110 protein-coding genes, 1 pseudogene and 1 riboswitch (2 of these 112 running past the window's edge) are annotated in these 111,723 nt (G+C 63.6%); of the genes and pseudogenes, 65 read left to right on the top strand and 46 right to left on the bottom strand.

Annotated features, from left to right (window positions below):
• Positions 1 to 1,139, top strand: partial view of a DUF2075 domain-containing protein gene (locus tag COCCU_RS03250; RefSeq protein ID WP_231598842.1) — the 3' portion only. The gene continues 733 nt to the left of window position 1, outside the view; only the last 1,139 of its 1,872 coding nucleotides appear in the window; its start codon lies beyond the left edge, outside the window; the stop codon is at positions 1,137 to 1,139.
• A gap of 77 nt (positions 1,140 to 1,216) precedes the next feature.
• Here the strand turns inward: COCCU_RS03250 and COCCU_RS03245 are convergent, their stop codons facing one another.
• Entirely contained in the window at positions 1,217 to 1,708 is a 492-nt protein-coding gene (locus COCCU_RS03245; RefSeq protein WP_156230199.1) for a Gmad2 immunoglobulin-like domain-containing protein, read from the bottom strand.
• Positions 1,709 to 1,847: 139 nt separating this feature from the next.
• On the opposite strand from COCCU_RS03245, the gene COCCU_RS03240 reads away from it, so the two are divergent.
• Positions 1,848 to 2,495, top strand: coding sequence for a TIGR03089 family protein (locus tag COCCU_RS03240; protein WP_156230198.1), 648 nt, complete (start codon positions 1,848 to 1,850; stop codon positions 2,493 to 2,495).
• A gap of 6 nt (positions 2,496 to 2,501) precedes the next feature.
• Here COCCU_RS03240 and COCCU_RS03235 read toward each other — a convergent pair whose 3' ends face one another.
• The 3 genes from COCCU_RS03235 to COCCU_RS03225 form a co-directional block, all read right to left on the bottom strand.
• Complete coding sequence (locus COCCU_RS03235) at positions 2,502 to 2,882, bottom strand: rhodanese-like domain-containing protein (protein WP_156230197.1); 381 nt, start codon at positions 2,880 to 2,882, stop codon at positions 2,502 to 2,504.
• 151 nt (positions 2,883 to 3,033) lie between these two features.
• Complete coding sequence (locus COCCU_RS03230) at positions 3,034 to 4,023, bottom strand: cation diffusion facilitator family transporter (protein ID WP_156230196.1); 990 nt, start codon at positions 4,021 to 4,023, stop codon at positions 3,034 to 3,036.
• A complete protein-coding gene (locus tag COCCU_RS03225; RefSeq protein ID WP_156230195.1) occupies positions 4,023 to 4,493 on the bottom strand; it encodes a transporter substrate-binding domain-containing protein in 471 nt (156 codons plus the stop codon). Before COCCU_RS03225 ends, COCCU_RS03230 begins: the two co-directional genes overlap by 1 nt.
• 207 nt (positions 4,494 to 4,700) lie before the next feature.
• On the opposite strand from COCCU_RS03225, the gene COCCU_RS03220 reads away from it, so the two are divergent.
• From COCCU_RS03220 to COCCU_RS03210, 3 genes are all read left to right on the top strand, one after another.
• Positions 4,701 to 5,516, top strand: coding sequence for an alpha/beta fold hydrolase (locus COCCU_RS03220; RefSeq protein ID WP_156230194.1), 816 nt, complete (start codon positions 4,701 to 4,703; stop codon positions 5,514 to 5,516).
• Positions 5,517 to 5,740: 224 nt separating this feature from the next.
• Positions 5,741 to 6,238 carry a DUF4282 domain-containing protein gene (locus tag COCCU_RS03215; protein WP_156230193.1) on the top strand — a complete coding sequence of 166 codons (498 nt, stop codon included), beginning with the start codon at positions 5,741 to 5,743 and terminating at the stop codon, positions 6,236 to 6,238.
• A 115-nt stretch (positions 6,239 to 6,353) separates the two neighbouring features.
• Positions 6,354 to 7,358 (top strand): ABC transporter ATP-binding protein, encoded by a 1,005-nt coding sequence (locus COCCU_RS03210; RefSeq protein ID WP_156230192.1) that lies wholly within the window; start codon positions 6,354 to 6,356, stop codon positions 7,356 to 7,358.
• On the opposite strand, the gene COCCU_RS03205 is transcribed toward COCCU_RS03210, so the two are convergent.
• A complete protein-coding gene (locus tag COCCU_RS03205; protein WP_156230191.1) occupies positions 7,355 to 8,041 on the bottom strand; it encodes a superoxide dismutase family protein in 687 nt (228 codons plus the stop codon). The two genes, COCCU_RS03210 and COCCU_RS03205, sit on opposite strands and share 4 nt — an antisense overlap.
• A gap of 244 nt (positions 8,042 to 8,285) precedes the next feature.
• Between COCCU_RS03205 and COCCU_RS03200 the strand changes: the two genes are divergently transcribed.
• The 9 genes from COCCU_RS03200 to COCCU_RS03160 all read left to right on the top strand — a co-directional run bounded on the left by COCCU_RS03200 (position 8,286) and on the right by COCCU_RS03160 (position 18,518).
• Positions 8,286 to 9,146, top strand: a complete 861-nt coding sequence (locus COCCU_RS03200; protein ID WP_156230190.1) for a hypothetical protein — start codon at positions 8,286 to 8,288, stop codon at positions 9,144 to 9,146.
• Positions 9,147 to 9,247: 101 nt separating this feature from the next.
• Complete coding sequence (locus COCCU_RS03195) at positions 9,248 to 10,522, top strand: ABC transporter substrate-binding protein (protein ID WP_156230189.1); 1,275 nt, start codon at positions 9,248 to 9,250, stop codon at positions 10,520 to 10,522.
• A 324-nt stretch (positions 10,523 to 10,846) separates the two neighbouring features.
• Positions 10,847 to 11,857, top strand: a complete 1,011-nt coding sequence (locus COCCU_RS03190; RefSeq protein WP_156230188.1) for an AraC-like ligand-binding domain-containing protein — start codon at positions 10,847 to 10,849, stop codon at positions 11,855 to 11,857.
• 86 nt (positions 11,858 to 11,943) lie between these two features.
• Entirely contained in the window at positions 11,944 to 12,855 is a 912-nt protein-coding gene (locus COCCU_RS03185; RefSeq protein WP_156230187.1) for an alpha/beta hydrolase, read from the top strand.
• A gap of 21 nt (positions 12,856 to 12,876) precedes the next feature.
• A complete protein-coding gene (locus COCCU_RS03180) occupies positions 12,877 to 14,505 on the top strand; it encodes a flavin-containing monooxygenase (RefSeq protein ID WP_269434468.1) in 1,629 nt (542 codons plus the stop codon).
• 190 nt (positions 14,506 to 14,695) lie between these two features.
• Positions 14,696 to 16,249, top strand: coding sequence for a GMC family oxidoreductase (locus COCCU_RS03175; RefSeq protein ID WP_156230185.1), 1,554 nt, complete (start codon positions 14,696 to 14,698; stop codon positions 16,247 to 16,249).
• A gap of 137 nt (positions 16,250 to 16,386) precedes the next feature.
• The gene (locus COCCU_RS03170) at positions 16,387 to 17,391 is read left to right on the top strand and encodes a carbohydrate ABC transporter permease (RefSeq protein ID WP_156230184.1); all 1,005 of its coding nucleotides are present in this window, start codon (positions 16,387 to 16,389) and stop codon (positions 17,389 to 17,391) included.
• Positions 17,388 to 18,224: a carbohydrate ABC transporter permease gene (locus tag COCCU_RS03165; protein ID WP_156230183.1), complete on the top strand. Its 837-nt coding sequence runs from the start codon at positions 17,388 to 17,390 to the stop codon at positions 18,222 to 18,224. The genes COCCU_RS03170 and COCCU_RS03165 overlap by 4 nt, the downstream gene beginning before the upstream one ends.
• A gap of 75 nt (positions 18,225 to 18,299) precedes the next feature.
• Positions 18,300 to 18,518, top strand: a complete 219-nt coding sequence (locus COCCU_RS03160) for a hypothetical protein (RefSeq protein ID WP_156230182.1) — start codon at positions 18,300 to 18,302, stop codon at positions 18,516 to 18,518.
• Here COCCU_RS03160 and COCCU_RS03155 read toward each other — a convergent pair.
• A complete protein-coding gene (locus COCCU_RS03155; RefSeq protein WP_156230181.1) occupies positions 18,515 to 18,949 on the bottom strand; it encodes a VOC family protein in 435 nt (144 codons plus the stop codon). The two genes, COCCU_RS03160 and COCCU_RS03155, sit on opposite strands and share 4 nt — an antisense overlap.
• A gap of 45 nt (positions 18,950 to 18,994) precedes the next feature.
• Complete coding sequence (locus COCCU_RS03150) at positions 18,995 to 20,638, bottom strand: PucR family transcriptional regulator (RefSeq protein ID WP_156230180.1); 1,644 nt, start codon at positions 20,636 to 20,638, stop codon at positions 18,995 to 18,997.
• A 244-nt stretch (positions 20,639 to 20,882) separates the two neighbouring features.
• Between COCCU_RS03150 and COCCU_RS03145 the strand changes: the two genes are divergently transcribed.
• The 3 genes from COCCU_RS03145 (at position 20,883) to COCCU_RS03135 (ending at position 25,563) form a co-directional block, all read left to right on the top strand.
• The gene (locus tag COCCU_RS03145; protein ID WP_156230179.1) at positions 20,883 to 22,427 is read left to right on the top strand and encodes a CoA-acylating methylmalonate-semialdehyde dehydrogenase; all 1,545 of its coding nucleotides are present in this window, start codon (positions 20,883 to 20,885) and stop codon (positions 22,425 to 22,427) included.
• A 43-nt stretch (positions 22,428 to 22,470) separates the two neighbouring features.
• Positions 22,471 to 23,853, top strand: a complete 1,383-nt coding sequence (locus COCCU_RS03140) for an aspartate aminotransferase family protein (protein ID WP_156230178.1) — start codon at positions 22,471 to 22,473, stop codon at positions 23,851 to 23,853.
• Between the two features lie 249 nt (positions 23,854 to 24,102).
• Positions 24,103 to 25,563 carry an MDR family MFS transporter gene (locus COCCU_RS03135; RefSeq protein WP_156230177.1) on the top strand — a complete coding sequence of 487 codons (1,461 nt, stop codon included), beginning with the start codon at positions 24,103 to 24,105 and terminating at the stop codon, positions 25,561 to 25,563.
• Here COCCU_RS03135 and COCCU_RS03130 read toward each other — a convergent pair.
• The gene (locus COCCU_RS03130) at positions 25,560 to 26,228 is read right to left on the bottom strand and encodes a GntR family transcriptional regulator (RefSeq protein ID WP_156230176.1); all 669 of its coding nucleotides are present in this window, start codon (positions 26,226 to 26,228) and stop codon (positions 25,560 to 25,562) included. The genes COCCU_RS03135 and COCCU_RS03130 overlap by 4 nt on opposite strands.
• Before the next feature lie 129 nt (positions 26,229 to 26,357).
• Here COCCU_RS03130 and COCCU_RS03125 point away from each other — a divergent pair, with 129 nt between their 5' ends.
• From COCCU_RS03125 to COCCU_RS03115, 3 genes are all read left to right on the top strand, one after another.
• Positions 26,358 to 26,939: a dihydrofolate reductase family protein gene (locus COCCU_RS03125; protein ID WP_156230175.1), complete on the top strand. Its 582-nt coding sequence runs from the start codon at positions 26,358 to 26,360 to the stop codon at positions 26,937 to 26,939.
• Positions 26,940 to 26,978: 39 nt separating this feature from the next.
• Positions 26,979 to 27,076, top strand: a riboswitch (TPP riboswitch).
• Between the two features lie 73 nt (positions 27,077 to 27,149).
• Positions 27,150 to 27,929 carry a 3-oxoacyl-ACP reductase gene (locus COCCU_RS03120; protein ID WP_156230174.1) on the top strand — a complete coding sequence of 260 codons (780 nt, stop codon included), beginning with the start codon at positions 27,150 to 27,152 and terminating at the stop codon, positions 27,927 to 27,929.
• Positions 27,929 to 29,275, top strand: a complete 1,347-nt coding sequence (locus COCCU_RS03115) for an LLM class flavin-dependent oxidoreductase (protein ID WP_156230173.1) — start codon at positions 27,929 to 27,931, stop codon at positions 29,273 to 29,275. The genes COCCU_RS03120 and COCCU_RS03115 overlap by 1 nt, the downstream gene beginning before the upstream one ends.
• On the opposite strand, the gene COCCU_RS03110 is transcribed toward COCCU_RS03115, so the two are convergent.
• The 3 genes from COCCU_RS03110 to COCCU_RS03100 are packed head-to-tail and all read right to left on the bottom strand — an operon-like array spanning position 29,228 to position 30,990.
• Positions 29,228 to 29,674 (bottom strand): YdcF family protein, encoded by a 447-nt coding sequence (locus COCCU_RS03110; protein WP_156230172.1) that lies wholly within the window; start codon positions 29,672 to 29,674, stop codon positions 29,228 to 29,230. The two genes, COCCU_RS03115 and COCCU_RS03110, sit on opposite strands and share 48 nt — an antisense overlap.
• Complete coding sequence (gene purE / locus COCCU_RS03105; protein WP_156230171.1) at positions 29,674 to 30,174, bottom strand: 5-(carboxyamino)imidazole ribonucleotide mutase; 501 nt, start codon at positions 30,172 to 30,174, stop codon at positions 29,674 to 29,676. Before purE ends, COCCU_RS03110 begins: the two co-directional genes overlap by 1 nt.
• 45 nt (positions 30,175 to 30,219) lie before the next feature.
• The gene (locus tag COCCU_RS03100; RefSeq protein WP_156230170.1) at positions 30,220 to 30,990 is read right to left on the bottom strand and encodes a helix-turn-helix domain-containing protein; all 771 of its coding nucleotides are present in this window, start codon (positions 30,988 to 30,990) and stop codon (positions 30,220 to 30,222) included.
• Positions 30,991 to 31,059: 69 nt separating this feature from the next.
• Here COCCU_RS03100 and COCCU_RS03095 point away from each other — a divergent pair, with 69 nt between their 5' ends.
• Positions 31,060 to 31,560, top strand: coding sequence for a VOC family protein (locus COCCU_RS03095; protein ID WP_156230169.1), 501 nt, complete (start codon positions 31,060 to 31,062; stop codon positions 31,558 to 31,560).
• On the opposite strand, the gene COCCU_RS03090 is transcribed toward COCCU_RS03095, so the two are convergent.
• Genes COCCU_RS03090 through COCCU_RS03075 form a run of 4 tightly spaced genes read right to left on the bottom strand, consistent with a single transcriptional unit; the run spans position 31,557 to position 35,959 of the window.
• A complete protein-coding gene (locus COCCU_RS03090) occupies positions 31,557 to 33,449 on the bottom strand; it encodes a potassium transporter Kup (protein ID WP_156230168.1) in 1,893 nt (630 codons plus the stop codon). The genes COCCU_RS03095 and COCCU_RS03090 overlap by 4 nt on opposite strands.
• A 56-nt stretch (positions 33,450 to 33,505) precedes the next feature.
• Positions 33,506 to 34,699, bottom strand: coding sequence for a 5-(carboxyamino)imidazole ribonucleotide synthase (locus COCCU_RS03085; RefSeq protein WP_156230167.1), 1,194 nt, complete (start codon positions 34,697 to 34,699; stop codon positions 33,506 to 33,508).
• Between the two features lie 4 nt (positions 34,700 to 34,703).
• Entirely contained in the window at positions 34,704 to 35,177 is a 474-nt protein-coding gene (locus COCCU_RS03080) for a PH domain-containing protein (RefSeq protein ID WP_156230166.1), read from the bottom strand.
• Positions 35,178 to 35,188: 11 nt separating this feature from the next.
• Entirely contained in the window at positions 35,189 to 35,959 is a 771-nt protein-coding gene (locus COCCU_RS03075) for a biotin--[acetyl-CoA-carboxylase] ligase (RefSeq protein ID WP_156230165.1), read from the bottom strand.
• Between the two features lie 124 nt (positions 35,960 to 36,083).
• Between COCCU_RS03075 and COCCU_RS03070 the strand changes: the two genes are divergently transcribed.
• The 8 genes from COCCU_RS03070 (at position 36,084) to COCCU_RS03035 (ending at position 42,976) form a co-directional block, all read left to right on the top strand.
• Positions 36,084 to 37,718 carry an acyl-CoA carboxylase subunit beta gene (locus tag COCCU_RS03070; RefSeq protein WP_156230164.1) on the top strand — a complete coding sequence of 545 codons (1,635 nt, stop codon included), beginning with the start codon at positions 36,084 to 36,086 and terminating at the stop codon, positions 37,716 to 37,718.
• A gap of 119 nt (positions 37,719 to 37,837) precedes the next feature.
• Positions 37,838 to 39,442, top strand: a complete 1,605-nt coding sequence (locus tag COCCU_RS03065; RefSeq protein WP_156230163.1) for an acyl-CoA carboxylase subunit beta — start codon at positions 37,838 to 37,840, stop codon at positions 39,440 to 39,442.
• Positions 39,443 to 39,471: 29 nt separating this feature from the next.
• Positions 39,472 to 39,696, top strand: a complete 225-nt coding sequence (locus COCCU_RS03060) for an acyl-CoA carboxylase subunit epsilon (RefSeq protein WP_156230162.1) — start codon at positions 39,472 to 39,474, stop codon at positions 39,694 to 39,696.
• A gap of 3 nt (positions 39,697 to 39,699) precedes the next feature.
• Positions 39,700 to 40,293 carry a Maf family protein gene (locus COCCU_RS03055; protein ID WP_156230161.1) on the top strand — a complete coding sequence of 198 codons (594 nt, stop codon included), beginning with the start codon at positions 39,700 to 39,702 and terminating at the stop codon, positions 40,291 to 40,293.
• A gap of 210 nt (positions 40,294 to 40,503) precedes the next feature.
• Positions 40,504 to 40,803, top strand: a complete 300-nt coding sequence (locus tag COCCU_RS03050; protein ID WP_156230160.1) for an META domain-containing protein — start codon at positions 40,504 to 40,506, stop codon at positions 40,801 to 40,803.
• Between the two features lie 99 nt (positions 40,804 to 40,902).
• Entirely contained in the window at positions 40,903 to 41,307 is a 405-nt protein-coding gene (locus tag COCCU_RS03045; protein ID WP_197088421.1) for an META domain-containing protein, read from the top strand.
• A 135-nt stretch (positions 41,308 to 41,442) separates the two neighbouring features.
• Positions 41,443 to 42,477 (top strand): IS630 family transposase, encoded by a 1,035-nt coding sequence (locus COCCU_RS03040; protein ID WP_156230158.1) that lies wholly within the window; start codon positions 41,443 to 41,445, stop codon positions 42,475 to 42,477.
• Positions 42,478 to 42,523: 46 nt separating this feature from the next.
• Positions 42,524 to 42,976, top strand: coding sequence for an META domain-containing protein (locus COCCU_RS03035; protein WP_156230157.1), 453 nt, complete (start codon positions 42,524 to 42,526; stop codon positions 42,974 to 42,976).
• On the opposite strand, the gene COCCU_RS03030 is transcribed toward COCCU_RS03035, so the two are convergent.
• Complete coding sequence (locus COCCU_RS03030) at positions 42,970 to 45,102, bottom strand: acyltransferase family protein (RefSeq protein WP_156230156.1); 2,133 nt, start codon at positions 45,100 to 45,102, stop codon at positions 42,970 to 42,972. The genes COCCU_RS03035 and COCCU_RS03030 overlap by 7 nt on opposite strands.
• A 113-nt stretch (positions 45,103 to 45,215) precedes the next feature.
• Between COCCU_RS03030 and COCCU_RS03025 the strand changes: the two genes are divergently transcribed.
• Complete coding sequence (locus tag COCCU_RS03025; RefSeq protein ID WP_156230155.1) at positions 45,216 to 45,629, top strand: DUF3151 domain-containing protein; 414 nt, start codon at positions 45,216 to 45,218, stop codon at positions 45,627 to 45,629.
• On the opposite strand, the gene COCCU_RS03020 is transcribed toward COCCU_RS03025, so the two are convergent.
• Positions 45,626 to 46,696, bottom strand: a complete 1,071-nt coding sequence (locus tag COCCU_RS03020; protein ID WP_156230154.1) for a Cj0069 family protein — start codon at positions 46,694 to 46,696, stop codon at positions 45,626 to 45,628. The genes COCCU_RS03025 and COCCU_RS03020 overlap by 4 nt on opposite strands.
• A 271-nt stretch (positions 46,697 to 46,967) precedes the next feature.
• Between COCCU_RS03020 and COCCU_RS03015 the strand changes: the two genes are divergently transcribed.
• The 3 genes from COCCU_RS03015 (at position 46,968) to COCCU_RS03005 (ending at position 50,532) form a co-directional block, all read left to right on the top strand.
• The gene (locus COCCU_RS03015) at positions 46,968 to 47,834 is read left to right on the top strand and encodes a sulfurtransferase (protein WP_156230153.1); all 867 of its coding nucleotides are present in this window, start codon (positions 46,968 to 46,970) and stop codon (positions 47,832 to 47,834) included.
• 200 nt (positions 47,835 to 48,034) lie between these two features.
• Positions 48,035 to 49,807 (top strand): acetyl/propionyl/methylcrotonyl-CoA carboxylase subunit alpha, encoded by a 1,773-nt coding sequence (locus COCCU_RS03010; protein WP_156230152.1) that lies wholly within the window; start codon positions 48,035 to 48,037, stop codon positions 49,805 to 49,807.
• A 221-nt stretch (positions 49,808 to 50,028) separates the two neighbouring features.
• Complete coding sequence (locus COCCU_RS03005) at positions 50,029 to 50,532, top strand: GNAT family N-acetyltransferase (protein ID WP_156230151.1); 504 nt, start codon at positions 50,029 to 50,031, stop codon at positions 50,530 to 50,532.
• 33 nt (positions 50,533 to 50,565) lie between these two features.
• Here COCCU_RS03005 and COCCU_RS03000 read toward each other — a convergent pair whose 3' ends face one another.
• The 5 genes from COCCU_RS03000 to prpD form a co-directional block, all read right to left on the bottom strand.
• A complete protein-coding gene (locus COCCU_RS03000; RefSeq protein ID WP_156230150.1) occupies positions 50,566 to 51,138 on the bottom strand; it encodes a PadR family transcriptional regulator in 573 nt (190 codons plus the stop codon).
• 230 nt (positions 51,139 to 51,368) lie between these two features.
• Positions 51,369 to 54,782 (bottom strand): pyruvate carboxylase, encoded by a 3,414-nt coding sequence (locus COCCU_RS02995; RefSeq protein WP_156230149.1) that lies wholly within the window; start codon positions 54,780 to 54,782, stop codon positions 51,369 to 51,371.
• A gap of 159 nt (positions 54,783 to 54,941) precedes the next feature.
• Positions 54,942 to 56,084, bottom strand: a complete 1,143-nt coding sequence (locus COCCU_RS02990; RefSeq protein ID WP_156230148.1) for a bifunctional 2-methylcitrate synthase/citrate synthase — start codon at positions 56,082 to 56,084, stop codon at positions 54,942 to 54,944.
• A 65-nt stretch (positions 56,085 to 56,149) separates the two neighbouring features.
• Positions 56,150 to 57,067, bottom strand: coding sequence for a methylisocitrate lyase (prpB, locus tag COCCU_RS02985; RefSeq protein WP_156230147.1), 918 nt, complete (start codon positions 57,065 to 57,067; stop codon positions 56,150 to 56,152).
• Complete coding sequence (prpD, locus tag COCCU_RS02980; RefSeq protein ID WP_156230146.1) at positions 57,067 to 58,578, bottom strand: 2-methylcitrate dehydratase PrpD; 1,512 nt, start codon at positions 58,576 to 58,578, stop codon at positions 57,067 to 57,069. Before prpD ends, prpB begins: the two co-directional genes overlap by 1 nt.
• A gap of 164 nt (positions 58,579 to 58,742) precedes the next feature.
• On the opposite strand from prpD, the gene COCCU_RS02975 reads away from it, so the two are divergent.
• The 3 genes from COCCU_RS02975 (at position 58,743) to COCCU_RS02965 (ending at position 63,235) form a co-directional block, all read left to right on the top strand.
• Positions 58,743 to 60,062, top strand: a complete 1,320-nt coding sequence (locus COCCU_RS02975) for a helix-turn-helix domain-containing protein (RefSeq protein WP_156230145.1) — start codon at positions 58,743 to 58,745, stop codon at positions 60,060 to 60,062.
• 150 nt (positions 60,063 to 60,212) lie between these two features.
• Positions 60,213 to 62,021, top strand: a complete 1,809-nt coding sequence (locus tag COCCU_RS02970; RefSeq protein WP_156230144.1) for a flavin-containing monooxygenase — start codon at positions 60,213 to 60,215, stop codon at positions 62,019 to 62,021.
• Positions 62,022 to 62,065: 44 nt separating this feature from the next.
• On the top strand, positions 62,066 to 63,235 hold the full coding sequence (locus COCCU_RS02965; protein WP_156230143.1) for a hypothetical protein: 1,170 nt from the start codon (positions 62,066 to 62,068) through the stop codon (positions 63,233 to 63,235).
• On the opposite strand, the gene COCCU_RS02960 is transcribed toward COCCU_RS02965, so the two are convergent.
• From COCCU_RS02960 to upp, 4 genes are all read right to left on the bottom strand, one after another.
• Positions 63,232 to 64,641, bottom strand: a complete 1,410-nt coding sequence (locus COCCU_RS02960; protein WP_156230142.1) for an NAD(P)H-quinone dehydrogenase — start codon at positions 64,639 to 64,641, stop codon at positions 63,232 to 63,234. The two genes, COCCU_RS02965 and COCCU_RS02960, sit on opposite strands and share 4 nt — an antisense overlap.
• A 57-nt stretch (positions 64,642 to 64,698) precedes the next feature.
• Entirely contained in the window at positions 64,699 to 65,889 is a 1,191-nt protein-coding gene (locus COCCU_RS02955) for a M20 family metallopeptidase (protein ID WP_156230141.1), read from the bottom strand.
• 40 nt (positions 65,890 to 65,929) lie between these two features.
• Positions 65,930 to 66,436 (bottom strand): helix-turn-helix domain-containing protein, encoded by a 507-nt coding sequence (locus COCCU_RS02950; protein WP_156230140.1) that lies wholly within the window; start codon positions 66,434 to 66,436, stop codon positions 65,930 to 65,932.
• Positions 66,437 to 66,525: 89 nt separating this feature from the next.
• Positions 66,526 to 67,161, bottom strand: a complete 636-nt coding sequence (gene upp, locus COCCU_RS02945) for a uracil phosphoribosyltransferase (protein WP_156230139.1) — start codon at positions 67,159 to 67,161, stop codon at positions 66,526 to 66,528.
• 61 nt (positions 67,162 to 67,222) lie between these two features.
• Between upp and COCCU_RS02940 the strand changes: the two genes are divergently transcribed.
• The 3 genes from COCCU_RS02940 to COCCU_RS02930 are packed head-to-tail and all read left to right on the top strand — an operon-like array spanning position 67,223 to position 69,631.
• Positions 67,223 to 67,507 (top strand): hypothetical protein, encoded by a 285-nt coding sequence (locus COCCU_RS02940; protein WP_156230138.1) that lies wholly within the window; start codon positions 67,223 to 67,225, stop codon positions 67,505 to 67,507.
• On the top strand, positions 67,508 to 68,383 hold the full coding sequence (locus COCCU_RS14610; protein ID WP_231598841.1) for a C40 family peptidase: 876 nt from the start codon (positions 67,508 to 67,510) through the stop codon (positions 68,381 to 68,383).
• 21 nt (positions 68,384 to 68,404) lie between these two features.
• Positions 68,405 to 69,631 (top strand): hypothetical protein, encoded by a 1,227-nt coding sequence (locus tag COCCU_RS02930; protein WP_156230137.1) that lies wholly within the window; start codon positions 68,405 to 68,407, stop codon positions 69,629 to 69,631.
• Here the strand turns inward: COCCU_RS02930 and COCCU_RS02925 are convergent.
• The 4 genes from COCCU_RS02925 to trpS all read right to left on the bottom strand — a co-directional run bounded on the left by COCCU_RS02925 (position 69,628) and on the right by trpS (position 73,839).
• Positions 69,628 to 70,533 carry an amidohydrolase family protein gene (locus COCCU_RS02925; protein WP_156230136.1) on the bottom strand — a complete coding sequence of 302 codons (906 nt, stop codon included), beginning with the start codon at positions 70,531 to 70,533 and terminating at the stop codon, positions 69,628 to 69,630. The two genes, COCCU_RS02930 and COCCU_RS02925, sit on opposite strands and share 4 nt — an antisense overlap.
• Before the next feature lie 10 nt (positions 70,534 to 70,543).
• Positions 70,544 to 71,401: an RDD family protein gene (locus COCCU_RS02920; RefSeq protein ID WP_197088420.1), complete on the bottom strand. Its 858-nt coding sequence runs from the start codon at positions 71,399 to 71,401 to the stop codon at positions 70,544 to 70,546.
• 98 nt (positions 71,402 to 71,499) lie between these two features.
• Entirely contained in the window at positions 71,500 to 72,588 is a 1,089-nt protein-coding gene (locus COCCU_RS02915) for a YhjD/YihY/BrkB family envelope integrity protein (protein WP_156230134.1), read from the bottom strand.
• 204 nt (positions 72,589 to 72,792) lie between these two features.
• Complete coding sequence (trpS, locus tag COCCU_RS02910) at positions 72,793 to 73,839, bottom strand: tryptophan--tRNA ligase (protein ID WP_156230133.1); 1,047 nt, start codon at positions 73,837 to 73,839, stop codon at positions 72,793 to 72,795.
• Positions 73,840 to 73,957: 118 nt separating this feature from the next.
• Between trpS and COCCU_RS02905 the strand changes: the two genes are divergently transcribed.
• From COCCU_RS02905 to COCCU_RS02895, 3 genes are read left to right on the top strand one after another with little or no spacing between them, the layout of a single operon-like run.
• A complete protein-coding gene (locus COCCU_RS02905) occupies positions 73,958 to 74,317 on the top strand; it encodes a GntR family transcriptional regulator (protein ID WP_156230132.1) in 360 nt (119 codons plus the stop codon).
• Positions 74,314 to 75,144 (top strand): ATP-binding cassette domain-containing protein, encoded by an 831-nt coding sequence (locus COCCU_RS02900; protein ID WP_156230131.1) that lies wholly within the window; start codon positions 74,314 to 74,316, stop codon positions 75,142 to 75,144. Before COCCU_RS02905 ends, COCCU_RS02900 begins: the two co-directional genes overlap by 4 nt.
• Before the next feature lie 5 nt (positions 75,145 to 75,149).
• A complete protein-coding gene (locus COCCU_RS02895; RefSeq protein WP_156230130.1) occupies positions 75,150 to 75,866 on the top strand; it encodes a hypothetical protein in 717 nt (238 codons plus the stop codon).
• Between the two features lie 79 nt (positions 75,867 to 75,945).
• Here COCCU_RS02895 and COCCU_RS02890 read toward each other — a convergent pair whose 3' ends face one another.
• From COCCU_RS02890 to COCCU_RS02875, 4 genes are all read right to left on the bottom strand, one after another.
• Positions 75,946 to 76,140 (bottom strand): hypothetical protein, encoded by a 195-nt coding sequence (locus tag COCCU_RS02890; protein WP_156230129.1) that lies wholly within the window; start codon positions 76,138 to 76,140, stop codon positions 75,946 to 75,948.
• Between the two features lie 111 nt (positions 76,141 to 76,251).
• The gene (locus COCCU_RS02885) at positions 76,252 to 77,139 is read right to left on the bottom strand and encodes a trimeric intracellular cation channel family protein (RefSeq protein WP_156230128.1); all 888 of its coding nucleotides are present in this window, start codon (positions 77,137 to 77,139) and stop codon (positions 76,252 to 76,254) included.
• A gap of 11 nt (positions 77,140 to 77,150) precedes the next feature.
• Positions 77,151 to 78,047, bottom strand: a complete 897-nt coding sequence (locus tag COCCU_RS02880) for an exodeoxyribonuclease III (RefSeq protein WP_156230127.1) — start codon at positions 78,045 to 78,047, stop codon at positions 77,151 to 77,153.
• 9 nt (positions 78,048 to 78,056) lie between these two features.
• A complete protein-coding gene (locus COCCU_RS02875) occupies positions 78,057 to 79,295 on the bottom strand; it encodes an MFS transporter (protein WP_231598840.1) in 1,239 nt (412 codons plus the stop codon).
• A gap of 111 nt (positions 79,296 to 79,406) precedes the next feature.
• Here COCCU_RS02875 and COCCU_RS02870 point away from each other — a divergent pair, with 111 nt between their 5' ends.
• From COCCU_RS02870 to COCCU_RS02850, 5 genes are all read left to right on the top strand, one after another.
• The gene (locus tag COCCU_RS02870; protein WP_156230126.1) at positions 79,407 to 80,282 is read left to right on the top strand and encodes a siderophore-interacting protein; all 876 of its coding nucleotides are present in this window, start codon (positions 79,407 to 79,409) and stop codon (positions 80,280 to 80,282) included.
• Between the two features lie 80 nt (positions 80,283 to 80,362).
• Positions 80,363 to 82,579, top strand: a complete 2,217-nt coding sequence (locus COCCU_RS02865; protein WP_156230125.1) for an NADP-dependent isocitrate dehydrogenase — start codon at positions 80,363 to 80,365, stop codon at positions 82,577 to 82,579.
• A gap of 204 nt (positions 82,580 to 82,783) precedes the next feature.
• Positions 82,784 to 83,806 (top strand): iron-siderophore ABC transporter substrate-binding protein, encoded by a 1,023-nt coding sequence (locus tag COCCU_RS02860; protein WP_156230124.1) that lies wholly within the window; start codon positions 82,784 to 82,786, stop codon positions 83,804 to 83,806.
• A gap of 6 nt (positions 83,807 to 83,812) precedes the next feature.
• Positions 83,813 to 84,793 carry a FecCD family ABC transporter permease gene (locus COCCU_RS02855; protein ID WP_156230123.1) on the top strand — a complete coding sequence of 327 codons (981 nt, stop codon included), beginning with the start codon at positions 83,813 to 83,815 and terminating at the stop codon, positions 84,791 to 84,793.
• The gene (locus COCCU_RS02850) at positions 84,790 to 85,812 is read left to right on the top strand and encodes a FecCD family ABC transporter permease (RefSeq protein ID WP_156230122.1); all 1,023 of its coding nucleotides are present in this window, start codon (positions 84,790 to 84,792) and stop codon (positions 85,810 to 85,812) included. The genes COCCU_RS02855 and COCCU_RS02850 overlap by 4 nt, the downstream gene beginning before the upstream one ends.
• Before the next feature lie 31 nt (positions 85,813 to 85,843).
• Here the strand turns inward: COCCU_RS02850 and COCCU_RS02845 are convergent, their stop codons facing one another.
• The gene (locus COCCU_RS02845) at positions 85,844 to 86,326 is read right to left on the bottom strand and encodes a GbsR/MarR family transcriptional regulator (protein WP_156230121.1); all 483 of its coding nucleotides are present in this window, start codon (positions 86,324 to 86,326) and stop codon (positions 85,844 to 85,846) included.
• Positions 86,327 to 86,514: 188 nt separating this feature from the next.
• Between COCCU_RS02845 and COCCU_RS02840 the strand changes: the two genes are divergently transcribed.
• The 5 genes from COCCU_RS02840 to COCCU_RS14910 all read left to right on the top strand — a co-directional run bounded on the left by COCCU_RS02840 (position 86,515) and on the right by COCCU_RS14910 (position 90,376).
• Positions 86,515 to 87,831, top strand: a complete 1,317-nt coding sequence (locus COCCU_RS02840; protein WP_156230120.1) for an O-acetylhomoserine/O-acetylserine sulfhydrylase — start codon at positions 86,515 to 86,517, stop codon at positions 87,829 to 87,831.
• 36 nt (positions 87,832 to 87,867) lie between these two features.
• A complete protein-coding gene (gene metX / locus COCCU_RS02835; protein ID WP_156230119.1) occupies positions 87,868 to 89,016 on the top strand; it encodes a homoserine O-acetyltransferase MetX in 1,149 nt (382 codons plus the stop codon).
• A gap of 250 nt (positions 89,017 to 89,266) precedes the next feature.
• Positions 89,267 to 89,608, top strand: coding sequence for a hypothetical protein (locus COCCU_RS02830; protein ID WP_156230118.1), 342 nt, complete (start codon positions 89,267 to 89,269; stop codon positions 89,606 to 89,608).
• Positions 89,574 to 90,242, top strand: coding sequence for a hypothetical protein (locus COCCU_RS02825; RefSeq protein WP_156230117.1), 669 nt, complete (start codon positions 89,574 to 89,576; stop codon positions 90,240 to 90,242). Before COCCU_RS02830 ends, COCCU_RS02825 begins: the two co-directional genes overlap by 35 nt.
• Entirely contained in the window at positions 90,170 to 90,376 is a 207-nt protein-coding gene (locus tag COCCU_RS14910) for an HNH endonuclease (protein ID WP_231598839.1), read from the top strand. The genes COCCU_RS02825 and COCCU_RS14910 overlap by 73 nt, the downstream gene beginning before the upstream one ends.
• A gap of 24 nt (positions 90,377 to 90,400) precedes the next feature.
• Here COCCU_RS14910 and COCCU_RS02815 read toward each other — a convergent pair whose 3' ends face one another.
• Both COCCU_RS02815 and COCCU_RS02810 read right to left on the bottom strand, forming a co-directional pair.
• Positions 90,401 to 90,733 (bottom strand): DUF3017 domain-containing protein, encoded by a 333-nt coding sequence (locus COCCU_RS02815; RefSeq protein ID WP_156230116.1) that lies wholly within the window; start codon positions 90,731 to 90,733, stop codon positions 90,401 to 90,403.
• Positions 90,726 to 91,580 carry a bifunctional methylenetetrahydrofolate dehydrogenase/methenyltetrahydrofolate cyclohydrolase gene (locus COCCU_RS02810; protein ID WP_156230115.1) on the bottom strand — a complete coding sequence of 285 codons (855 nt, stop codon included), beginning with the start codon at positions 91,578 to 91,580 and terminating at the stop codon, positions 90,726 to 90,728. Before COCCU_RS02810 ends, COCCU_RS02815 begins: the two co-directional genes overlap by 8 nt.
• A 33-nt stretch (positions 91,581 to 91,613) precedes the next feature.
• On the opposite strand from COCCU_RS02810, the gene COCCU_RS02805 reads away from it, so the two are divergent.
• Complete coding sequence (locus COCCU_RS02805) at positions 91,614 to 92,090, top strand: tRNA (cytidine(34)-2'-O)-methyltransferase (RefSeq protein ID WP_156230114.1); 477 nt, start codon at positions 91,614 to 91,616, stop codon at positions 92,088 to 92,090.
• Here COCCU_RS02805 and COCCU_RS02800 read toward each other — a convergent pair.
• Positions 92,087 to 93,478 carry a PH domain-containing protein gene (locus COCCU_RS02800; protein WP_156230113.1) on the bottom strand — a complete coding sequence of 464 codons (1,392 nt, stop codon included), beginning with the start codon at positions 93,476 to 93,478 and terminating at the stop codon, positions 92,087 to 92,089. The genes COCCU_RS02805 and COCCU_RS02800 overlap by 4 nt on opposite strands.
• Positions 93,475 to 93,924: a PH domain-containing protein gene (locus tag COCCU_RS02795; protein ID WP_156232532.1), complete on the bottom strand. Its 450-nt coding sequence runs from the start codon at positions 93,922 to 93,924 to the stop codon at positions 93,475 to 93,477. The genes COCCU_RS02800 and COCCU_RS02795 overlap by 4 nt, the downstream gene beginning before the upstream one ends.
• 121 nt (positions 93,925 to 94,045) lie before the next feature.
• Here COCCU_RS02795 and COCCU_RS02790 point away from each other — a divergent pair, with 121 nt between their 5' ends.
• Positions 94,046 to 94,843, top strand: a complete 798-nt coding sequence (locus COCCU_RS02790) for a glycine betaine ABC transporter substrate-binding protein (RefSeq protein WP_156230112.1) — start codon at positions 94,046 to 94,048, stop codon at positions 94,841 to 94,843.
• Here COCCU_RS02790 and COCCU_RS02785 read toward each other — a convergent pair.
• Positions 94,840 to 96,234 (bottom strand): GntP family permease, encoded by a 1,395-nt coding sequence (locus COCCU_RS02785; protein WP_156230111.1) that lies wholly within the window; start codon positions 96,232 to 96,234, stop codon positions 94,840 to 94,842. The two genes, COCCU_RS02790 and COCCU_RS02785, sit on opposite strands and share 4 nt — an antisense overlap.
• Positions 96,235 to 96,540: 306 nt before the next feature.
• Between COCCU_RS02785 and COCCU_RS02780 the strand changes: the two genes are divergently transcribed.
• From COCCU_RS02780 to COCCU_RS02765, 4 genes are all read left to right on the top strand, one after another.
• Positions 96,541 to 96,993, top strand: a complete 453-nt coding sequence (locus tag COCCU_RS02780) for a hypothetical protein (protein ID WP_156230110.1) — start codon at positions 96,541 to 96,543, stop codon at positions 96,991 to 96,993.
• 96 nt (positions 96,994 to 97,089) lie between these two features.
• Positions 97,090 to 97,965 carry a MetQ/NlpA family ABC transporter substrate-binding protein gene (locus COCCU_RS02775; protein ID WP_156232530.1) on the top strand — a complete coding sequence of 292 codons (876 nt, stop codon included), beginning with the start codon at positions 97,090 to 97,092 and terminating at the stop codon, positions 97,963 to 97,965.
• A gap of 90 nt (positions 97,966 to 98,055) precedes the next feature.
• Positions 98,056 to 99,099, top strand: a complete 1,044-nt coding sequence (locus COCCU_RS02770; RefSeq protein ID WP_231598838.1) for a methionine ABC transporter ATP-binding protein — start codon at positions 98,056 to 98,058, stop codon at positions 99,097 to 99,099.
• Positions 99,096 to 99,773 carry a methionine ABC transporter permease gene (locus COCCU_RS02765; protein ID WP_156230108.1) on the top strand — a complete coding sequence of 226 codons (678 nt, stop codon included), beginning with the start codon at positions 99,096 to 99,098 and terminating at the stop codon, positions 99,771 to 99,773. Before COCCU_RS02770 ends, COCCU_RS02765 begins: the two co-directional genes overlap by 4 nt.
• Here COCCU_RS02765 and COCCU_RS02760 read toward each other — a convergent pair.
• Positions 99,760 to 100,620: a sucrase ferredoxin gene (locus COCCU_RS02760; protein WP_156230107.1), complete on the bottom strand. Its 861-nt coding sequence runs from the start codon at positions 100,618 to 100,620 to the stop codon at positions 99,760 to 99,762. The two genes, COCCU_RS02765 and COCCU_RS02760, sit on opposite strands and share 14 nt — an antisense overlap.
• A 112-nt stretch (positions 100,621 to 100,732) precedes the next feature.
• Between COCCU_RS02760 and COCCU_RS02755 the strand changes: the two genes are divergently transcribed.
• From COCCU_RS02755 to COCCU_RS02745, 3 genes are read left to right on the top strand one after another with little or no spacing between them, the layout of a single operon-like run.
• The gene (locus COCCU_RS02755; protein ID WP_197088419.1) at positions 100,733 to 101,344 is read left to right on the top strand and encodes an AMIN-like domain-containing (lipo)protein; all 612 of its coding nucleotides are present in this window, start codon (positions 100,733 to 100,735) and stop codon (positions 101,342 to 101,344) included.
• A gap of 51 nt (positions 101,345 to 101,395) precedes the next feature.
• Positions 101,396 to 101,809 carry a hypothetical protein gene (locus COCCU_RS02750; protein WP_156230106.1) on the top strand — a complete coding sequence of 138 codons (414 nt, stop codon included), beginning with the start codon at positions 101,396 to 101,398 and terminating at the stop codon, positions 101,807 to 101,809.
• A gap of 40 nt (positions 101,810 to 101,849) precedes the next feature.
• Positions 101,850 to 103,175 (top strand): NtaA/DmoA family FMN-dependent monooxygenase, encoded by a 1,326-nt coding sequence (locus COCCU_RS02745; RefSeq protein WP_156230105.1) that lies wholly within the window; start codon positions 101,850 to 101,852, stop codon positions 103,173 to 103,175.
• On the opposite strand, the gene COCCU_RS02740 is transcribed toward COCCU_RS02745, so the two are convergent.
• Positions 103,172 to 103,822, bottom strand: coding sequence for a LuxR C-terminal-related transcriptional regulator (locus tag COCCU_RS02740; protein WP_156230104.1), 651 nt, complete (start codon positions 103,820 to 103,822; stop codon positions 103,172 to 103,174). The genes COCCU_RS02745 and COCCU_RS02740 overlap by 4 nt on opposite strands.
• A 4-nt stretch (positions 103,823 to 103,826) precedes the next feature.
• Positions 103,827 to 105,014 (bottom strand): ATP-binding protein, encoded by a 1,188-nt coding sequence (locus tag COCCU_RS02735; RefSeq protein WP_156230103.1) that lies wholly within the window; start codon positions 105,012 to 105,014, stop codon positions 103,827 to 103,829.
• A 112-nt stretch (positions 105,015 to 105,126) separates the two neighbouring features.
• On the opposite strand from COCCU_RS02735, the gene COCCU_RS02730 reads away from it, so the two are divergent.
• The 4 genes and pseudogenes from COCCU_RS02730 to COCCU_RS14810 all read left to right on the top strand — a co-directional run bounded on the left by COCCU_RS02730 (position 105,127) and on the right by COCCU_RS14810 (position 107,257).
• Positions 105,127 to 106,170: a PspC domain-containing protein gene (locus tag COCCU_RS02730; protein ID WP_156230102.1), complete on the top strand. Its 1,044-nt coding sequence runs from the start codon at positions 105,127 to 105,129 to the stop codon at positions 106,168 to 106,170.
• 61 nt (positions 106,171 to 106,231) lie between these two features.
• Positions 106,232 to 106,492 (top strand): annotated as a pseudogene (locus COCCU_RS14820) (DUF2252 family protein); the annotation flags it as partial.
• A 70-nt stretch (positions 106,493 to 106,562) separates the two neighbouring features.
• The gene (locus COCCU_RS14815) at positions 106,563 to 106,946 is read left to right on the top strand and encodes a DUF2252 family protein (RefSeq protein ID WP_269434467.1); all 384 of its coding nucleotides are present in this window, start codon (positions 106,563 to 106,565) and stop codon (positions 106,944 to 106,946) included.
• A complete protein-coding gene (locus COCCU_RS14810; protein ID WP_197088418.1) occupies positions 106,940 to 107,257 on the top strand; it encodes a DUF2252 family protein in 318 nt (105 codons plus the stop codon). Before COCCU_RS14815 ends, COCCU_RS14810 begins: the two co-directional genes overlap by 7 nt.
• Before the next feature lie 166 nt (positions 107,258 to 107,423).
• Here the strand turns inward: COCCU_RS14810 and guaA are convergent, their stop codons facing one another.
• The 3 genes from guaA to guaB form a co-directional block, all read right to left on the bottom strand.
• Positions 107,424 to 108,980 carry a glutamine-hydrolyzing GMP synthase gene (guaA, locus tag COCCU_RS02710; protein ID WP_156230098.1) on the bottom strand — a complete coding sequence of 519 codons (1,557 nt, stop codon included), beginning with the start codon at positions 108,978 to 108,980 and terminating at the stop codon, positions 107,424 to 107,426.
• Between the two features lie 61 nt (positions 108,981 to 109,041).
• Positions 109,042 to 110,190 carry a GuaB3 family IMP dehydrogenase-related protein gene (locus tag COCCU_RS02705; protein WP_156230097.1) on the bottom strand — a complete coding sequence of 383 codons (1,149 nt, stop codon included), beginning with the start codon at positions 110,188 to 110,190 and terminating at the stop codon, positions 109,042 to 109,044.
• A 129-nt stretch (positions 110,191 to 110,319) separates the two neighbouring features.
• Positions 110,320 to 111,723: the 3' portion of an IMP dehydrogenase gene (guaB, locus tag COCCU_RS02700; RefSeq protein WP_156230096.1), read on the bottom strand. It continues 114 nt past the right edge of the window; the window shows 1,404 of its 1,518 coding nt (coding positions 115-1,518); its start codon lies off the right edge, out of view; its stop codon occupies positions 110,320 to 110,322.

The following is a 111,723-nucleotide window of genomic DNA, read 5'->3' as shown; positions in this document are numbered from 1 at the left end:
TGCTGCATGAGGTGAAGCGTGCCCAGCAGAGTAACCATAAGCGGGTCTTGGTGATTTCTGGAGGGCCCGGCAGTGGAAAATCAGTCATCGCCTTGTCTTTACTCGGTGAACTGGCACGGCAGAATAAGACAGTCCTTCACGCAACTGGTTCTCGTTCCTTCACTACCACCCTTCGCAAGGTCGCAGGATTCCGGAATAGGGATGTTCAGTCCCTCTTTAAATATTTCAACCAGTTCACTGATGCAGAGCCAAATAGTCTGGACGTTCTCATTGCTGATGAAGCTCATCGCATCCGGGAGACTTCCAACAACCGGTATACCCCGAAAGCTAAACGGAGCACTGAGCCCCAGGTCAATGAATTGATCAATGCCGCCCGGGTTCCGGTGTTTCTCCTCGACGAGAATCAAGTGGTTCGTCATGGGGAGATGGGATCAATCGAAGAAATCACACAACACGCGGAGAGTCTGGGACTGGAGGTGCACCATATCTCACTCGGGGAGCAGTTCCGCTGCGGTGGTAGCGCTCCATTCGTGGACTGGGTCCAGCAGATCCTTGGACTGACAGATGAGCCTCCTGCGGAAGCCAGCTTGCCTGCTTCAGACCCATTTCACGTCGAAGTGGTGGACAGCCCATGGGAACTTGAGAGGCTTTTATCTAAAAAATTCGCCGAAGGTTATTCCGCACGAATGAGCGCCGGATATTGTTGGCCCTGGTCAGATGCAGAGAAGGGGGCAGACGAACTTTACCCAGACATCCAGATCGGAGACTGGGCCCGCCCATGGAATTCCAAGGAGGAACGGCGGGTAGGTGAGGCTCCGCCCTCTGCACTATGGGCTACTCAGGCTGGTGGATTTGGCCAGGTGGGTTGTGTTTACACAGCTCAGGGTTTCGAATACGACTGGTCTGGTGTAATTCTGGGCCCTGATATCCTCTGGCGCGATGGCCGATTCGTGACCGATAGAAGTGCCAATAAAGATCCCGGCTTCCGTTTCCGCAAACAGGTTCCGGATGAGTTATTTGATGAACTTGTCCGCCATATATATAAGGTGCTGCTGACTCGTGGAATGATTGGCACCTATATCTATTCCTCGGATGCGGAAACTAGGGATGCCCTGCGTCAGCTGCTCAACACCAAGTAAAATTTGGAGGACTTGGAACTGCAGCTAAGGCTTCGAGCCAGGAACTAAGATATCCGCTTCGCCGGCGGCAGAGCAGGTTAATTATCCCGCGGCACCCTGATCACATCTCCTGCGTGGATCACGTTGGGGTTGGTGATCGAGGGGTTGGCGGTGACCAGGCGGTGATAGAGGTTGCCGTTGCCGTAGTGCTGCTGTGCGATGGCCCAGAGGGTTTCTCCGCTGCGGACCACATGTTCCAGGTAGGTGGTGTAGCCGGGCACGATTCTGGTTCCCAGGATCACCGGCACCACCACCCGGTCCAGGGGTGAGCCGTCCCGGGCGGAGGTGTGGTAGATCTCCACATAGGCCACCACGAATTTCATGGCGGAACCGGTGATGTCCGCTGTGATCTGGAACTGGCCGTGGCCACCAGCACCATCTCCTGCCATGAAGTGGCCGGTGACTTCATCGTGGCCTTCGGTGATGCGGTAGTTGTAGCTGGCTTCGAAGGCTCCGCCGGCTACTCCGGCGATCTGGATGTTGTCGCTGACAATGTCATAGGGCTGCGGTTGTTGGACGTGGATGCTCATGACTGATCCTTAATGGAAAGTTTTGAGGAGCAAACAACAGGTTCTTTCATCATTCCACCCTCCCGAAATGGAAACAAGGCCTCCTGCAGTGGGGTCACCTCACGGCGCTTCCGGACCACATTTGCCTAGAGTGGGGTTCATGGAATTGCTCTCACACCTGCTCAACGCTGATCCGGCCGCCCCGCGCCTGACCGTCTACAACGAAAATACCGGGGCCCGCCTGGATTTCTCCGCCCAGACCCTGGACAACTGGGCTGCGAAGGTGGGCAACATGCTGCTGGAGGAGCTGGATCTGGACGAGGATTCGACCATCACCATTGATCTGCCGATCAGCTGGCAGGCGGCGGTGATCGTGCTGGGGGCGCTGGCCGCGGGCGTCGATACGCGTTTCGGCGAGGAGCTTGGCGACGCCGTGTTCACCGCCCCGGAGCGTGCCGAGGCACACGAGGAGGGCGACATCGTCCTGGTCACCGATGACCCCTTCGGCCGGGGTGTGGTCGAATCAGGCGGTGAGCTGCCCCGCGGGATGATCGATTTCGGCCCCTCGGTGCGTTTCTACGGCGACCAGTTCTTCCCACCCACCACTCCCCTCTCCGAGCAGTTCGACTCCGATATCGAATCCGGCGCGCGGGTCTTGAGCACCGGTTGGTCGGATAAGGAGAGTTTCCGTCGTCTGGTGCTGGAGCCTTTGGCGGTGGGTGGTTCTGCGGTGGTGGTGGCCGGCATGGCGACTGCGGAGCGTCTGGATCAGATCGCTGCGGCGGAGAAGGTCACCCACCGGCTCTAGTCAGGACTAACCGTTTTCCACCGGCTGGCCCTGTTCCATCCACCCTTTGAAGCCACCGTCCAGGTGTGCGACGTTGGTGTATCCCATCTCCTGGAGAGTTACCGCACCAAGTGCAGAGCGGCCACCGCTGGCGCAGTGCAGGATCACCCGTTGCTCGGGGTTGAGCGATTCATCGTGGTAGGGGCTGGTGGGGTCTGCTCGGAATTCGAGCATTCCGCGGGGGATGTGTACAGCTCCGGGGATACGACCGTTTTCGCGGATCTCCGGTTCATCTCTCAGGTCGACGAGCATCGCCCCGTCTTCCTGTTCTGCCGCCACCTGTGCCGGATCCAGGTTCTGGATCTTCCCTTTGGCTTCTGTCACCATGTCTTTTGAGGTCTTGTGCATGGCACTTCCCTTTTCGGGTTCCACCGGTCGCTGAGTCGCGGACCAGCTGTAGGGGCAAGCCTATAGGTGGCATGTGGAAAAAAGAATGGACGGGAATTACGCCGAGACGGCAGTTCGGCCACAGTATTGCCGCAGTTGATGTTCCTCGTTGTTAGTCCGCCGGCACCTGCCGGGGGTTGAGTTCCCGGACGGGAACCACCACCACGTCCTGGAATTTCCAGTCCAGATCGATGATCTGTTGTTGCAGCTCCGCCAGCTCCCCCAGACTCGGGATGTGCCCCTGGACGGGCACCACAAACATTTCGGTGTGGAAGACGTGCCCCTGGTCGCGGACCCGGGCCCGGGCCTGTTCGACCCAGCTGAACTTTCCTGCCAGGTCCTCCACTTCCTCGCCGAGGGGGTGGGGGCCGGAGTTGTCGTAGCGGGTGGCGCGGGCGTCGGAAAGCCCTTCGATGGCCGCCCGGATATTGCTGACACCGTCCCGGAGGATGGATGCGGAGATCACCAGGGCGGCCACGGAGTCCGCCCACCAGAAACCGAGGCCGATGCCGAGCACGCCGACGATGGTGGCCAGTGCGGTTCCCCAGTCGGCTCTGGCCATGTCCGCGTCGGCGTAGAGGACCTTGTCATGCAGGGGTTCTGCCAGTTTCAGTTTGATGCGGCCGATGATCACCATGGGGATGGAGGTGAGCACCATGACGGCGATCATGAGCCAGCCGGACCAGATGTCCTGGCCGAAGAGAACGAGCAGGCCAACCGGGGGTTTCTCCTGTTTGAGCAGGGCAGAGAGGGATTCATAGACCAGGTAGGCACCCATGACGAAGAGGGCGAGTCCGGCCACGAGGTGGGCCACGGCGATCGCGCGGTGTGGGCCATAGGGGTGTCTGCGGTTGGGTGGGTTCTTGATGATGCGGGTGGCGATCAGGAAGGCGATGGGCGGGACCAGGGAGATCATGTCCTCGAACCAGGCGCTGCGCATCGCCTGGGATTGTCCGGCCACCAGGCCGACCGAGACGACGGTGACCAGGATCCAGGCGATGGTGATCCATTCCAGGCGGACCGCCTTGTGCAGGATTTCCCGCTGTTTCTCCGGCAGGCTTTCGATGCCGGAGCCTACGCCCGGTTCAGTACTGGGGGACATCAGATCTCACCGTGTTCCTGTGCCAGGTGGCGTTCGAGGGCCACCAACAATGCGTTTTCACCCAGGCGCACGCCCATCACCATGTCCTCCTCGCCGACCTTGGCGTAGGGGCGGGTCAAGGCCATGTGGGTCATCCAGGGTGAGGAGGCGGCCAGCCCGCCGATGATGATGTCGAGCTCATCTTCCTTGATCTGCCCGGCGAGTACCGACTCCGGGGCAGTGTGCCATTCGATCTCGGAATTGATGCTTTCAGCGAAACCCTCAATCAGGTCCACCTCCGAGCCGGAGTACTCCCCGTCTTCGGAGACATCCGTCCAGGGGTGATGCTCGGAGACCCCGACCACGAGGGTCCCGTCCCGGGCGCGTTCGAGGGTGCCGATGGAGTCGGCGGGAATTGAGATGCAGGCAGAGAGCGCAGCGCTGCAGCATGCGCTCAGAGCTGCGAGGGTGATCAGTGATTTTCTTGGCATAGCAGCCTCCTGGCGGGGATGCAGATCTGGGAAAACCGGTGGATCAGAAGGTGGAGAATACCCTCAGTCTAGATCAAGAAAGATCCGATGTAACTCATACTGCCAGGGACGCGGGATCATTGCCGCAGAAACCGTAGACCATTACCCTGCCGCCCCCTACACTGGAAAAAAGGCACCCCCTTCGGACATCCGGGAGGATCCGGCACCATGACATTCACCCCGAAGATCGAGCACACCACCAGCCCAGACGGCACCCAGATCGCATACCAGGTGCAGGGAGTGGGCCCCGCGCTGGTGGTGGTCACCGGCAGTGTGGGAAATATGGAGCAGTGGCAGGACTGCGCCCGGGAGCTGGCCAAATATTTCACCGTCTACCTCTATGACCGTCGGGGCCGGGGAAATAGTGGCGATCACCCCGAGTACTCCATCGCCACCGAGGTCGAGGACCTGCAGGCCATCCTCAAGGTGGCCTGCCCCGGGGCGCGGGTTCTGGCCCACTCCTACGGGGCTCTCTGTGCACTGCAGCATGCTCTCACGCATGGGATTCAGGCGGAGCTCTTCCTCTTCGAGCCGCCCCTGAACCTGGACCGACTGGTGGCTGGTGAGTATCTGGTGGACTACCGGGCGGCCATTGAGGCCGGGGATCATGACCGGGCGATGCGGATCGCCATGATCGGGATGGTTGACCTTCCGGCGGAGGCGGTGGAGCAGATCGCGCAGAGTCCCCTCTGGCCGCAGCTGGTGTCGCTGGCCCCGACCTGGACCAGGGAGTTCGAGCAGATTGATGCGCTTGGTTTTGATCACCGCCGCTACCGCACTCTGCCGGGTGAGAAGATGCACTTCCTGGTGGGCACCAAGACCACTCCCATGCTGCAGCGCTCCACAAAACTGCTCACTGAATTACTTCCCGAAGCGGAACTCAGTGAGATGCGGGGCCTGAATCATTTCAGCCATGTCACCTCCCCCGTAGAAGTGGCCTCCTATGTGGCCCAGGCGGCAGGCCGGCTGGAGGACGCGGCTTAAAAGCAGCTTCCCTAACCCCGGCTCAGCGCAGAAGGCGGAGCCGGGGAACGCCAGTGGGGTGTCCCGGCAAGGAGAAGAGCAACCCACCTGAACCTCACCTCCCTCCACCTCACCTTGGGCCCATTCACCCCCTCATGTTCTACCCCCTATACCTTTAACCCTTCATGAATATGTTTCCTGATTAAACTATCTCTGTCCTGATTGCTTAATTAGAAAGCGTTAATATGACTGCTCCCAATTCTGGGTCGGAAAATCCTTTCGAGAACAACCCCGTAGATCCCTCCGGGGACACCAGCTACGGTCCCTCTGCCCAGTTTCCCTATGAGAGCTCGGCCTACCAGCAGTACCAGTACCAGCAGTACCCGGATCCCCAGCAGCAGAACTACGCGGCCCCGGCGAAGGCGGCCAAGGGATTCCTCGGTGCGCTCTTTGATGTCAATTTCGACAACTTCATCTCCCTGAAATTTGCCAAGTTCATCTACATCCTGGCCATCGCCATAGCTGGCATCGCACTTTTCCTGGGCTGGGTCCTGCCTGTCCTGGGCTTCCTCGTCGATGGTTCTGCTGGAGCGGGCATCGGATGGCTGCTGTTCGGATGGATCCCGATCACCGTGGTGGCTCTTTTCCACCTGGTGGGAATCCGGCTCTTCCTTGAGTTCGTCATCTCCAGCATCAAAACCGCGGAGAACACCACCCGGCTGGTTGAGACCCAGGGCCGTTAAAAGTGCGCGGGGCGGCCAGCCCGCGGCATCAATAAGCTCCGCCCCACCGCAGGGCAGCGGTTTTCCCGGGGAATTTGTGCCCCGACGCTCCCCGCCAACTGCTAGTTTCTAAAGCATGGCTACGGTTTCTTTTGAAAATGTCACCATCCGCTACCCCGGTGCGGAACGCCCCACCGTCCACGAACTCAACCTCGACATCGCCGACGGGGAGTTCCTGGTGCTCGTCGGCCCCTCCGGCTGCGGAAAGTCCACCACTCTGCGTGCACTTGCCGGCCTGGAGGAGGTGGAGTCCGGGCAGATCCTGATCGACGGTCAGGACGTCACCGGGCAGGAACCGGCGGACCGTGACATCGCCATGGTCTTCCAGAACTATGCCCTCTATCCGCATATGTCGGTGGCCAAGAACATGGGTTTTGCCCTGAAACTGGCCAAGCTGCCGCAGGCCGAGATTGATGCGAAGGTCAATGAGGCCGCTGAGATCCTCGGCCTGAGTGAATTCCTGGACCGCAAGCCGAAGGATCTTTCGGGCGGTCAGCGACAGCGGGTGGCCATGGGCCGGGCCCTGGTGCGCAACCCCAAGGTCTTCCTCATGGATGAGCCCCTGTCCAACCTGGATGCCAAGCTGAGGGTGCAGACCCGCTCCGAGGTTGCTGCCCTGCAGCGTCGCCTCGGCACCACCACCGTCTACGTCACCCATGACCAGGTGGAGGCCATGACCATGGGGGATCGCGTCGCGGTACTCAAGGACGGTCTGCTGCAGCAGGTCGCCCCACCCCGGGAGCTTTATGACTCCCCCGTCAATGAATTCGTCGCCGGGTTCATCGGCTCGCCCGCCATGAGCCTCTTCCCCGCCGATGGGGTCACCCTGGGGGTCCGCCCCGAGCACATGATGGTGCTCGAGGGGGAGGCACCTGCCGGGCAGCGCGAACTCCGGGGCACCGTGGACATCGTGGAGGAACTGGGTTCGGAAAGCTTCGTCTACGCCAACTGGGAGGGCAACCGGGTGGTCGCCCGCCTGCGTGGCGGGGCAGTGCCCTCCCCCGGTGATTCGATCCGCTTCGCCTTCGATCCGGGGGTGGCGCACCGCTTTGACCCGGAGAGCGGGGAGCGTCTCAACTAACTGGTGGCGATGACCCCGCAGGCCAGGCGGCTGCCCGCATCCCCGGTGCTCCGGGAATCATCATCGGCACCCTCCGCGGCATAGCGTTCCGGGATATTGGCGTAGTTGTCCGGATCAGAGTGGATCATCAGGGCTGCACCATCCTCATCCGAGAGGTCCGCCAGGGTCAGGCGGTCCGTCTCGAAGGACATGACGGCCTCCCCGGATTCCTTCACCAGCAGCTGAGGCAGGTCACCGGGATGATCGGGGTGCTCGGCATCCCCGGCACCGATATGACTGCCGGCAGAGAGGAAGTCACCGGTGTTCTCCGGGTCATCCGGGGCGGCACTATCTGTCTCACACTCCCCGATCTGGTGGATGTGCAGCCCATAGAAGCCAGGCTCCAGGCCGCTCAGTTCCAGATCGATCTGGACCGCACCATCCTCCTCGTTGAAGTTGACGGATCCCAGGTTTGCATCTTCGGCATTGATGACGCTGGCACTGAGCTCAGCATCCCCATCCATCGCACCAGGCGTGGTGTCCGGTTCGGTGGCGGTGTTGAGGGTGACGGTGTCCTGCTCCGTTTGATCGGCGTTCTGATCTTCGGTGGCGCAGGCACTGAGGGTGATCAGGCTGGCGGCACTGAGTGCGGCGATAGCGGCGCGGGTCATGAGACTGGTGGTGGATCGGGGCTTGATGTGCATGGTGGTTCCTCTCCTAGGCGGCCCTGAGCCGGTGCAACAGGGGGGCCCACCAGGGAGAAGCAGCGGGGGGAAAGTTGCCGAACCTGCTCAGTTCTCGTGTGTGGCCCACGCTACATGCTCCTGCCACCTTCGTGTAGCCCCCTGAAATAACGGTGGTTTTCGAACAGATTTCCATATTTCCTGGCCAGCATGTCCCGCCCCTGCGCTGAACTGTGGGGATACCCCATCCCAGAGGAGAGTGCCCATGCCCACTGCTTTCGACAAAGCCCAGCCCATCATCGAGGCCTACCGTGATGACGCCGATCATGGGCGTTTCGAATGCTGGCTGGCCCACGTCCTGGCCACCCGCCCCGACATGACTGTCCTCGACTGCCTCCGGGCGGCGGAGTCCGGTGCCCGGCACTGGGGTCTGGATGCGGTGAGCAATCCAGAGGACCGGGAGGGCCTGGTGCTGCAGCTCTACCTCACCCGGGAGGAATGGCGGCACCGCGGTTTCCTCCCCAAGGACACCTTCTCCCGTCAGGGCCACCTCCATGAGGATCAGGTGGAGCACCTCTCGGCCGGGGCGGATGACCCGGAGTGGGATCCCCGCCATGATTTCAACCCCCTGCCCGCCGCCCCTTTCCGTTTCCACTCCCTGGACCGGAATTTCGCCCCGGAGGTCACCGCCCGCCTGAATCCCCATCAGCTCATGCTGTTGGCCGATATTCCCCAGCTCTGCTCCGGTATGCGGTTGATCGAGCCGCCCCTGATGCTTCCCTTCCCCGTCAATGAGGAGGAGCGGGATTATCTGCTGGAGGAGTCGGTGATCTCCCTCTACTCCGACCTGCCCCGCACCGAACTTTTCGGGATGATCCTGCAGGGCCTGGCCGAGATCCTCGCCGGAGCACCGGAACCCAAGCTCACCCGCCGCGAACTGGAGCTGGTCGCCTACCTGGTGGGCAGGCGCGTCGATCAGCGCGGGGGCGGATTTCTACCGCGTTGGCTGGCCCGCCGCCTCAATCCGGTCTCGCGCCGCGAATGGCCCCTGGAGCTACGCTGGGGGCTGGTGCTGGAGCTTATCGACGCCCTCGAAAGGCTGCTGCGTGGCCTCCCCCGCCCTTAAAAAATTTCACCCTAGCGCGGGGGTGATTTAAGGCATTCCGCCCCGTTGGGAGTGCTCCAGATCATAAGTTGAAGTCAACTGTTGCTAAGAAAGGTGACTTCATGTTCACATCTTCCCGCAAGGCTGGCGTATCCCTCGCCGTAACCACCCTCTTCGCCGCCGTCGCACTCGCCGGCTGCACCTCCTCCGAAACCGAGAGCGCCGACGCCCCGGCCGTGGACAACGCCGACGGCCGCGGCCCCATCACCTTCGCGATGGGCAAGAATGACACCGACAAGATCATCCCGATCATCGACAAGTGGAATGAAGAGCACCCCGACGAGGAGGTCACCCTCAACGAACTCGCCGGTGAGGCCGACGCCCAGCGCGAAACCCTGGTCCAGTCCCTCCAGGCCGGCAACGCCGACTACGACGTCATGGCCCTCGACGTCATCTGGACCGCCGACTTCGCCGCCAACCAGTGGCTCGCCCCGCTCGAGGACGACCTCGAGATCGACACCTCCGGCCTGCTGGAATCCACCGTGGAATCCGCCACCTATAACGACACCCTCTACGCCCTGCCGCAGAACACCAACGGCCAGGTGCTCTACCGCAACACCGAGATCATCCCCGAGGCCCCCGACAACTGGGCGGCACTCGCCGAATCCTGTGGCCAGGCCGAGGAAGCCAACGTCGACTGCCTCACCCTGCAGCTCAAGCAGTACGAGGGCCTGACCGTGAACACCATCGGCTTCATGGAGGGCTGGGGCGGCTCCGTCCTGGACGATGACGGCAACGTGGTCGTCGACTCCGATGAATCCAAGGCCGGCCTGCAGGCACTGGTCGACGGTTATGAGGACGGCACCATCGCCGCCGCCTCCACCGCCGCCACCGAGGAGGAGACCAACCTGGCCTTCACCGAGGGTGACACCGCCTACGCCATCAACTGGCCCTACATGTTCACCAACGCCGAGGCTGAGGGCTCCGCCGTCGCCGGCAACTTCGAGGTTCAGCCGCTGGTCGGCCAGGACGGGGTCGGCGTGTCCACCCTGGGTGGCTACAACAACGGCATCAACATCAACTCAGAGAACAAGGCCACCGCCCGGGACTTCATCGAGTTCATCATCAACGAGGAGAACCAGACCTGGTTCGCCGACAACTCCTTCCCGCCGGTACTCGCCACCATCTACGACGATGAGGAACTGGTGGAGAAGTACCCCTACCTCCCGGCCCTGAAGGAATCCCTGGAGAACGCCTCACCGCGACCCGTCTCCCCCTTCTACACCGCCATCTCCAAGGCCATCCAGGATAACGCCTACGCCGCCATCAACGGTGACGTGGATGTTGACCAGGCCACCGCAGACATGAAGGCAGCCATCGAGAACGCCTCCAACTAAGTTTTCCTGCCTTGAATGAGGGCGGGCCCAAGGGGTTGAGAGCCCCCTGGGACCGCCTTTTATTGTTTTCGGGGTGGGGTTGCCGGGGAGATAAGAGATTGCGCATCCAGCCCCAAATTCACCCGTTTTCACCGCTCCTGGGGCATGGATGCGCCTTCTGCATTTCTCATAACTCACGAACCATCCCTGACAGCAGGAATGCCACCTACCCATATTCCGCGGTATCCCAAACCCGTGACATTCAGCTTTAATCTGGGTAACTTTATGGAATCAATGTGACCAGCGCCATTGGCGGTGGCGGGTGTCCCGTGAAAGAGAGTGTCGATGTCTGAGCTCCACAGAACCAAATATGAGGAATCCTTCTCCATCAGCAAAGAGGGCCTGGAAAAATGGAAAGCCTGTGTGGCCAAGGTATTTCCACCTCTGCGCATCGCCCCGACGGAACGGGCCCCCTTCGCCGGTTCCCTCCGTGCCGCAGGTGCCGTGGGACTGCACATGTCCCGGATCTCCTCTTCCCCGCATATCGTCGAACGCCGCCAGAGCCTGATCTCCGGTTCCGATGGGCACTATCTCAAACTCTCCCTCCATCTCCAGGGCCAGAGCATGCTGGTTCAGGACGGCCGGGAACTCCTGCTCCAACCCGGTGACGTGACCCTCTACGACACCTCCCGCCCCTACACACTGGTGCAATCAGAGGACTACACCATGCTGGTGGCCATGTTTCCTCGGGAGGCCGTGCGTGCCCTCGCCCCGGACGCACCAGAACTGGCCGGCCTGAAATTAGAGGCAGATTCCGGACTGACCTCCATCGTCTCCGACTACCTGCACACCCTCGATAAAAACCTGCTCTCCCTGAATGGCCCGGCAGGACAACGCCTCGCCCGAGCTGGACTGGACCTCATCGGTTCACTGCTCGCCACCGAACTCGACCAGGCACCCGCCGCTGAACCACATGCCCTGACCCTCCGGAAGATCCAGAACCACATCGAGCAGAATCTCGCCGATCCCGAACTCTCCCCGACCTCCATCGCGGCCGCACACTACATATCGGTCCGACACCTGCATGACCTCTTCCGACAGGATGGCCGCACCGTCGCCGCCTGGGTTCGCTCCCAGCGCCTGGAACGCTGCCGACAGGACCTCCGAGACCCGCTATTGATGGATCGTAACGTCGCCGGCATCGCAGCCCGATGGGGATTCCTGGATGCCGGACACTTCTCCCGGCTCTTCCGCACCACCTTCGGTGAAACCCCCTCGAACTACCGCAAGAGCGCCTCGCATACTCCTGAGTTTTCCGTGCACGCCTATCACATTCACCCTGCACGCAATCCCTAAGAATGTGAGACATGACACCCCACACTGAAAGGTATCGGGGGCCGGAACAGAACATCGGCCCCGAACCAATCAGAGAGGTGTAGATCATGACCGCATCCGAGCTGCAGCAGATTCAGGAACTCCAGCGCGCCGGGGGCCCCGATTTCAAGGATGACGCCCTGGTGGTCCGCCGGAAATTCGAGGAAGTATTGGCCTCCCTCCCGGTAGATCCCGCCCTCACCTTCGAAACCCGCACCTTCAATGGGATTGAGGGGATCTGGGCGGAGGGTCCCGCAGCGGACTCCCCGGTAATCCTCTACCTGCACGGTGGCGCATATGTGGTGGGCACCGCCCACGGCTACAGTTCCCTTTCCGGTGGCCTGGCCCAGGCCTCCGATGCCGCCCTCTTCTCCCCGGAATACCGCCTCGCCCCGGAACACCGCTTCCCGGCGGCGATCGATGATGCCCTCGACGCCTACCGTGGCCTCCTGGATTCCGGCTATCCCGCTGAACGCATCCTGGTTGCCGGTGATTCCGCCGGTGGTGGCCTGGCAGCCGCGTTACTGGTGGCCATCCGGGGCAATGATCTGCCCCAGCCCGCCGCCGCCTGGCTGCTCTCCCCCTGGGCAGACCTGACACTGTCCGGTGAGACGGTGGAGAGCAACGCAGAGAAGGATCTGCTCCTGGATAAGGAGGGGCTGCTCAAGACCGCCGCCTACTACCTCGGTGGGCAGGATCCCACCCATCCGTTGGCTTCCCCGGTCTTCGCCGATCTCTCCGGCCTGGCTCCCCTGATGATCACCGTCGGCTCCTCAGAAATTCTCCTGGATGATGCCTTCCGCCTGGCGAAGCGGGCGGCGGCCGCAGAAACCAGCGTCCGACTGGAGGTGGGGCCGCAGCTCTTCCACGACTTCCCCCTCTTTGGCTTCATGCTCAGCGAGGGGCGTGAGGCACTCTCAGCTGCCGGTGACTTCTTCAGGTCCCAGCTGATTAGCGCCGAGCAATCCCTCAACGTCTGACTACTCCAGGAGGAGATGAACATGTCCCATTCCCTTGACTCCGAGGTCCTGATCGTCGGTGCCGGCTGGTCCGGCATGTACGCCCTGCATCGCCTGCGCAAGCTCGGCCTGAACGCCACCGTCCTGGAGGCTGCTGAAGATGTCGGAGGAACCTGGTTCTGGAACCGCTACCCCGGCGCGCGTTGCGATATCGAGTCGCTGCACTACTCCTACTCCTTCGATGAGGATCTCCAGGAGGAGTGGACCTGGTCGGAGCGTTATGCCGCGCAGCCAGAACTGCTCTCCTACGCCCGCCATGTGGCGGATCGTTTCGATCTCCGCAAGGACATCCGCTTCGGGGTGTGGGTGGAGTCCGCGGAGTTTGATGAGTCCACCCACCAGTGGACCTTGAGTACTTCAGCTGGACAGACCTTCACCTCTCGTTTCCTCATCATGGCCACGGGTTCTCTCTCGGCGCCGAAGACACCGGATATTCCTGGTCTGGAGAATTTTCGGGGTGAGATCATCAGCACCTTCGACTGGCCGGAGGAGAAGCGGGACTTCTCCGGGCAGCGGGTTGCGGTGATCGGTACCGGTTCCTCCGGTATCCAGGTCATCCCGGAGCTGGCGAAGACAGCGGAGGAGCTCTTCATTTTCCAGCGCACCCCGAGCTACAGTTTGCCAGCCTTCAACCGGCCGTTGTCCCGGGAGGAGTCGGAGGAGTTCAAGCGCAGTGCAGCGCAGATCCGGGCCGCTGCCCGGGACTCGCTGGATGGTCTGGCTCTGGAGAACTCCGGTAAGTCTGCTCTGGAGATCAGCGCGGAGGAGCGTGAGGAGATCTTCTCCGCGGTCTATAACCAGGGTTCCCCCTTCAAGTTCCAGGGCATCTTCACTGACCAGATGTTCCAGGAGGAGGCCAACCGTACTGCCGCTGACTTTGTGGCCGCCAAGATCGCGGAACGCGTTGATGATCCGGATATCGCGAGGGCTTTGACCCCCACCAGCTATCCGATCGCGACCCGTCGACTCTGCATCGATACCAACTACTACGAGACCTACAACCGGGACAATGTCACTCTGGTGGATCTGCTCAGCGATCCGCTGACCCAGGTCACCGAGCAGGGACTGCAGACCGAGGCAGGGCTCCATGAGGTTGACATCATCGTCCTGGCCACCGGTTTCGATGCCATCACCGGTGCGCTGAGCCGGATCGACATCCGTGGCACCGGGGGTCGTCTGCTGCGGGAGAAATGGGCCGACAAGATCTCCACCTACCTGGGGTTGATGATCAACGGCTACCCGAACCTCTTCACGGTGACGGGTCCGCTCAGTCCCTCAGTGTTGAGCAATATGATGGTCTCCCTGGAACACCATGTCGAGTGGATCACCGATTGCATCGCCCATCTCGATCAGCAGGGGTTGAGCCGGATCGAGGCCTCCGCCGAGGCAGAGGCGGAGTGGGGCGAACACGTCAATGAGGTAGCCGCCCAGACGCTCTTCCCCCAGGCCAACTCCTGGTACATGGGTGCCAATGTGGCGGGCAAGTCCCGGCAGATCCTGCCCTATGTGGGCGGGGTGGGTAACTATCGCCGCCGGACCCTGGAGATTGCGGCTGATGGCTACCGCGGTTTTGAGTTGCAGTCCCAGCCTTCCGTGGTCATCGCCAACTGATTTCCCCGGTGGCTTGAGAGCGGGTCACACCTTTCCTGGTGTGGCCCGCTTTCCGGTGTTGGCGGGGCGTCGATAAGCGCTCTGCACCCAATGCCAAGCAGGCGTGCACCCATTGCCTAATCATGTGAGATCAGGCACGGCAATATGGGTGATGAAACTCAGATCACTCATTTTCGGGAAAGGCCCACTCATGGAAGCTCAGCTGGATTACCTCATCGTCGGTGCCGGATCCGCCGGTAATGTCATCGCCCGGCGGCTACTCGATGCCGGTCACCGCGTGGCCGTGCTGGAGGCCGGTGGCCAGGACATCAACCCCATGATCGCGAATGTCGCCGCCGCCGGGGGTCTCTGGCATGGCCCGGAGGACTGGGGTTATTTCACCACCGAGCAGGAGGGCTGTAATGATCGTCGACTTCACCTGCCCCGCGGCAAGGTCGTGGGTGGTTCCCACGCCCTGAACGCCACCATCTGGGTGCGGGGTGTGCCGCAGGATTATGATGCCTGGGCCTACAACGGTTGCCCGGGCTGGGGTTGGGATGAGGTGCTCCCGGTGTTCAAGAGCATCGAGAACTATGATGGCGATGCCTCGGAGGACCGGGGTACTGAAGGACCGCTCGACGTGATCCAGAACTTTGAGCTGAACCCCATCCAGCAGTCCATTCTCGATGGCGCGGTGGAGCAGGGCATGGCATTGAATGAGGACTACAACTCCGGTGAGATTGAGGGGGTGGCCAAGATGCAGCTCAATATCCGGGATGACAAGCGTTTCAACACCTGGCACGCCTACCTCAAGCCCGTGGCAGAGCACCAGAACCTGCAGATCATCACCGATGCGCAGGTGCTGCGACTCCTGGTCGAGGAAGGTGTGGTCACCGGGGTTGAGTACCGCCATGAGGGGGAGGTGAAGATCCTGCGGGCCGGGGAAACCGTGCTCACCGCCGGAGCGATCGGGTCCCCGGAGATCCTGCTGCGCTCCGGTATCGGACCGGCCGCAGAGCTGCATGAGGCTGGGGTGGAGCCCATCCATGACCTGCCCGGCGTGGGTAAGAACCTGCATGATCACCTGCTCTCCCCCGTCATCTTCACCACGAAGAATAAGCCGGTCCCGGAGTGTGGCATCGCGGCAGCAGAAACCCACCTCTTCTGGAAGAGTCAGCCCGATCTTGAGGTCCCGGACACCCAGCCGATCCACTTCTCTCTTCCCATGTACTTCCTGGACTCCATGTCCGGCCCGGAGAATGGGTTCTCCCTGGTGGCCGGGATCGTCCGCCCCCAGTCCCGGGGTGAGATCACGCTGAGTGGCCCGAACCCGGAGGATCCGATCAACATTGACCTCGGTGCACTGCGCGACCAGGCCGATGTGGATTCCCTGGTGGCATCCGTCCGGCAGTGCCGTGAGCTGGGCCGCACCCAGGCGCTGGCGGAATGGGGCACCGAAGAGGTCTACCCGGGACCAGAGGTCTCCGACTCCCCGGAGGATCTGGAGGAGTATGTCCGCAACACCGCAGTGACCTACCACCACCAGGTGGGTACCTGCCGCATGGGTATTGACGGGCAGGCCGTGGTCGATCCCCGCACCTTCCGGGTCCGTGGCCTTAAGGGACTGCGTATCGCGGATGCCTCGATCATGCCGACCATTCCGACCGGCAACACCAACGCCCCGACCATCATGATCGCGGAGCGTGCCGCCACCAGGCTGCTAGCGGAGGACGTGATTGAGGCAGCCGAGGCAGCCATCGCTTAAAGGGATGGGTTTCCCCTGGCGCGCACTATCCTGCCACACCCCTAATTCACCGAACTTCGCTCCTTCACCCCTCAGGTGGTTCTATGATCCAGGTAACACACCCGTAGACTCCCACCCAAGCAAGGAGCGCTGGAGATATGTCCAGAATGAGGCAGGCGAGATCAGCCGCCTGGCTGATCGCCCCGGCCATGATCGTGCTGGCGGTGGTGATCGGTTATCCCATTGTCCGCGCGATCTGGTTGTCTTTCCAGGCGGATAAGGGACTGGATCCCACCACCGGCCTGTTCACCGCCGGGGGTTTCGCCGGTTTCGAGAACTATCTTTATTGGTTGACGCAGCGCTGCATGAGCCCCAATGGCACCGTCACCACCTGTCCCCCGGGCACCCTGGCCACCGATTTCTGGCCGGCCCTGCGCATCACCCTCTTCTTCACGGTGGTCACGGTCACCCTGGAGACGGTGCTGGGCATGTGCATGGCTTTGATCATGAACAAGGAGTTCCGAGGTCGTGCGCTGGTGCGTGCCGCGGTGCTGATCCCCTGGGCCATTCCCACGGCGGTGACCGCGAAGCTCTGGCAGTTCATCTTCGCCCCGAGGGGCATAGTCAATGAGCTCTTCAATCTGGACATCTCCTGGACCACTGATCCCTGGGCGGCGCGTGCCGCGGTGATCCTGGCTGATGTGTGGAAGACAACCCCGTTCATGGCCCTGCTGATTCTGGCGGGACTGCAGATGATCCCCAAGGAAACCTATGAAGCGGCCCGGGTGGACGGGGCCAGCCGTTGGCAGCAGTTCACCCGGATCACCCTCCCCCTGGTTAAGCCGGCGCTGATGGTGGCGGTGCTCTTCCGCACCCTGGATGCGCTGCGCATGTACGACCTGCCGGTGATCATGATCTCCAGTTCCTCCAACTCCCCCACCGCGGTGATCTCCCAGCTGGTGGTGGAGGATATGCGGCAGAATAACTTCAACTCGGCTTCGGCCCTGTCCACCCTGATCTTCCTGCTGATCTTCGCGGTGGCCTTCATCATGATCCGCTTCCTGGGTGCCGATGTCTCCGGCCAACGGGGTGTGGCCAAACGCAAGATCGCCGGGGAACGTAAGAGCAGGCGGAGCGCTAAGCAGAAGGTGGCAGCGAAATGAGCAAGAAGCTGAAGTCCCAGATCATGAACTACACCGGGGTGGTGTTCATCCTCTTCTGGGGTCTGGCACCCTTCTACTGGATGGTGATCACCGCCTTGCGGGATTCGAGCCACACCTTCGACACCACGCCCTGGCCCACCCACGTGACCCTGCAGAATTTCCGGGATGCCCTGGCCACGGACAAGGGCAATAACTTCCTCGCTGCCATCGGCAACTCGGTGATCATCAGCGTGACGACGACCGCGATCGCCGTCGCGGTGGGTGTCTTCACCGCCTATGCCCTGGCGCGCCTGAACTTCCGCGGCAAGGGCCTGGTCACCGGCATCATCCTGGGGGCCTCCATGTTCCCCGGCATCGCCCTGGTCACCCCGCTCTTCCAGCTCTTCGGGGATATCGGCTGGATCGGCAGCTACCAGGCGTTGATCATCCCGAATATCTCCTTCGCCCTGCCGCTGACCATCTACACCCTGGTGTCCTTCTTCCGGCAGCTGCCCTGGGAACTGGAGGAGGCGGCGCGGGTGGATGGCGCCTCCCGTGGTCAGGCCTTCCGGCTGGTGCTGCTGCCCCTGGCGGCACCAGCACTGTTCACCACCGCGATCCTGGCGTTCATCGCCACCTGGAATGAGTTCATGCTGGCCCGCCAGCTCTCCACCACCGCGACGGAACCGGTGACGGTGGCCATCGCCCGCTTCTCCGGGCCAAGTTCCTTCGAGTACCCCTATGCCGCGGTGATGGCTGCTGGTGCGTTGGTGACCATTCCCCTGATCATCATGGTGCTGATCTTCCAGCGCCGGATTGTCTCCGGTCTGACCGCCGGTGGCGTGAAGGCCTGAGCAACCCCCAAGGGGTGTGCGCCTTTTAGCTTCCCAGGGACTGCCCCGTGACCACTGCCGCCTAGACTGACTTCCATGAGCCCCACCGACCCCCAGGACCATTCGGAGGACCGGCGCCGTAAATTGCAGCTGGATACCTTGACCGGTTTCCTGGGTTTCTTCGCCTTCCTCGCCGTGGTTCAGGCCGTGATCAACATCTTCCGGCCCGAACCGCTGGTCTGGCCCGCCCTGCTGGCCCTGGTGCTGGTGATTGCCACGGTGTCCCTCTGGCGGGCAGGGCGATCGCGTTCCTAAGCGATCTTTTCCGCCAGGGCCACGATGATTCCGGCGGGGCCACGCAGATAACACAGCAGGTAGGTGTCCTCATAGTTGGCCACCTGCCCCAACAGCTCTGCGCCATGGGGGCGGAGCTCGGCAATGGTGGCGTGGATGTCATCCACCGCGAACATGATGCGGTGCAGGCCGAGGGTATTCGGCTGATTTCCGGAAGCTGCCTGCGCCAGCGGATTGAGGTAGCGGGTCAGCTCGAGCCGGGAATGCCCGTCCGGGGTGTGAAGCAGGGCGATCTCACTGCGCACCCCGCTCATCCCGAGGGTCTGGTCCACGAACTCACCTGACACCATCTGTCTTCCCTCCAATTCCAGGCCCAGGGCCTGGAAGAAGGTGATGGCATGGTCCAGATCATTGACGACGATGGCGATATTGTCCATGCGGTGGATGGCCATGGCATTGATATTAGTGCCATAAAAGGCTTAGGAGAAGCCCCGGAGCTACCTCTCCCGGCGGTGGGCCCGCACCGCCAACCCCAGCGCGAATTGGGTGTCCCCCTCCCCCAGGTCCACCTCCAGCAGGGTCTCGATCTTTGAGATCCGGGCATAGAGCGCGGTGCGGGAGAGGTGCAGTTTCTGGGCGGCAGCGCTGCGGGAGGCGGGGTGTTCCAGCACCATCCGCAGGGTTTCCAGCAGATCCGTGCCGTGGGCGGCGTCGTGAAGCAGCAGGGGGTCCAGCATGAGGGAGACAAAACCCTGCACCCGCACATCATCGCGGAGCTGGTTGAGCAGGCCGGCCATCGGGGTTTCCGCCAGGGCGACCATCCTCAAGGGGCCCGGACCATAGGACACCTCCCCCAGTTCGCGCAGTTCACGCAGGGAAATCGCCAACTCCACCGCACCATCGCAGGGTTCGGAAACCACCACCACGACGGCCGAACCATAAGTTTTGAGCAGCACCTCCCCCAACTGGCGCACCACCTGATGCACGTTCATCCCGGTGGGCAGGGAAAGGGCAGCTGTCAGACGCCGGGACTGGCCCGGGGTGGGGCTGAGCAGCACATCCACCTTCCCCAGGCTGGGGCGCAACAGCTCCCGGAGCTGATGGGAGTCCAGGGCGGCACTGTCATGGAAGAGTTCGCAGCCGATCAGCACCCTGCCCCGAGCGCGGAAACCGGAGACCTCCAACACCTCCTCCGCATCCTCCACCGTATTGAAGCGGGTGCCCACCAGGCGTTGCACCGCATTGCGTTCAATCAGCTCCACCCAGGAATTCGGGTTCCTGGAACTCAGGCGCTGCACCGCCAGGGTCATGGCGGTGTGCCGCAGAATGTGGTGGGCGATCCGCTCATTGTCCACCCCACCCCGGTAAAACAACCTGCCCAGGGAAGTGCCGCGAGCCCGGATGTCAATGAAGGTCCAGGGCACCTGTGCCACGAGGTCCACCACCTGCCGCGGGTTTACCGGGGCCTGCCCTTCCCTCGCCCAGGTCGCGGACTTCTCCCGCCACCCGGCCAGCAGCTTCGAGGGCAGGTGATGGCCCTCGGCATAACAGACCACCGCATGGGAGGGGTCTTCCAGCACCACCGGGGCCTGCAGCAGGCGGCCCGCCTGGGTGATGATCTGCTCGGTGGGTGCCCCGTTGTAGAGCAGGGCCGACATGGTCTCCACCACCGAGTTCATCATGGTGATCTCCTCGACCTGGCGTTCCAGGATCTTCAGGTGCACCGCCTCGGTCACCGCCACGAAACGTAGCTCGCGGTGCGCCACCAGCAGGGGCAGCTCATGTTTCCGGCACTGTGCCACCACCTCTTCCGGAATCTCCGTCCAGGTCAGGCCCAGTTCCACCAGCAGCGCCGCCGCCCCCGCCGCCGCGAAGGAAGCCACCTGTTCCGCCCGTTCCGCAGGGGTCGCACCCCAGCCGGAACCGGTGCTCAGCAGAAGTTCCCCGCCGCGCAGCAGCTGGCCCACGCGGCGCGAATCTGCGACATGGGCCCAGCGGATGCTGCGACCCAGCTGATGGTGGCCCACGAGCAGTTCTGCCCCGGCGTCGAGAAGCTCGGGCAGGGCGAGGACATCCCCGAGTTTGAGCACAGCCTGGATTCCGGGATCAGGATGTGGACCGGCCGGGGTGTTCAGCGGCATGGTGGGGCTCCTTCTTGGAGAGCGGTGGGTTGACAGTGTGTCCACTTCGGGCCGGGATGTGTCGCACCATGCCCCTATCCCCGAGGAAGTTTAGCTGTAACCATGGTCACAAGCGAAGGTTTTCGCAGTTCACTCCCCTGCTTCTGGCAGGGACCGTCCAGAACCCTTCAGCAGCACCTTGCCCAACACATTGTCAGCTGAACTGGCCACCAGCGCCGAGCAGCTCTTCCCGAGAGGAACCCCCATGTCTGATCACACCCCGCACACCCAGGTGGCCACCGCAGAGCGCACCGGGAACCGGGCCACCCCTAACCTCATCCCGCACATCATCAAGGGCGCCAAGATCACCTCCGCGGAGCGCACCGGGGAGGTGTTCAACCCCGCCACCGGCCAGGTCACCGGGAGTCTCCCCTTCGCCGATGCGGCCACCGTGGCCAAGGCCATCGATGCTGCCGAGGCTGCGTTGCCGGGGTGGCGTGCGATGGGTATGGCCAAGCGGGCCGGCATCATGTTCCGGCTGCAGCAGATCATCGCTGAGCGTAAGGATGAGCTGGCGGCCCTGATCACCGCCGAGCATGGCAAGGTGCTCTCCGATGCCGCCGGTGAGATCACCCGCGGGCTGGAGAATGTGGAGTTCTGTGCCGGCGTGGTGCAGCACATGAAGGGCGAGTTCCTGGAGCAGGCCGCCGGTGGCATCGACGTCAAGCAGATCCGCCAACCTGTTGGTGTGGTCGCCTGCATCACCCCCTTCAATTTCCCGGCGATGGTGCCGCTGTGGATGATCACCACCGCGATCGTCGCCGGCAACACCGTCATCCTGAAGCCCAGCGAGAAGGATCCCTCGGCCGTCAACTGGATCGTGGAGGCCTTCCACGAAGCGGGCCTGCCGGAGGGGGTGCTCAACCTGGTGCACGGCGACAAGGAGACGGTGGACGCCATCCTGGAGGAGCCGCGCATCAAGGCCGTCTCCTTCGTGGGTTCCACCCCGATCGCCAGGTCCATCTACACCCGTTCCGCGGCGGCTGGTAAGCGCGTCCAGGCCCTGGGTGGGGCGAAGAACCACATGGTGGTCATGCCGGACTCCGACCTGGATGTCGCCGCTGATGCCGCCATCTCCGCCGGTTTCGGTTCCGCTGGCGAGCGTTGCATGGCGATCTCCGTGATCGTCGCGGTCGGGGAGATCGCCGATGAACTGGTGGCCAAGATCAAGGAGCGCATGATCAGCCTGAAGGTCGGCCACGGCACCGATGCTGCCTCCGAGATGGGCCCCCTGATCACCGAGGCCGCCCGCGACCGGGTGAGCAAGTTCGTCGCTGAGGCAGAGCAGAATGGTGCCACCGTGGTGGTGGATGGCCGCGAGCATGGGGTCCCGGCGGAGGGTTTCTTCACCGGCCCCAGCCTGATCGACCACGTCACACCCGGCATGCCGGTCTATGAGGAGGAGATCTTCGGCCCCGTCCTGGCGGTCGCCCGGGTGGGCAGCTTCGCCGAGGCGGTCCAGCTGATCAATGACAATGCCTTCGGTAACGGCACCGCCATCTTCACCAGGGATGGGCGCACCGCCCGGGAGTTCGAGTTCCAGATCGAGGTCGGCATGGTCGGCATCAATGTCGCCATCCCGGTCCCGATCGGCGCCTTCTCCTTCGGTGGCTGGAAGGACTCCCTCTTCGGTGACACCCACATGTACGGACCCGAGTCCTTCAACTTCTACACCCGCCGCAAGGTGGTCACCTCCCGCTGGATGCTACCGAGTGAGTCCCAGATCGAGCTCGGCTTCCCCACCAACTAGACCACCAACTAGACCACCGAAGAAGCTGAAGGAAGAACCCATCATGTCGAATTTCACCGCCGCCGACGGCCGCCACATCTACGAGACGGACCGCTCGCATGTCTTCCACTCCTGGTCCGCCCAGGACAAGGTCACCCCGCTGCCGGTCTCCCACGGTGAGGGCGCCACCTTCTATGACTACGACGGCAATGCCTACCTGGATTTCTCCTCCCAGCTGGTCAACCTCAACCTGGGGCACCAGCATCCCCGCCTGGTGAAGTCCATCCAGGATCAGGCAGCGAAGCTGGCCACCATCCAACCGGCCTTCGCCAATGACGCCCGCTCCGAGCTGGCCCGCCTGCTCACCGAGGCGGCCCCCGGCAACCTGAGCCATGTCTTCTTCACCAATGGTGGCGCCGACGCCAATGAACATGCGGTGCGCATGGCACGGCTGCACACCGGGCGGAAGAAGATCATGTCCGCCTACCGCTCCTACCACGGCGCCACCGCCACCGCGATCAGCCTGACCGGTGATCCGCGCCGCTGGCCCAATGATCCGGGCGATGCTTCAGTGCTCCACTTCTTCGGTCCCTACGCCTACCGTTCCCCCTTCTGGTCCGAGACCCCGGAGCAGGAGAGTGAGCGTGCCCTGGCCCACCTGGAGAACCAGATCATCCTCGAGGGTGCCGGCACCATCTCCGCCATCATCATCGAGACCGTGGTGGGCACCAATGGCATCCTGGTGCCGCCCCCCGGTTATCTGCCGGGGGTTCGTGCCCTGTGCGATAAGTACGGCATCCTCTACATCGCCGATGAGGTGATGGCCGGTTTCGGCCGCACCGGCACCATGTTCGCCATCGAGAACTTCGGGGTGGAACCGGACCTGATCACCTTCGCCAAGGGCGTGAACTCAGGTTATGTCCCGCTCGGCGGCATCATCATCAGTCCGGAGATCGTCGACACCTTCCGCGAGAAGGCCTACCCGGGTGGTCTGACCTACTCCGGCCATCCCCTGGCCTGCGCGGTGGGGGTGGAGACCTTCGCGGTCTTCGCGGAGGAGAAGATCCTGGAGCGCACCCAGGACCTGGGGCAGCGCGTGGTCCGCCCCCGCCTGGAGGCCATGAAGGAGAAGCACGACTGTGTCGGGGAGGTCCGCGGTCTGGGACTGTTCTGGGGGATTGAGCTGGTCCGGGACGAGGAGACCCGCGAACCGCTGGTGCCCTTCAACCCCTCCCCGGAGGAGAACCAGCCGATGCTGGAGTTCGCCGCTGCCTGCCGCCGGTCCGGCCTCTGGCCCTTCACCCACTTCAACCGGGTGCATGTGGCACCGCCACTGATCATCAGCGAGGAGGATCTCAACCGCGGCCTAGACATCATCGACGCGGCACTGGATGAGCTCGACGCCTACGCCACCCCGACGCTTCAGGCGGCAAGCATCAGCTCCTGAGCACACCTGCGGCAATGATCTCCCCGGTCATTGCCGCTTCTCGACGCCCTCATCACCCCGGGGTCGCAGGAGCGGCTGAACTTTCCCCCTCCGAAACAACTGTTTCCCATGCTCAGAGGCCTGAAATGCACCAGCTGAGAGCAACCTTTGCCGGATACCCCCATATATGGCAGGCTGTAGAGGTTTTCTCTTAAATCAGTTGCGGGTTGTCCGTCTGAACATGATCCTGTGAAAGGTTCGCTCCACCCCATGGAACCCCAAATAAATAACTCGACCTCCCCGGCACCGCAGAAGTTGCCACGGGAGGTCGTCATTGTGCTGGCGGTCCTGGTCATCTCCGCGATGATCATGATCCTCAATGAGACCATCCTTTCGGTGGCCCTCCCCTCCATCATGGAGGACTTCCAGGTGCCGGAAACCACCGCCCAGTGGCTGACCACCGGTTTCATGCTCACCATGGCGGTGGTCATCCCCACCACCGGTTTCCTGCTGGACCGTTTCACCACCAAGACGATCTTCGTCACCGCCCTGCTCTTCTTCACCGTGGGCACCTTCATCGCGGCCCTGGCCCCCACCTTCGCCATCCTGTTGGGGGCCCGCATCATCCAGGCGGTGGGTACCGCCCTGGTGATGCCCCTGCTGATGACGGTCACCCTCACGGTGGTCCCCCCGGAGCGTCGGGGCGCGATGATGGGCATCATCTCCATCGTCATTTCGGTGGCCCCGGCGCTCGGCCCCACCGTCTCCGGTTTCATCCTCAACTCCCTGAGCTGGCACTGGCTCTTCTGGATGATGCTGCCGATCGTGCTGGTCGCCCTGGTGGTGGGCACCATCCTGATCAAGAACATCGGGGAAACCAGAAAGTCCCCGCTGGATGTGCTTTCGGTGCTGCTGTCCGCCCTCGCCTTCGGTGGTCTGGTCTACGGACTCAGTTCCATCGGCGCCATCCTCAACGGGGAAGGTGGCATGGCGATCATGATCCTCATCATCGGTGTCATCTCCCTGGTGGTCTTCGGTTGGCGTCAGATCCAGCTGGGCAAACAGGGCCGCGCACTGATGGACCTGCGCCCCTTCCAGATCCGGAACTTCACCTTCTCCCTGCTCGCCATCCTGCTGGCCTTCGGCGCCATGCTGGGTACCGTCATGGTGCTGCCGATCTACCTACAGAACTCCCTGGGAGCCACCGCCCTGGTCACCGGCCTGGTGGTCATGCCGGGTGGTCTGATGCAGGGTCTGATCGCGCCTTTCATCGGGCGTTTCTATGACAAGGTGGGCCCCCGCCCCCTGCTGATCCCCGGCGCCGTCATCCTCGCCGCAGCAGCCTGGTCACTGACCCTGCTGGGTAGTTCCACCCCGATCTGGCTGGTGGTTGTCCTCCATGTGGGCTTCTCCCTCGGCATGTGCCTGATGATGACTCCCCTGATGACCACCGCCCTGGGTTCCCTGCCCAAGCAGCTCTACGGTCATGGTTCCGCCATCCTCAACACCCTCCAGCAGCTGGCGGGTGCCGCCGGTACCGCCATCATGATCGCGGCCCTGTCCTTCGGCACCCTGCTGGCCAGCGACTCGGGTCTCTCCCAGACCGCGGCCGTGGCCTCCGGTGCGCGGGTGGCCTTCATCGCCGGTGCCATCATCGCGGTGCTGGCCCTGGTTGCCTCCCTCTTCGTCACCCGGGTCCGGGAGGAACCGAGCTCCGCACCCGCCCCTTAATGCAAGGTGCGGGGAGCTCCCTCCACATGGGCACGGAGGGTCTCCCGAATCTCCGCCCGATCCCCACGGCGGATGCACTCCACCAATAACTCATGGTGAGTGCAGAGGAGCGCATCATCATGACGGTGGTGTTGGGTGGCTGCGAGAACAAGAGTCATCTCCGCTTCCATCACCGGCCAGAACTTCATCATGAAGGAGTTGCCGGAGGTCTCCCAGACCCCACGGTGGAAAGCCATGTGCGCCTCATGACGCCCCAGGGAGTCGGGGTCACGCATCTGCTCGAGGTAGGTGGCCAGGGTTGCGTCAAGCACCGCCATCCGCTTCCCCGTCGCGTCAGCCAGGATGGCATCGATGGCGGCCATGTCATTGACCAGGCGCACCGCAGCCAGCTCCCGCACCCGCTCCGCACTGACCTCACTGACGCGGTAACCCCGGTAGGCCTCCTGCACCAGGTAGCCATGTCGGGCGAGCTGGTTCAATGCCTCCCGCACCGTCGGGCGACTCGTGCCGAGCCGCCGGGTCACATCCGCCTCGATGATCCGCTCCCCCAGGGAAATTTCCCCCAGCACGATCCGACGTTTCAGATCATCAATGATGCTCTGCCGCCGCTGTGTGTTAGCGGACGCCACCACCTGGGTACCGCCGGCTGGTTCCTTGCCTGCCATACGAAGGTTCCTTCTTCCCTGCTTTCGGAATGCCTGCCCATTCTCCCACAATGCAGCCCCGGAAAAGCCCGATTCTCCTGCTCTTTTGGCCCCCTATCGCTGTCGAGGGAATAGCCATAGAATTTTGTTATGGCGATCATCTACAACACCGCGACCACGCTCAACGGTTTCCTCGCCGATGAGCACAACTCCCTGCAATGGCTTTTCGACGTCCCCGGCAGTGAGGAAGCCGAGCAAGAGATGGACACCTTCCTCGCCGGGGTTTCCGCCCTGGTGATGGGATCCACCACCTATGAGTGGATCCGCCAGGAAATGGACCTGCTCAACCACCCCGAAAAATGGCGTGACACCTACGGCGACCGACCCACCTGGGTGTTCTCCTCCCGGGAACGTGAAATCCCCGAAGGCCTGAACATCCAGGTGATCAACAGTCCCGTGGTCGACGCCCTGGACCAGCTCCGCGCCTCAGCCGCCGAATACAACCCGGAGGGTGATATCTGGATCATGGGCGGCGGCGAACTGGCCGGCCAGTTCCTCGACGCCGGGGCCCTGGACCGCATCACCTTCACCATGGCCCCGGTATTCCTGCCCTCCGGGGCTCCCCTGCTACCCCGCCGTGTGGAAAGCCTGCGCCTGAATCTGGCCGAAATGAAACAGTCCGGGCGCTTCATGGAATTCACCTTCGACATCAACCAACCCCCTGAAGGGTGATTTCCTTAACGAACACAACAACCTGAATGCTATGGTCGCGACAGTGACACGGGGTGCCTTCCCGAGGATGGCTGAGAACACACCCGTTGAACCTGATCCAGTTAGCACTGGCGAAGGGACTGTCCGCGCTGCCGCATATCCATACCCTCCCCTGGATCTGTGTGCCTTCTCGGTGGACTCCCCCCTCGCCACCAGCAGAAAGGCAGCACAATGAGCAACGCTCTCCACACCCCCATCTCCGAGCAGGTCGTCCTGGTGACCGGTGGCGCCCGCGGCCTGGGTCGCCGCATCAGCGAGGCATTCCTCAAGGAGGGTGCCCGTGTCATCATCAACTATCACGGTAGTAAGACAGCCGCCGAGGAGCTCGCCGCCGCACACCCCGGCCGTGCCCTCGCCCGCCAGGCTGATGTCAGGGACCGTGCGGCCGTTGATGCCCTGATCGCCCAGGCCTCCCAGGAGTTCGGCGCCCCACTGACCACCGTGGTCAACAACGCCCTGGTGGACTTCTCCTTCGACGGTGACGCCCGCCCCAAGGCCGAGGACATCAGCTTCCGGTGCTTCTCCGAACAATTCGAGGGGGCGGTTGGCGGTGCCCTCAACACGGTGCAGGCCGCCCTGGATGATTTCGGGAAAGCCGGTTTCGGCCGCGTCATCAACATCGGCACCAATCTCTTCCAGAACCCGGTGGTCCCCTACCACGACTACAACGCCGCCAAGGCCGCCCTGCTTTCCCTCACCCGCTCCCTGGCCAAGGACCTGGGTCCGCGCAAGGTCACCGTCAACATGGTCAGCGGTGGCCTGCTCCGCACCACCGACGCCAGCGCCGCCACCCCGGAACCCGTCTTCGACGCCATCGCCGCCGGAACCCCGCTCGGCTCGGCCACCACCCCCGAAGAGCTTGCCGACGCCGTGCTCTTCTTCGCTTCCCCCTGGTCCCGTGCCATCACCGGCCAGAACCTGATCGTCGACGGCGGACTGGTCATGAACTGATGGGCACCCCGGAAAAGAAACAGATCCACCTCAACCTCTTCGCCTTCGCCACCGGACATCACACCGCCGCCTGGCGGGCCCCTGACTCGGTCATCGAAAAACTCGGTGACATCTCCTATTGGGAGGAACTCGCCCAGACCGCGGAACGTGGCCTGCTGGACGCGGTATTCCTCGCCGATGGCCAATCCGCCGGGCTCGGGGGCATAGCCAACGGGCCGGGCTGGTTCCTCGAACCCATCACCACCCTGACCGCCATGGCCCGGGCCACCACAAAGATCGGGCTGGTCAGCACCATCTCCAGCACCTTCTGGCAACCCTTCCACGCCGCCCGCCTCCTGGGCAGCCTGGACCACATCTCCGGCGGACGGGCCGGCATCAACGTGGTCACCTCCATGACCGATGAGGAAGCCCGCAACCACGGGATGGAGCACCTCCCGGCACACCCGGAACGCTACGCCCGAGCCGCGGAATTCATCGAGGTCATCCAGAAACTCTGGGACTCCTGGCCGCGAGATGCGATCCACGCGGATCGTGCCGGGATCTACACAGACCCCGCCCAGCTGCAGGCCATCGACCACGAGGGGGAGTTCTTCGGGGTGGCTGGCCCATTGAATCTGCCGCAGTCACCCCAGGGCCGACCGGTGCTCTTCCAGGCCGGGGCCTCGGAACCCGGAAGGGATCTGGCAGCCCGGCATGCAGAGGGCATCTACGCCGTGGCCTGGGACCTGACGATGGCCCGGGAGTACCGTGCGGATATCCACCGCAGGGCCGCTGCGCTGGGACGGGACCCGGATCGGATCACGGTGATGCCCGGCCTGGTCACCTATGTCGCGGAGACTGAAGCAGCCGCCAGGCAGAAGCAGCGAGAGCTCAATGAGCTGCTCCCCGTGGGGGATTCCCTGCATCAACTGGCCTTCTTCATCGGTCAGGACACCTCCGGGTGGGAACTGGATGAGGCGGTGCCGGAACTTCCCCTGCTTGAGGAGTTCAGGGGCCCGAAGGGGCGTTATGCCACGGTGCTGCGCATCATCGAAACCACCCGCCCCACGGTCCGGGAGCTGCTGGGATACCTTGCTGCCGGTGGTGGGCACGCCACTTTCATCGGCACCCCGGAGCAGGTGGCTGATGAGATCGAGCGTTGGGTGGATGGCGGCGGGGCCGATGGATTCAACCTGATGCCACCTGCCCTGCCCAGCGGGATCGAGGACTTCGTGGACCTGGTGGTCCCGGTGCTGCAGGAACGCCGACGTTTCCGCACCTCCTATGAGGGCGACACACTCAGGTCCCACCTCGGGGCTTTAACCCAGAAGTCTGCGCCACCCCACCCGCAGCACCGAATGCGGTAACGCCAGACACTCCCGCAGGAACATCGCCAACCTGGCGCTTCCGGGGGTCGGGGCGGACACCACCTCCACCGGGATGCCCAGGTGCCAGGCCCACAGCCGGGTGCGCAGCAGATGGAAGTCACTGGTCACCACCGTCCAGCAGGTGGTGTCCGGCAACAGCGCGTGGGCGTTCTCCAGGTTCTCATTGGTGCTGGTGGCGGCATTCTCCAGTCGGAGGATGCCAGAGTCGGTGCCGTGTTCGATCAACCAGTCCGCCATGACCTGTGCTTCCCCGCGGCCGCTGAGGACGCCGACCCCCGCAGCGTCGATAAGCGGTTGTGCGCGGCGCAGCCGCTCCCGCAGGATGGCGGAGGGGCGATCCCCGTCAACCAGGGCTCCCAGCACCAGAACCGGGTTCACTACTGGCCGAGCAGACGCTGACGCAGCGCCTCATCCTTCTGCTCCACCTCGGCAGCCATGTTGGCCTGGTAATCGATCATGCGCTGCTGCAGCTCCGGCAGGCCGGCGGAGAGGATACGAACCGCCAGCAGACCGGCGTTCTTGGCACCACCGATGGAGACGGTGGCCACCGGGACGCCACCCGGCATCTGCACGATCGAGAGCAGGGAGTCCAGGCCGTCGAGGTCCTTCAGGGCGCGGGGAATACCGATCACCGGCAGCGGGGTGGCGGCGGCAACCATGCCAGGAAGGTGCGCGGCACCCCCGGCGCAGGCGATGATGGCCTTCAGCCCGCGTTCATGGGCGGACTTGGCGTAGTTGAGCATCCGCTCCGGGGTGCGGTGTGCGGAGAGCACCCCGACCTCGAAGGGGACGCGGAATTCGGTGAGTACCTCGGCGGCCGGGGCGACGGTGTCCCAGTCTGAATCCGAACCCATGATCAGTCCGACGAGCGGTTCCATATTCTCTCCTTGAGGTCCTGCGCAACCTTGAAGGCCGGCGCGTGTTCAATCCCCGCTTATTGTGCCAGAGTCCCGACGGTAATCATTCGGGGTGATCCCCAGGACCTCCCGGAAATCAGCGGCCAGGTGGGAATGATCGGCATAACCCAACTCCGCCGCCACCGCTGTGATGCTGTGCCCAGGGTCCTCCCGCAGTCGCTGCGCCGCCTCCTGCAGCCGATAACGCCGGATGATCGCCAAGGGCGGCAACCCCACATAACGTCTGGCCAGGCGCTGCACGCTGCGGACGGAAAGAAACATCCGTTCCGCCAGCTGCTCCACACGGTGAATTTCCCGCTCCTTGGCGATCAGCTCCTCCATGCGATTGGCCAGCAAGCCATTTTCATCCGCTTCCGGGAGGTGCTCCAGGCACCAGGCGGTGAATCCGGGCACGGGGTCTGCGGGTTTGACCGCAGTCAGCAGATCCGGAACCCACAGACGCTGTGCGAGGTCCCGGATCTCCCTCGGTGCGGGATGCAACCCGGCCAACCCGGCGGGGCGCAACAGTGCGCCCACCGCCCAGCCCTGCCCCATCAGCAGGCGGTGACTGGCCCGGGAGGTGGGGCCGTTGAGGGTGATCAGGGGCGTTTCCACCACCAGGTTAGAGGCGGGGAAAGGCAATAATTTCTGTCTCACCTGCTGACCTTCGGGCAGGTTCCAGCGGGGCCACCAGAACCAGCGGACCCGGTCCACCAGCTCCGCCGGTGCTGCTTCGCGTTGGAAGGTGGGTAGTTCTTCGGGGTAGAGGATTCCGCGGGGATCACCGGTTGAGTTCATCTCTCCCCTTTGACCAAGGCTGTCGCGAATCTCCAATGCCTGCAATTATCCCGACGATAGCGTGAAGTCATGAGTACTTCCAGACCCGAAATCACCGGAAAATACACCAACAACGGCACACCCCGCGGTTACACCAGCTTGACCCCCTTCCTTGCGGTGCGGGGTGCCCGGGAGGCCATCAGTTTCTACCGGGATGTCTTCGAGGCCCGGCTGGTCTCCCTGATCGAAATGGGAGGTCAGGTCAGCCACGCCGAACTCGACTTCGGTGACGGCCGCCTCCAGCTGGGTGAGGCCGACCCCCAATTCGGACTGACCCCACAACCGGAAGAGGACGCCACCTCCTTCTCCCTGACCCACTACTGCCAGGATGCGGATGCCCTGCTGGCCAAGGCCGAAGCCGCCGGCGCCACGGTGCGTGAACCCTTGAGCAATTTCATCAGCGGGGACCGCTTCGCCTCCATCCGGGATCCCTTCGGAGTGCGCTGGTCACTGATGACCCGCATCGAGGACCTCTCCGATGAGGAAAGCTCCAAACGGGTCGGCGAATGGGCGGCGCACTATGGAGGTTAGATCCTGAGCTCGGTGCCCAGCACCACCGTCCGGGCCGGGGGCAACCGGAAAGTTTCGGTGCGGGTGGCCTGATTGCGGTCCATGGAGAGAAAGAGCCCCTGCCGCCATCCCCGCAGGCTGTGTGGCCTGGCGGGACGCAGCGTCAATGCAGAGAGGAAATACGTGGCCTGATCCAGGTCCACGTCCAACTCTTCGCTCTGTTTCAACGCCAGCCTCAGATTTCCGGGGATGTCCTGCTCATCGGCATAACCCAGCTGAATCTCCACATAGACGATCCCATCGCTGGCTGAGCCCAGCAGATCCACCGACACCCGCTGGGTCTCCGGGATGCTCGGCAGGTTGCGCTGCACCAGCCGGACAATGATCACGTGGCTGTGCAGCATCCCCAGGTCCGCCACACACTTGAGCAGTGCCAGTGGGACGGTGTCCGGATTATGGTGCGGGAAAACCGCCACCCCGGGCACACGGTGTGGGCCCAGGTCATCCAGGGAAGCCAGGAAATGATCCAGCCCGCCCTCCAGCAGGCGGCGCCGGGTGCGCACCTGCGTGCTCCCCCACTGCCAGACCAGCATAAACAGAATCAGGATGGCGGCGATCAGCAGCGGTATCCAACCACCCGCCAGGATCTTGGTGGTGTTGGCGGCTAAAAGGAAAACCTCCGGAACCCCGATGAAGAGGAAGAAGAGGGAGCTCCGCCACCAGTCCCAGTTCCAGGTGAAGTGCGCGTAGATCAGGAAGATGATGCTGACCAGCACCAGGGTTCCGGTCACCGCCAGACCATAGGCATTGGCCAGGTATTCCGAGGAGGGGAAGAGGAAGACCAGTGCCATCACCGCGAAGAAAAGGAGGAGGTTGATCAACGGCAGGTAGATTTGTCCCGCCTCGCTTCGGGAGGTGTGGCGGATCAACATCCGGGGCAGCAGATTCAGGTGGATCGCCTGACGAGTCAGGGAGAAGGCCCCCGAGATCACCGCCTGGGAGGCGATCACGGTGGCCATGGTCGCCAGGATGAGCAGCGGGATCTGCAGGGCTGGGGGTGCCAGGTGGAACATGGGGTTGCCCACGGTGTCAGGGTGACTGATCACCAGCGCACCCTGCCCCAGATAGATGATCACCAGGGCAGGCATCACCACCACAAACCAGGCCAACCGCACCGGCCGGGCACCGAAGTGGCCCATGTCGGCGTAGAGCGCCTCTGCCCCGGTGACCGTCAGCACCACCGCACCCAGCAGGACAAAGGCCTGGAAGGGCTGGTTGAGGATCAGTGCCACCGCCCAATGCGGGGAGAGACTGAACAGGATCTCGGGGTGCGCGATGATCTGAGGGACACCCAACGCCACCAGCACCAGGAACCAAAGCAACATGATGGGGCCGAAGGCCAGGCCCATATGCCCGGTTCCCATCGGCTGGAGTGCGAAGATCAGGGCCAGGACCACCGCTGAGATCGGTACCACCCAGGTGGAAAGATTCGGGGAAACCACACTCAGCCCCTCCACCGCGCTGAGCACCGAGATCGCCGGGGTGATCACCGCATCACCGTAGAAGAGCGCTGCCCCGCACATCCCCAGGAGGCCCACCACCGCACCGAGGCGGCGGTGGTTGTGGAACCGGTCGCGCAGCAGTGCCAGCAACGCGAGGATGCCACCCTGACCCTGGTTGTCGGCACGGGTCACCAGGATCACATATTTGCAGGTGACGATGAGCGTGATGGTCCACAACACCATGGAGATGATGCCGTAGACATTGTCCGGGGTGGGTGACACCGCATTGTGTTTCATGCTGAAGGCGGTGTGCAGGGCATAGAGGGGGCTGGTTCCGATGTCCCCGAAGACCACACCGAGCGCACCGAGCGCGAGCACCGTGGTCCCGGCGGACCGGGGCGTTTTCATGGGTTATAGTGTGCTCCTCCCAGAGCGCCTGCACCAGCCCCGAAAAATCCCTCAGATCAGGGCCACTGTGCGTTCACCAGGTAGTAGGCAGCCTCGCGGGCCTCCCGGCGGACCTGCTCCACATCGGAGCCGAGCATGTTGACATGCCCGATCTTGCGGCCCGGGCGGTGCTCCTTGCCGTAGAGGTGGATCTTGGCGTTGGGGTAGCGGCGCCACACCTCAGCCATGCGCTGGGCCATCGGCTCAGCCGGATCGACCTGGGCACCGAGGGTGTTGGCCATGACGGTATACTCCGCCTTGGTTTCAGTGGCACCCAGCGGGTAGTCCAGCACGGCACGCAGGTGCTGCTCGAACTGGTCGGTCACGCAACCATCCTGGGTCCAATGACCGGTGTTGTGGGGCCGCATGGCCAGTTCGTTGACGGAGATCTCACCGGACTCGTCCTCGAAGAGTTCCACGGCCAGCACACCGGTGACACCGAGCTTGGTGGCGATCATCTCAGCCATCTCCCGGGTCTGCTTCTCCAGGGCCGGATCCAGGCCGGGTGCCGGTGCGGTGGCCTCGGCGCAGACACCGTTCTCCTGCACCGACTCCACGACCGGCCAGGCGGCGGTCTGTCCGGAGGGGTTACGCGCCACCATGGCGGAAAGTTCACGGGCCAGGGCGACCTTGCGCTCCGCCATCAGCGGAGTGCCCTTCGCCAGCAGCTCAGTAACCAGTTCGGTGAGCTCCTCCCGGGTGTCGGGCATCCACACACCCTTGCCGTCATAACCACCCCGGCGGGCCTTGAGACAGACCTCACCGGACACCTCATCCCAAAAAGCCTCGGCATCAGCGAGGGTGTCGACGGCCGCGAAGGTGGGCACCGGGGCGCCGAGCTCAGCCAACTTCTGACGCATCACCAGCTTGTCCTGGGCGTGGACCAGGGCAGCCGGCTGGGGCTGGACGTTGATGCCCTCATCGATGAGAGCCTGAAGGTGCTCATTGGGCACATGCTCATGGTCGAAGGTGACGGCATCGGCACCTTCGACGGCAATGCGGAGGTCCGCGAGGTTGGTGTAGTCACCCAGCACCACATCAGCGGCAACCTGGGCGGCTGAGGCATCCTCAGCACCGGCCAGCAGCCGGACGGACTGTCCGAGCTCGATGGCTGCGGTCTGCATCATGCGGGCCAGCTGACCATCACCGATGACGGCGACGACGGGCATTCCAGGGGCGTGGGCGGCGAGGTTACCTTTGGCTTCAGTCACGGCCTCAACTATAACGGGCGGGTCCTATGGACTGGTTAATCACCGCTGCCGCCTTCTTCGCCTTGGGCACATCCTTGAAGTGGAGGGGCCGGTCGAAACCCCCCAGCGCGAGGGCAATGCGGTTACGCCTCCGGTCCACGTGGTGGATCTGACGCAGGGGGATGGAATCGGTTCTGGCTTTGAAGGTGCCGGCCCGGACCAGCACCCTGCGGTCGGTGACCATGAAGCGGCGTCGTCGGGAGCGTGCCAGGGGCAGGATAAAGCGCCAGGTGACCAGGAGCAGCCAGATCACCACCACGGCGTTGCGCAGGTCAGTGGGGATGGTGGTGGCCAGGTCGGGGCGGTCGAGGTAGCCGATGCCCATCCAGCACAGCCCGGTGATCAGGATCAACTCCAGGAAGGGGAAGGTCAGGCTGGTCAGGGGTGAGGTGAGATCGACGCGTACCTTTTCCCCTGCTTCCAACTGAATTCCCGACATGGCCCTAGATGCTACCTGGGGCCCTGCTGCAGACGAAGATGTGTGACATCCCCGGCGGAGAGTGCGTGGAGCTGGCCGTCTTCTGCGCCGCGGACCTGGAGGCGGCCGTCGTCAAGCACGTTGTCCACCTCGCCGAAGAGCTGTCCCCCACCGGGCAGCTCCACGCGCACCTGGCGGCCGATGCTGGCGCTGACCGCACGGTAATCATCCATCAGCTGCAGATCACCCGCCGCCCACTGGCGCAGGCGGCGGTGGATCGCCTCGAGGATCTTGACGGTCAGGGCGGTGCGGTCCGTGGGCAGTCCCTCCAGCAGCAGGGAGGTGGCGTGTGGGACGGGCAGATCCGCCTTGTCGAGGGTGACGTTCAGCCCGAAGCCGATGACGATGGCGGGACTGGGCTCGAAGCGGGCCTCGGCGAGGATGCCGCAGAGCTTCTTCCCCTCGATCTGGAGGTCATTGGGCCACTTGAGGGTGGCCTGGGGAATGACATCACACAGTGCCACGCCGACGGCCAGCGGTATGGTGCCCACCTGGTCCAGACTCTTGGGGCGGATCAGGATGGAACAGATGATCTGGGTGCCCGCCGGCGCGGTCCAGGCCCGCCCGAGCCGCCCCTTTCCGGCACTCTGATGGTTGGCCAACCGAACCGACCAGGTAGGTGCCTCCAGGTCCTCAATGAGGTCGGAGTTGGTCGATCCCGTGCTTTCCACAAAAGAAAGTTGGGCATACGGTCCATTGGTCACGAGGCTGCTATGCAAGGTCTTTATATCCACAAAACCCATGGTAGATGAAGTTTCCCCGCCCTATCGCCAGACACCTGCATTATGTTTCAAAACCAAAAAGTGATCGTAATCACCCGGGTTTCGTTATGGAAACTATCGGACTTTGGGTCTATGCTTCCAAAACATGACCCTTTCCTCACCTTTGACCGAAGTTGCGAACCTGCCGGAGGACAACAACTCCACCGCCGCCAAGATCGCCGATCTAAAGGCTCGCCGCGCCGAAGCCCAGCTCCCGATGGGCGAGAAGGCCGTCGAGAAGGTCCACGCCGCAAACCGCCTCACTGCCCGCGAACGACTCGACTACCTCCTCGACGAAGGCTCATTCGTTGAAACTGATCAGCTCGCCCGCCACCGCACCACCGATTTCGACATGGGCAAGAAGCGCCCCGTCACCGACGGCATCGTCACCGGTTGGGGAACCATCGACGGCCGTGAGGTCTGCATCTTCTCCCAGGACGGCACCGTCTTCGGTGGCGCCCTGGGTGAGGTCTACGGCGAAAAGATGATCAAGATCATGGAGCTTGCCGTCACCACCGGCCGCCCCCTGATCGGCCTCTACGAGGGTGCCGGCGCCCGCATCCAGGATGGTGCGGTCTCCCTCGACATGATCGCCCGCACCTTCTACCACAACATCAACGCCTCCGGCGTGGTGCCACAGATTTCCGTGATCATGGGTGCTTCCGCAGGTGGCAACGCCTACTCCCCCGCCCTGACCGACTTCGTGGTCATGGTGGACAAGACCTCCAAGATGTTCGTCACCGGCCCCGACGTGATCAAGACCGTCACCGGTGAGGAGATCACCCAGGAGGAGCTGGGTGGCGCTTCCACCCACATGGCCACCGCCGGCAACTCCCACTTCACCGCCGCCAATGACGAGGAGGCCCTGGACTGGGTCCAGGACCTGGTTTCCTTCCTCCCCTCCAACAACCGCCAGTTCGCCCCGGTGGAGGAGTTCACCGCGGATGAGGGTTCCGTCGAATCCAACATCACCGCTGATGACCTCAAGCTCGACGAGATCATCCCGGACTCCCCGACGGTGCCCTACGATGTCCGCGAGGTCATCGAGTGCCTGACCGACGATGGCGAGTACCTGGAGATCCAGGCTGAGCGCGCCGAGAACGTCGTCATCGCCTTCGGCCGCATCGAGGGCCAGTCCGTGGGATTCGTCGCCAACCAGCCGACCCAGTTCGCCGGCTGCCTCGACATCGACTCCGCTGAGAAGGCCGCCCGCTTCATCCGCACCTGCGATGCCTTCAACATCCCGATCGTCATGCTGGTCGACGTCCCGGGCTTCCTGCCCGGCGCGGGCCAGGAGTACGGCGGCATCCTGCGTCGTGGCGCGAAGCTGCTCTACGCCTATGGTGAGGCCACCGTCCCGAAGATCACCGTCACCATGCGCAAGGCTTATGGCGGCGCCTACTGCGTGATGGGTTCCAAGGGCCTGGGTGCCGATGTCAACCTGGCGTGGCCGACCGCCCAGATCGCCGTGATGGGCGCTTCCGGCGCTGTCGGTTTCATCTACCGCAAGGAGATCAAGGCTGCCGCTGACAAGGGTATCGACGTGGCTGAGCTGACCAAGTCCTTTGAGCGCGAGTACGAGGATCACATGCTCAACCCGTACATGGCGGCGGAGCGCGGTCTGATCGACGCCGTGATCCTGCCTTCTGAGACCCGCGGCCAGATTGCCCGTAATCTGCGTCTCTACCGTGACAAGAACGTCTCCCGCCCGGCCCGTAAGCACGGCAACATTCCGCTCTAGGTCGCCGGCACTTCCCAGCCTCGAAGGCTCATCGCCGTCCCCGCGATGGGCCTTCGTTCTTTATGCCTTATTCCTGCCCTTTCCCACTATCCGAGGATCACGCTTTAGACTTGAGCATCATGACTGCCGCTGAATCAGATCTCACCACCACCTCGGGCAAGCTTGCGGACCTGCGTAAGCGTCTGTCCGAAACCTTGGCCCCGGTAGGCGAGGCCGCCGTTGCGGCCACCCACGCCGCTGGCCGTGCCACCGCCCGGGAACGAATCACCCACCTCCTTGACGAGGGTTCCTTCGTCGAGGTCGATGCCCTCGCCCGACACCGTGCCACCGCTTTCGGTATGGAGGCCAACCGCCCGGTGACGGATGGCGTGGTCACCGGTTATGGCACCGTCGCGGGCCGGAAGGTGTGTGTCTTTTCCCAGGATGCCAGCATCTTCGAGGGTGCGATGGGTGAGGTCTACGGCGAGAAGCTGATCAAGATCCTGCAGCTGGCCACCAAGACGGGTGTCCCGCTGATCGGCGTCCATGAGGGTGCGGGGGCCCGGGTGAAGGAGGGTGTGGTGTCCCTGGCGATGTATGCCAAGGTGCTGGCACTGTCCACCCAGGCTTCCGGCATCATCCCTCAGATCGCCGTGGTCACCGGTGCCACCTCGGGGGCGCATGCCCTGATCCCGGCGCTGTCCGACATCCTGGTCACCGTTGAGGGTGACAGTGAGCTCTACCTGACGGCCCCGGGGATCGCCTCCACGGTGGCGGGGAGGGAGATCAGTGGTCAGGAGCTCGGTGGTGCGGGGGTGCAGCGTGACAACGGCACCTCCCATCACAGCGCCGAGTCTGATCTGGCGGCCCTGGACTGGGTGCGTTCCCTGTTGGCTCAGCTGCCGGCGAACCACCGTTCCGAGGCACCCCGGCTTGCCGTTGAGGCCCTGAGTGGTTCGGTCCGGGAGAACCTCACTGATTCGGACCGGGAGTTGGATTCCCTGATCCCGGATTCGGATGCGCAGACCTATGACGTCCATGAGGTGCTGACCCGGGTGGTGGATGATGGTGAGCTGCTGGAGCTGCAGGCCGCTCATGCCCCTAACATCATCACCGCCCTGGCCCGGGTGGAGGGACGTACCGTGGGTGTGGTGGCGAACCAGCCCACCGTGCTGGCGGGGTGCCTCGACATCAAGGCCGCCACCAAGGCTGCCCGTTTCATCCGCACCTGTGATGCCTTCAACATCCCGATTGTGGAGTTCGTGGATGCCCCGGGCTTCCTGCCGGGTACCGAGCAAGAGCATGGTGGGATTCTCGCGGCCGTCGCGAAGCTCTCCTATGCCACCGCCGAGGCCAGTGTCGGCAAGATCACCGTGATCACCCGTAAGGCCCTGGGCGGGGCTTATGTGGTCATGGGTGCCAAGGATCTGGGCACCGACCTGGTGTTCGCCTGGCCGACCGCCGAGATCGCCGTCACCGACGCCCCCAGCGCCGTGGAATCGATCTACGCGGACAAGCTCAGCCGCGCCGCCGAGAAGGGTGAGGATGTCGCGGCACTGGCCGCCGACTATGCCGCGGAGTACGAGGAGTCCCACATCAACCCCTACCTCGCCGCCGAGCGTGGTCTGGTGGATGCGGTGATCCCACCCTCGGAGACCCGCGGCAACATCATTGAGGGCCTGCGACTGCTGGACCGTAAGGTGTTGCAGCCGCTGGCCAAGAAGCACGGAAATATCCCGCTCTAAACCTTTTGAGAGAACCTGGAGTAACACACATGTCCGAGCAGAAGCCCCTCTTCAGCATCATCAAGGGCAACCCCGATCCCACCCAGATCGCCGCCCTGACCACCGTTCTGGCTGGCTTCGCGCAGCAGGCCGCCGAGCAGGCCAAGCTGGACGCCACCCCGAAGGTGCGCAGCCGCTGGGGCGAGCTGGACCGTCGTCTCCACGACAGCAACCTCTACAACCCCAACGCCTTCATCAACCTCACCTACCGTTAAACCGTGCGTATCGTCCTAGCCTCCCAGTCCCCCTCCCGGCTCAGCATCCTGCGTTCCGCGGGGGTGGAACCCCTCATCCATCCCGCCCATGTGGATGAGGATGCCCTGCTTGCCGACGCCCCGGCCGACCCGGCAGCCACCGTCGCTCTGCTGGCCACCGCCAAGGCGGAGGCCGTCGCCGCTGAATACCCTGGGGATGTGGTCATCGGTGCGGACTCCATGCTGCTGCTCAACGGCCGGCTGCAGGGCAAACCGCACACCGTGGACGCCACCATCGCCCGTTGGGGGGAGCAGGCCGGGCAGAGTGCCGAGCTGCTCACCGGGCACTGTGTGATCGGACCGGAGGGGCGCCGCGAGGTGGCCACCTCCACCACCGTGGTGCACTTCGCGGCGGCCTCCCCCGCCGATATCCGGGCCTACGCTGAATCCGGGGAGCCCCTGGAATGCGCCGGGGCCTTCACCCTGGAGGCGTTGGGTGGCTGGTTCATCGACCGCATCGAGGGGGATCCCTCCTCAGTGATCGGGCTTTCCCTGCCCCTGCTACGCGGGGCGCTCTATGATTTCGGCTATTCGGTGAGCCAGTTCTGGAACCGTTGAGTTCCTGAGCTGGTTTTTCGGGGCCCCATGCATGAGGTCACCCGAATTCCGCCCCCTGATGCGGTTACCTGGCCTGATTGCTAATTTCAGGGCATGTCCTCCCTCTTGAGCTCCCTCATCTTGTCCAACGCCCTCATTTCATCCCCGGTTCCAGGATCATCCGCTCCGGAGCCGCTCCCCGAACCAGAGGTGGCCGCGTGGAGCTGGGTATTGGATACCTCTGACTCCACCAGTTATCGTGTTCCGGGCCTGACGCTGACCGATGACGGCCATGCGGGTGGCCATGATGGGTGCAATAGCTTCAGATACATTTCCTTCCCCGGCTACGAAGGCCCGATGTGGACACCGGAAGGCAATCAGGTCGTCTTCCATGGCATGCGGTTAGCCACGATGATGGGTTGTCAAGGACACGATGACACACTTGCGAAGGCCGACACCTTCATCCTCGACGGGGATAACCTGCTCCTTTTCAGAGGTGAAGAGTTCTTGGGCACCATGGTTCCGGCCTGACCCCATTCGCCATGGGGTTGAGTTCATCCCATGCCCGCCATTCTTTTCCCGGTCACAGCTCCGGGCCACAGCTTTTTCAAGAAGACAGGACCTTTGAGCATGCCGCTGAGCAGCACCGCCATCATCAGCCTCGCCCTTTCCAGCGCCTTGAGTTCCGGCTCCTCCCTCGCCCCTGAGACGCCCTTCTATCCGGACCCCACCTGGGTTGCCCCGGTGCCCCTCTCCTCCACGTTCCTCCGCGACCAACCACGGCTCTCCCTGGCCGAGAACGGGGATCTCTACGGCACGGACGGTTGCAATGGTCTCAGCGGCCGGTGGCAGGAGAACGCCGAGGGATTCATCGACTTGAGTGACCGTACCCAGACCGCCATGTCCTGCATGCTGGGCACTGATCAGCGGGTGGAAAGAGCTGCAAGCGCCCTGATCGAGGGAGATAAGCTCCTGACCTTCGATGTCGAGGGCAACCTGCTGGGCACTTTGGTCGCGGTCCCCCAGGCTCGCTGAGGCTCCCCCCCCCCCCCGCTAAAGGGGGCTGGCCGGGGTGTGCGGGGCGTTGTTATAGCTCTCTCAAAACAAAAGCTTCCTGATAAGCGTGTTTGAGCGCTGATCCGCTTCACCAGGGTTGTTGACTTTCTAACCATGGCCGCAACCTTGACCACCGCCCTCACGGGTGAGGAAATCACCATCCTCAAAACCTATAAACGCTCCCGATTCAGCCTCGTCCAACACAAAGCCGAAGCACTCCTGCTTCTTGATGACGGCGTGACCCCGGACATCATCGCCCGGTTCGTCGAGCGGCAACCCTCCACCATTACCACCTGGATTCTGGAGTTCAACCGACTACGGATCGCCAGCCTTTTCACCGGCCACGCAGCCAATACCAACGCCTCAAAACTCACCCCGGCACAACGCGCAGAGATAGCCACGGCCCTATCCCAGCCGCCGTCCACTAGGGGCATCCCAGCCCAGTTCTGGACCGTGCCACAGGTAAAAGACTGGATAGCCAGCCAGTTTGATGTCGTCTACGACTCTGATACCACCTACCACCTGCTGCTTCGGCATGCGGGCCTGAGCTTTAAATACCCACAGGTCTTTGATAAACGCCGCGGCAGTGACGCAGACATTGATGCCCGGATGGCCCAGATCCGTGACGAGATCGCAGATGCACTTAAAGATCCAGGCCAGGTGGTTTTTGCTGCTGATGAAGTCCGTGTTGAGCATGAAGCAGAAGTACGTAAAGCCTGGATACACAAGGGTCATCCCACAACGTTAAGTGTGGATCGCATCCGTCAGGCACAGTCCTACATCGGGTTCCTGTCACAGACCACCGGCGAGATGGATTTACTGCGGTTGACGTGGCAGAACACCGAGACCATCACCCGGGCACTGACCACCTTGGTGGACAGGCATCCGGGCAAGAAGATCACCGTGGTGTGGGATAACGCGAGGTGGCACAGGTCAAAGAAGCTCCGCGAGCACCTGGATGAAGGCAATGTATTGGCCAACGTGCACCTGGTGTGGTTGCCACCCTATGCACCGGATCATAATCCGATTGAGAAGGTGTGGAACGAGGCGAAAGCAGCGATCAGCAACCGCCAGCGATTGCACTTTGAGGACACCGTGGTTGGGTTTGAGACGTTTATTGCGTCATCAACTTTTTCCTACCGGATCTGACCTGGTGGGTGAAGCTTTTGATTTGAGAGAGCTATAGCTTCAGCTCATGGTCTTTTCTGACACCATCGCCCACGTCTTCGCCATGCTCGCGGTGATCGCCATTTCTCTCACCCCCACAACCCCACCCACCATCCCGGAGCAGGGCCCTCTCTACGTGGCTGAACCCCCGGCTACAGCGCCCCCAGCGCACCCCTGGGAGGCCTTCCCGGAACTGTTGGCCGGTTATCCCCCACCACCTGCCGAAGACCACCTCCCCTGGATCCACCTGCACCCTGACCAGCGGAACTTCACCGCCTTCGACGGCTGCAACAGCGGCAGCGGAACCTGGACCCGGGATGGTGAAGAGCTCCGCTTCCAGATGGGGGCTTTCACCCTGATGTCCTGCGAAGGGGTGGACACCTGGCTGCAGCATGCCCACAGCGGTGTTCTCGACGGCGAAACCCTGCATCTCTTCGATCAGGCAGGGCAGCCCCTGGGGGTTCTCATCCGCCGTTACTGAGCTGGCACAGGGGCCGGGAAGAACTCCTTGATCTCCTCCCAGAGGAAGGGCGCCAGGGTCAGGGCGTAGGCGTTCGACATGTGGTTGGCATCCCGGTAGACGTGGATATTTCCGATCACGGCCGGGCAATTCTGATCGGGGCAGAACCAGTCCGAGGTGTCCACGGCCTTCATTTCGGGTTGGGGGTCAAGGTAGGGGGCGGCGGGATCCTCCGCGAGGTAGACATCCCCGCGCGGCACCCCGCAGCCGAGGACATCACCGGTCTCGTAGACACAGAGCGGGATATTTCGCTCAGTGCCATCCTCGAAGATGGACCAGGGGTTGTCCCGCAGACCGATGAAGGGGATCTGCTCATCCGCCAGGAACTCCCAGAAGGTGGTGTAGCTGGTGGGTACCTCCTCCAGGACGCTGGCCTGTTCCACGAAGGGACGGGTGGAGGTGGAGACCACCACATCGGGGCGATCCTCAGCGATACGCGCCAGGACGTTCTGGTTGAACTCCTCACACTCCGGGAGGAAGAGCCCGTCCAGGTCCGCGGCGAAGTTGGGGCAGGATTGGCGCACCAGCGGCACAACCTCAAAATCATGCTCCTGGCCCAGCTGATTCAGGGGGGTTATCCACTGCTCTGCATGGGAGCCACCGGTCAGATAAACGACGGTGTCTGAGCCGATATTGCCGAAGCGGCAGGCCTCCGGATCGCGTTCCTGCTCCCGGTCGGCGGGCAGGATATCGGGGGAATCCTCGAAGGTGGACATGCAGCCCTGCAGCCAGGAGGGTGGCAGCAGCTGGCCCAGCACCGTGGGGTCCGGTTTGAATTTCGCCTCCGGCACCGGGGCACCGGCCAGGGCTGCGGCCCCCGGGTAAATACGGGGGTCGAGGAACTCCCCGTCGACGGCATTGACACGCAGCTGCAGTGCCGGTTGGAGGCTGAGCAGCGCCGCCATGGCGACCGCCACCACCACACCGCCCAGGGCACGCGCCCTCGCCGGCCCGGTGGCATGCAGCTGCTGCCAGGCGACCTGTGCCCGCTTCTCCTCCCGCGGGGGGCGTTTGGCGTGCTGGGCCAGGGGCTTATCGACGAAGCGGTGGGTCAGGTCCGCCAGCAGCAGCGAGGCCAATACAACCAGGACACCCAGGACCGGGCCCGGGGTCTCCACCTCGAGGGCGACGCTGGCCAGGATCAGCAACGGCCAGTGCCACAGGTAGAGCGGGTAGGCGATATCACCCAGCCAACGCATCACCTTCGACCCCAGTAGCCCGGCAACCTTGCCGCCACCGAGGATCACCAGCACCGCACCGATGATCGGGTAGAGCGTGGCCGGGCCGGGGAACTGGGTGGCTCCGTCAAAGAAGAAACCGGTGGTCAGTACCATGAACAGGCCGACGATGGTGAAGATCTCCTTCACCCAGCCAGCCAGGCTCAACCGGGTGCCATAGAGCACCAGCAACCCACCCAGCGTCAGTTCCCAGAAGCGGGTCCAGGTGGAGTAGTAGTTCAGCGGCTGGTTGATGAAATGCATCACGATGGCGTAGCCGAAGGAGAATACCGTCAGCGCCAGCAGCAGCGGACCGGCCAGCTCAGCAGCCTCGGAAACCCCCACCCGGCGGCGACGTTGTCCGCGCAACACGAAGGAGATGATGGTGGCCACCAGGATGGCGAAGAGATAGAACTGCCCCTGCACCGACATCGACCAGAGGTGCTGCAGCGGGCTGACCGTGTTGGAGGCGACGTTATAGTCCGCCCCTTGGTCCGCGAGCTCCCAGTTCTGGAAATAGAGCAGGCTGGCGGTCAGCTGCCGGGCGACGTTGAGGTTGCGTAGTTCCGGGGCGAAGATGACGATGCCCACCGCGGTGGTGGCGAGCACCAGCACCAGCCCCGGCAGCAGTCTGCGCAGGGTGCGCCAGATCGGCCACCACATGTTCAGGGAAGCATCCGGGCGGGCCGCATAACGTAGCTGCGAGCCGAGGAAGAAATAGCCGGAGAGCAGCAGGAAGACATCCACCCCACCGGAGACCCTGCCGACGAAGACGTGGAAGAGCACCACGAAAGCGATCGCGATGCCCCGGAGGCCGTCGAGGTCGTATCGGTAGGGAGCCGTCCGTAGTGAATCCCGGGTGGTACCCATGAAAATGCTTGCCTCCGAAACGAATGGGTCTGATGACCCGTTACACGCTACCAAGAGAAGCCGGGCGGGCCTTCATCTGCGGTCTCGGGGAATCTGGACCTAGAGTGGAGACCATGCAGATGAAAGACATGATGGCCCCGCCACCCGTGAAACTCCCCGAGGATCCGGCCGTGGCCAAGAACCCCGCTGACAATGACACCGCTCTCGCTCACCCGGATAGCCCACTGGTGTGGGCCCTGCGGGCCGAGGAGGCGCTCAAGAATGCCGAGAACACCGATGAGAAGTTGATCGCCTACGCCCTGGCACGCACCGGCTACCACCGGGGCCTGGACCGCTTGCGCGGCAATGGCTGGAAAGGCTGGGGTTCGGTCCCCTATGAGCATGAACCGAATCAGGGTGTGCTGCGTGCCATCGCGGCTCTCGCCCTGGCGGCCAGGGCCATCGGCGAGGATGCCGAATATGACCGCTGCCGGGCCCTGCTCTCGGACAGCGACCCGGCCTGTGTGACCACCCTGCTTGATTCCTAGGCTACCGGGACACCCGCCCGGGCGTTGACCCGGGCGATGGCCTCCCGGGCCACCAGTTCCTGGATACCCATGTCCAGCTCTGAGGTGAACCCCACGCAGGAGCAGTTGATCTCCCCCAGCACATAGGTGTCCGAGCCGTCCCCGGCGGTGTCCAGCATGAAGTCCGCGGTCCAGATCAGCGGAATATCATCACCGCCGAGCTTCTCGGCGATCACCGGCCGCGCCTCGGCGAACATGTCCACCAGTTCCTGCCAGGCCGACGGCTTGTCATAGGTGTACTTCGCCCCGGAGAAGAGGGTGGCGGAGAAATTATCGCCCCCCTCGGCCGGCTTCTTGTGCACCACGAACACGGGGTGCGGGCCGACCAGCAGGATCCGGATCTCCCCCTCGACGATGCGCGGCATGAAGCGCATGTCCACCAGCATGCCGTTGTCACCGATGATGTACTGCTCGCAGAAGTCCATGAACTCCCCCAGCTGAAGAATTTCAGTGTGGTTGTCCACCGCCTCGGTGCACTTGAGTTCGGTGTCCAGCGGCAGCGGGGTGCCCGGCGCAATCTGGGCAGCCAGTTCCTTGTCCACCAGCTGGACCCGCCAGATTCCGGATCCGGTGGAGCCACGGTTCTGCTTGAGCACCCGTTCCCCGTAGGACAGGGAGGCGGGGAAGGTGTCCCGGAAGCTGGGCACGTCGTAGTAGGCGGCGGTGTCGGCCGGTACCAGGTCGGTGTCGTTGAGCTTGACCAGGGCGTCCTTGGCTCCGTAGGCCATCATCTCCGCCGGGGTGGACATGCCCACCAGGCCGGCTTCCGCCAGGCGGGTCAGCAGATCGAAGTAGCCCTTCTCACCGCCGGGGATGTTGCCGGGGTTGACCCGGGAGATGTAGCCGCTGAAATTCGCGGTGACGTAATCGTGGAGGTCTTCGGTCCACTCCGGGCGGTAGTACAGGACCTCGGTGTTCCAGCCCTGCGCACGCAGAGCTGCAACGATGGGCATGGTGTCGCGACGGTGGCCGTCAATGAACTTGTCGGACCCGCCCTCCACCTCAAAGATAACGATGCTCTGAAGCACGGAAACCCTCATTTCAAACTGTGGTGGCGCAGGCCACAGTGGTCCTGCCCAGAAAGAATAAAGCAACATCCCCTGAAGTCTCTTCACCAGAACCACCGAAGTTAGCAAAGACACATCCGACCCTCCCGGTGACCGCTTCGACGGGGACCAGCCGGCGATGTTTCCAGAGTTACTCAGGACACACAGGGCTGCCTCAGGTGACCATTCCCAGCGCCGAGGCACTAATCTTGGACAAGGACAAAACCCGCAGCACCTGAAAGGCACCGATAACATGGCTGTTCCTCACGATCCCAACCCGCAGTTTGCGGAATACGCACACCCAGAGCGTCTGGTCTCCGCCTCATGGCTGAGCGCCCGCCTCGGGACCCCGGGCCTGCGGGTCGTCGAATCGGATGAGGACACCCTCCTCTACGACATCGGCCACATCCCCACCGCGGTGCGCATCGACTGGGCCAAGGACCTCAATGATCCGGTCACCCGTGATTTCATCGACGGTGAGGCCTTCGCCAAGCTGATGCGCTCCAAGGGCATCAAGCGGGATGACACCGTCGTCGTCTACGGTGACAAATCCAACTGGTGGGCCTCTTTCACCCTCTGGGTGTTCGAGCTCTTCGGGCATGAGGATGTCCGACTGCTCGACGGTGGCCGTGACGCCTGGATGGCGGAGGAGCGCGACACCTCCTTCATGGTCCCCGATCTGCCTGCCAGTGACTACCCCATCGTCACGCGCGAAGATCTTCCGCTGCGGGCCTTCGTCGACGAGGTTCGTGCCGCGATCGACAGTGACACCGCCCTGGTGGACGTGCGCTCCCCCGAGCAGTTCGCCGGTGAGGGTGAGACCCCCGGTGTGCTGCGTGGCGGTCACATCCCCTCGGCCCGGAACCTGCCCTGGGGCAAGTCCGTGCACCCCAACTCCCGTTTCCGTTCCCGCGCGGAGCTGGCGGAGAGCTACGCTGAGCTGAACCCGGCGGATCCGAGCATCGTCTACTGTCAGATGGGGGATCGTTCCGCCCATACCTGGTTCGTGCTGAAGTACCTGCTGGGTTTCCAGAACATCCGTAATTACGACGGTTCCTGGGCGGAGTGGGGCAACATGGTCCGCATGCCCATTGCCCGGGGTGGAAACCAGGGTAATTAGGCAACGGAAAGTTATTCGTGCTACCCCTGAAGTAACGACTTACCCGGCCCCACCGACATCAAAGTGTGGCCGGTTATGCCACAATTATCCTATTGCCCATCAAAACGATGGGCGCTTTATGCGAACAGAACGTGAGTGTTCCCTCACGTCCCAGGGCATTGAAGCCCACATGAACTGATTCCAACCCAGGAGGACTCCCCGTGTCAGTTGAGGCAAAGAAGATCACGAAGGTCCTGGTGGCCAACCGTGGTGAAATCGCGATCCGCGTTTTCCGTGCGGCCCAGGATGCCGGTATCGCCAGCGTCGCCGTATATGCCGAGCCGGATGCCGACGCCCCCTTTGTCGGTTATGCCGATGAGGCTTTCGCCCTCGGTGGCCAGAACTCCGCCGAGTCCTACCTGGTCTTCGACAAGATCCTCGATGCCGCGGCGAAGTCCGGTGCGGATGCCATCCACCCGGGTTATGGCTTCCTCTCCGAGAACGCTGATTTTGCCCAGGCCGTCATCGACGCCGGACTGATCTGGATCGGCCCCTCCCCGGAGTCCATCCGCAGCCTCGGCGACAAGGTCACCGCGCGCAACATCGCCACCAAGGTCAATGCCCCGATGGCACCGGGCACCAAGGAGCCCGTCAAGGACGCCTCCGAGGTGGTTACCTTCGCCGAGGAGCATGGTCTGCCGATCGCCATCAAGGCCGCCTTCGGTGGCGGTGGTCGTGGCATGAAGGTGGCCTACAAACTTGAGGAGGTCGCCGACCTCTACGAGTCCGCCACCCGTGAAGCTGTGGCCGCCTTCGGCCGTGGGGAGTGCTTCGTGGAGCGCTACCTGGACAAGGCCCGCCACGTCGAGGCCCAGGTCCTGGCCGACCAGCACGGCAACGCCATCGTCACCGGCACCCGTGACTGCTCCCTGCAGCGACGTTTCCAGAAGCTGGTGGAGGAGGCCCCGGCCCCCTTCCTCAGCGAGGAGCAGCGCAAGACCATCCATGACTCCGCCAAGGCCATCTGCCACGAGGCCGGCTACTACGGTGCGGGTACCGTGGAGTACCTGGTCGGTGCCGACGGCCTGATCTCCTTCCTGGAGGTCAACACTCGCCTGCAGGTTGAGCACCCCGTCACCGAGGTCACCACCGGCCTGGACCTGGTGCGTGAGCAGTTCCGCATCGCCGAAGGCAAGGAACTGCGCCTCACCGAGGATCCGAAGCCGAATGGCCACGCCTTCGAGTTCCGCATCAACGGCGAGGACGCCGGCTCCAACTTCATGCCCGCCCCGGGCACCATCACCACCTACCGCGAGCCCTCCGGCCCGGGTGTCCGCATGGACTCCGGTGTCGTGGAAGGTTCGGTCATCGGTGGCCAGTTCGACTCCATGCTCGCCAAGCTGATCGTCTGGGGTGAAACCCGCGAGGAGGCCCTGCGCCGCTCCAAGCGTGCCCTGGATGAGTACATCATCGAGGGTATGCCCACGGTGATCCCCTTCCACCGCCACATCGTGGAGAACCCGGCGTTCATCGGGGATGGTGAGAAGTTCGAGGTCTACACCAAGTGGATCGAGGAGGTCTGGGACAACCCCATCGCCCCTTATGTCGATGCGGCGGATGTCGAGGAGGATGAGAACCTCCCCTCCCAGAAGGTCGTCGTCGAGATCGACGGTCGTCGCGTGGAGATCGCCCTGCCGGGCAGCTTCGGCATCACCTCTGGTGGCACCGCGAAGAAGAAGGCCAAGAAGCGTCGCTCCGGCGGCGCCAAGGGCGGCGCCTCCGGCGATGCCGTGGTCGCACCGATGCAGGGCACCGTCATCAAGGTTGAGGTCGAGGAAGGCCAGGAGGTCACCGAGGGTGAGACCATCATCATCCTTGAAGCCATGAAGATGGAGAACCCGGTCAAGGCCCACAAGTCCGGTACCGTCACCGGCTTGGCCACCGAGGCCGGCGCCGGCGTGACCAAGGGTGCTGTGCTGCTCGAGATCAAGTAGCCCCCCCCCCCCCCCCCGAGCCGAGCTAACCCCCACCGAGAAAGAACTTCGGTGGGGGTTTCTTCGCCACTGGCACAGCATGTGGGGTACATCATTTTCCTAAGTATCTGTCCCCCCGGCCAGCCAGGTCGCCGACTACGGGCCTTCCAACCTGGGCCGCCATGATTCTCCGGTCCCGGAACTGCATTAATCATCCCGGCAGGGACTAAGATTCTTTAGTCATGGAGAGTTCTGAGTTCCTCATCCGCCCGGCCACCGAATCGGACCGGACATTCCTGGCGCGCATGTTCTATCTGACCGATGTGCTCGGTGATGAAACCCGCCGGGTCAGCGAAACCTTCCTCAAGGACCGCCGGAACTACGTCGACTTCTGGACCCCGGATCAAGGGGGGCTGGTCGCCTTCAGTCCGGCGGGGGTTCCGGCCGGTGCCGTCTGGTTGCGCGCCGGGGACAACAATCGCCCCCGCTACGGTTTCATCGACACGGATATTCCCGAGTTGGCCATCGCGGTGGAGAAGCGTTACTCCGGCCGGGGCCTGGCCACCAGACTGATCCGTGAGATCCTGGATGCCTCCCACCAGGCGGGTGCCCCGGCGGTTTCCCTGGCTGTTGATGAGGGCAATGAACGTGCCCGCGATCTCTACCTGATGCTCGGTTTCCAGGTCTACGAGGATCGTGCCGCCCTGGGCACCGCAGCCATGATCTACCGCTTCCCCACCTCCTAGTCTGGTCGGGAAGGGGCGGATAAGCAGGCGGAGCTAGAGTTCCTCGATCTCCGCGGCTGCCCGGTTCAGGATCCCGATGATCTTCTCACGGTCCGCTTCACCGGTGGCCTTGACGGCGCGCTTTAAGCGGAACATCGCCTCGCGGCCCCGGAAATGCGGGTCCTGGGGATCCTGGGGGTGTGCGTAGCTGTCCAGGATCTGAGACCACTGCGTCTCATTCTCGGTGACCAACTGGGCACCCTCCTCAGTGAGGGTGGCCAGCTTGCGTCCGGAGTCGGTGGTGATGGTGATCAGGCCTTCATCCTCAAGGAGGCTGAGCGTCGGGTAGATGGCGCCGGGGCTCGGGGTCCACTGACTGTTGGTGCGCTCCCCGATCAGGCTGATCAGCTGGTAGCCGTGCATCGGGGACTGCTGGAGCAGGTGGAGGATGACATTGCGGAGGTCACCGCGCCCCGCCCTTCCTCCGCGACCCCGGCCGTAGCCTCCCCCGCCGCCGCGGTGGCGACGGGCGTGGTGGCCGCGGCGGCCGAATCCGCAACCGTGATGGGGTCCGTGTCCGCTGCCTTCAAGATCACGGCAGTTGTGGTGGTTATGTGCGTAGCTCATGTTAGGAGCCTTTCTGGGGTGGGGTTGGTGTCCCAATCTGTTTGCCGGGGCACCGCTGATAAAATTAACGATATATCGTGACATATCTTAAAGTCAACGATGTATCGCAAACTATTTTCCCCCACCCCGGAATCTCCTGCTCAACGGGCAGAAAAAACGCGGTGCCGGCACTCCCCCACCCAGGGAAGTACCGACACCGCGCCCTTTCAATCAGGCATTCCGGAGCCAGATCAGTCCTCGATCACGACCAGCAGATCATTGCCCTCGACCTTCTCGGGCTGCTTGAGCACCACCCGCGAGATCCTGCCGTCACGGGTGGCGGTGATGGTGGCCTCCATCTTCATGGCCTCGATCACGGCCACCGGATCACCGGCGCTGACCTCGGCGCCCTCCTCGACGGAGATGGTGACGACACCGGAGAAAGGTGCAGCCACATGGTCCTTGTTCTTCGGGTCAGCCTTTTCCGCGGTGGCGGTGACGGACTCCACGCTGCGGTCACGGACCTGCAGGGGGCGGATCTGGCCGTTGACATTGCAGACCACCCGACGCATGCCCTTGTCATCCGGTTCGCCGATGGCGTCCAGGCGGACCACCAACGGAGTTTCACCCGGGATGCGGATGACGGTCTCCACACCCTCCTTGAGTCCGTAGAGGAATTCACGGTCATCGAGTGCGGAGATATTGCCGAAGAGGCGCAGATGTTCCTGGAACTCCTCGAACTGCTTCGGGAAGAGCAGGCGGTTCAGGGAATCCCGGCGGGTCTTGTGATCCTCGGACTCCAGGTTCGGCAGCTCCTCGTCCGGAACCTCCACCATGTGGGTTTCCTTCTCGGCGCGGCCCGCCAGCGCACGGGTGCGCAAGGGCTCAGGCCAGCCACCGGGCGGGGTGCCCAGCTCACCGCGGAGGAAGGCGGTGACGGAGTCCGGGATGTCGTACTGCTGCGGGTCCTTGGCGAAGTCCTCGACACTGACGCTGGCACCGACCAGGTGGAGTGCCAGGTCGCCGACCACCTTGGAGGAGGGCGTGACCTTGGTGGGTCGTCCCAGCAGCTCATTGACATCCGCGTAGGCGTTCTCGATCAGCTCGAAGCGGTCCCCCAGCCCCAGGGCGTTGGCCTGGGTTCGCAGGTTGGAGAGCTGACCACCTGGGATCTCGTGGCGGTAGACACGCCCCGTCGGGCCGGGGATGCCGGCCTCGAAGGGGGCGTAGACCTGGCGCACGGCCTCCCAGTAGGGCTCCAGGTCACCCACGGCATCCAGGGAGAGGCCGGTGTCGCGGTAGGTGTTGGCGAAGGCCGCGACGATCGCGGAGAGGGAGGGCTGGGAGGTGGTGCCGGACATCGGTGCGGAGGCACCGTCGACGGCGTCGGCCCCGGCGTTGGCGGCGGCCAGGTAGGTGGCCAGCTGGCCACCGGCGGTGTCGTGGGTGTGCACGTGCACCGGCAGGTCGAATTCCTTGCGCAGGGCGGTGACCAGCTTGGTGGCCGCAGCGGGGCGCAGCAGGCCCGCCATGTCCTTGATGGCGAGGATGTGGGCACCGGTGCCCACGATCTCCTCGGCCAGCTTCAGGTAGTAGTCGAGGGTGTAGATATTCTCATTGGGATTCAACAGGTTGCCGGAGTAGGCCATGGCAACCTCGGCGACGGTGGTGTTGGTCTCCAGGACGGCGTCGATGGCGGCCCGCATCTGGGAGACGTCATTGAGGGCGTCGAAGATGCGGAAGATGTCCACCCCGGAGTCAGCGGCCTCCTTGACGAAGGTCCGGGCGACATTGTCCGGGTAAGGGGTGTAACCGACGGTGTTGCGGCCCCGCAGCAACATCTGGATGTTGATGTTCGGCATCGCCTGACGCAGCGAATCCAGTCGCTCCCAGGGGTCCTCGTGGAGGAAGCGCATCGCCACATCGTAGGTGGCGCCGCCCCAGGCCTCCACGGAGAAGAGCTCCGGGGTGGTGCGGGAGACAACCTCAGCGGCCTTGACCAGGGCGGTGGAACGCACCCTGGTGGCCAACAGGGACTGGTGGGCGTCACGGAAGGTGGTGTCGGTGACTGCCAGGGCGTCCTGCTTGCGCAGGGCCTCGGCGAACTTCTTCGGACCCAGGTCACGCAGCAGGTCATGGGAACCACGCGGCACGGAGTCCTGGTCGTCGATCAGCGGCAGCTTCGTGGCCGGGCGGATGTCGACGGGGTTGTCGCCATTGGGCTTGTTGACGGTGACATCCGCCAGGAAGTCCAGGATCCGACCCGGTACATCCACGGCCGGCGGGGCAGCCAGCAGGTGGGGATGTTCCTTGATGAAGTCGGTGGAGATACGGCGACTCTGGAAGTCCTCCTCGCGCAGCAGGCTCCGCAGGAAACCGATGTTGGTGGCCACGCCGGAGACGTGGAACTCAGCCAGGGCCCGCTGGGCGCGGGTCACGGCGGTGTCGAAGTCGGCACCACGGCAGGTCATCTTGACCAGCATGGAGTCGAAGTGCGCGGAGATCTCGCCGCCCAGGGAAGACGCGCCGTCGAGACGCACACCGGCACCGCCCGGGGAACGGTAACCGGTGATGGTGCCGGTGTCGGGGCGGAAACCGTTGGAGGGATCCTCGGTGGTGATGCGGCACTGCAGGGCGGCACCGGTAACCTTGATGGAGTCCTGGGTCAGGCCCAGCTCCTTCAGGGTGGCACCGGCCGCGATGTGGATCTGGGACTTGACCAGGTCCACACCGGTGATTTCCTCGGTGACGGTGTGCTCGACCTGGATGCGGGGGTTCATCTCGATGAAGACGTGGTTGCCCTGCTCATCAACGAGGAATTCCACGGTGCCGGCACCGTAGTAGTTGATGGACTTGCAGAACTTGACCGCGTCGGCACAGATCTGTTTCCGCAGCTTCGGATCCAGGTGCTGGGCCGGGGCGATCTCCACGACCTTCTGGTGGCGACGCTGCAGGGAGCAGTCCCGCTCATAGAGGTGGATGACGTCCCCGGTGTGGTCACCGAGGATCTGGACCTCGATGTGCTGCGGCTTGAGCACCGCACGCTCGATGTAGACATTGCCGTCACCGAAAGCGGCCTCAGCCTCACGGGAGGCCTCCGCCGCCAGCTGGGGCAGGTCCTCGGGCTTCTCGACGAAGCGCATGCCACGGCCTCCGCCGCCAGCCACGGCCTTGACGAAGAGGGGGTAAACCTGCCCCTCGGCCTGCTCAACCAGGACCGCGATGTCATCGCTGGGCTCGGATTCCTCCAGGGTGGGAAGGCCGGCCTTGCGGGCGGCGGAGACCGCCTTGGCCTTGTCACCGGTCAGATCCAGGGTTTCTGGGCTGGGACCGATGAAGGTGATGCCGTTCTCGGCACATTCCCGTGCCAGCTGTGCCTTCTCGGAAAGGAAACCATAACCGGGGTAAACCGCGTCAGCACCGGTCTTTTTCGCGGCCCGGATGATCTCGTCGATGTCGAGATACGCCTTGACCGGGGAGCCCTCGACACCGATACGCATGGCCTCGGAGGCGAAGCTGCGGTGGAAGGAGCTCCGGTCCTCACGGGGATATACGGCGACCGTCTGAGCACCCGTCTCATTGGCGGCACGGAATGCGCGGACCGCAATCTCACCACGGTTGGCGACTAGAACCTTGGTGAAGGTCGGCAGCTGTTTCGTTACCACTTTGGGTAATCCTTTCCTAGAACGATGATTCCACTAATATTGTGAGACAAATTACGAAACCCAGCATAACGCATGTAGATCATGCGAATGCCGGGTATCGGTCACATTGTTTGCAGACTTAACTTTCGGATGAATTTTGCCGGGGGAAAGGCTCAGGGCCTAACGGTCGGCATCCGCCACGGAGCGCTGGGGTGCCCCGTTGTAGGCGGAGAGCGGGCGGATCAGGGCGTTGCTGGAGTACTGCTCCACGATGTGGGCGATCCAGCCGGTGACCCGAGCCAGGACGAACAGCGGGGTGAAGAACTCCACCTCGAAGCCGAGCAGGTGATAGGCGGGCCCGGAGGGGAAGTCCAGGTTCGGCTTGATGCCGGTGCGGCCATCCATGGTCTCCGCCATGATGTCGTACATCTCGACCCACTTCTGACCGTCCTTGCGTGCGGCCAGCTCCCTGAATGCGGCCTCCATGGTCGGAACCCGGGAGTCACCCTTCTTGTAGACACGGTGACCGAATCCCATGATCAGGTCCTTGTTGTCCAGGGCGTTGTTCACCCAGTCCGCGGCCTTGGCGGGATCATCGATCTCGAGCATGGTGTGCATGACGAACTCATTGGCACCACCATGCAGGGGCCCCTTCAGCGCCCCGATCGCGCCGGTGATGGCGGAGTAGGCGTCCGAGCGGGTGGAGGTGATCACCCGGGAGGTGAAGGTGGAGGCGTTGAAGGAGTGCTCGGCGTAGAGGATCAGGGACTGCTCGAAGGTCTTGATGTCCTCCGGGCTATTGGCCGGGGAGCCTTCCTCATCACCGAAGACCATGTAGAGGAAGTTCTCGGCGAAGCCACGGTCGAGGCAGGGCTCGATGAACTCCTGTCCCGCGCGGCGCCGGATGTCATAGGCCACCGCGGTGGGCAGCTGGGCCAGCAGATTCAGGCCGATGCCACGGATGTGCTGCTCACTGGTGGTGAAGGGTTCCGGGTCCTTGGTGCCCACGTAGGACACTGCGGTGCGGAGCACATCCATGGGGTGGCAGGTGGTGGGGAGGACATCGATCAGCTTGATCAGGTCCGGATCGAGCTTGCGCAGCTCCTTGCCTTCGGCATTGCGTTGCTCGAGCTGCTCGGCGGTGGGCAGCTCCCCCTCCCAGAGGAGGTAGGCCACCTCCTCGAAGGTGCACTCCGCGGCCAGTTCCTGCACCGGGTAACCCCGGTAGGTCAGCGAGTTGGTCTCCGGGACGACCTTGGAGACAGCGGTGTAGTCGGCGACGACACCGGCCAGGCCCTTGCGGATTTCGGTTTCATTGCTCATGAGGTTTTCCGTCCTTCAGTTAAGGGGTTCGATCTGGGGGTTGGAGGGTGCTGCGTACAGGGGTTTTAGCTGGGGTAGTTGTCCGCGGAGTAGGTGAACACCTGCTGGTCGAAGGCGTTGTACTCGTTGTAGCGCAGCAGTTCATAGAGGCGGGAGCGGTGCTGCATACGGTCGATCCAGCCAGTCTGGTCACCGCTGCGTTCAATGTCCTGCAGGGCGGATTCCACCTGGCCCATGGCGATCCTCAGGAGGGTCACCGGGTAGATCACGGCGTTATAGCCGATCTCCTCCAGGGTCTGGGCGGTCTGCAGCTCGGTCTTACCGAATTCGGTCATATTCGCCAGCAGGGGCACATCCACCGCGGCCCGGAACTTCTCGAACTCCGCCGGGGTATGCAGCGCTTCGGTGAAGATCAGGTCGGCACCGGCATCGGCGTAGGCCTTGGCACGCTCGATGGCGGCGTCGATGCCCTCAACCCCCGCGGCGTCGGTACGCGCACAGATCACGAAGGAGTCATCGCGACGCTCATTGACGGCCGCCGTGATGCGACGCAGCATCAGATCGGTCGGCACGACCTCCTTGCCGTCGAGGTGACCGCAGCGCTTGGGATTGACCTGATCCTCAAGGTGACAGCCGGCCACCCCGGCATCCTCAAGTTCGCTGACGGTCCGGGCCGCGGACATCGGCTCACCGAAACCGGTGTCCGCATCCACCAGCACCGGCAGATCGGTGGAACGGGCGATCTGGCGGGCCCTACCGGCCACCTCGCTCAGGGTGGTCAGCCCGATATCAGGAAGGGCCAGGTCAGCGGCCAGGACCGCGCCGGAGACATAGACACCCTCAAAACCGGCTTCCTGGATGGTGCGTGCCACCAGCGGGGAGAAGGCGCCCGGCATGCGCTGGATCTTGCCGGAGTTCAATCCCGCCCGGAATGCTTGACGACGCTCCGTCGGTGTCACCGTGGAGGAGAAGAGGCCGGCCATCAGAGCAGGCCCTTTCCGGTGTCGGGAGCCTGGGACAGAACTTCGGAGGTCAGCTCGATATTAAGTTCCCGCAGGTCCTCAAGATCCGGGAGGGACTGCACCGCCTTGAGGAAGCGCTCCTGCTCCTCTTCGGCGATGACCCCCTCAGCCAGGGTCCGGAATTTCTGGATGTACTGCTCCCTGGCGAAGGGGCGGGCGCCCAGAGGGTGAGCGTCGGCCACCGCCAGCTCATCCTCGACGACGGTGCCATCGGTGAAGGTGATCACGGCTCTGGCACCGAAGGCCTTCTCCTTCGGGTCGGTGGAGTGGTAGCGGCGGGTCCACTCCGGATCCTCGACGGTGGAGACCTTCTGCCACAGTTCAATGGTCTCCGGACGGTGTGCCCGCTCCGGGGAGTAGGAGTGCCCGTGATGCCAGGAACGATCCTCCAGCGCCACCGCGAAGATGTACATGATGGAGTGGTCCAGGGTCTCCCGGGAGGCGTCCGGATCAAATTTCTGCGGGTCGTTGGATCCGGTACCGATCACATAATGGGTGTGGTGACTGGTGTGCAGGACGATGGACTCCACCTCACTGAGGTTCTTTCCTTCGGCGGCGAGCTGTTCGCCCATGCGGCGGGCCAGATCGATCGGGGCCTGGGACTGGTACTCCGCGGAATGTTCCTTGGTGTAGGTGTCGAGGATGCCGCGCTTTTCCTCACCCTCCCCCGGCAGCGGAATGGTGTACTCATGATCCGGGCCGGAGAGCAGCCAGGCGATGACACCATCCTCACCCTCCCAGATCGGGGAAGGTGCACCCTCCCCGCGCATCGCACGGTCCACGGCCTCAATGGCCATCTTGCCGGCAAACGCCGGGGCGAAAGCCTTCCAGGAGGAGATCTCACCCTTACGGGACTGGCGGGTGGCGGTGGTGGTGTGCAAAGCCTGTCCGATGGCCTGGTAGATGGTCTCCACATCCAGGTTCAGCAGGGTGCCGATACCGGCAGCCGCAGAAGGACCGAGATGGGCGACGTGGTCGATCTTGTGCTCATGCAGGCACATGCCGCGGACCAGATCCACCTGAATCTCATAACCGGTGGCCAGGCCACGAATCAGGTCACGTCCGGTCGCGCCGGCATGCTGGGCAGCCGCCAGGATCGGGGGGATATTGTCACCGGGATGGGAGTACTCGGCGGCCAGGAAGGTGTCGTGGAAATCCAGCTCACGCACTGCCACACCATTGGCCAGGGCAGCCCACTCAGCGGAGAAGCTGCCCGGGATGCCGAAAACGGCGGCACCGGAAGCGGAAACCGGATGCGACTCAGCCTGACGGCGGGCAACGGTGACCGGGCGACGCAGGACAGAAGCCGCGGAGACAGCGGCATTGTCGATGATGCGGTTGATGATCATCTCACGGGTGTCTTCCGGCACCTCCACGGGATCAGCGGCAACGCGGGCGATCTTGTAGGCGAGGTGCTCCTCCTTGGGGAACTCCTCAGCTGAACGGCGGGTACGCACCTGGTGGTCGATCATGAAATCTCCTGAATCACGAAGGGGATGTTGTGCCCCTCATGCTAGGTGCCGGAGTGTGCCTACCGTCACAGGCAACCATTGTGTAATGTAGCGTCATGATTTCGCAATCTCTGCGAAACTTGTGGAATCCGCAGGTCAACACATTAAGCAGCAGGAAAGGCGTCATGAGCAAGCTCTTCGCGGGGGCAAGAATTCGCACCCTCCGCCGCTCCGCACACCTCACCCAGGTCGAGATGGCTCGCCAGCTGAACCTCTCCACCAGCTACCTCAACCAAATCGAGAATGACCAACGCCCCCTGACCGCCACCGTGCTCATGGCACTGACCGCCAACTTTGAGGTCGAGGCCTCCTACTTCTCCCCCGACCAGGACGCCCGCACCGTCGCTGACCTCCAATCCGCCTTCCCCCAGGTACCCGCCGAACAACTCAGCGACCTCGCCTCCCGATACCCCGACCTCGTCGCCGAAATCATCGAAACCAACACCCACGGCAACAACCGGGAAGAAGGCCCCTACGAAGCGGTCCGGGACTTCTTCTACGATGCCCGCAACTACATTGACGAACTCGACCGACTCGGCGAAAACCTCGCCGCCGAACTCGGCGACCCCCAATTCCGGCTCAGCCGCATGGCCGCCCTCCTCGATGCCACAGCTGGAGTCAGCGTCCGCTTCCGCCGCCACTCCACCGGCCCCCGCCGCATCTACCACCCCGACACCCGCGAACTACACCTCCGCACCGGGCTTACCGACGCCCAGAACCTCTTCGAGATCGCCCTCCAATACGCCCTGCTCATCCACGACGAACTACTCCACCGCCTCGCCACCCCGCTCCCCGACGCCTCCTCCCGCGAAGTCGGCCGCCTCGGCCTGGCCCAGTACTTCGCCGCCTCAGTAGTCCTCCCCTACAGCTCCATCCTCCGGGTGGCCGAAGAAACCCACTACGACATCGACCGCATCGCCGCCCACTTCGGCACCGGCATCGAAACCACCTGCCATCGCCTGTCCACCCTCCAAAGACGTGGCCAACGCGGCATCCCCTTCTTCTTCATCCGCACCGACCGCGCCGGAAACATCTCCAAACGACAATCCGCCACCAGCTTCCACTTCTCCCGCTCCGGGGGCTCCTGCCCACTCTGGGTGATCCACCGTGCCTTCGAACAACCCAACCGCTTCGTCCGCCAGGTGGCATCCATGCCGGATGGCCGCAGCTACCTCTGGGTCGCCCGCACCGTGCAGGGCCCGGCACACGGCTTCGGCACCCCGCGCCGGGAATTCGTGGTGGGACTGGGCTGCGATCTCAGCCAGGCAGACCGGCTGGTGTACAGCCAGGGACTGGAGATGAACCCGGAATCCGCGACCCCCATCGGCCCGGGCTGCACCGCCTGCCCCCGCCCACATTGCCCACAGCGGGCCTTCCCGCAGTCCGAACGTCCCCTGGCGCTGGATCTGAATGTGACAGCGGATGAGCCCTATCAAACCCTCTAAAGGGGTGAGCCCATTAATTCGCAAGATTTACATTTTCACCGTATAGGGTGATGTAAATCACCTTTGCGGGCTTAGCTGGCGGGGGTGGCATTCCCTTCCCCTACATAGGGTGGTTCAAAACTGAATGGCCCTGGGAGAGGAAGTTTGAACATGAGCGATCATCACCGCAGCGCTGCCGAAGACTGGTTGGAGAAACTAGCTGCAGCCACCGGGCAGGACAGCGCGGAAGCTGCCGCCGCAGCAGTGGGCGAACTTTTCGAGGAGGAGGGTTATTGGCGTGACCTGCTGGCATTCTCCTGGAACCTCAGCACCGCTGAGGGGCGGGATGAGATCAACCGGATGGTTCAGGAAACCTGGCCGCGTTGCATCCTGCAGAACCCTGCACTCGACGGGGAAGTCGTCGATGAGGGCGAAGGCGTGCTGCGCGCTTTCCTCACCTTCGACTCCCAGGACTTCCACTGCCGTGGGGTGCTGCGGCTGCGCAACGGCAAGGCCTGGACCCTGCTCAGCTCCGCTCAGGAGCTCATCAACTTTCCCGAACCCCGCGGCCGGAACCGTGACCTCGGGGTAGAACACGGGGTGCGTGCGGAGCGGAAGAACTGGGCCACCCTGAAGGCGGAACGTCAGGCCGCACTCGGGGTCAGCGAACAGCCCTTCGTGCTGGTGGTGGGTGGAGGCCAGGGCGGCATTGCCCTGGCTGCCCGACTGAAGCGTCAGGGGGTGAGCACCCTGGTCGTCGATAAGCATCCCCGCCCGGGAGACCAGTGGCGGTCCCGCTACTCCTCGCTCTGTCTACATGACCCGGTCTGGTACGACCACCTGCCCTACATCCCCTTCCCCGACGACTGGCCGGTGTTCACCCCGAAGGACAAGATGGGCGACTGGCTGGAGCACTATGTCGGCATCATGGACCTGGACTACTGGCCCAACACCAACTGCGAGCAGGCGCACTTCGATGAGGAGAGCGGCCGTTGGACAGTACGGGTCAACCGTGACGGGCAGGAAATTGACCTCCACCCCGAGCATGTGGTGCTGGCCACCGGCATGTCCGGACTGCCCAACCGCCCCCAGCTGAAGGGGCAGGAGAGGTTCCACGGGGAAATCCGCCACTCTTCTGAACACCCCGGTGGTGGTGCGGACCAGGGTAAGAATGTGATCGTGCTGGGAGCCAACAACTCCGCCCACGACATCTGTGCCGATCTTTATGAAAATGGGGCGCATCCGGTGATGATCCAGCGTTCCAGCACCCATATCTCCCGCTCGGGCACCCTGATGAAGGAGGTCTTCGGCCCGCTCTACTCCGAAGAGGCACTGGAATCCGGGCTGGACACCGAAAGCGCAGACCTGCTTTTCGCCTCCTGGCCCTACAAGATCCTGCATGAGGTGCAGAAGCCCATCTTCGACCGGATCCGGGAGCAGGACAAGGAGTTCTATGAGGGTCTGGAGAAGGCTGGTTTCCTGCTGGACTTCGGGGATGATGACTCCGGGCTGTTCCTCAAGTACCTGCGCCGTGCCTCCGGTTATTACATCGACGTCGGCGCCTCCGAACTGATCGCCTCCGGCAAGGTCGAGCTGCATTCCGGGGTCACCATTGAGGAGGTGAAGGAAAATTCGGTGGTGCTCAGCGATGGCACCGAACTCCCCGCCGATGTGATCGTGCTGGCCACCGGATACGGCTCCATGAACGGCTGGGCTGCCCAGTTGATCAGCCAGGAGGTGGCGGAGCGGGTAGGTAAGTGCTGGGGTCTGGGTTCGGATACCACCAAGGACCCCGGGCCCTGGGAGGGTGAACTGCGCAATATGTGGAAGCCCACCAGGCAGCCGAATCTCTGGTTTCACGGCGGCAACCTGCACCAGTCCCGGCACTACTCCCGCTACCTGGCACTCCAGCTCAAGGCCCGGGCGGAGGGAATGGACACCCCGGTGTACGGGTTGGCGGAGGTGCATCACGCGGCCTGAGTGAGCCCACGCCACTCCCCCGCTGATCATGGAAGAATGTCCTTATGAACAGCGAGAATGAACTGCTGCTGGTGGAGGGTGCCGAGGGTATCCTCGCCATCGGCAGTGAATCAGCCCTTGACCAGTGGCAGGAATCAGCCGGTGAGGTTGCCCCGACCAGGCAACCGCCGGGCCTTGATCTCTCCTCCCTGGCCGCTGCAATCCCGGAGTTGATGGCTCTGGGCAAGGGGGTTCCCCATCGTTTTCTGCCCACCACATTGAAGCGGGGCGCCGAGGCGGGGCCTCGCCCCCCGGAGGTCCGGCGGATTGTCTTCGGCAGGGATGGCCGCGCCCAGTCCAGTGAACTGCTGGATCCCACCATGCTGCTGAGCCTCAATCCCCAGCTGATACTGGCGCAGGCTGCGGTGGAGGTGCTCTCCCAGTCCCTGGCGGAGATCCGGGAGGAATTGGTGGAAGTCCGGGAGGGGGTTCAGGAGCTGCTGCGCCAATCCGAGGCGGAACGCCTGGGGGATATCTACGGCCGCAACAAGGTGCTGCGCCGTGCGGTGCAGGGCCTGCACTCCGGGGAAACCTTGAGCACCACCGACTGGGATTCCCTGGCCAGTCTGGGGCCGGACCTGCAGATCGGCACCGAAAAGCTACGGCGCTATCTGGAGGCCACCCTGCGGGACCTTGATTATGAGTCCTCCCCGGGTCGTCGAGTGAGGCAGCTGGATAAATTTCTGGCGGCGGGGCGTTTCGTGGACCACCTCAAACTACTGGTGGTGGCCGAGGAGTCCCTGGCCCTCTATCAACGCATCCGCCTGGAACGGGTGCGGAACACTGAGCCGGAAGCTCTGGAGCAGACGGTGCGCAGCATCCAGCAGGTGCTGGAGAGCAATGTCCTGGAGGATATGTCGGTGGCGGAGGAGTTGAGCCGGGTACTCAGTGAGTTCGCGGTGCTCCGCCCCGCGGAAGGCCTGGACATCCTCAACCGGAGGCGGATGGACCGGCTCCGGGGAGAACTGCAGGAGGTGGCCCAGGAGTTCATCCGCCACCGCACCGGCCAGGCGGAGGAATGGTCCTTGAGTGAGTCAGCCCGGGTGAAGGATGCCATCGAGCATTACCGGCAGCGGATGGATCAGGCGCGGCGCAAGACGCTGCAGGCCACCGCGGATGGGCTGAGCAACCTGGCCAAGAAGATCGAACCGGAGGCCCCGAAGACCGAGGACTAGCCCAGGTCGTCGTGCTGGACGAGCTGGCGGGCGGCCTCTGTGATCGACCCGGAGAGCGAGGGGTAGACCGAGAAGGTGTCGGCCAGGTCAGCCACGGTCAGGCGGTTGGTCACGGCCACCGCGATCGGCAGGATCAGTTCGGAGGCGGTCGGGGCGACCACGACACCACCGATGATCAGGCCGGAGTTGCGGCGACAGAAGAGCTTGACGAAACCGTGGCGCAGGGAACGCATCTTGGCACGGGGGTTGCGGCGCAGCGGCAGCACGATCACCCGGGCGGAAACCTCGCCGGACTTGATCTGCTCATGGGTGACACCCACGGCGGCGATCTCCGGGCGGGTGAACACGGCGGTGGCCACGGTCTTCAGACGGATCGGGGAAACACCTTCACCCAGGGCGTGGTACATCGCGACGCGGCCCTGCATGGCGGCGACAGAAGCCAGGGGGAAGAGGTCGGTGCAGTCACCGGCGGCGTAGATGCCGGGGACATTGGTGCGGGAGACCCGGTCTACCTTGATGTGGCCGGAGCGGGTGGTTTCCACACCGACGCCATCCAGACCCAGGTTCTGGGTCTTGGGGATGGAGCCGATGGACATCAGGGCGTGGGAACCGAAGATCTCGCGGCCATCGGCGGTGCGGACACAGACCCCACCGTCCTCGGTGCGGGTGACGGTGTCCACGCGGGCATGCTTCTCCAGGGAGACACCCCGCTCCCTGAGCACGGTCTCCAGGACATCGGCGGCGTCAGCGTCATCGTGGGGCAGGATGCGGTCCCGGGAGGCGACCATGGTGACCTTGACACCCAGCTCGGCGAAGGCGGAGACGAATTCGGCACCGGTGACACCGGAACCGACGACGATGAGGTGCTCCGGGGTCTCCTTCAGGTCATAGACCTGCTGCCAGGTGAGGATGCGCTCATTATCGGGCTTGGCGCCATCGAGGATGCGCGGTGTGGCGCCGGTGGCGACCAGGACCAGGTCACACTCGATGGTTTCTTCGGTGCCGTCGCGGTGCATGGCCTTGATGAAGTGGATGGTCTGCTTCGGCTCATAGTCATCGAAGCTGCCGCGACCGTCGATGATGCGCACCCCGATGCGTTCGATCTGGGAGCGGACATCCGCGGACTGGTCGGCGGCCAGAGCCCTCACGCGGTGGTTGAGGGCATCCAGGTCGATGGTGGCATCGCCGATGCCCTTGTTCAGGCCCATGTCATCGGCCCGGCGCATATCGGTTTTGATGCCGGAGCCGGCGATGAAGGACTTGGAGGGGACACAGTCGTGGATGACCGCGGAACCGCCCAGGCCCTGATCCTCGATGAGGGTGATTTCGGCACCGTACTTGGCGCCGGCCAGGGCTGCTTCATAGCCGGCGGGACCGCCGCCGATGATGACGATTCTCTTGGTCAAGGGGTTTCCTCCACGCTGTTGATCTCTAGACGAAAATGGGTGTTTCGTCCTCCCACCCTAATCCAAGAAGGGGCCCGCCGCCGACGCGTCCGCTCCGTACTGCTCCACCACGGAGGCGAAGAGCCGGACCCCGACCCCGATGGACCGTTCATCGACCACCAGATCCGCCTGGTGCAGATCCTGGGTGGTGCCTTCACCGGACCAGCAGCCGAGCCTGGCCATGGAGCCCGGAACATGTTCCAGGTACCAGGAGAAGTCCTCCCCACCGGAGGACTGCGGGGCCTGGACGACAGCCTGCGGGTCGATGACGCGCGCGGCGTCGGCAAGCATCGCGGTGGCCAGATCATCATTGATCACCGGCGGCACTCCCCGGGTGTAGTCGACCTCAAAGTTGCAGCCTGTGGGTGCGAGCACCTGCCCGACGAGCTCCTCGAAGAGCGGCCGGATGGTGCGCCAGGTCTTCAGGTCTGCGGTGCGCAGGGTACCGCTTAGGGTACCGGTCTCCGGGATGGCGTTGGGGGCGTAACCGGAGTTGATGGTGCCGAAAACCAGGACAGTTCCGGTGCGCGGATCCACGCGACGGGACAGCAGCGCAGGCAAGGTGGTGACCAGTGATGAGAGGGCGTAGACCACATCACCCGTCAGGTGCGGACGAGAGCTGTGACCACCGGGGCCGGTGACCTTGATTTTGACCACATCAGAGGCGGAGGTGATGGCTCCGGTGCGGACACCGATCCGACCGACCCGGAGTTTGGGTTCGGCGTGGACCGCGAAGATCGCGCCCACACCCTCAAGTCCACCCCATTCGATGACTTCGGAGGCGCCGCCTTCCATGACTTCTTCGGCGGGCTGGAAGATGATGCGGACACCGGTGTGCAGCTTCGCCTCACTCAGGGCGCAGGCCAGTGCCAGGGCGACGGTGGTGTGCACATCATGTCCGCAGGCGTGCATGACACCGGGTTCCACGGAGCTGAAGTCCAGGCCGGTGGCTTCGGTGATGGGCAGAGCGTCAATATCAGCCCGGAAAGCGACCCTGGGGCCGTCCGTGGGGCCCAGATCCACCATCAGACCGGTACCGGGGAAGCGGTGGGGCTCCAGGCCATGTTCCCGCAGGATCATTTCGAGGAAATCGGTCGTGCGCTGCTCAAGGTGTGAGAGTTCGGGGTGTTGATGCAGGTGACGGCGCCAGCCGACCACTTTCTCACGATGAGCCAAAAGCCACGTGTCGACGCTCGCGGTAATCCCCATGAGGTGTCCTTTCCCGAGCTGCTGACTAGTGCAATCGAGTCTAGTCGCCTGACTGTCCCGCCTGCAGGTTCGGGTCCGGTAGCGACTCTGGTTCCCCTTCGGTCGGGGGCCCGAGAATTTCCCTTCCCAACTCCTCCAGGCTCTGGGGCGGGTGATGCGCAAACGCCGGGGTGTCTCCGGGTTTTCCTTCGTGGAGGTGATGCGCATCGAAGGGCAGGGAGTCCTCGGGGCGGGCGGGCCACACCAGATCCATCTGGGGACCTTCGGCACGACAGATCTCATGGACGATCTGGTCCCCGCCGGGCAGTAGTACAGCTGGCGGGACGTGGAGGGCCCGGGCCAGGAGATAGACGGTGGAGAGCACCGGGTCACCGGGTTTGCCGTTGTTTTCGTTGCGCTCAATATTGGAGATGATGTTCCGGCTGATGCCTGCCAGCTCGGCGAGTCTTTCCTGGCTGAGGCCGCGCATGGTACGCAACTGGTACAGGTTGCGGCCCAGTCTACTGCCGTAGCTGATCCAGAATCGCCGCTCCTCCCGCCTTGCCATGTTGCCCACAATGCCCACCGCATTGTTCAGGCACCGCCAAATGTATTGTGCAGCCCGGACCTTAAGCGGGAAAGGTCCGGGCCAAGGGATCAGAGATCGATGTTGCGGGGGCCGTACATGCGGTCCCCGGCGTCACCGAGACCGGGGACGATATAGGAGTTGTCGTCCAGACCCGGGTCGATGACCGCGGTGACCAGCTTGACGGGCAGGCCGGAGTTGGCCAGGGCGTCCACGCCCGGCTGCGCGGAGACCATGCACACCGCGGTGATGTCGGTGGCACCCCGGTCGACCAGCAGCTGGATGGAGTGCAGCAGGGAACCACCGGTGGCGAGCATGGGGTCGACGATGAAAACGGGCTGCCCACTCAGATCCTCGGGCAGGGCCTCCAGGTAGGGCACCGGCTCATGGGTTTCCTCATTACGTGCCATGCCGATGAAACCGACCTGGGCATCAGGGATCATGGACAGGGCCGGCTCGATCATGGAGAGCCCGGCGCGGATGATGGGGACGATGATGGGGGGCTGCTTCAGGCGGGCGCCGTCAGCGACGGCGACCGGGGTCTGGGTGGGGAAATGCTCCAGCGGCAGGTCGCGGGAGGCTTCGTAGATCAGCATCGTGCCCAGGTCGGAGGCAGCGGCCCGGAAGGCCGCGTTTTCGCTGCGTTCATCACGCATCAGGGTCAGGCGCGCCTGCGCCAGGGGGTGGTCGACGATCGAGATTCGCATGCTGCCATCGTATGTCAGAAACGGGAGGAACCTCTGCCAGCCCCGGCCAGTCCAAGGGGGTATGGGTGATCACACTGAACTGAGAATTGATACCGGGCACGCTCGTAGCCTCGCCGCCGATCTGGCACACAGCGGGCAATCCTTTCCCACTCTGCTGCCGCCGCTTATCGAGGGTCCCGGCACGCATCGTTTCCTTGCCGCCGCCACTGCTGCCCTGGACACCACGCTGCGGCGTGCGGAGGCGGCCCGTCAGCAGGCCCGTGAATTGGCGGACTCCTCTTTTTCCTCGGTATGGGAGATTGAGGATGCTGATGTCACTTTCGGTGCCGGGTTGGGGAGGTTGTAGATGAATAGCGTGCTGCGTTGCATCGAGCAGCTGTTGGCGGCGACTCCCCTGCCGCTGCCCCGGGTGGATTTTGCTGCGCTGCCTGATTTTTCGGCGGCGCTTCCCCTCTCTGATTATCTGGGTGTGGCGGAGGAGGTGGGGCGTCGTCTGCCGGAGTTGGCGACCTTGATCAATGCGGACCGGGAGTTGATTCTGGAGCTGTTGGCTGGGGCGGAGGTTCCTCTGGCGCAGACTCGCCAGGGTTTGTGGGAGGTGGCGCAGAGTCTGCTGCATGAATCTTCCCGGGTGGTGCTGAGTCTGGGGGCGAATCCGCAGGCCTGGGGTTTGGTGCCGGGGCAGCTGCATATGCTGGCGCAGGTTCATCTGCGGGCGGCGGAGCAGGTGATCGGGGAGCTGGAGCTGTCCCTGGCCCCCGCGGCGGCGGAGCTGGAGGTGATTGCGGCGGCCCCGGTCGCCGAGTACCAGGCCCCCACGGTGGTTCCCGAACCGGAGCCGCTTCCCCCTCCCCCTCCGCCTCCGGAGGCGGAGCCCACCTCACAGGGTGAGGCGGCGGTCGCCGCGGTCCGCTCCGCCCTCGGCACCCCTTATCTCTGGGGTGGGACGAGCACCGCCGGCTTTGATTGCAGTGGCTTGACGCAGTGGGCGTGGCGGCAGGCCGGGGTGGAGTTGCCGCGCCTGGCCCAGGAGCAGAATGTGGGTCGGCAGGTCAGCGCCGAGGAGCTGATTCCGGGGGATCTTCTGGTGTGGGATGGGCATGTGGCGATGTATGCCGGGGAGGGGCAGATCATTGAGGCGGGGGATCCGGTGCAGAGCAATCCGCTGCGCACCTCAAATATGGGGATGATGTTCAAGGGCTTCTACCGGCCGACGGGTTGATCTCAGCTAAGATTTCCCAGCATGAGCGAAAATGCGATCCTCCCCGTCAAAGTGTCACTGAGCGAGGGGGATTTCTACACCCTCTGGGCTCCGATGTGGAAAGAGCACGGTGCCGAATGGCAGGCCTTCCTCGGCGATGAGGAGCATGTCCTTCTCTTCCGCTCCCCCGCCGAGCTGCTCGCCCACCTGGATGAGACCCCGAAGCATGACCTTTCCTCCCATCCGAAGTGGAAGAGTTTTGCGGCTTCCGGGGATGATCGGGTGGTGCCGGATGAGCGCAGCCACTATGACCTGATCGGTGTGCCCGCGCTGCTGGCGGAGCGTCCCTCCCATGTCAATGTCAGCTCTGTGGCCCGGGCTCTCCGGCTGGCCCGCAGCCTGGGTGAGGTCACCGCCGCCACTGACGCCACTGTTTTCTTCGCCTCCCACTCCGTGGTGGGCAATGTGGAGCGGGGGGTCGATCATTTCGCCGCTGAGTCCGGTCTTTCGGAGTGGTCCGCCATCGGTCGGGCGGTGCTGACGAATTGGCGCAAGGTGATCGCCTCCCTGGATGAGCAGGTGAAGATCGCTGAGGTGGACGAGGCTGCGGCTGCTGCCGCAGGAGAGCGTATCGACGCCGCGGTCGCTGCTGCTGAGGCGGAACGCCTGGCCGCAGCGGAGAAGCGGAAGGCTGAGACCGAGAAGGCTGACCCCTATGACGCCTCCGCCTGGGCGGGGGCCGGTATCGACCCGGTGCGGATCGCCATTCAGGGAAAGACGGTTTATACCCTGCGTACCTACCTGGACAGGCACCCGGTGTTCCTGGGCAAGTTCGGCGAGATCTTCACCTTCAGCTCCGGCAAGACCCTGTTGCGCTGGATGGTGGAGAATGATGACCACGATCTGGCGAAGGTGGCCACCTGGGAGGGTCTGGTGCTTTCCGCGAATGGCGGCGAGCTGGAGATGGAGGTCCACAAGGACAACTCCTATTCCTTCACCGGTCTGGTCAAGGACATCGGGGCAGGCCCCAATGCGGTGGACACCGATCAGATGGCGGCCGCCTATGAGCTCATGGCTGATGCCGCGGACTGGGCCGGCGATGACTCCCTGAACTCCTATTTCCTGGCGAACCCCCGGATGCAGGACTACATCTCCTACATGCTCGGGTCCCCGGGCACCTCGGGTTATGTCCCGAGTGAGCCCTTCAGCGACCATGCCAAGGGATGGCAGGAGCTTGAGGAGATTCTGACCAAGCGTTTCTCCCGCTAGTCCGTTTCAGTTATTTCGGGATCCTCCCCGCCCACCGTGGAGTGCAGGTCACTGTCCTCGAACTGCCGGTAGGCCGGGAGGATTTTGTGTGCCAGGATCTCATCGCGCTGATCCTGCGGGGCGAAGGAGTTGTCGATCGCGCTCAGGCAGAGTTCGAAGATCTCGTCGATGCCGTAGTCGAAGGTTTCCCGCAGGGCATCCAGTTCCCGGCTGAGGCTGGCGGTGCCGGGGTGGACCGAGCAGGTGAAGCCGAGTTCCTGCAGCAGCGGCAGGGGGTGGTCGACCAGGGGGTTATCCTCGTCGACGGCGGCGGTGGGTGCCATGGCCAGCAGGATCCTGCGGTCCCGCACCCATGCGGACATGCGCTGCAGGTGGATGCCCTGGAGGTCAACGCTGAAGTCCTCGAAGATGCGGATGCCGTTGCCGAGGCGGACAGCACCCTGGAGCACGGCATCAGCGATGGCGGTCACCTCCGCATCCTCCCCCAGATCCACGCTGAAGGGGATGAAGTTGCGGCGTAATTCGCTCAGTTCCCCGGCATAGAACGAGGCGAGCTGGGCGTCATCGACACCGGAGAGGTTGAAACCGAGCACCTTGGGGCCGAAGTTCTCGGCCACCAGCTTGGCGACGGTCGCGACATCCCCGCCATGCGGGGCGCTCAGGATGAGGCGGGCGTCGATAAGCGGGGATTCGAGGGCAGCCAGTGCCTTGTCCAGCTCGGCCTGCTCGCTGATTTCGAGGAGAAGCTCGGTGTAGACGACATTGTCCGCGGAGAGTGCCTTGAGTTCTGCGGTGATGGATTCCGGGCTGACCCGGTGGTGGAGTGTCACCTTGGGCAAGCTGGCGATCACCTGGAGGCTCAGGGACTTGTGTTCAGGACTGACCTGGGGAGAATCATGCATGCCCTCAAGCTTAACGCTTGCGGGTCACCTCAGTACCCGCCCAGCGGTCATGCTTGCCCAGGTAGCTGTTGGCACCGTTGATGGAGGGGGCGAGGTAGATCGCTGCGATGAGGGACACCAGCCAGCCGATACCTGGGACGATGCTCGCCAGACGCCAGAGTTGACGCTTGCCGCTCTGCAGGAGGCTGGGGCGGCCACCGGTGTTCAGGTCGCGGACCTCGTAGCCGAAGAGGTGCTTGGCGGGGGTGGCTCCGGTCTTGAACTCCAGGCCGAGGAAGTAAAGGAGGAAGGCCAGGGTCCACACCAGTCCCATCAGGGTCTCCGACCAGAAGAAGGCCATTCCCAGGATGCCGGCGGCGACGCTGAAGATGAAACCATCGACGAGGAGCATCAATAAGCGGGTGCCGGCGGAGGGCCGTTTAGTGGGGTCTCCGGGAAAATTCGGGGAGGCGGTCTGCGCCAGGGGATGGCTGGCGGCGAAACCGGAGGGCATGCCCGGGGTCGACGGGTACGGCATCTGGTACTGGGTCTGGGTGCTGAAGGGGGTCTGCTGCGGCCCAGCTTGGGCCTGCGGCGGGGTCTGCTGGAAGCTGATCTCCGGCAGTCGGCCGAAATTGCCCAGATATTCGATCTCATGCCAGGCCAGGTTCCGGCCGCTGGCCAGGGCGTGATCGTAGATCCGGCGGCGGGATTCATCACCCAGCACCGCGTAGGCGGTCTGCAGCTGCTGACGGCGGGGATCCTGGGGCTGGTGGCCCTGGTTCTCGAGTTGGGCGTCGCGGCCCATGATCAGGGTGCGCAGCTCCTCGGTGCCATCTGCAGGGTCGAGGCCCAGGGTGCTGTACAGCTCACCGTGACTGGTGTTCATGGCAGGGGGTCCTTTCGTTGTCATCTATCCCCCACTCTAGAGGCGTCAGGGCTTCCCCCACATCGGGGAAAGCCCTGATAAAACACCTATATCGGGAGTTATTTCCGGCCGATCAACGCCAGCACGGCAGCTCCCACGGCGCCAGCCGCGGCACCGGCCCCCAGCATCACATTGGGGTTATTGCGGCGGTTGCCCACCTCATTGCGTACCCGGATCACCGCAGGCTCCGGGGCCTGGATCGGGGTGGCCTCCAGGGATTCCGCGGTGGTGGCGGCCCAGGCGGAGCAGTAGAGCACCACCCGCCAGATCAGGTACATCACGACCATCAGACCGATGATCGGGCCGAAGGTGGCACCCGCCGGGTTGGAGAGTGCATTGGAGGCGAAGAGGGAGAAGGCCTGCTTGATCACCTCGAAGGCCAGGGCCCCGATCAGGGCGGCGTAGAGCCCGGAGCGGCGCGGCACCTTGGTGCGCGGCAGGTAGATCAACATCCAGGTCATGACCAGGAAATTGGCGAGCACACCGAGGAGGATGGCGACCAGGGTGGTCAGGAGCTGGATGCCGGGGAACTCGGAGAGTCCGACCAGCTCAATCAGGCGGGCGGTGAGTCCGGAGGAACCGATGGCGGTGACACCGAAGGCCACACCGAAGGCGAGCAGCAGACCGACCAGGCCGAGCAGGTCCTTGATCTTGTTGCCCATGAAACCACCCTCGGTGGGGTCGACCCGCCACATCTTGGACACCCCGTAGCGCAGGTTATTCATCCATCCCAGACCGGACCAGAGGGTGGTCAGCAGACCGATGCCGGCGACCGAACCACGCTGGGAGATGGCGGTCTCCAGGACCGAGTTGAGCAGGTCCCCGATCTGTCCGTCGACGGAGGTGGAGATCTGTTCCTGGATCTCAATGAGCAGCTGTTCATTATTGGCCAGGATGAAACCCAGGGTGGCGAAGGCCAGCATCAGGATGGGGAAGATCGCCAGAACGGAAAAGTAGGTGATGCCGGCGGAGTACTGGTTGCCACCCATGGTGGCGTAGCGCTCCTGCATCAACATCACATGGTCGAACCAGTCCCGTTTCATCCGGAGCCGCTCGATGAAACCGGGATCGTCCTTGGTCGCTCTCTCGATGCCGTATTCATCGGTGTGCCGAGAATCGGACTGCGTGCTGGTACTCACGTTAGCCATCCTTCATTGTCCGAAAATCCATTACTTTCCCAGGTTACGGAGGATGAGCATGAGCTGCAGCACAGTCGGAGCTTTTGAAACTGGATTGAAACCTTCAGGGGGGGGTAAAAGGACTCAGCTGAAAACTGCGACCAGCTCGCAGTTGATCAGCGATCCCCCGCCCAGCACAGGGTTCTCATGCCCGACGCGCCATGCGGTGGGCCCCTAGCGGCGCTTCGGGGCGAGAAAGCCGACCCGGTCGTAGACCTGCTCGATGACCTTCTCTGCGTAGGCGCCGGCCTTCTCAGCACCGATGGCCAGGACCCGCTCAAGTTCCGCGGGGTCATTCATGTACTCGTCGAACTTGGCCTTGAGGGGGGTGGTGAAAGCTTCCAGGGCCTCGGCGGTATCGCCCTTGAGGGCACCATAACCCTGGCCCTCATAACCGGTGACCAGGTCATCGATGGAGGTGCCAGTCAAGGTGGACTGGATGACCAGCAGGTTGGAGACACCGGGCTTATTCTCCCGGTCGAAGCGGATCTCACCGTCATTGTCGGTGACGGCGGAGCGGATGCGCTTGGCGGAGACCTTCGGGTCATCGAGCAGGTTGATGATGCCCTTGGGGTTCTCCCCGGACTTCGACATCTTGGCCGTCGGGTTCTGCAGGTCGTAGATCTTGGCGGAACCCTCCGGGATCAGGGCCTCAGGCACCACGAAGGTCTTCTTGTAGCGGCTGTTGAAACGCTCCGCGAGGGTGCGGGTCAACTCCAGGTGCTGGCGTTGATCCTCACCCACCGGCACGAGTTGCGGCCGGTAGAGGAGGATGTCGGCGGCCATCAGGATGGGGTAGGTGAACAATCCTGCGGAGGTGTGGTCGGAGCCCTGCTTGGCCGACTTGTCCTTGAACTGGGTCATGCGGTTGGCTTCACCGAAACCGGTGAGGCAGGTGAGCACCCAGGTCAGTTCGGCATGCTGCGGCACATGGGACTGGACGAAGAGGGTGGACTTCTCCGGGTCGATGCCCAGGGCGAGCAGCTGAGCGGCACCGGAGATGGTGCGCTGGCGCAGTTCCTTCGGATCCTGCTGCACGGTGATGGCGTGCATGTCCGGGATGAAGTAGAAGGCCTCATAGTCGTGCTGCAGGTCGATCCACTGCTTCACGGCACCGAGATAGTTGCCGAGGTGGTAGGAATCGGCGGTCGGCTGGATGCCGGAGAGGACGCGCTGCTTCTTCTCGCTCTGGGGTTTTTCGCTCTGGGGCTGCTCAGTCATGTTGTTTACTCTAGTGCCCACCGTTTTCAAGGGGGATGCTCCCCTGGACAATCATCCCCCTTGGTTATATGGTTACCCACATAGGTGGTAAACCCATAAAGTGAAAGGGGTTGGGGCCATGAGCGATACCCGACCGATCTACCTCCAGATTGCCGCCGGTATCCGCGAACAGATCGCCGCCGGAACCCTCCCGGAGGGCGAAAGAGCACCATCCACCAATGAACTCTCCGCCTTCCACTCCGTGAACCCCACAACCTCCGCCAAAGCACTGACCTGGCTCTTCGAACAGGGACTCCTGGAAAAACGACGCGGCCTGGGAATGTTCGTCCTCCCCGGCGCGCGTGAACAGATCCAGGGGGAGCGTCGAGAAGCACTCGCCGCCGACTTCATCCGACCCCTGCTGAAGGAAGCCCGGGCCCTGGACCTGGGGGATGCCGAACTCGATGCCCTGATCGAAGCTGAAAGGACCCGAGCATGAGTCTCACTCTGAATCAGGTGATCAGCCCTTATCTCCCGGCCCCGGTCACCCTCCACCTGAACCCCGGCATCCACGGGGTGATCGGCCCCAACGGGGTCGGCAAAACCACCCTGCTGCGGTTGATCGCCGGACATCACCGCCCCCGAGGCGGCAGCATTGAGGCCGAAAGGACCGCGCTGGCCCGGGCCGGGGCAGATGCCTGCTTCGCTGGGCACCGCATCGCCGATCATCTCGCGGTAACCCAGGTCGGCCACCCGCTTCTCGACGCCGCGTTGTTCACCGAGGTGCTCGACATCGCCGCCCTCACCCCGCAGGCAACCATCTCAACCCTGAGTGTGGGGCACCGCCAGCTGGTGTCGGTGGCCACCGCCCTGGCGGCCAACGCCCCCATCACCCTGCTCGATGAGCCTTTCAACGGTCTGGATGTCCGTACCCGCACCGCACTCCGTCAGCTCCTGATCCGCCTGGCCGGGGAGCGGGAAAAGTGGACCCTGCTGCTCAGTTCCCACCGCGCCGAAGACCTGGCCGGACTGGTCGGGGATGTCATCCCCATCCAGGCCGGCGTGGTCCTGGAACCGGTGGATCTGGATGAGATCCGGAACCACTACCCCACCCTGACCGGGCCTGCCGCAGCAGTCCGCGAGATCGCCGGGGAACACCCCATCATCGCCGAGGCCGTCCTCGGCCCCACCCTGCGTCTGACTCTCGGGCAGCCGTTGAACTCTTCCGAGGAGCGGCGTGCCGCGGTCGAGGAGGTGGCGGTCAGCCAACCTGATGACCAGGCCCTGATTGACCTGCTCAGCATGACCCCTCCGGAAGGAAGTTAAGCGCCATGTTCATTTCATTCATCCGCCCTGCCCGCCGTGAACTGCTGATCAGCTTCATCATCCTGGCGGTGCTGCTCTTCGGGGGCCGTTTCCTGGCTTTCGCGGGTTCCACCTGGAATGCCCTCACCTGTGCCGGCACCGCCATCATCTTCGCGGTCCTCGCCACCCGGCTACGCGCCGTGCGCAGCCTGGATGTGCCCTTGCGCACCTGGTTCTCGGGGCTGCTGGCCAGTGCTGCGATCTGGTCCATGTTGCTGGGTGTGATCGGTACCGCCACGGCCACCCTCAATCAGCATCTCTCCCCCTGGTACGCCTTATACGATGACTTCCTGATCACTTCCGGCCCGGCTTATCCCCTGGACACCAATGGGATCCCCTATTTCATGGCTGATGCCGGGCAGAGTGTCAGCTCAGTGTTGTTGACCCTCCTGGTCTATTTCTTCGCTTTCCTCGCCGCTGCCGGGGTCGGGGCGTTGATCGGCATGATCCGGATTCGTTCCAACGCGGTACTGACGGTGCTGGCCGTCGGTGTCCTGGTGATCGGACTGCTGGCCTTCGCCATCCTGCTGCCCGGCAACGCCCGGCTCACCATCCCCGATCAGAGCTATGTCACCGCCTTCTCCAACCAGGGCTATGCGGAGCTCTTCCTCATCGCCGGGATCCCGGTTGCCCTGATCGGTTTCCTGCTGGCCTGGTGGGCGGCCCGCCGGATAGAGGTCTAAGTAATGACAAAACAGCCGGGGAACCCCTGTGGTTCCCCGGCTATTTTCAGTTTTCTAAAGAATCCTGGCGGCAGTTGAATCAGCGGCCGAGCTTCCGGGAGGTCGGGTTGATCTTGTCGAAGGCCAGGGCCATTGCGGTACCGATGAGGGCGCCGCCGACAGCGATGATCAGGGCGCCGATAATGGCCATCACCGAGGCGCCGACCCCGGCGACCAGCCAGATGCCGAGGGCGAGGATGATGCCGCCAAGGACGAGGGAAATGAGTGCGCTCATGAATTCTGCTCCTATTAAGAGGTTGATACTCGCTTGGGGAACCAGCGGGCTCCGATTCCCGAATCAAATTCAAAGTATCAGGTGTGTGTTAGGTTTCCCCACCCAAGCGGCTTATTCCCCCTCAGGTTCCTCCCCCTCAGGCGGTTTCCGCCCCTCAGTTCCGGGTTCCCCGATCTCCTTCTTCTTCGGCCAGTCCTGCACCCGTTTTTCGCGGGACTCCTTCATGTCCACCTCCATGGCCCACTGCTCATCATCCTGATCTCCCCGCTCCTTCTTCTTGTCCAGGAGGCGGTAACGGAAGGCGTCGATGCCAGCGCGACGACGCACGGAACGGAAACCACGACGAATGAAGCGGTAAGACAGCCGGACCCGGGGGTCGATGGGCTGATCGGCACCCCGGTACTCGAAGACTGGCAACCCCAGCTTGTAGTACATGGCGAAGAGGCGGGTCATGAAGGCCACGATGAGGGTGACGATGATGGCGGCGGATTCCTCCACCCCCAGTTCCAGCAGTCCGACATAGAGGCAGGCGGCGATGACCGCCACCATGGCGTAAATCTCCTTGGAGAAGACCAGGGGCATGCGGTCGGAGAAGATATCGCGGAGCACACCACCGAAGACGCCGGTGACCACTGCCGCGACTGCCGCGATGACCAGGCCATGACCCATCTCCAGGGCAGCCTGGGCGCCCAGCACCGCGAAGACGGAGAGCCCCACGGCATCCAGCACCAGAAACAGGAGCCGGAAGTAGTGCATCAACCAGGATATGGAGACCGTAATCAGTGCTGCGCCGATGACTATCAGCAGGTAACGGGGGGTTTCCACCCAGATCAGCGGATAATTGCCCAGGATGATATCCCGGACGGTACCGCCCCCGAGGGCGGTCATGCAGGCGATGGCGATGACCCCGAAGAGGTCCATCTTCTGACGACCTGCCGAAAGCGCGGCGGTCACCGCTTCTGCGGTGATGCCGGTGATGTAGAGAACCGTCAGCAGCATGATGCCTTATCTCAGCGGTAGGTCACGTTCAACGGTGAATGGTCGGACCAGCGGGTTTCCACACTGGGGGCGCGGTCAACCCAGGTGCGCTCAGCACGCTCCAGCATATTCTTCGTCGCCGCCTGATAGTCGATGCGCCACCCGGCGTTGTTGTTGAAAGCCTGACCGCGGTAGGTCCACCAGGTGTAGGGGCCGGCCTCCTCGGGGTGGAAATGGCGGGCGACATCGAACCACTGGGGGTCGCTGGCCGCAGTACGCACCTGCCCGGAGGAGTAATCCACCGCACCGAAGTATTCCCCATGCCCGGTATCCACCTGGGAGGTCTCCTCCGGATAAGTACCGAACACGGAGTCCATGAAGAGGCGTTCATCGGGCAGGAAACCGGACTTCTTCTGGTTCGTCTTCCAATTCTTCAGATCCTCACGGCGATGGCAGATATTCCAGTCACCGCCGATGACCATGTTCTGGCGCTGTCCGCGCTCCGCCAACAGCTCAGTGAACTCATCGAGGAAATGATATTTCTCATCCTGTTTCCCGGTGCCGGCGGAACCGGAGGGCAGATAGAGGGAGGCGACGCTGATGCCTTCATAATCGCCTTCGATCCAGCGACCTGAATCCTGGAAGGAACCGAAGCCGATCGTGACGTCGCGAAGCGGAGCGCGGGAGAGGATGCCCACTCCGGCGCGTCCCTTGGCGGCGGCGGGTGCACCGACATAGTGCCAACCGGCCGCCAGTGCCGGGGCGAGCGCCTTCTCAGTTTCTGCCAGGGTGGCTCGGACCTCCTGGAGCAGAACCACATCCGAGCCTGAGTTCTTGAGCCAGGGCAGCATGCCCGGATTTTCAGGGCTGCGCTCCTTCACGGCGGCACGGATGCCGTTGACGTTGACCGAGGTGATGGTGATACTCATGGCACCACCTTAACGTTTGCTGGGAGCCCTCATCGCTTTGGCCCGGCGACGCAGCAGATAGGCGGGAATCCAGATCAGGATCGCCATGATGGAAAGACCGGTCCCCACCAGAGCCGGTGCAGAGTAGCTGTAACCGGCCGCGATCACCACACCGCCCAGGGCGGCGCCTGCGGCATTGGCCAGGTTGAGGGCGGAATGGTTGAGGGCGGCAGCCAGGGTCTGAGCCCGACCTGCGACATCCATCAGGCGGATCTGCAGACTGGGGATCAGGGCGGCACCGAAGAAGCCGACGAGTCCGAAGTTGATGGTGCCGATCAGCGCGTTGACGGAGGAGAAGTAGAAACCGGTGAGCACCAGGGCGATCATGATCAGAGCGAAGAGGATGCCGAACTCCAGGTTGCGGTCCGCCAGTCGGCCACCGAACCAGTTGCCGGCCACCGAACCTACGCCGTAGATCATCAGTACCAGCCAGATCCAGTTCGGATCCAGCCCGGCGCGTTCCGTCATCGTCCAGGAGATATAGGTGTAGACGGCGAACATGCCGCCGAAGCCTACGGTGCCGATGCCCAGGGTCAGCCACACCTGGGATCTTCCCAGGGCCCCCAGTTCGGTGCGGGTGTCGGTGGGTTTCATCTCGGTCATGTGGGGCATGAGGAACCAGAGGGCGGCGATGGTGGTCAGGCCGAGGACCGCCACCAGGGCGTAGGCCCAGGACCAGCCGAAGCCCTGGCCGAGTGCCTGGGCGGCGGGCACACCGATGACGGTGGCGATGGACAGTCCCATGCCGACGAAGGCGATGGCGCGCCCCCGTTGCCCGGGTGGGGCCATGGAGGCGGCGGAGAGTCCGGCCACCGAGAAGTAGGCGCCGTGCGGCAGGCCTGCGATGAAGCGGGAGATCATCAGCAGCACGTAGTTATCGGCGAAGACGGAGAGTCCGTTGCCGATGGTGAAGGCGAGCATGAGGATCAGCAGCAGGCGGCGGCGTGGCACCAGACCTGTCAGGGAGGTGATCAGCGGGGCACCGACCACCACGCCCAGGGCGTAGGCGGTGATGATGTGGCCGGCCTGATCTTCGGCGATGGCGAAGTCATCGGCAATGAGACTGAGCAGACCCATGGAGACGAATTCGGTGGTGCCGATGGCGAAACCACCGATCGCCAGGGCGACCATCACGATGATGCGGCGGGTGTTGGTGATCTCGGTTTGTCGCGGCAGGGGGCGGCGGTTGAGGGCGGGGCGATTTTGCACAAGGTGACACCCTACCGTTGATCTCCGGCCCCTTCGAGCGCACCACAAAGGTAGGTTAGGCTCTGCTCAATAGTCCCCTGTCCGGCAGCACAGAGAAATCGAGGAAACACCATGGGATTCACCGCACAGGGACCCGTCCGGGCGATCGTCGAGAAGGTGGAGCAGGTCTCCCCCAGTTTCCGGCGCATCACCTTCGGCGGCCCGGAACTCTTCGCCCTCGGGATGGACGGGCCGGCGCTGGATCAGCGGATCAAACTGATTTTCCCCGGGGCGGCTGGCACGCTACCGGAACTGCAGCAGCGCCCCGACTGGTACCGGGAGTGGCTGGCGCTGCCGGAAGCTGAGCGCGGCATCATGCGCACCTATTCGATCCGTCACCTGGCGCAGACCGTGGAGCACACCCGACTCAGCGTGGATTTCGTGATGCACCTCGGGGAGGGATCGAGCGGCCCGGCAGCCGATTGGGCGGCCCGGGCCCAACCGGGACATGAGATCCTGATCTTCGGCCCGCACCGTGGGCAACCGCAGTTAGGGGTGGAGTTCAACCCCGGCCGTGCCCGGGAAGTGGTGTTGCTGGGCGATGAGACCGCCGCCCCGGCCATTGCCCGGGTGCTGGAGGATCTGCAGGATTCCGGGCTGCGGGGCAGCGCTTATATAGAAGTGCCGGAAATCACAGACACCCCGCATATCGACGCTCCCTCCGACTTCCAGGTGCACTGGCTGCCGCGCGAGGGTCAGGCACCCGGGGCCAGGTTGCTGCCAGCCCTGGGTGGACACCTGTCGGAGGAACCCCCCACCTCGGAGAAGGACCCCGAGCTGGTGTGGGACACCCCGACAGACCCAGGCGAGGGCACCTACTACTGGATCGCCGGGGAGAGCGGCGTGGTCAAGCAGCTGCGCCGGAATCTGGTGCAGGGCGCGGGGGTGAACCGCGGGCAGATCGCCTTCATGGGTTATTGGAAACTGGGGGTCTCCATGCGTGGCTGACACCCCTGGTAGCGCATCATCGGCCACCTTGTCGGTATCCTTGATGCCGGTAGAAAAGAACTCATATAAAGGGAGTCACATTGGCTAAGATCATCTACACCCGTACCGACGAGGCCCCGCTGCTCGCGACCTACTCGCTCAAGCCCGTTGTCGAGGCTTTCGCAGGTACCGCAGGCATCTCGGTGGAGACCCGCGACATCTCGCTGGCAGGCCGCATCCTGGCTCTGTTCCCGGAGCGCCTGAAGGAGGATCAGCGGGTCTCTGACGACCTCGCCGAGCTCGGCGCACTGGCCAAGACCCCGGAAGCCAACATCATCAAGCTGCCGAATATCTCCGCTTCGGTACCGCAGCTGCAGGCCGCCATCAAGGAGCTGCAGGCACAGGGTTACGACCTTCCCGATTACCCGGCGAACCCGGAGACCGAGGAAGAGAAGGAGATCCGCAACCGCTACGACGCGGTGAAGGGCTCCGCCGTGAACCCGGTGCTGCGTGAGGGTAACTCCGACCGCCGTGCCCCGATCGCCGTGAAGAACTTCGTCAAGAAGTTCCCGCACCGCATGGGCACGTGGAGCGCAGACTCCAAGACCAATGTCGCGACCATGTCCGCTGATGACTTCCGCCACAACGAGAAGTCCGTCATCATGCCGGCCGCCGACACCCTGAACATCGTGCACGTGGGCACCGACGGCACCGAGACCATCCTCAAGGAAGGTCTGAAGGTCCTCGAGGGCGAGGTCATCGACGGCACCGTCATGCGCGCTGAGGCTCTGAAGAAGTTCCTGGCCGAGCAGGTTTCCCGCGCCAAGGAAGAGGGTGTGCTCTTCTCCGTGCACCTGAAGGCCACCATGATGAAGGTCTCCGACCCGATCATCTTCGGCTACGTCGTCCGCGCCTTCTTCGGTGAGGTCTTCGCCAAGTACGGTGAGCAGCTTGAGGCTGCCGGCCTGAACGGCGAGAACGGCCTGGCCGCCATTTACGCCGGTCTGGAGGAGCTGGAGAACGGCGCCGAGATCAAGGCCGCCTTCGACAAGGAGCTGGAGAACGGCCCGGATCTGGCCATGGTGAACTCCGCCCGCGGCATCACCAACCTGCACGTCACCTCCGACGTCATCGTCGACGCCTCCATGCCCGCCATGATCCGCAGCGGCGGCATCATGTGGAACAAGGATGACAAGGAGCAGGAGACCCTCGCGGTCATCCCGGACTCCTCTTACGCCGGTGTCTTCCAGGCTGTCATCGAGGACTGCAAGGAAAATGGCGCCTTCGACCCGACCACCATGGGCACCGTCCCGAACGTCGGCCTGATGGCACAGAAGGCCGAGGAGTACGGCTCCCACGACAAGACCTTCAAGATCGCCGCTGACGGCAAGGTCGAGGTCCGCAACGCCGCCGGTGAGGTCATCATCGAGCACGAGGTCTCCGAGGGCGATATCTGGCGCGCCTGCCAGGCCAAGGATGCCCCGATCCAGGACTGGGTCAAGCTGGCCGTCACCCGCACCCGCCTCTCCGGCATGCCCTCCATCTTCTGGTTGGACCCGGAGCGCGCCCACGACCGCAACCTGATCACCCTGGTTGAGAAGTACCTCAAGGACCACGACACCGAGGGCCTGGACATCCAGATCCTCTCCCCCGTCGAGGCCACCAAGGTTTCCGTGGAGCGCATCCGCCGTGGCGAGGACACCATCTCCGTCACCGGTAACGTCCTGCGTGACTACAACACCGACCTTTTCCCGATCCTCGAGCTCGGCACCTCCGCCAAGATGCTCTCCGTCGTGCCACTGATGGCCGGTGGCGGACTCTTCGAGACCGGTGCCGGCGGCTCCGCCCCGAAGCACGTCGAGCAGGTCACCGAGGAGAACCACCTGCGTTGGGATTCCCTGGGCGAGTTCCTGGCCCTGGCTGAGTCCCTGCGCCACTTCGCCAACACCGGCGACGCCCCGAAGGCCTCCGTCCTGGCCGACGCCCTGGACAAGGCCACCGAGAAGCTGCTGAACGACGGCAAGTCCCCCTCCCGCAAGGTCGGCGAGATCGACAACCGCGGTTCCCACTTCTGGCTGACCAACTTCTGGGCCCAGGAGCTGGCCGCCCAGACCGAGGATGCCGAGCTGGCGGGCATCTTCGCCCCGGTCGCCGAGGCGCTGTCCGCAGCTGCCGAGGAGATCGACAAGGAACTCATCGAGAACCAGGGTGCAGCTGTCGACCTGGGTGGCTACTATGCCCCGAACGACGAGAAGACCACCGCTGTCATGCGTCCCTCTGCGAAGTTCAACGAGATCATCGCTGGTCTGGTCAAGTAACTTCCCGCTTTCCCACTGAACACCCCCTGTCTCCCGCATTGAACTGCGGGAGACAGGGGGTGTTTCCTTCTCTACGCGGGAAGGTAAGCTACCTCACCTGCATTGTTCAAATTTCCTGAAACAAGAGGGTAGGCTAACTTACCTGTAATGGGTAGGGGTGTTCCGGCATCCACCCGATCCCCCAGCACCGTGAAGGATTCCCCCATGACCCTCAGGACCACCTCCCTCGCCGCCCTCGGCATCAGCGCCGCACTGCTGCTGAGCGGTTGCTCCGGCTCCCAGTCCACCGACGCAGTCAACCCTGGTGATGACTGGGAACCGGTGAGTATCGACAGCGCCCTGGGTACCGCCACCATCGAGCAGGAACCGGAACGCATCATCACTCTGGGCCAGGGTTCCACCGAAACGGCCATTGCCCTGGGCACCGTCCCGGTCGGCATGGAGGAATACCCCTGGGGTTCGGATGAGACGGGTTACATGCCGTGGATCCACGAGGCCGTCACCGAAGAGGGGGCGGAGTTGCCCACCCAGTTCAGCGGGGCCACCGAACTCGACATTGAAGCCATCATCGAACTCGACCCGGACCTGATCCTGGCGCCCTGGTCCGGGGTGACCCAGGAGCAGTATGACCTGCTCTCCGAGATCGCCCCCACCGTGGCCTACCCGGAGCAGCCCTGGACCATCGAATGGGAGCAGCAGATCGAGCTCATCGCCGAGGCGATGGGCCGGCAGTCGGAGGGCCGGGACCTGATCACCCGGATCAACACCCAGCTGGATGAGGCCACGGTCCCGGAATATGAGGGACTGACCTTCTCCTACATCTACAACTCCGGCCCCGGCACCCTCGGGGTGTTCTACCCGGAGGAACAACGCGCAGCCATGGTGGCGGCGATGGGGTTGACCCCAGATCCGGTGATCGGGGAACTACGCAGCCAATTCGATGCCCCCGGCACCCAGTCCGCCCTGATCGGCCTGGAGAATGCCGACCGGTTGAAGGACTCTGACCTGATCTTCACCTTCTACTCCGATGACGCCAACCGGGCGGAGATCGAGGCACAGCCCCTCTACGCCTCCATCCCCGCAGTGGCGCGTGGTTCCGTGATCGCCGCCGAAGACCAGCCCTTCGTCACCGCCTCCTCCATGATCAACCCACTGACCGTGCCCTGGGTCATTGAGCGCTACCAGCCGATGATCGACGCGGCCGTCGCCAAGCTGGGGGAGAACTAACCGCGGATGCGCCGACTGCTGATACTCTCCGCCCTCACCCTGCTGCTGGGGGTGAGCTGTCTCCTGAGCCTCTTCCTCGGAAGTCGCCCCAACGGGGTGGCAGAGGTGGTCGCGGTGCTCAGCGGCACCGGCGACCCCTACCTGGCACAGGTGGTGGATTCCCGTATCCCCCGCACCATCATCGGGATGGTGGTCGGTGGGGCCCTGGCACTTTCCGGAACCCTGATCCAGGGCATCACCCGCAACCCACTGGGTGAACCCGGACTCCTGGGGATCAGCACCGGCGGTGCCGCCGCGCTGGTCACCGCCACCGCCCTACTGGGGGTGCTGAGCGGACCAGCCACCATCCTCTTCGCCCTGCTGGGCGCCCTCCTGGCGGTGAGTGTGGTCCTGGCCCTGGCCGGGCGTTCCGGTTCCCGCGGGGTGGTTCCGCTGATCCTGGCGGGAGCCGTGGTCACCGCGGTGCTGCATGCCTACATCAACGCAATGATCCTGCTGCAACCCCAGACCTTCGACTCCTACCGCTACTGGATGGTCGGTTCCCTGAGCGGGGCGGACCTGGGGAACCTGGGCCAGCTGGCACCGGTGCTGGTCCTCGGGCTCATCCTCGCCTTCGGGGCGGCACGGGGGCTCAACGCCCTCGCCCTGGGAGAGGAAACCGCCATCTCCCTGGGAATCCGGGTGGGGGCGACCCGACTGGCCGGGGTCATGGCCGCCGCCCTGCTGGCCGCCGCGGCCACCGCCGCAGCCGGACCCATCGCCTTTATCGGACTGGCGGTACCCCACCTGCTGCGGGCGCTGTTCGGGGAGGACTTCCGCTGGCGAATCCCGGCCGCGCTCATCGGCGGGGCACTGGCACTGGTGCTCGCCGACATCCTCGCCCGCACCCTGATCCGACCCCAGGAACTGATGGTCGGCATCCTCACCGCCTTCCTCGGGGCACCCTTCCTGCTGCTGGCGGTCCGCCGCGGGGCGGTGATGAGATGAACATCCTCCGCCTCGGTGACAGGGTCGCCCTGCCCTACCGCCCCCGCAACGTGCTGATCTGGTCCGGGGTCACTGTCCTCCTGATGCTGCTGTCCCTGGCCACCCTCTCCCTGGGGCGCCTCGGCCTGGGCCCCGGGGAACTGCTCACCCTGATCCGGGGCGAGGCGGACGCCAAGAACTCCTTCGTGTTCTTCCAGGTTCGGGGACCCCGACTACTGGTGGCCATCCTCGCCGGGGCCGCCTTCGGACTTTCCGGCGCACTCTTCCAAACCGTGACCCGGAACCCCCTGGGCAGCCCGGATGTGCTCGGCTTGGCCGCAGGCGCCGGGGCCGGGGTAGCACTGGTGACACTCTTCTCCCCAGTGCCGCTGCCCGCCGCAGTGGGGGCACTGCTCGGTGCCGGAATCTCCATCGGGCTGGTCACCCTGGCCACCGGCCGAGGCCTGTCCTCCACCCCGCGGATCATCATCGCCGGCATCGCCGTGGCAGCCCTGGCCACCGCGGTAACACAATTCGTGGTCACCGCCACGCTGCGTGATGAATCCAGCCAGCTCGCCGCCTACCTGGTGGGCACCCTCAACTCCCGCAACATGGGACAGGTCGGACTGATCACCCTGACCCTGTTGGCAGCCGCTCCCCTACTGGCGATGCTCTCCCAGCGGCTACAGCTGATTGAACTTGGCGACGAACTGGCCACCGCCCTGGGCGGCCGGGCGGAACAGACCCGCTCCCGGGCGATCCTGCTCTCCGTACTACTGGCGGCGATGGCGGTGGCGGTGGCCGGACCTATCGCCTTCGTGGCGCTGATGAGCCCGCACACCGCGCGGATGCTCACCCGCAGCAGCGGTCCGAACCTGGTGGGTTCAGCATTGTGCGGTTCACTGCTGCTGGTGCTCGCGGACCTGCTGACCCAGCAGCTGCCCTTTCTTGAGGGCCTGCCGGTGGGTGTCATGACCGCCGGGACCGGCGGGGTCTTTCTGGGTTATCTCCTGATCCGGGAATGGCGAAAAGAACGCTGATCTTGACCATCGCGCCACGGGGGTGCGGAGGCTAGGTCCTCCCGTCGCGGCGTCGAGAAGCGAGCTGTTTCTTGTGCTCCCCCCAGGCACGCCGGAGGTCGAGTTCCTCGGTGAGCCAGGACATGTAGTCATGCATGTTCTCGATGCGTTCCCGGGCCGGACTGTCCGCCGCCAGCTGTGCCAGAGCAGTGGCGGCCAGATCGCGCTGGGCACTGAGGTAGTTGTACTCCCGCTCCAGGAACCCCGCCCAGACATCATTGGCCATCACGAACCAGTCCGCCCGGCTTCCCCGCCGGCGGGTGCGCCCCAGGAACCCGGCCTGCTCCAGACGGCGGACCGCCGTGGAGATCGAACCACGGCTGATATTGAGTTCCTCGGCGAGCTGGGCGGCACTGACCCCGTTATCCTCGTCCAGCAGCAGGCGTCCGAAAATCCTTCCCTCGATCTCGGAACCACCGTTGGCAACCCAGTAACGGGAGAAGGCGGTGGCGAAGTCGATGGCGGCGGCATTCATGGTTTCAGGATAGTTCGCGGCACCATGCGGGTCTAAAACGACGGCAACACACCGCTTGGTCTACCCTTAATTTCATTCCTGAACTGGGATTTCACGAAAAACTAGACCGAGCTGTTTGCCAACTCCTGAGAGCAGGGTTATCGTCGTGGACAGTTACCCGACAACCAGAAAAACAAGGATCAGCTGATATGACGAAGTATGACAACTCCAATGCCGCCGAGTGGGGCTTCGAGACCCGCTCCATCCACGCCGGACAGCCGGTCGACTCCGACACCGGAGCCCGTAACCTGCCGATCTACCTCTCCACCGCCTTTGTCTTCGACTCTGCGGAACACGCCAAGCAGCGCTTCGCCCTGGAGGATCTCGGCCCGGTCTACTCCCGTCTGACCAACCCGACCGTGGAAGCGGTGGAGAACCGCCTCGCATCCCTTGAGGGCGGCGTCTACTCCGTCATGTTCGCCTCCGGCCAGGCTGCCACCACCGCCGCAATCCTCAACCTCGCCGGGGCCGGCTCCCACGTGGTCACCTCCCCGCGTCTCTACGGCGGCACCGAGACCCTCTTCCAGGTCAGCCTGGCCCGACTGGGCATCGAGTTCACCTTCGTCGAGAACCCGGATGATCCGGAGTCCTGGCAGGCCGCGGTCAAGGAGAACACCGTCGCCTTCTTCGGAGAGACCTTCGCCAATCCGCAGGCCGATGTCCTGGACATCCCGGCCATCGCTGAAGTTGCCCACCGCAACAGCGTGCCGCTGATCATCGACAACACCGTCGCCACCGCCGCTCTCGTCCGCCCCCTGGAACTGGGCGCTGACATCGTCGTCGCCTCACTGACCAAGTTCTACACCGGCAACGGTTCCGCCCTGGGTGGTGTGCTGGTCGACGGCGGCAAGTTCGACTGGACCGTCGAGCGTGAGGGCAAGCCGGTATTCCCCGACTTCATCACCCCGGATCCGGCCTACCACGGCCTGAAGTACGCCGATCTGGGTGCCGCAGCCTTCGGCCTGAAGGCCCGCGTCGGCCTGCTGCGCGACACCGGTGCAGCTCCCTCCCCCTTCAATGCCTGGGTCACCGCGCAGGGCCTGGACACCCTCTCCCTGCGCCTGGAGCGCCACAACGAGAATGCCATCAAGGTTGCCGAGTTCCTCGCCGCCCACCCGAAGGTGGAGAAGGTCAACTTCGCCGGCCTGAAGGATTCCCCCTGGTATGCCACCAAGGAGAAGCTGGGCCTGAAGTACACCGGTTCGGTGCTCACCTTCGAGATCGCCGGTGGCAAGGACGCCGCCTGGGCCTTCATCGACAACCTGAAGCTGCACTCCACCCTGGCCAACATCGGTGACGTGCGCTCCCTGGTCGTCCACCCGGCCACCACCACCCACTCCCAGTCCGATGAGCACGGTCTGGCACGTGCCGGCATCACCCAGTCCACGGTCCGCATCTCTGTCGGCATCGAGAACATCGATGACATCATCGCCGACCTGCAGGCCGGTTTCGACGCCCTCAACTAGTACAGCTGTAACAAGAAAACACAGGTGAAATGCTCCATGCCCCAGCTTGCTCCTCCCGGAGAACTGGCCGTTGTCCCCATCGGTGACTTCCACACCGAGGCCGGGGGCCTGATCAACGAGGCCTTCCTCGCCTACCAGCGGTGGGGCCAGCTCCGGATTGGCCAGGACGGCAGCACCAACGTCCTGCTCATCCAGCACGCCCTGACCGGCGACTCCGATGTAGCAGAATGGTGGAAAGGCCTGGTTGGGCCGGGGATGGCGCTCGATACCGAACGTTTCTGCGTGATCTGCACCAATGTCATCGGCGGTTGCAAGGGGTCCATCGGCCCGGCTGACCGCCACCCGGATGGCGATCACTGGGGTTCACGCTTCCCGGCGATCTCCATCCGCGACCAGGTGGATGCCGAAAAGAAGCTTCTCGACGCCCTAGGCATCCGCCGCCTCTCCGCCGTCATCGGTGGCAGCATGGGCGGAGCACGCACCCTGGAGTGGTCCCTGATGTACCCGGAGGCCGTCGATGCCGCCCTGGTCATCGCGGTCTCTGCCCGGGCCAGCGCCTGGCAGATCGGCATCCAGTCCGCCCAGATCTCCATGATCGAAGGCGATCTCTTCTGGCACGGTGGCGACTACTACGACACCGGCTACTCGCCCAACGCAGGACTCGGTGCCGCCCGCAAACTCGCGCACCTGACCTACCGCGGTGAGCTGGAAGTGGACGAGCGCTTCGGTTCCGAGGCCCAACCCGGGGAAAACCCGCTGGGCACCTTCCGTGACCGCAGGCAGCGCTTCGCCGTCCAGAGCTACCTGGACCACCAGGCCCGCAAACTGGTGGAGCGCTTCGACGCCGGCTCCTACGTGATCCTCACTGACTCACTGAACCGCCACGACATCAGCCGTGACCGCGGTGGCCTGAACAAGGTCCTGTCATCCTCCACCGTGCCTACCATGGTCGTCGGTGTGGACACCGATATCCTCTACCCCTACCACCAGCAGGAACACCTCAGCCGAAACCTGGGCAACCTCCTGGCGATGGCCAAGATCTCCTCGCCGGTGGGCCATGATGCCTTCCTCGCAGAATTCCGGCAGATGGATAATATCCTCCGCCGCTTCATGGCCCTGGCGGAACCCTCCCTGACTATCCCGGACTCCCCGGAACTGACCGGGAAGATCGAGTTCTACATCTAAAACAGCTCCGTAATAAGGGCCAGGGAAAGGCCAGGGAAGTCGGTTTAATCCGCTCCCCTGGCCTTTCTTTATGCACCGCACTCCGAACAAGAATGCATGTGGGAATTCCCGAACGGGTGCCCCCACTGTTTCATGGCATGAGCTGGGCAGATAGATTCAGGATACCCCCAGGGTGGTGGGCATGTCCGGGCCGTGTCCTAGCTTCGATATCGAACACGCATTCCATGCACGAGCCTGCCCAGGGACGCCTATGCACACCACCCCACACCCCTACTACCGCCACACCGACCCCACCGACCCCGCCGCGCACTGGACCACCCACCGCAACCGCCAGGACCTCACCTTCTGGACAAGTGTCACCCCAGACGACGACGCCGATATCGACACCACCACCTCCCACCTCGCCGCCCGCACCTCCTTGAGCACAACCATGACACTGACCTGGCTGTCGATTGTCCAGCTCCTGCGCCACTACCCGGTGCTGGCTGCCCACAACCACGACCTCGGCCTGCTCGACCACCCCAGGCTGCGCGCCATCGAACACGCCCTTGATCGCCGTGGACGACCCCGACATCATCACCGAGGTCGATAAGCACCTCACCACCTTCCTCACCCCCACCCGGCCAGCGGAAGCCCTCCCGGGGCCGACAACCATCCACCGGTTCCTTACGCCTCCTCCTCATAGAACACGACACCCGGCCGCCGAACACGACACCCACCCAAGAGCCCTGGGCATCCACTTCCGCACCACCGGCACCGGACACACCCAGATCCAGGCGGTGCTCGCCGCCGATGACGCCCTGGACATCCACACCATCCTGCGGGCCACCGCCACCGCCGAAGACACCACCCTGCATGACGCCCTGCTGGGGCTGCTCCGCGGGACGATGCACAGCCCGAAGGTGGTGTACAACCTCTACGGACCAGACGGTGGCACCCCGACCTATCTGGCAGGAGCCGGCTACCTCGATGATCGTCAGGCCCGATACTGGGCCGAACGGATCACCCGCACCATGGACACCCCCCGCCCACGCCACCACCCTGGCCTACCGACCCACCGAGGAAATCATCCGGGCCGTGAAAGGGTCGGGACGGGACCTGTCGGGGGCCGGAGGACTGCGGGATCGATGCCGAGGCCTGCGATGTTGATCATGTGCTCAACCACACCGCAGGGGGTCCCACCACGCCCAGTAACCTGCAGTGTCTGTGTCGTAGGCATCACCTGAGGAAAACCCGTGGGGACCTGAACCTGGTGATGAATGCACAGTCGTTTATGCAACGTCGTGCCCAACGGGTCAACAAACGCCGTACCGCCCCGACCCCGGAGGGACACACCCGGGAGGAGGAACCACCCTTCTAGGCGGTACCTGTCCGACCCTCGTTCTCAGCTGCCGAGAGAGTCGATGGAAGAGGAGAGAAAAACCAGCCCACCACCGAGCAAAAGATTAAAAAGCGCGTCGAAGCGTCGGGATCTCACCGAGAGAATTCCCAGGATCTTCGAATCGCAGGACACCCTGAGGACAGCGAGCCACATCATCGCGGCCCCGAGGGTGAAGGTCGCCCTCCGCCAATGTTCGGTGAGGGCGAAGACTGAGGCAACCACGAAGGAGAGGAGAAAGACCCCCACTCCCAGCAGTTGCATAAACCGGGGTAGCACCGAGGGTTTCAGATCCGCATCGTGCGGATTACCCAGTGCGTGAGCCGGTAATTCAGGCATTGGCGAGCCGTTCAGCCCTTTCCACCACATTGTTGACTAGGAAGGTGCGGGTCATCGGACCAACACCACCGGGGTTCGGGGACACCGCGCCAGCGACCTCCCAGACATCCGGGTGGACATCACCGAGCAGCTTGCCCTCAACGCGGGATACTCCGACGTCGAGAACAGCGGCACCCGGCTTGACCATGTCAGCGGTGAGCATATGTGCCTTGCCGGCAGCGGCGATGATGACATCTGCCTGCAGGGTCTCCGCCTTCAGATCCTTGGTGCCGGTGTGGCAGAGGGTGACGGTGGAGTTCTCGCTGCGGCGGGTCAGCATCAGACCGATGGGACGTCCAACGGTCACGCCACGGCCGATGACGACCACCTTGGCGCCGTTGAGCTCTATGCCGAAGCGACGCAGCAGCTGGATCGAACCATTCGGGGTACAAGGTAGCGGGGCCGGCTCATTGAGAACCAGCTTGCCCAGGTTCACGGGGTGCAGGCCATCAGCGTCCTTATCCGGGTGGATGCGCTCCAGCACGGCGTTTTCGTCCAGGTGCTTCGGCAACGGCAGCTGCACGATATAACCCGTGCAGGCCGGATCCTCGTTCAGCTCGTCGATGACGGCGTTGAGTTCTTCCTGGGTGACATCCGCCGGCAGGTCCCGGCGGATGGAGTTGATGCCGATCTCAGCACAGTCGCGGTGCTTCATCTTCACATAGGAGTGGGAACCGGGGTCGTCGCCGACCAGCACGGTTGCAAGACCCGGGGTAATCCCCTGCTCCTTGAGGGCGGCCACTCGCTTGGCCAGGTCGGCGAAGATCTCTTCGCGATAGAGTTTTCCGTCCAATTTGATCGCAGTCACGGATCTCATTATTCCACGCCTAGACTCTTTTCCATGCCTGCTCCCCTGTTACATGTGATTTTTGAGAATCCCGTGATCCCGCCGAACACCGGAAATGCCATCCGGATGTGTGCCGGAACCGGGGCTCATCTGCATCTGGTTGAACCCCTCGGTTTCGATCTGAGTGAGAAACACCTGCGTCGGGCAGGCCTGGACTATCACGACCTGGCCGAGGTCACGATCCATCCGAATCTGGATGAATGCTTGGCGACGCTCCCAGGATCCCGGGTGTTCTCATTTGTCACCCGGGGAACCACCTTCCACACCGAAATCAACTATCGGGAAGGAGATGCCCTGCTCTTCGGTACGGAACCCACCGGGCTCAGTGATCATGCCCTCAATCACCCTCGGATCACCGGGGAGGTGCGCATCCCCATGCTTCCTGGGCGACGTTCCATGAATCTCTCCAACTGTGCCGCGGTGGGCACCTACGAAGCCTGGCGTCAGCTCGGTTTCCCCGGCGGCAACTAACTTTTATCCGGCCCGGGCAGCTCGCGGCGCCGGAGCCAGTTCATAAGTTCCCGACCCCGGGTTTCATCCAGGTCTTCCCCGGCCATGTGTACCGGCCCATCCACCAGGTCCAGCTGCACCGTGCACAGGTGGACCAGCTGTTGCAGTGGGCCGTGTCGCAGCGTCAGTTCCTGGATGTGGGAGGTGTCGATCATCGATACCTGCCTGCCGATCCTGCCCTTGTGCACCACCACCGCTTCATTCAGGAGGGTCACACCCTGCTGTTTCCGGTCGATCGGGGAGACCCATCGGGCTACCGGCGGGCTGCTGAAGTGGGGGTGGGTGGCACCCTCCGGTCGGGCGTGGGACTCCATCTCCGCCCGGCTCAGCGGGCCCAGCACTGCGGCCACCGCCATTGCCCGGTCCCGGGAGCCGACCGGAAAGAGCGTGGAAGTTCCGGTCTTTTTATTGGATTCGCTGCCATAACCGGCCACAGTGATATCCACCGCCCACCAACCGACAAGGCGCCACAGCATGGGCTGGCGCACCCTCACCCCGTGGATACGGCTCAGCGGAATCGACTGTTTGCGACGGTCAGCCAGACCATAGGAGAGATTGACCACCTCGCCCTCCATCCGGGCGTTGAATTTCCAGCTGCGGTCAATCTGCCCCCAGACGATCGGCACCACACCGACCAGCACCGGGAAGATTGAGGCCGGAGACAGCGGGGTCACCAGGAACACGATGGTGCCGATGGCGGTGATGATCGCCGGAATGCTCAGGAGAGCACCGAGCAGGGAGCGCTGGATCGGAATTTCCGGAACCAGATAATCATCATGCTCCCCGACGACCTCCGTATCCCCAGTCTCCCCTTCAGGCAATTCCAGTTCGACTGATTGCCCCCGGGTACGCGCCAGCAGTTCCGCCCGCAACTGCTCTGCCTCTGCTTTAGGAAGATAAAGGATCTCGATGACGGAGTTACCGCCACCGGCGGTCTCCACCCGCACCGAGGCGAGCCGGAAGATCCGGGCGATGACAGATTCCACGACGTCCACCGCCTGGACCCGGTCGAAACGGGCGGTGCGCAACTGGGTGTTCAGCACTCCCCGCTTGAGCTGCACCTCTTCTTCGGTGACTCGGAATCCGGTGGCCTTCCACCAGATCTGGGACACCAGCCACAGCAGCAGTCCGGCCAGCAGCAGCCCACCGACACCTATCAGCAGGGAAACCCAGGCCTGCCCGAACTCCCCCTGAAAGAAACCCCAGATGCTGTTGAAAGTGGAGAGATTGAAGTTGAGGAGCAGTGCGGCGAAAATCGCCAGGATCACGGTCCAGAAGCGCAGCAGCGGGGTCAGGCGGTGGACTCTACGGACATCCCCGGCAGCCTCGAAGGTGTCAGGGGTGGTCATAGTCCACTCATCCTCTCCCTGGCCTTGATTGCCAGGCGTTCCCGCAGTCCATCGGCCACATCCACGGGAAGTCCCTGCACCGAGGCATCAGAGGAGGCGGAGGCGGTGTGCAGTTCCACGGACTTCAGACCCAGGGAACGCTCAATCGGACCGGCTTTGACGTCCACGAACTGGATGCGGCCATAGGGCACGACGGTGAAGGTGTACCAGAGCTTTCCTTTGGTGATCAGCAGCTCATTCTCGGTTTCCAGCCAGCCGAGGCGTTTGACCTGCTGGGGAATCAGCCAGGCCTGCCAGAGCAGCAGCAACAGCATCAGGGCACTGCCGATCTGAAACCAGTGACTGAACACAAAACCGAGCACCAGGAAGACAATCAGTCCCACCAGAATCCACGGTAAGCGGCCCAGATAACGGGCGGTGCTCAGCTTTGGCGACACAGGATTCATCACCGGTTGTGCCCCGGCGGGATGCTCAGATTGTTCCTTCATATCTGCCACTCTGCCAAAACTCCGGGGAGAGCACGAAGCTGCTAACCTCGCTGTGACATAAGCCACTCAGGGAGTCTGCATGAAAATTCGTTTCGGTCGTATCAATGAGTCTTTCCACCAGGTGGCTGCCGCCGTGGTGGAGGAGGTCCTGCTTCGCCTGGGCCATGAGGTGGAGGTTCATGAGGGACCCCATCCGGAGATGTACCCCAAGTTGGCCAGCGGGGAGCATCATCTCTTCGCCGATGCCTGGCTGCCGGGTGGGCACGCCGTCTACTGGGAGCAGGTCAAGGATGCCGTGGTGGAGGTGGCCACGCTTTATGAGGACGCAGAATTCTTCTGGGCGGTGCCTGGATACGTCCCCGAGGCTGAGGTCTCCAGCCTGCGCGATCTTGCCAAACCGGAGGTCCACGCCAAGTTCCCGGGGAAGGTGGTGCAGGGCACCACCTCTGCCGCGGGGTTGACCATGCGCGGCGATCAGCTGCTGGAGACCTATGGGCTGAAGGAACAGGGCTGGACCCAGCCCCACGGTGACATTTACGCCATCATCGACACCATCGGGCGTCGATACGCGGCCGGGGAATGGTTTGTCACCCCGCTATGGCAACCGATGTACCTGAACCAGGTGTATCAGCTGCGCCCCCTGACGGACCCCGAGGCGGCTTTCCCGGAACCGGATCGCGCTTCACTTCTGGCGCACCGTGAAAGCTGGGAGGAACTGCCGGAGCAGACCCGCACTGCCCTACAGAAGATCAACTACCGGATCGAGGATGTCAATGAGATGGATCTCCTGATGAACCAGAACAAGTTGGCACCGCTCGAAGCAGTACGGGAATGGACGCGGCGCCACCCCGGTCGCATGGAGGCCTGGTTGGCTTAACCCAGGCCGGCGGTGAGGGCGAAGAGACCCCAGGACAGGGTGAAACCCATGATCGCGATGGCGGTCTGGTTGACGGTCCAGGTCTTCAGGGTGGTGGCCACGTCCATGTTCATCAGACGCCCGACCAGCCAGAAACCGGAGTCGTTGACGTGGCTGGCGATGACCGAGCCAGCAGCAGTGGCCAACACGATCGTGGCCAACTGGAAGTCGTTGTAGCCGGCTGCCGCAACCGCCGGGGCCATCAGCGCGGCCGCCGTGGTCAGGGCGACGGTCGCGGATCCCTGGGCCACGCGCAGCACCGCGGCCACCACGAAGCAGGCCAGAATGACCGGAAGGCCCAGGTCAGCCATGGAGTCGGCGAGAGCGTCGCCGATACCGGAGGAACGCAGAACACCACCGAACATGCCGCCGGCACCGGTGATCAGCACCACCGAGCAGATCGGGCCGAGGGCTCCCTCAACAGCCTTGTCCAGGGCGGAACCGCTGACACCGCGGCGGGCACCCAGGGCCCAGAGGGCGATCAGGGTGGTCAGCAGCAGGGCGATAGGGGTCGCACCCAGGAAGCTGAGGATGCCGACCACCAGGGAATCTGCATCGACCCAACCGGCTGAGGCCGCCATGTCGGTACCGGTGTTGCCGAAGATCAGGATCATCGGGATCAGCAGAATACCGATCACCACTCCGGCGCCGGCCGGGTTATCGGGCTGCTCCCCTGAGACCTTGCCCCCGGCCAGTAGGTCGGGGACGGGGAGCGGGAACTTACGGCCGAAGTACTTGCCCAGCAGGTAGCCGGTGACGTACCAGGTGGGGATGGCGATGATCAGGCCCGCGAGCAGCACGAAACCGACCTGGGCATCGTAGAACTCGGAGGCCGCGATGGGACCGGGGTGCGGCGGAACGAAGACGTGCATGACGGAGAAAGCACCGGCAGCGGGGATGCCATAGGTCAGGACGGGACCGTCCATGCGACGGGCCACCGCGAAGATGATGGGCAGCATGACCACCAGGCCGGCATCGAAGAAGATGGGGAAGCCCATGATCAATGAGGCCACACCCAGCGCCAGCGGGGCACGTTTCTCACCGAAGAGACGCACCAGGGTATTCGCCAGGGAGGCGGCACCTCCAGAGGTTTCCACCAACCTGCCCAGCATGGCCCCGAGACCGACCAGCAGGGCCACTGAGGCCAATGTTCCACCGAAACCGTCCAACAGCGTATCGACGATCGCGTCAACCGGGATTCCGGCGACCAGGGCGGTGAGTACGGAGACCAGGACCAGCGTCAGGAAAGCATGCAGCTTAAAGACGATGACCAGGATGAGGATCAGGGCGATTGCCCCGGCAGCGATGCCGAGCAGGGGCCCCGCCCCTAATGTTTGCTCCCAGGTATCCACGGGTCGTGCTCCTTAAAGTCTGTGTTCCGCAAAAGAATATCGAAATAGTATGACTTATATCTCGTTTCAGTGGAAATCCCGGGATTCACGACCGGAACATGCCCCGATCTACAGCCAGGCTGACCACCCCCCTCAGTATTCAGGATGACGCCCCACACCACCAGAGCCCTGTGACACCACCATTGGAATCAATGCACCATGAGCTCCCCTGTTCGGAAATCTCAAAATGAGAAAGAAACCCGATCAGCTCTTTTCCCCTTTTGAGCTGCGCATTAAGCTCAGAAGACACCATCCAAGGAGTTGTTCATGAAGCGCTTCCTTCCGACCATCACCATCCTGGCCACCGCCACCCTCATCGCCGCCTGCACCGGGAACGCGGAGCCAGACGCCGTCACGGTCACCGTCACCGCTGCTCCGGAGAGCAGCACCCCACAAACCACGCAGGTCACCATCACGCAGACCCAGAGCAGCACCACCTCCAGCTCCACCGAACCGCCCACGGAGTGCACCCCGGAAGCCCTCAGCCGAGATGTGGATCCCGGCCTGGACACCGTTCTCTACTGTGACGGCCAGTGGCTGCGCGGGGGTAGATGGCAGACCGATTGGGTGGTCTACGCCTACTGGGAGTCAGGCCGGTGGAACCAGTATTCCTCTCACGGCACTTCCGAGGTCACCGGATATCCCTGCTATGACCTGGAGCGGGCCCGCAACGACGGTGCCCCCGAAGAAATCCTGGGGATGATGGCGGCCTGCGGCTAGCTGCACAGTACGGAAAAACTAGACCAAGCGGTATGGAACATGTTAATGTCATCCACCAGACCCCTGAATATCCCCCAATCAAAGGATGACAACATCATGAACCTGCGCCGCATCCTGGCCGGTGGTACCGCCACCATCTTCGCCACCACCGCATTGGTCGCCTGCTCCTCCTCCGACTCCGAGGACGGCGAGGGCCCGATCCGCATCGGCACCACCGATGCCTCCAAGTCCGCCTGGACTGTTTTCGAGGAGCAGGCCGAGGCCCGGGACATTGACCTCGAGGTGGTCAACTTCGGTGACTACTCCACCCCGAACCAGGCACTGAGCCAGGATGAACTGGACGTCAACCTCTTCCAGCACCTGAAGTTCCTGGCGGAGTACAACGTCGGTTCCGATGATGATCTGACCCCGGTCGGCGCCTCCGAGATCGTGCCGCTGGCACTGTTCTGGAAGGACAAGGACTCCCTCGACGGCATCGAGGGCGAGTCCATTGCCCTGCCGAATGACCCCTCCAACCAGGGTCGCGCCATCAACGTTCTGGTCCAGGCCGGTCTGATCACCCTGAAGACCCCGGGTCTGATCACCCCCACCCCGGCCGACATCGATGAAGAAGCATCCAAGGTCTCCATCATCCCGGTTGATGCCGCCCAGACCACCGTCGCCTACGGCGAGGGCACCCCGGCAATCATCAACAACTCCTTCCTGGATCGCGCAGGCATCGACCCGAACACCGCAGTCTTCGAGGATGACCCGGAGTCCGAGGAAGCTGAGCCCTACATCAACGTCTTCGTGACCAAGGCCGAGGATGCTGAGGATCCCCGTGTCGCCGAGCTCGTTGAGCTCTGGCACAGCGAGGAGGTCCAGAATGCTGTCGCCACCGACTCCGCCGGCACCTCCGTCCCCGTCGAGCGAAACGCCGCTGAACTGCAGGAAATCCTCGACCGCTTGGAAGAGGCGGAGCGCAACGCCTAAGCTGCTCTAGAACATTAAACCCCGTCGTTTTACACGACGGGGTTTAACCTTGTATCGACCCTGTCACCTAGCAAAGTGAGCACCCGAACAGTGTCTGACACTCAACAGCAAATTGGAACCCGCATCGAGTTCCGGAACATCTCCAAGGTGTTCAGCAACAACAAGAAGTCGGTCACCACGGCCGTCGACGATGTCTCGATGACCGTTGAACCCGGTGAGGTGCTCGGTGTGATCGGCTACTCCGGTGCCGGCAAGTCGACCCTGGTGCGCCTGATCAACGGTCTGGACAGCGCCACCTCCGGCGAGCTGCTGCTCGACGGGGTGGACGTGGTCGGCAAGTCGGAGGCGCAACTGCGCAAGATCCGTTCCCGGGTGGGCATGATCTTCCAGCAGTTCAACCTCTTCAACTCCCGCACCGCGGCCGGCAATATCGAGTACCCGCTGAAGCTGGCGGGCGTGGCCAAGGAGGAACGTCGCCGTCGGGTAGACGAGCTCCTCCAATTCGTCGGCCTGGGAGACAAGGGCCGCAACTTTCCCGAGCAGCTCTCCGGTGGACAGAAGCAGCGGGTCGGTATTGCCCGGGCACTTGCCACCAACCCCTCTCTGCTGCTGGCGGATGAGTCCACCTCCGCACTGGACCCGGAGACCACCCAGGAGGTGCTCTCCCTGCTGCGCAAGGTCAACCGGGAACTGGGCATCACCATCGTGGTGATCACCCATGAGATGGAGGTGGTCCGTTCCATCGCCGATAAGGTCGCTGTGATGGAGGCCGGCCGCGTGGTGGAGTACGGCTCCGTCTACGAGGTATTCTCCGCCCCGAAGACCACGGTTGCCCAGCGTTTCGTGGCCACCGCCCTGCGTAACACCCCCGACATGGTCGAGACGGATGACCTGCTGGCCCATGAGGGAAGGCTGTTCACCGTCGAGCTCAGTGAGGACTCCGGTTTCTTCGGTGCCGCCGCCGCAGCCCGGGAAGGCGGGGTGAAGATCAACATCGTCCATGGTGGTGTGACCACCCTGCAGCAGCAGAGTTTCGGCAAGATGACGGTCCGGCTCAACGGCCCTGACACCGCCATCGAACAGTTCTACCAAACCCTTGCGGTTACCACCGACATCAAGGAGATCATCCGATGAACACCATGACTCTCGCAGCCGACTGGGACCGTCTCGGCGGCACCTTCGTCGACGCCATCTGGGACACCCTGATCATGGTTTCGATTGCCATGGTCGCCGGTGGTTTCTTCGGCCTGTTGCTCGGCGTGCTGCTCTACACCACCCGCAGCCAGGGCATCCTGAAGAACAGTTTCTTCTACAACCTGGTCAATGTGCTGGTCAACTTCGTCCGGCCGATCCCCTTCATCATCATGATCGCCGCCTTCGGTCCGCTGACCCAGGCGGTCGTCGGCACCACCATCGGACGTGATGCGGCCACCTTCATCATGGCCATCGCCGCGACCTTCGCGGTGGCCCGCATCGTGGAGCAGAACCTGGTCGCCATCGACCCCGGCATGATCGAGGCGGCCCGCGCCATGGGTGCCGGCCCCTGGCAGATCATCACCACGGTGATCCTGCGGGAGGCCCTGGGCCCGCTGGTCCTGGGCTACACCTTCATCTTCATCGCCGTGATCGACATGTCCGCCATGGCGGGCTACGTCGGCGGCGGCGGCCTCGGTGACTTCGCCATCGTCTACGGCTACCGCGCCTATGACTGGGAGGTCACCTATGTGGCGACCTTCGCGATCATCATCATCGTCCAGATCGCCCAGCTGCTGGGTAACTGGCTCTCGAAGAAGATCATGCGTCGCTGATCGACACCGCCACCCAGGCCGAGCCGACCTTCGGCTCATCCCCGCAGGAGGAGACCACCCCGGTCACCTCCTGCTTTTCCATTTCCACCCGCCAACGACGACCATCATGGTGCGTGACAAGCCCTTCTTCCGCCACCGTGAGATCCCCGTAGTGCAGGGGTTCCCCAGCGTCGATAAGCTTCCTGGCCACCGCCAGTTCCGCCACCTGCCCGGTGGGGCGCCACAGCCCGCGACCCCGGTTGCCGAACAGGAAGAACTCACCCCGCTGCGCCCAGGCCACCAGGGCGCTGGCAGCACGGCCGCTGAGACGGCCGAAGGAATATCCCCAGGGCATGAGCAGGATGGAGGGGGCGAAGCGATGCCCCTTGGTGTGCGAGGTCTCCCACACCACATCCCCCGGGAAACGCTGCGCCAGCTCGGCCGCCAGGGGTCTGCCCTGCACCGCACAGCAGAGGTCCCGCTTCCCGTGGGTGCACACCAGCACCAGGGGATGTGACACCACTTCCCCGGCGTTAAGGCCCGGCCCGGAGAGGTCCAGGTCCAGGATCGCCTCTGCCCCGGTGACCTGGAGCTTCTCGACGAGCGCCTCCTCGGTGAACACCAGGAAGAGGGTGAGGTGTTCCGGCTCGCGGTGTTTTTGGCCGGGGCGGCGAATCAGCTGGAGCCCCGCCTTTCCCTTGAGGTGGGACTTCAGGGCGGTGCTGAGCTCCGGACCGAAGGTGTCGCCGTCGAGCACATCCCGGCTCCACCCGCGGTCATGTTCCAGAACAACATGCACTTTTTCCTGCTTGGCGGTGCCGGGTAGCGGCTCAACCTGAATCTCAGAACAACGGGATGAAACAGACATTGTTCAACAATATCCCCTTTTCATGCATCGGTTTGCAACAATTCGTTCACAATCGTTCCCAAAGACCATTTCTGGCTTCTCCCCCCGGTGGGAATCGCGATACGGTGTCCCCATGAATGTGCTGACTTCTCTCCCGATCCGCCGTGTTGTCGCGGGCCTGGTGGCCACCACCGCCCTCGGCCTCGGGGCCTGTTCCGGTATCGTCAGCACCAGCTCCGATGCGAGGGAGACGCTTTCCGCGTCCACCCCAGGCGGTGACTCCACCTCCACCCACGCCGGGGTCACCCCGAGCGGGGATGCGGACACCACCATGAAGACGCTGCGCCCCGAGGCTCCCGCCACCCTGATCGTCAATGATGTCCGGGTGGGCACCCATGAGGGCTATGACCGGGTCACCTTCGAGCTCGACGGTGAGGGCGAACCCGGCTGGTTCATCGACTACACCGAACGCCCCTCCCAACAGGGTTCCGGCCACCCCATCGAATACCGCGGCACCACCGCCCTCAACGTCAACCTCGACGGCATGGTCTACCCCTTCGATCTGGGTGTCGCAGACCCACAGATCGGCACCGTCGAGGGTGCCGGTGCGATCACCGAGGTGATCAGTGCCGGTACCTTCGAAGGCCGCTCCCAGTTCCTCATCGGCATGCAGGACCAGCTGCCCTACACCGTGCAGGTGTTTGAGGAACCACAGCGCGTGGTCATCGATTTCCAGCAACGCTAGCACTCCGGAGCGGCCGGAAACCCCGGATCCTCAGCTGGTAGCGTGTCCGGCATGGACGGCTACCACAACATGCGATCTCACGTCACCCCGATTCCCACCCCACCGGGGGTCCGTTTCGGAGCCTCCGCTCTGATCGGATTGGGCGTGGCCGTGTTGTCCACGGAACTCTCCCGCGGCATCCAGGTCGCCACCATGATCATCACCATCGGAGCCGCCTGCCTGCTGATCTTCAGCCACCCCTACCGTCGGGAGATCCGTAGCTATCTGGAGCAGCGGGAACTCAGTTACCGCCCCAAACTGGGTCAGGTGCTGCCCCTGTTCCTGGTGTGGCTCGCCCTGATGCTGGTGCCCGCCTTCGCCCCCTTCCCCATCTGGGGCACCCTCGTGACCTGGTTGCTCACCTTCGCCTGGATGTTCTGGGTATTCCCCCATATCGACGGCAGTCGGGCACTGGCTTTCGCCTGATTGATGGGGGGCGGAATATTAGCTGTGGGAAAATGAATGGATGATCCTCTCAGCCCTTGACATGCTCGTCCCCACCCATCAGACCTCCGGGTTGTGGCGCCACCCGGAGGCTGTCACGGAGGAGTACCGTGACCTGGATTTCTGGGTTTCCCACGTGAAACTGCTGGAGGAGGCCGGGTTCGACACCGTCTTCTTCGCTGATGTCGCCGGGGTCTATGACGTCTACGAAGGTTCCGGGCGCACCGCCATCCGCACCGGCATGCAGTACCCCCTGTTGGATCCGCTGCTGCTGATCAGCGCACTGGCCGCCGCCACCGAGGAGATCGGTTTCGGGGTCACCGCCAATGTCTCCTATGAGTCGCCCTTCCTGCTGGCCCGCAAATTCGCCACCCTCGACCACCTCACCCGGGGTCGCATCGCCTGGAACATCGTCACCGGTTACCAGCCCTCCGCACTCCGTAATATCGGCGCGGACTCCCTCCCCCATGATGAGCGCTATGACCGCGCTGACGAGTACATGGAGGTCGTCTACGCCCTCTGGGAGGGCTCCATCGAGCCCGGGGCACTGCGTATCGACGCCGCCGCCAACACCTACCTCGATCCGGACCGCGTGCACCCCATCAACCACCGCGGTAAATACTTCGATGTCCCCGGCACCGCGGTCACCCTGCCCGGCCCGCAGCGCGTGCCCCTCCTCTTCCAGGCAGGTTCCTCCCCGCGCGGCATGGACTTCGCCGCCCGCCACGCCGAGGTACTCTTCTTCGCCGGCACTACCCCGGACAATGTTCGCCCGCTTGTCGACGCCGCCCAAGGTCGGGCCGCAGCAGAACTGAGCACCATCACCTCAGTCACCCTGATTGCCGCGGGGAGCGATGCCGCCGCCCGGGAACGCTATGAGTCCTACCTGCGCCATGTGGACCCTGAGGCCGCCATGGCTCTCTTCGCCGGCTGGACCGGGTTGGATCTGTCCACCTACGGCCCGGATGATGTGCTGGAGGAGGTCCACATCGAGGGCAACCGCTCCGCACTGCAGTCCTTCACCGCCATGGATCCTGGGCGTCGCTGGACGATCGGGGATCTGGCCTCCCACATGACCATCGGTGGGCGGGGCCCGGTATTCGTCGGTTCCGGCGAAACCATCGTCGAGGAACTGGAGCGCTGGATGAAGGAAGCCGGGGTGGACGGCTTCAATGTGGACTACGCCCTGCGTGGCCCGGACATGAAGGCCTTCGCCGAGCATGTCACCCCGGTGCTGCGCTCCCGCGGTCTGCTGCGAAAGCGCTCCGGCAACACCCTACGGGGGCGGCTGCACGGCCGGGACCTGCTGCCCGACACCCACCCGGCGGCCACGTTCCGCAGAGGCTAGTCCAGGTCGCGGGAATGCGCCCAGCGGGTCAACGCATGGCGGTTGGACTGCTGGGTCTTGCGCAGGATGTTGGAGGCGTGGGTCTCCACCGTCTTGATCGAGATGAACAGCTCCTTGCCGATCTCCCGGTAGGTGTAACCCCGGGCCAGCAGGCGCAGCACCTCCAGCTCCCGCCGGGTCAGGGCATCCACTACCGGATCATCCACCCGCTCCGGCTCCCCGGCCGGTTCCTCCGCCACCTCTCCCCCGGCGAAGGCGTCCAGCACGAACCCGGCTAAGCGCGGCGAGAAATAGGCGTCCCCACCGTTGACACGGTCAATCGCTTCCGCCAACTCACTGCCGGAGATATTCTTGGTCACATAACCGCGTGCCCCGGCGCGGATCACCGAGATCACATCCTCCGCGGCATCGGAGACGCTCAGTGCCAGGAAGGTGGTCTCCACGGTGGTACCCCGGATGACCGCGACCCCACCGCCATCGGGCATGTGGACATCCAGCAGAACCACATCAGGTGCGGTGTCATTGATACCTGCTATCGCCTCAGCGACGGTGCCGGCATCCCCCACGATCTCCACGGCATCAGCCAGCTCTGCCCGGACCCCGGAGCGGAACACGGAATGGTCATCAACGAGAAATACCTTCACCATGCTCTCAGGATAGCGCCAAGGTGATGGCCACCTCCGTGCCCTCGCCCAGGGTGGAACGGATCTTCACCGAGCCCCCGATGCGTTTCACCCGCTCCCGGATCGAGTCCCGGATGCCGTGTCGGCCCTCCGGGACCTGCGCCGGGTCAAAACCGGAACCCCGGTCACGAACATAGATGCCCATTTCTCCGCCGAGAATCTCGGCGTAGACATCGGCGGACTCCACCCCGGCATGTTTGGCGGCGTTGACCATCGCCTCCCGGGCGGCGAGCACCACCGCCTGGGTCTGTTCATCCAGGGGTTGGTCCGTGCCCACGGTGACCGGGGCGATGCGGATGCCGAAGATGTCCTCCACTTCCCCGGCGGCGGTTTCCACGGCGGCGAAGACGGTGGAGTTCAGTTTCTCCGGGGCGTCGAAAAGCCACTGCCGCAGCTCGCGTTCCTGGCCCCGTGCCAGCCGTGTCACCTCCGCCGGATCCTGTGCCCGCTTCTGGATCAGCGCGAGGGTCTGCAGGACTGAATCATGCAGGTGGGAGGCAATTTCGGCGCGCTCATCCGCGGCTGCCTTCGCGGCGCGTTCCTGCATCAGGGAATCCCAGAGACGAAGCCCCACCGGCACCGCCAACCCCGCCACCCCGGCCAAGGTGAGCAGCACTGCCAGCAGGGCCGTGACAAAGCTGCTGCCCTCCCAGTTGAAGACCACCACCACAATGCCGGCCAGTACCAGCACCGAGCCGAAGCCGATGGTCAGCAGACTGCGGCCGGAACCGAAACCTCGGTCATAGGCCTGCCAGGCCACCAGGGCGCCGGTTGCCGCCACTGCCAGCGGAATCAGGGTGCTGCCGCCTGCGCCGGTGACATAGGAGATCGACAGGCCCGCGCCCGCCAGGGTCAGCAGCACCAGCAGCAGCAGCACCGGCTTGGTGATCCGCTCCCGTTCCGCCTTGGGAGGTGCCACATCCGTTTCACCTGGTTTGGAGGCGATCCACAGCAGGGCGTAGAACACCAGGCCCATCCCGGAGAGCAGCGCCGAGATGATCAGCGCAACCCGGACCACCGTGACATCGATACGCAGATGTCGGGACAGACCAGCTGCCACACCACCGACGACCCGCCCCTGGGAAGGGCGGGTGAAACGGGGATAGTAACCCGGCCGCAGCTCGCCATAGGGCACCGGTGTCTGGGGGAGACTCATGGCCTGATTCTCCCATGTGCCGGGTGGCGGCCACATCGGGGGAAACCCCGACCCCGAAAAATCAGGGTGACCCCCGATGGTCTGAACCGAACCTGGGAGCCAGAATGAAGACATGAGCACGTGGATGCAGATGTGGGAAACCCGACCAGCCCGAATCCCCAAGGAACAGGGTGGGCAGGGGCATATCGCCGGTGTCTGCGAAGGTATCGCCGTGCGCTACCAGATCGACCCCCTCATCCTGCGGATCGTTTTCGTGGTACTCGCTTTCTTCGGGGGCGGCATCGCCGCCTACCTCGCCGCCTGGGCACTCATGCCCCGCTACTCCGTCCCCGTCTCCCCCATCCAGGCGCTCTTCAAATCCGGGTATCCCAAGGAGAGGGAGCAGGGTTGGTGGCTGCTGATCTTCTTCATCCTCTTCTCCGGGGTCCTCGGGGCCGGCATCGGTGAGTTCTTCGGTTCCACCACCCTCCTCGCCCTCCTGCTGAGCGGACTGGGTTGGTGGGCCCTGCACAAGAAGGAACCTGTGCCCCCAGCCGGGCTGCTCGTCACCCACCACAGCGAAACCCAGGAGGCTCCCATGAACACCACCCCCCAACCCGATCTCTCCGGCATCACCCCGGCTGAAGGTTATCCCTATCCGCCGGGCCGCAGCACACCTCCTGCCTGGGATCCACTGGGCACCGCCCCCTTCGCCTGGGATCTGCCAGACCCCGCCCCGGTGGTGGTGGAAAAGAAACGCAGCCGACTCTGGCCCTGGATGATCCTCGGTTTCGGTGCTCTGGTCTCCACAACCGTGGTCATCGGTGGTGTGATCACCTTCTCCGAAGGCTATGACGGTGGTGCCGTCGGCGACACCCACCACTCCCCCAGCAGCATCGAATCCGGCAACCACCAGTTCAGCGGCGGCATCGGCGACACCACCATCGACCTCCGCAACCTCAATGATGTTCAGGAAGGACAGGAGATCACCATCGAAGGTTTCATCGGTGACCTTGATGTCCGCCTGCCCGATAACATCCCGGTTCAGCTCAGCTGCGAAAATGGCCTCGGGGACAGTAACTGCACCCCTGGTCTCTACAACGAAGATGCCGAAGGTGAACTCCTCCTCGTTCATGTCGAAGCCGGCATCGGTGACACGGACATCGACTGGGGCTGAGGTTGCTTAAGAACCAAGCTGTGGCTAAAACTTTGCCCTCAAAAGCACCGGGAGGGACCCCCTGGGGATCCTGGCCAGGCAGAACAGCACCCGTGAACAATGGCTGATCCCACTGCGGATGAGCCGGATGGCGCAGAGCCCCTTCACCTTCTACCGGGGCAACGCCGTAATCATGGCCGCCGATCACTCCCGGGATCCCCGCAGTGACATCCCGGTGGTCTCCTGCGGGGATGCTCACCTGAGCAACTTCGGCCTCAATGACTTCGATGAATCCGCCTGGGCACCCTGGGAATGGGATCTCAAGCGACTGGTCATCAGCGTGATTATCGGGGGGGGCGGGACAGTGAGCGGAAGGAAAAGGTGGTGCAGGCCGCGGCCGATAATGCGGTCCGTTGGACCGTTACTACTCCCACTTCAACCAGGAAATGGCCCCCCGACATCTCGGGAAAGCCTCCCGCCGGGTGCTGGAGGAAGCTGCCGAGGAAGCCCGCAAACGCACCAGCGCCCGGGCAGCCCGGCGCCTGACCGAGGACATCGGTGCGGGGCAACGCCGTTTCATTGAGTCACCTCCGGTGATGACCCATGTGGAGGACCTGGTTGAGCTGGATATGGACGCCAACTACCGGCAGTACCTGCTCTCCGCCAATGCGGACATCCGCATGTTGCTCTCCCACTACACAATGGAAGACATCGGGCAGCGGGTCGTGGGCATCGGCAGTGTAGGTACCCCGCTGCTACCTGGTGCTTTTCCGCGACATGGACGGTGGGGGTGCTGATCCTCCAGGTCAAGCAGGCCCTGCGCAGCGCACTTGAGGAATACGGTGGTTGCCCCCAGCCAGATGCCCTGCGGGACATGACCGAGGACACCGGGGAGGGCGCCCGGATGGTGGGATTGCAACGCATCCTGCAGGCCTACTCGGATCCTTTCCTGGGTCACCTGCTCTCCGGCCCCTCGGGGCGCTCCTTCTATGTCAGGCAGTACCACGATATGAAGGGCAGCGGGGAGCTGGAAATCCTCAATGGCACGTCCTTCAACGGTTATGCCGTGGCCTGGGGGCGCCATCCTGGACTGGTCCAATGCATATGAGGAACTCTCCCTGGCGGATTAGCGCGCATTCCTGTCCTCCGGGATGGTGCCGGAGGAAAATCAGGAGGCTTGAGAGGGGGATGGTTTCACGTGGAAACCCCCGCTCCCCCACCCCTGGGGATGGGTGGGGAAACGGGGGTTTCAGGTACGGCTCAGAGCAGGAGGGTTACTCCCACTCGATGGTTCCCGGCGGCTTGGAGGTGACATCCAGCACCACGCGGTTGACCTCAGCGACTTCATTGGTGATGCGGGTGGAGATCTTCTCCAGGGTCTCATAGGGGATGCGCACCCAGTCAGCGGTCATCGCATCCTCAGAGGTGACCGGACGCAGCACGATCGGGTGACCGTAGGTGCGCTGGTCGCCCTGCACACCCACCGAGCGGACATCTGCCAGCAGCACGACCGGGCACTGCCAGATCTGCTCATCCAGACCAGCGGTGGTCAGTTCCTCACGGGCGATCTGGTCGGCGGCACGCAGGGTCTCCAGGCGATCCTCGGTGACCTCACCGATGATGCGGATACCCAGGCCCGGACCCGGGAAGGGCTGACGGCTGACAATGACATCCGGCAGACCAAGCTCGCGGCCCACGGCACGGACCTCATCCTTGAAGAGCAGACGCAGCGGCTCCACCAGCTTGAATTCCACATCATCAGGCAGTCCGCCCACATTGTGGTGGCTCTTGATGTTGGCGGTACCGCTGCCCCCACCGGACTCGACAACATCCGGGTAGAGGGTGCCCTGCACCAGGAAGTCAACCTGCTGGCCCTCCATGGCCTGGGCCACGGCGCGCTCGAAGGAACGGATGAACTCCGCACCGATGGCCTTACGCTTGGCCTCCGGCTCGGTCACCCCGGACAGCTTGGAAAGGAAGGCGGCGCGCTCATCGACGGTGATCAGCTTCGCACCGGTGGCGGCGACGAAGTCCTGCTCCACCTGCTCGCGCTCACCGGCACGCAGCAGACCATGATCAACGAATACGCAGGTGAGACGGTCACCGATGGCGCGCTGCACCAGGGCGGCAGCCACGGCGGAATCCACGCCACCGGAAAGACCACAGATGGCGCGGCCGGTTTCGCCGACCTGCTCGCGAACCTGCTCGATGAGCTGCTCAGCGATGTTGGCGGCGGTCCAGGTCGGCTTCAGACCAGCGATCTGGGTGAGGAAACGGCTCAGCACCTCCTGGCCGTGCGGGGAGTGCAGCACCTCCGGGTGGTACTGCACACCGGCCATGTGCTTTTCGACGTTCTCGAAGGCGGCCACCGGCGCACCCTCGGAGGAGGCAGTCACCTCGAAGCCCTCGGGGGCTGCGGTGACGGCATCGCCGTGGCTCATCCACACCTGGTGGGTCTGGGTGAGACCGTTGTGCAGCACGCCACCGGCAACCTGGATCTGGGTGCGGCCGTACTCACGGTTGCCGGTCTCGGCGACGGTGCCGCCCAGAGCATCGGTCATGGCCTGGAAGCCGTAGCAGATGCCGAACACCGGCAAGCCCAACTCCAGGATCTCCGGATCCAGCTTGGGGGCATTGTCGGCGTAGACCGAGGAGGGACCACCGGAGAGGATCAGTGCGGCCGGGTTCTTGGCCTTGATCTCTGCCGCGGTGGCGGTGTGCGGGACCACCTCAGAGTAGAGGTGCGCCTCGCGCACACGGCGGGCGATGAGCTGGGCGTACTGGGCGCCGAAATCGACGACGAGGACGGGAGATTGATTCTGCTGGGTCACAAGCCAGAAGTCTACTAGACTCTCCCCTGTTTCCAAGATCTGGTAGTGCCCCGATCCGTGGTTAACGAACCGAGAGACCAACCTTCTGGAAGCTCTTCAGATCGGTGTAGCCGCACTTGGCCATCGCCCGACGCAGACCACCGACGATGTTCTGGTAGCCATAGGGCTCGGTGGAGGGGCCGTGCAGCAGGGTCTCCAGGCTGGGCCGCTCCTCATTCTCCAGCAGCACCGTCGGTGCCTCGGAGACGAAACCACGGGGGAACCGCGGGTGGGCGGCAACCGGAGGCCAGTAGTAGCCCTGGCCGGCAGCCTCGGCGGCGGGCGCCAGCACCTCACCAAGTGCCACGGCATCGGCACCGCAGGCGATTGCCTTGGCAACATCACCGGAGGTCTCGATGTCCCCGTCGGCGATGATGTGGACATAGCGCCCCCCGGTCTCATCCAGGTACTCCCGGCGCGCGGCGGCGACATCGGCGATGGCGGTGGCCAGGTGGGTCTCAATGCCCAGGGAGATCGCGTTGGTGTTGGTGCCACCACCGACGATCACGCCGGCGGCGCCGGTGCGCATCAGGTGCAGGGCAGTGGTGTAGTCGGTGACACCACCGGCGATGACCGGCACCTCCAGGGAGCCGATGAACTCCTTGAGGTTCAGCGGTTCCCCGCCGGTGGCGACATGCTCCGCGGAGATCATGGTGCCCTGGATGATCAGCAGCTCCGCACCTGCCTGGATGACCTTGGGTGCCAGTTCGCGGGCCTTCTGCGGGGAGACGCGCACCGCAACGGTGGCCCCGGATTCACGGACCTCGCCGATGCGTCGGGCCAGCAGCTCATCGTTGAGTGGATAGGCATGCAGTTCCTGCAGCGCGGTGGTGGCTGCGGTGCTGAGCAGTTCCAGCGGGTTGGTGCTTTCCGCGGCCGCCACCACGCGTGCGATGGCGGCATCCAGATCTTCATGGCGACCCCAGAGTCCCTCAGCGTTGATCACCGCAAGACCTCCCTGTCGACCCATCTCAATGACGAACTCCGGGGATGCCAGCGCATCAGTGGGGTGGGACATCACGGGGATGTTGAAGGTGTAGGCGTCGATGTGCCAGGTGGTGTCGACATCCTTTGAGGAACGGGTACGCCGGGAGGGGACGATGGAGATGTCCTCCAGGCTGTAGGTTCGACGTGCTTCCCGGCCAATACCGATTTCCACGTAGTCACGCATGCTGAGATCCCTTCCTCGGGCTAATACGACGGTAGCCAACTCTACCGCACCACCCCGGCAACTCCCCGATGAGCGCGCGAAAACCGCCTGAACAAAAGCTGTTCAGGCGGTTTCGGGTGGGGCCGGGAACTAGTGGTAGTTCGGGGCCTCGACGGTCTGCTGAATGTGGTGCGGGTGGGATTCCTTCAGACCTGCACTGGTGATCTGCACGAAGCGGGCCCGCTGCAGATCCTCAATGGTGGTGGAACCGGTGTATCCCATGGCGGCACGCAGGCCACCGACCAGCTGGTGGGTGATGGCTTCGATGCTGCCTCGGAAGGGCACGCGGCCTTCGATGCCTTCCGGCACCAGCTTGTCCTCGCTGCGGACATCAGCCTGGAAGTAGCGGTCCTTGGAGTAGGAACGCTTCTCGCCACTGAGGCCACGGCCCTGCATGGCGCCCATGGAACCCATGCCACGGTAACGCTTGAACTGCTGGCCGTTCTCCACGACGATGTCACCGGGAGACTCGGTGGTGCCGGCCAGCATGGAGCCGAGCATCACGGAGGAGGCACCGGCGGCCAGTGCCTTGGCGATGTCACCGGAGAACTGCATGCCACCATCGGCGATGATCGGGATGCCGGCCTTGCGGGCGGGCACGGCGGCCTCCATGATGGCGGTGATCTGCGGGGCGCCGACACCGGCGACCACGCGGGTGGTGCAGATGGAGCCCGGGCCGATACCGACCTTGATGGCGTCCGCTCCGGCGTCGATCATGGCCTGGGCGGCATGGCGGGTGGCCAGGTTACCGCCGATGATCTCGACACCGGTGAATTCCTTCTTCACCTGGGCGACCATCTCGAGCACGCGGTTGTTGTGGGCGTGGGCGGAGTCGACAACGAGGACGTCGACACCGGCCTCAACCAGCAGACCGGCCCGCTCCCAGGAATCCTGGCCGGTGCCGATGCCGGCGGCCACCAGGAGACGGCCGGAGCTGTCCTTGGAAGCGTTGGGGTGCTGCTCGATCTTGACGAAGTCCTTGACGGTGATCAGGCCGACGAGCTTGCCCTGCTTGTCGACGATCGGCAGCTTCTCCACCTTGTTGGCGGAAAGCAGCTCCAGAGCCTGCTCCTTGGTCACACCCTCTTCGGCGACGACCAGGGGCATGGGGGTCATGACCTCGGCAACCCGGCGGTTCATGTCACGCTCGAAGCGCATGTCACGGTTGGTGCAGATACCCAGCAGCTTGCCGTCCGTGTCGACGACCGGCAGGCCGGAGATACGGAAACGGGCGCACAGTGCATCCACCTCACCGATGGACATGTCGGGGCTGCAGGTGACCGGATCGGTGACCATGCCGGACTCGGAACGCTTGACGATCTCGACCTGCTCGGCCTGCTCCTCAGCGGAGAGGTTGCGGTGCAGCACACCGACGCCACCCTGACGTGCCATGGCGATCGCCATGCGGGCTTCGGTGACGGTGTCCATGGCGGCGGATGCCACCGGGATACCGAGGGTGAGGTTCCGGGTGAACCGGGTGCTGGTCTCCACCTC

This window comes from Corynebacterium occultum, from assembly GCF_009734425.1.
In the GTDB taxonomy this organism is placed as follows: domain Bacteria; phylum Actinomycetota; class Actinomycetes; order Mycobacteriales; family Mycobacteriaceae; genus Corynebacterium; species Corynebacterium occultum.
This window is presented reverse-complemented; position numbering and strand designations above follow the sequence as displayed.

What these genes read in the sequence shown, in the direction of transcription:
- COCCU_RS03245 (WP_156230199.1), bottom strand. Translation starts at nt 1,708, where the DNA reads ATGAGCATCCACGTCCAACAACCGCAGCCCTATGACATTGTCAGCGAC.
- COCCU_RS03240 (WP_156230198.1), top strand. Translation starts at nt 1,848, where the DNA reads ATGGAATTGCTCTCACACCTGCTCAACGCTGATCCGGCCGCCCCGCGC.
- COCCU_RS03235 (WP_156230197.1), bottom strand. Translation starts at nt 2,882, where the DNA reads ATGCACAAGACCTCAAAAGACATGGTGACAGAAGCCAAAGGGAAGATC.
- COCCU_RS03230 (WP_156230196.1), bottom strand. Translation starts at nt 4,023, where the DNA reads ATGTCCCCCAGTACTGAACCGGGCGTAGGCTCCGGCATCGAAAGCCTG.
- COCCU_RS03225 (WP_156230195.1), bottom strand. Translation starts at nt 4,493, where the DNA reads ATGCCAAGAAAATCACTGATCACCCTCGCAGCTCTGAGCGCATGCTGC.
- COCCU_RS03220 (WP_156230194.1), top strand. Translation starts at nt 4,701, where the DNA reads ATGACATTCACCCCGAAGATCGAGCACACCACCAGCCCAGACGGCACC.
- COCCU_RS03215 (WP_156230193.1), top strand. Translation starts at nt 5,741, where the DNA reads ATGACTGCTCCCAATTCTGGGTCGGAAAATCCTTTCGAGAACAACCCC.
- COCCU_RS03210 (WP_156230192.1), top strand. Translation starts at nt 6,354, where the DNA reads ATGGCTACGGTTTCTTTTGAAAATGTCACCATCCGCTACCCCGGTGCG.
- COCCU_RS03205 (WP_156230191.1), bottom strand. Translation starts at nt 8,041, where the DNA reads ATGCACATCAAGCCCCGATCCACCACCAGTCTCATGACCCGCGCCGCT.
- COCCU_RS03200 (WP_156230190.1), top strand. Translation starts at nt 8,286, where the DNA reads ATGCCCACTGCTTTCGACAAAGCCCAGCCCATCATCGAGGCCTACCGT.
- COCCU_RS03195 (WP_156230189.1), top strand. Translation starts at nt 9,248, where the DNA reads ATGTTCACATCTTCCCGCAAGGCTGGCGTATCCCTCGCCGTAACCACC.
- COCCU_RS03190 (WP_156230188.1), top strand. Translation starts at nt 10,847, where the DNA reads ATGTCTGAGCTCCACAGAACCAAATATGAGGAATCCTTCTCCATCAGC.
- COCCU_RS03185 (WP_156230187.1), top strand. Translation starts at nt 11,944, where the DNA reads ATGACCGCATCCGAGCTGCAGCAGATTCAGGAACTCCAGCGCGCCGGG.
- COCCU_RS03180 (WP_269434468.1), top strand. Translation starts at nt 12,877, where the DNA reads ATGTCCCATTCCCTTGACTCCGAGGTCCTGATCGTCGGTGCCGGCTGG.
- COCCU_RS03175 (WP_156230185.1), top strand. Translation starts at nt 14,696, where the DNA reads ATGGAAGCTCAGCTGGATTACCTCATCGTCGGTGCCGGATCCGCCGGT.
- COCCU_RS03170 (WP_156230184.1), top strand. Translation starts at nt 16,387, where the DNA reads ATGTCCAGAATGAGGCAGGCGAGATCAGCCGCCTGGCTGATCGCCCCG.
- COCCU_RS03165 (WP_156230183.1), top strand. Translation starts at nt 17,388, where the DNA reads ATGAGCAAGAAGCTGAAGTCCCAGATCATGAACTACACCGGGGTGGTG.
- COCCU_RS03160 (WP_156230182.1), top strand. Translation starts at nt 18,300, where the DNA reads ATGAGCCCCACCGACCCCCAGGACCATTCGGAGGACCGGCGCCGTAAA.
- COCCU_RS03155 (WP_156230181.1), bottom strand. Translation starts at nt 18,949, where the DNA reads ATGGCCATCCACCGCATGGACAATATCGCCATCGTCGTCAATGATCTG.
- COCCU_RS03150 (WP_156230180.1), bottom strand. Translation starts at nt 20,638, where the DNA reads ATGCCGCTGAACACCCCGGCCGGTCCACATCCTGATCCCGGAATCCAG.
- COCCU_RS03145 (WP_156230179.1), top strand. Translation starts at nt 20,883, where the DNA reads ATGTCTGATCACACCCCGCACACCCAGGTGGCCACCGCAGAGCGCACC.
- COCCU_RS03140 (WP_156230178.1), top strand. Translation starts at nt 22,471, where the DNA reads ATGTCGAATTTCACCGCCGCCGACGGCCGCCACATCTACGAGACGGAC.
- COCCU_RS03135 (WP_156230177.1), top strand. Translation starts at nt 24,103, where the DNA reads ATGGAACCCCAAATAAATAACTCGACCTCCCCGGCACCGCAGAAGTTG.
- COCCU_RS03130 (WP_156230176.1), bottom strand. Translation starts at nt 26,228, where the DNA reads ATGGCAGGCAAGGAACCAGCCGGCGGTACCCAGGTGGTGGCGTCCGCT.
- COCCU_RS03125 (WP_156230175.1), top strand. Translation starts at nt 26,358, where the DNA reads ATGGCGATCATCTACAACACCGCGACCACGCTCAACGGTTTCCTCGCC.
- COCCU_RS03120 (WP_156230174.1), top strand. Translation starts at nt 27,150, where the DNA reads ATGAGCAACGCTCTCCACACCCCCATCTCCGAGCAGGTCGTCCTGGTG.
- COCCU_RS03115 (WP_156230173.1), top strand. Translation starts at nt 27,929, where the DNA reads ATGGGCACCCCGGAAAAGAAACAGATCCACCTCAACCTCTTCGCCTTC.
- purE (WP_156230171.1), bottom strand. Translation starts at nt 30,174, where the DNA reads ATGGAACCGCTCGTCGGACTGATCATGGGTTCGGATTCAGACTGGGAC.
- COCCU_RS03100 (WP_156230170.1), bottom strand. Translation starts at nt 30,990, where the DNA reads ATGAACTCAACCGGTGATCCCCGCGGAATCCTCTACCCCGAAGAACTA.
- COCCU_RS03095 (WP_156230169.1), top strand. Translation starts at nt 31,060, where the DNA reads ATGAGTACTTCCAGACCCGAAATCACCGGAAAATACACCAACAACGGC.
- COCCU_RS03090 (WP_156230168.1), bottom strand. Translation starts at nt 33,449, where the DNA reads ATGAAAACGCCCCGGTCCGCCGGGACCACGGTGCTCGCGCTCGGTGCG.
- COCCU_RS03080 (WP_156230166.1), bottom strand. Translation starts at nt 35,177, where the DNA reads ATGTCGGGAATTCAGTTGGAAGCAGGGGAAAAGGTACGCGTCGATCTC.
- COCCU_RS03075 (WP_156230165.1), bottom strand. Translation starts at nt 35,959, where the DNA reads ATGGGTTTTGTGGATATAAAGACCTTGCATAGCAGCCTCGTGACCAAT.
- COCCU_RS03070 (WP_156230164.1), top strand. Translation starts at nt 36,084, where the DNA reads ATGACCCTTTCCTCACCTTTGACCGAAGTTGCGAACCTGCCGGAGGAC.
- COCCU_RS03065 (WP_156230163.1), top strand. Translation starts at nt 37,838, where the DNA reads ATGACTGCCGCTGAATCAGATCTCACCACCACCTCGGGCAAGCTTGCG.
- COCCU_RS03060 (WP_156230162.1), top strand. Translation starts at nt 39,472, where the DNA reads ATGTCCGAGCAGAAGCCCCTCTTCAGCATCATCAAGGGCAACCCCGAT.
- COCCU_RS03045 (WP_197088421.1), top strand. Translation starts at nt 40,903, where the DNA reads ATGCCGCTGAGCAGCACCGCCATCATCAGCCTCGCCCTTTCCAGCGCC.
- COCCU_RS03040 (WP_156230158.1), top strand. Translation starts at nt 41,443, where the DNA reads ATGGCCGCAACCTTGACCACCGCCCTCACGGGTGAGGAAATCACCATC.
- COCCU_RS03035 (WP_156230157.1), top strand. Translation starts at nt 42,524, where the DNA reads ATGGTCTTTTCTGACACCATCGCCCACGTCTTCGCCATGCTCGCGGTG.
- COCCU_RS03030 (WP_156230156.1), bottom strand. Translation starts at nt 45,102, where the DNA reads ATGGGTACCACCCGGGATTCACTACGGACGGCTCCCTACCGATACGAC.
- COCCU_RS03025 (WP_156230155.1), top strand. Translation starts at nt 45,216, where the DNA reads ATGCAGATGAAAGACATGATGGCCCCGCCACCCGTGAAACTCCCCGAG.
- COCCU_RS03015 (WP_156230153.1), top strand. Translation starts at nt 46,968, where the DNA reads ATGGCTGTTCCTCACGATCCCAACCCGCAGTTTGCGGAATACGCACAC.
- COCCU_RS03005 (WP_156230151.1), top strand. Translation starts at nt 50,029, where the DNA reads ATGGAGAGTTCTGAGTTCCTCATCCGCCCGGCCACCGAATCGGACCGG.
- COCCU_RS03000 (WP_156230150.1), bottom strand. Translation starts at nt 51,138, where the DNA reads ATGAGCTACGCACATAACCACCACAACTGCCGTGATCTTGAAGGCAGC.
- COCCU_RS02990 (WP_156230148.1), bottom strand. Translation starts at nt 56,084, where the DNA reads ATGAGCAATGAAACCGAAATCCGCAAGGGCCTGGCCGGTGTCGTCGCC.
- prpB (WP_156230147.1), bottom strand. Translation starts at nt 57,067, where the DNA reads ATGGCCGGCCTCTTCTCCTCCACGGTGACACCGACGGAGCGTCGTCAA.
- prpD (WP_156230146.1), bottom strand. Translation starts at nt 58,578, where the DNA reads ATGATCGACCACCAGGTGCGTACCCGCCGTTCAGCTGAGGAGTTCCCC.
- COCCU_RS02975 (WP_156230145.1), top strand. Translation starts at nt 58,743, where the DNA reads ATGAGCAAGCTCTTCGCGGGGGCAAGAATTCGCACCCTCCGCCGCTCC.
- COCCU_RS02970 (WP_156230144.1), top strand. Translation starts at nt 60,213, where the DNA reads ATGAGCGATCATCACCGCAGCGCTGCCGAAGACTGGTTGGAGAAACTA.
- COCCU_RS02965 (WP_156230143.1), top strand. Translation starts at nt 62,066, where the DNA reads ATGAACAGCGAGAATGAACTGCTGCTGGTGGAGGGTGCCGAGGGTATC.
- COCCU_RS02955 (WP_156230141.1), bottom strand. Translation starts at nt 65,889, where the DNA reads ATGGGGATTACCGCGAGCGTCGACACGTGGCTTTTGGCTCATCGTGAG.
- COCCU_RS02950 (WP_156230140.1), bottom strand. Translation starts at nt 66,436, where the DNA reads ATGGCAAGGCGGGAGGAGCGGCGATTCTGGATCAGCTACGGCAGTAGA.
- upp (WP_156230139.1), bottom strand. Translation starts at nt 67,161, where the DNA reads ATGCGAATCTCGATCGTCGACCACCCCCTGGCGCAGGCGCGCCTGACC.
- COCCU_RS02940 (WP_156230138.1), top strand. Translation starts at nt 67,223, where the DNA reads ATGGGTGATCACACTGAACTGAGAATTGATACCGGGCACGCTCGTAGC.
- COCCU_RS14610 (WP_231598841.1), top strand. Translation starts at nt 67,508, where the DNA reads ATGAATAGCGTGCTGCGTTGCATCGAGCAGCTGTTGGCGGCGACTCCC.
- COCCU_RS02930 (WP_156230137.1), top strand. Translation starts at nt 68,405, where the DNA reads ATGAGCGAAAATGCGATCCTCCCCGTCAAAGTGTCACTGAGCGAGGGG.
- COCCU_RS02925 (WP_156230136.1), bottom strand. Translation starts at nt 70,533, where the DNA reads ATGCATGATTCTCCCCAGGTCAGTCCTGAACACAAGTCCCTGAGCCTC.
- COCCU_RS02920 (WP_197088420.1), bottom strand. Translation starts at nt 71,401, where the DNA reads ATGAACACCAGTCACGGTGAGCTGTACAGCACCCTGGGCCTCGACCCT.
- COCCU_RS02915 (WP_156230134.1), bottom strand. Translation starts at nt 72,588, where the DNA reads ATGGCTAACGTGAGTACCAGCACGCAGTCCGATTCTCGGCACACCGAT.
- trpS (WP_156230133.1), bottom strand. Translation starts at nt 73,839, where the DNA reads ATGACTGAGCAGCCCCAGAGCGAAAAACCCCAGAGCGAGAAGAAGCAG.
- COCCU_RS02905 (WP_156230132.1), top strand. Translation starts at nt 73,958, where the DNA reads ATGAGCGATACCCGACCGATCTACCTCCAGATTGCCGCCGGTATCCGC.
- COCCU_RS02900 (WP_156230131.1), top strand. Translation starts at nt 74,314, where the DNA reads ATGAGTCTCACTCTGAATCAGGTGATCAGCCCTTATCTCCCGGCCCCG.
- COCCU_RS02895 (WP_156230130.1), top strand. Translation starts at nt 75,150, where the DNA reads ATGTTCATTTCATTCATCCGCCCTGCCCGCCGTGAACTGCTGATCAGC.
- COCCU_RS02890 (WP_156230129.1), bottom strand. Translation starts at nt 76,140, where the DNA reads ATGAGCGCACTCATTTCCCTCGTCCTTGGCGGCATCATCCTCGCCCTC.
- COCCU_RS02885 (WP_156230128.1), bottom strand. Translation starts at nt 77,139, where the DNA reads ATGCTGCTGACGGTTCTCTACATCACCGGCATCACCGCAGAAGCGGTG.
- COCCU_RS02880 (WP_156230127.1), bottom strand. Translation starts at nt 78,047, where the DNA reads ATGAGTATCACCATCACCTCGGTCAACGTCAACGGCATCCGTGCCGCC.
- COCCU_RS02870 (WP_156230126.1), top strand. Translation starts at nt 79,407, where the DNA reads ATGGGATTCACCGCACAGGGACCCGTCCGGGCGATCGTCGAGAAGGTG.
- COCCU_RS02860 (WP_156230124.1), top strand. Translation starts at nt 82,784, where the DNA reads ATGACCCTCAGGACCACCTCCCTCGCCGCCCTCGGCATCAGCGCCGCA.
- COCCU_RS02855 (WP_156230123.1), top strand. Translation starts at nt 83,813, where the DNA reads ATGCGCCGACTGCTGATACTCTCCGCCCTCACCCTGCTGCTGGGGGTG.
- COCCU_RS02850 (WP_156230122.1), top strand. Translation starts at nt 84,790, where the DNA reads ATGAACATCCTCCGCCTCGGTGACAGGGTCGCCCTGCCCTACCGCCCC.
- COCCU_RS02845 (WP_156230121.1), bottom strand. Translation starts at nt 86,326, where the DNA reads ATGAATGCCGCCGCCATCGACTTCGCCACCGCCTTCTCCCGTTACTGG.
- COCCU_RS02840 (WP_156230120.1), top strand. Translation starts at nt 86,515, where the DNA reads ATGACGAAGTATGACAACTCCAATGCCGCCGAGTGGGGCTTCGAGACC.
- metX (WP_156230119.1), top strand. Translation starts at nt 87,868, where the DNA reads ATGCCCCAGCTTGCTCCTCCCGGAGAACTGGCCGTTGTCCCCATCGGT.
- COCCU_RS02830 (WP_156230118.1), top strand. Translation starts at nt 89,267, where the DNA reads ATGCACACCACCCCACACCCCTACTACCGCCACACCGACCCCACCGAC.
- COCCU_RS02815 (WP_156230116.1), bottom strand. Translation starts at nt 90,733, where the DNA reads ATGCCTGAATTACCGGCTCACGCACTGGGTAATCCGCACGATGCGGAT.
- COCCU_RS02805 (WP_156230114.1), top strand. Translation starts at nt 91,614, where the DNA reads ATGCCTGCTCCCCTGTTACATGTGATTTTTGAGAATCCCGTGATCCCG.
- COCCU_RS02800 (WP_156230113.1), bottom strand. Translation starts at nt 93,478, where the DNA reads ATGACCACCCCTGACACCTTCGAGGCTGCCGGGGATGTCCGTAGAGTC.
- COCCU_RS02795 (WP_156232532.1), bottom strand. Translation starts at nt 93,924, where the DNA reads ATGAATCCTGTGTCGCCAAAGCTGAGCACCGCCCGTTATCTGGGCCGC.
- COCCU_RS02790 (WP_156230112.1), top strand. Translation starts at nt 94,046, where the DNA reads ATGAAAATTCGTTTCGGTCGTATCAATGAGTCTTTCCACCAGGTGGCT.
- COCCU_RS02780 (WP_156230110.1), top strand. Translation starts at nt 96,541, where the DNA reads ATGAAGCGCTTCCTTCCGACCATCACCATCCTGGCCACCGCCACCCTC.
- COCCU_RS02775 (WP_156232530.1), top strand. Translation starts at nt 97,090, where the DNA reads ATGAACCTGCGCCGCATCCTGGCCGGTGGTACCGCCACCATCTTCGCC.
- COCCU_RS02765 (WP_156230108.1), top strand. Translation starts at nt 99,096, where the DNA reads ATGAACACCATGACTCTCGCAGCCGACTGGGACCGTCTCGGCGGCACC.
- COCCU_RS02760 (WP_156230107.1), bottom strand. Translation starts at nt 100,620, where the DNA reads ATGTCTGTTTCATCCCGTTGTTCTGAGATTCAGGTTGAGCCGCTACCC.
- COCCU_RS02755 (WP_197088419.1), top strand. Translation starts at nt 100,733, where the DNA reads ATGAATGTGCTGACTTCTCTCCCGATCCGCCGTGTTGTCGCGGGCCTG.
- COCCU_RS02750 (WP_156230106.1), top strand. Translation starts at nt 101,396, where the DNA reads ATGGACGGCTACCACAACATGCGATCTCACGTCACCCCGATTCCCACC.
- COCCU_RS02745 (WP_156230105.1), top strand. Translation starts at nt 101,850, where the DNA reads ATGATCCTCTCAGCCCTTGACATGCTCGTCCCCACCCATCAGACCTCC.
- COCCU_RS02740 (WP_156230104.1), bottom strand. Translation starts at nt 103,822, where the DNA reads ATGGTGAAGGTATTTCTCGTTGATGACCATTCCGTGTTCCGCTCCGGG.
- COCCU_RS02735 (WP_156230103.1), bottom strand. Translation starts at nt 105,014, where the DNA reads ATGAGTCTCCCCCAGACACCGGTGCCCTATGGCGAGCTGCGGCCGGGT.
- COCCU_RS02730 (WP_156230102.1), top strand. Translation starts at nt 105,127, where the DNA reads ATGAGCACGTGGATGCAGATGTGGGAAACCCGACCAGCCCGAATCCCC.
- COCCU_RS02705 (WP_156230097.1), bottom strand. Translation starts at nt 110,190, where the DNA reads ATGCGTGACTACGTGGAAATCGGTATTGGCCGGGAAGCACGTCGAACC.